Below are 115,343 nucleotides of genomic sequence, written 5' to 3'. Positions count from 1 at the left end.
GAAACACCCCCGGAAACGCCACCCGGAGCGGCACAGGACTTGTTCTTTCAACACTGCGGTCGTACATTTTCATGGAGACCCGTTCTCCCCAGAGGGGGGGATCCAGACAAACGGAGGTATATATGGATCTGCGGCACACGGTCATCACATCGGTCCTCACACTGGCAACCATGGTGGGAGTTTCCGCCTGCAAGGACACCGCGACGGATGCGGGCGGGCTCAGCACGCTTCCCCACGAAACGATCCTGGTCGACCATCAATCAACGCAACTGGCATCCATCCCCGACCTCTACATCCGCAAAGCAAAGCGCGAACTGCGGATCGCCTATGGCCACACGTCCCACGGAAGCCAGCTCATCGACGGCATGCAGGGGCTGGCGTACAGTCGCGGGGCGAAGTACGCCGTGGATCCGGCCGGAACGGACAGTGCGCTCATCCTGCATGATACGCCATTCGCCGGGGCTTCCGATCTCGGCAATCCTGACTTCACCGCCTGGGCAAGCGCAACCCGTTCCTATCTCGACGCGCATACGGACATCAATGTCATCCTCTGGTCGTGGTGCGGGCAGGTGAGCTCAGCATCGGCGGCGGACATCGACACCTACCTGTCGCTGATGAGCGGATTGGAGAAGGCGTACCCCAACGTTCACTTCATTTATATGACGGGGCATCTGGACGGGACCGGCTTGCGGGGGAACCTGCACATACGGAATGAGCAGATCCGTGCCTACTGCAGGGACAACAAGAAGGCTCTCTACGATTTCGAGGCGATCGAATCCTACGATCCGAGCGGTACGTACTTCGGCGACAAGTCGCCGAACGACAACTGCGATTACGACAGCGACGGGAACGGTTCGAGGGACAAGAATTGGGCGACAGCGTGGCAGGCCGCTCATCCGGGGGAGTGGTACAATTGCGGGGCCGCGCACACGCAGCCCCTCAACGCGAATCAGAAAGCCTATGCTGCCTGGTGGCTCTGGGCCCGCCTGGTCGGTTGGAACGGCCAGTAAGGCTCCCCGGGGGCGGTCATCTCATGAGAAGCATTCTGCGCACAGCGTTGTGCTCGCCTGTGCGCAGCCGATAGACGTACATCCCGCTCGGCATACCGGCGGCATCGAACCGCACCTGATATGTGCCTGCGTCACGCCATCCATCCTGCAGTACGGCAACCTCACGACCGAGGAGGTCGTACACCCGCAGTGAGACCCTCGCTGCCTTTTCCAGAACGAACGCTATCTCTGTGGACGGATTGAAGGGATTCGGGAAATTCTGAAGCAGCGCGAAGACCCCCGGCTCGCCAGACGCGACCGGCGCGGCATCCGTATACGTATCGCCCTTCCCTGTCAACGGGATGCGTAACACGCTCACATAGGAATCATTGTAGACGAGGAGCGTCTCTGCATAGGTCGCCAGCACCACCGGTGAGAATGCGATGACCACCTTGAGGCTGTCGGCGGGCTTGAGCAACGTCCGACCGGGAAAACCGCTGACTCCGAAGATCGAGCCGGCCACCCGCACAGAGTCCACCGCGATCGTGAAGTTGATATCGGCGCTCTGCACGCGCAGCACGCAGGGTTTCCAGGATGTGGCTCCTGTCATCGTGCTGCCAAAGTCCACCAGGGCAGATGTGCTGCGAAGGAACGACACCGGTGAGGAGCCGCTGACGACCAGTTCCGCGGAGTTGGCGTTCGTCACGATCGCAAGGGTGTCGCGAAGCTCACCTGCGGCCTTCGGCGCGAAGCGGATGCCCACCAGAGCACTGTCCTGTGCCTGGACGATCACGGGGAGTGCTGTGGCGGACGAGAAATGTTCCGTGTGTCCGGCGATCGAGGACACGGTGATCGGGCTGAGGCCCGCATTGCGCAGATACAGATAGCGAACAGCCGCTTCCGTTTGTCCGAGCATGGGAAAAGCGATCGATGCCCGTGAAAGCGACAACCCTGGTACCGGCACGCGCCCGCGCAGCGGGATCCGCAACGGGGAACCGGAGGCGTTGCTGATCACCTGCAGGGTATCCACTGCTGTCCCGAACCCTGACGGCGCGAACGTGACATGCACGACGACCGACCCGTGCGAACCGATCGTCGCACTCGCCGGGTCCACGAAGAACGCCCCATTGGAATTCGCCATGGCATCGATCACGAGATCATTGATCGTCGTGTTGCTCAAGGTGAGGTCCAGTGTCTTCGGCACCGCCAGGGAGATATCGCCAAAATCGAGAGATGCGGAGGATGGGCTCAGCACCGGGATGGGTGAACTGCCGGACACCGGCACTTTCACCACGCCGCCGGCGACCACGCCGAACAAGCGCAGCGTGTCGGACACCGGCCCGTACCCGGAGGGGCCGAATGTGACCATCAGGATGAGAGAATCCGCATTCGGGATGGTACCCGTCGCCGGCGACGCACTGAATTGTCCGGACAGGCTCGACACCGACGTGATCGATCCCGCATTCACGTCGTTGTTCCTGAGGGCAAGCCGGAGGGTGGATCCGGTGGCCTTGTTCACTTCACCGAATGCGAGCGACGACGGGAACGCCTGGACGGACGGTGCGGTGGCCGAACCGCTCAGGGGAACCTTGACCATCACGACCGAGGAATTGTTGTGCAGGTACAGCGTGTCGTAATATGATCCGATCGAAGGCGGCGTGAACGTCACCTGGATGGTGAAGGACCCCTGAGGGAGTACCGTGGCGCTGCTCCGGTTCGAGACGAAGGTACCGGTACCGGTGGAGATGTTGTCGAACGTCAGAGTGGACGACGAGGGATTATCGACCATTACGCTGAGCGTCGTTCCCACACCCGTGGTGCGGTTGCCGAACGCAAGCTGACCCGGAGAAGCGGTGAACGGCATCGGAAGCTGCACGGATTCCACAGTGCGCTGGAAAAGGACCACATGGCCGGCATTATTGAGATGCGTGCCACCGTCACCATCGTACTGAGCGTTGATCGTGCCATCGGCATTCGCGATCCCGGTCCAGAAATCCAGCGCCCTGCCGGCAAAGTGACTCACAACCTGATTCTTCAGGTCGATCAGAAGGTTCCGGACGAACTGGCTTTCATTCCGCGGCTGCGATGTGCTCACATAGATGGGCACGCCCGCATTGACGGCAGCATCCACGATCGCATCGAAGTTCGCCATCTGCTGGCTCACCGGAATGAACCGGTAGGAGTCATTCGTCGGCATGTTCACGAGAATGAGCGATGGGTTCAGCGAGAGGGCTTTGGTGATGTTGTTGTTCGGCGCCACGGCAAGCGCGGCGGACGTGTCATACGGGTAAGGACGGACATATCCGGTAGGCATGACGTTGAACGTCGTGTATCCCCCCACCGCGAGGTTGACGACCTCGTAATTCTGAAAGACCGTGCCAAGATAGAGCTTGTACTTGTTCACCCATGAACTGTCCAGCGGACGGGCAACCTCGCCTGCTGCCGTGGATGAACCGAGCACGACGAGACGGAATACCGTGCCGTCGGCTGCACGGGCGAACGATGACATGACGCAGATGGCGACGAACGCAAGAACGGACCGCCGGATCCTGCCCACACTACCCTTTCCACTCCTGAGTACCGATGCCATCGTATCCTTTCGTCGATCTGACAGATCGTATTACCGGCCCGAGGGGCCGTTCATGAACGTGCGCTTGATCTTTGAGAATGCTTTTCCGAAAAACCACCCGATGCGCCCCGTAGGATACCAGGGAAGCGCGGTCCAGAACATGGTGCGCGTCGTCTGGTTCACGCCCTCCGCATCGCCTCTTGCCGCGGCGGCCAGGAGGGGGGTCAGCATCGACCTCTCGGCAAAGAACCGGGCCACGTGATGACTGACGAACGGGTACTCAACCAGGCGGACGTTCGGGAACTCGCGGAGATACTTTGCGTGCCGTTTGTCGCGGCTCTCACCACGCGAGTAATGAATGTAGACCTTTGTTTCCGGCTTCAGATGTTTCCGGAAGACTTCGCGGATGTCAAGGTAGGGGATATCCTTCCCCTTCTCCGCCTCCAGAGCCTGCAGTTGCTCCGGGGCACTCGTATCATCCGGCCCCCGGAGCCGGGTCGGCGGATTGAACGCGTGGATCTCCTCCACCCCGACCAGAGCGCCGAACAACAACGCGGAGAACCCACCGCCCGAGTTGCCGATCATCACCACGCGCTTCACGCCTTCCTGCGCGATGATCTTCCTGATAAAATCTGCGACGGCGGGGACATCATCACCGATCCCCGGCGTGCCCTTCTGATACCACATCATGTTCGGATCGCGGAGGAACAACCGCTTCACGCCGAGCGGAGACGTCGCACGCCTGAAATCGAAAGCGGACTTACCTCCCTGGGCCGGGAACACGGCGAATGAGACCATCAGCGTGTCACTGGCCGCGGTACTGTCCAGGAGATAGGTCAGTTCACTCTGCGAGATCTCTTCCGGTTCGACCTTTACCTTCTTGTTCACGTCCGCTTGCACTCCTCTTCCGATGAACGACAGCGTCCTTGTTGGGTCATTTGATCAGCCGCAGGAAACGCTCATACGCGCCGTCCCAGGCAGCTCCCTCCTTCGGCTCGAACCGCGTGACGGGGAACGAAGCACGCACGATCTCCCGCATCTCCGTCAATCCCTGTGCCTCACCCAACGCATGCAGCTGGACGAGCAGGTTCCCGATCGCCGTAGCCTCGGACGGCCCTGCGGCCACGGGACGCTTCAGCGCGTTCGCCGTCAACTGGTTCAACAGCAGGTTACGCGCTCCGCCGCCGACGATCACCAATTCATCCACGCGGGAACCGGTGACAGCTTCAAGCTGCTCGACCGCCCAGCGATATTTCAGCGCGAGGCTCTCATAGATGCAGCGGACAATGGCGCCCTGCCCATCGGGGACCTGCTGTCCGGTGCTCCGGCAGAACTCCCGGATGCGCTGCTCCATCGGGCCGGGTGCATAGAAGACATGAGCATCAGGATCAACGAATGATCCAAGCCCGGCGCTCTGTTCCGCCTTCCGCACGAGTTCATCGTAACTCACAGTGTCGCCGGCGGCTTCCCACTCGCGTTTGCATTCCTGGACCATCCAGAGGCCCATCACGTTGCGGAGCAGCCGGATCTGGTTGCCGAATCCACCCTCGTTCGTGAGGTTGGCCTTCATGCTCGCCGCATCCACGCACGGGGTCGCCGTTTCGAGCCCGAGGAGCGACCATGTTCCACTGCTCAGATACGCCGATCGCGGACCGGAAAGCGGTACCGCAACGACGGCAGAGGCCGTATCATGTCCCGCGACGGCAATGACGGGCACCGGGCCCGCTCCGGAATCCGCCGCAATGGCTCCGCGCAATGTGCCACGAACCGTTCCGGGAGCGGAGATCGGGGTGAAGATCTCCCGGGGGAAACCCATGGCCGTCACAATGGTATCGCTCCACGTCCGGGCCGACGCATCCAGAAGTTGCGACGTGCTGGCGTCCGTGTACTCGGTCCCCCGCTCTCCTGTCAGCGCATACGCCAGGAGGTCAGGCATCATCAACAGCGTTCCCGCCTTGTCCAGCACCATGGGCTTCTGCAACTTCATCGCAAGCAGCTGGAAGAGCGTGTTGAAGGGCTGGAACGCGATACCGGTGGTCCGGAAGATCTCCTCCTTCGGAACCCTCGCACATGCTGCTTCGAACATCCCTTCTGTCCGGCGGTCCCGGTAGTGATAGGGATTGCCAAGCAGGTCGCCCTGATGGTCGAGCAGGCCGAAATCGACCCCCCAGGTATCAATACCAATAGAGGAGACCGGCCCCCCCCCGCTCCGGACCGCCCGGCGGATGCCCTCTTCTATCTCGACAAGGAACCTGAGGAAGTCCCAGTACAGATGCCCCTGGAACTCAACAGGCCCATTGGGAAACTGATGGACCGTTGTACAGGAAAGCCGCGAGCCATCGAATGTTCCACGGATGGCACGGCCGCTGCTTGCCCCGAAATCAAAAGCAAGAAGATCACGTCCGTTCATAGTTGTTCTGTGAAATAAGGTACGAAGGATAGGGTCACATATTTAGTGCGCTGCATCACGCAGCGGTTTGGGGAACGAAAACCCGAACAATTCCGGATTTTCGCCGATCACAGCAGCAGAAAAAATGAGGAACACGTAATCATACGTCTCTTTGGGGATCCGTTTGCGATGGGTCTCCAGGAATTTCCAGAAATTGCGCTCACGGGGGTTCTCGGGCATCGCCCTGATCAGCCCCCGCACCGCATTGTCACCCCAGTTATACGACGCCAGGACGAGCAATCCTGATGCCTGGGCTTCTCCCCTGTAGATCCGACGGAGATAGCGTGCGGCCGCGGCAGAGGCCAGGTCGACATTGTGGCGTTGATCCAACGGATCCATGCGGGAGAACGCGACCAGCGGGCCGGTCCGGAGGCCGAATTGCTTCGCCGTACTCGGGATGAACTGCCACATCCCCTTTGCGATCCCGTACCTTGTCGAAGGTCCCACCGCTGTGCTGTCGAATTCACTTTCCTGCAAAGCCAGGAAGAAGAACTGAGGAGGCATCTGCTGATCGTGCAATGCACCGGTGATCCGCTCGGGATACTTCGCCGTCGCCGCCCGCTCAAGGGCCTTCGGCAGACGGTTGGACGACTTCCAGATGCCGATGTACCGCCGCACTTCATCCGCGAAACCGGATGGCATGGACAGCTCACACTCACCGAATATGCGCGCGGTCTTGTAGATCAGCCGGTCGGTCTCATCCATGCCGTCATAGACACCAAGCTGGCCGATGAACTTGTCGTACTCATCACTCAATTGCTGCAACTCCGCCTTCTGTCCGACGATACGCCCGGATGCCGTGGTGTCGCGGAGATCCTCTTCCAACTGCGACAGCGTGAGCTCAAAGGTCTTCATCCTGTAGAAGACGGATTGGGCCAGGTCCCTCGTTTCATTCAACTCGGATTGCTTCTGGTACGCGATCCAGGCGGCGATGGCCCCGAAGACCACCAGCACACCAATGACCCGCACATACCGTTTCGAGTGCAGACGGAGCACCCGACGGAGAAGTCGGCGGAGGACAACGCGATACAACGCTATGGGGACGTACCCTGAGGAGCGGAACACCTCGCGGAGCTGGCGTGAAACCACCTGATGGGGGAGCTCGGCGACATCAAGCGTCAGTATCTGCCCGCCAAGGCCGAACAGCACCCGGCACTCCTCCTTGATCTCGGCCTCCTTGATCTGCTTCCCATCGACGTATGTGCCGGTCCGGCTGCCAAGGTCCTTGATATGCCAGATCCCTTTGGCATACCACACCTTTGCGTGCTGCGGGCTGACATCGGTATCCGGGAGGACGATATCGCAGGAGGGATCGTTACCGATGACGAACTCGTCCGTGAACTTCAGGCGGAGTTCCGGGACGCCGTCCCGCTCAAGTGTTACGTGGATCTTCGGGCGGACAACCGTCTTGATCGCATCGGCAGGGTTGATTTCCATGGCGCAATCTACTAAATGCGAGATCAATGCACAAGCAGAGATTCCTCGCGCAGGCTTGTGTTTGTAAGGTCGTGTTGCTATACTTTACATTCTGCGGACCTCAATTCTGCCTCAGGGATGCCCGTTCGGGCGGGACCGGGGCTTTTTGTCTTTTTTCACGGGGATCATCGAATGCAAGAGCGGATACTCGGGCGAACCGGCCTCAAGATCTCAGAGATCGGATTCGGTACGTGGGGGATGGGCGGAACAATGTGGCTCGGGGCCGAGGATCAGGAATCCCTCAGAGCCCTCCATCGCGCTGCGGATCTCGGCATGAATTTCCTGGATACCGCCCTGGTGTACGGTGAGGGGCATAGCGAGCAGCTGATCGGGAAGTTCCTCAAGGAACGACCGGGTCCGATGTACATAGCGACGAAGATCCCTCCGAAGAACATGGGCTGGCCCGCCCGTACCGGCACGCCGCTGGGGAAGGCCTTTCCGTACAGCCATATAATAGAGTCGACCGAGAAGAGCCTGAAGAACCTGGGGGTCGAGACGATCGACCTTCAGCAGCTGCATGTTTGGCTGGACGACTGGACGGACGTGGCGGAGTGGTATGAGGCGGTCAGCACCCTGAAATCCGAGGGAAAGATCAGAAGTATCGGCATCTCCATCAACGACCACCAACCCTCCAACGCGGTGAAAGCCGTCCGTTCCGGGAAGATCGATGCTGTCCAGGTCATCTATAATATCTTCGATCAAGAACCTGAGGATGATCTGTTCCCGGTATGCCATGCCAACAACGTTGGTGTTATCGTTCGGTGCCCCTTCGATGAGGGAGCCCTGACCGGCACTATCCGCCCGGATACAACATTTCCCCCCGGGGATTGGCGCAACAGATATTTCAAGGGCGACCGGAAGCAACAGGTGTTCAACCGGGTCGAGAGGCTCCGTACGGTGCTCGGGAAGGAAGCCACGACATTGCCGGAACTGGCACTTCGCTTCTGCCTTCATCACCCGGCTGTCGCCACGGTGATCCCGGGCATGCGCTCGGTACGCAACGTCGACAGCAACTGCGCCGTGTCCGATGGACGGCAACTCCCCGCGGCGATCATCGAGGAATTGCGCCATCACGCCTGGGATAAGAACTTCTACTCTGACCCGGACTGATCCCCTGCCCCATGTGCCCGCCTCCGGGGCGGGAACCGTTCTTCGCACTGATATGACTCACCCGGCCGGCATCGGGGATACAGCCGATGCTCCGGCCGGACCGCTCCATCCTTTGCACAGGGCACCCGTTATGACCATCAGACCTGTTCGTCCCTCTCTTGACCGATACATCATCGCGTGCACGTTCGCCGTTGTGCTGGCGGGGTGTGTGGCGACGGTACCGACGCACCAGGAGCGTGAACGCTCCTTCGGACTGGCCCTCTCCAGGGCAGAGCTCTCGTTCCCTGCCCCGCCCGGTTCGAAGCTGGATTCACTGCGGATCGATGATTCCACCCGGGTGGTGCACATCGCGCTGAGCAAGGAATTCGCAGGACAACCGGTGCGGCCGGATGTGGTCGACCGGGTGCTCGCGGGTGTGCGTGGATATTTCGGCGAAGAGTTCGCAACATACCAATTCGATGTGCGCTCGCTCGGCGTGCCACTCGCCGAACTTGTGCCCAATGTGTACCGGAGACCGGCTGCACCGATCGACACGACACGCATCCCGCGCTATCATCTCCCCCGCCCCGAGCCCGTCGTACTCAACACCAGTCAACCCGCCTACCCATCGCGCGGACTGCAGAACAGGAATATCCTCCTCTGGCACAGTCACGGTTGGTACTACAGCGCGGGTGAGAAGCGGTGGGAGTGGCAACGTCCACGCCTCTTCCAATCCGTCGAGGATCTCGGGCCATTATCGTTCACGCTCCCCTATCTCGTACCGATGATCGAGAACGCGGGAGCGCGCGTCTTCCTTCCGCGCGAACGGGACACGCAACCACACGAAGTGACCATCGACAACGATTCGGTCCCTGCGGGATCTTCAGAGAAGATCCTGCCGCGGCAGGATGCATGGCGCATCCTCCCCGCAGGGTTCCGTGCCGCGCGCTCGTACCCCGCGAACATCAATCCGTTCACGCTCGGCACCTCCCGATGGACCCGCACCGACCTTCAGGGCAACGGAAGCATCCGCTGGATACCGGACATCCCGGTGTATGGATCGTACGCCGTGTCCATCACGTGGCAGTCGTCGGATAGCAGTACGCACGATGCACGGTACACGGTCTATCATGCCGGAGGCAGCACGGAATTCAGGGTCGACCAGCACGTGGGCGGTGGCACCTGGCACTACCTCGGCACGTTCACATTCCGCAAGGGTGCGCAACCCGACAGCGGCAGCGTGCTCCTGACAACTGCGGGGTCGATACCCGGACTCCGGCTCAGTGCGGATGCCGTGCGTTTCGGCGGCGGTATGGGTGTTGTGGAGCGCGAGGGCAAGACCAGCGGGCGGCCCCGTTTCCTCGAGGGTGCCCGCTACTACCTGCAATTCTCCGGGATGCCGGACACCCTGGTCTACAACATGAACGGCAACACCAACGATTATAAGGACGACTATCAGAGCAGGGCAGAGTACGGCAACTTCCTGTACGGTGCTCCGTACGGCCCGAACCGCGACCGTTCCGTTCCCGGCCTGGGCATACCGATCGACCTGTCACTTGCCTTCCACACGGACGCAGGCATCACGAAGAACGATACAACGATCGGCACACTGCTGATCTACAGCGTGGAGGGCTATGATTCGGCACGGGTATTCCCTGACGGGGTGTCGCGCCTTGCGAACAGGGACCTTGCGGATATCATGCAGACCCAGATCGTGGACGACATCCGGCGGCTGCACGATCCGGCGTGGCGCCGGCGTGATCTGCGGAACGCGGACTACAGCGAGGCCGTGCGGCCCAATTTCCCCGGCGTGCTCCTCGAACTTCTGTCGCACCAGAATTTCCTGGACATGAAGTTCATGCTCGATCCGCAATTCAGGTTCGATGTGTCGCGGGCGATCTATAAGTCGATGCTGCGCTATCTCGCGGATCCTGCCGGGCCTGCCCCGACGGTGCAACCCCTCCCGGTGGACCACCTCGCCGCCGAGTTCACATCCACGGGCGGTGTGCTCCTGCGCTGGCAACCGGTCATCGACCCGCTTGAGCCGACCGCCGTCCCCGACCGGTATGTGGTCTATGTCCGCACGGGTGATGGTGGATTCGACAATGGCCGCCTGGTCGAATCGCCCGTATGGAGGATGCCGGACCCGCGTCCGGGGTGTTGTACGGATTCAAAGTGTGCGCGGTAAACGACGGCGGACAGAGCATGCCCTCGGAGATCGTGTCGGTCTGCCGTGTCCCCGGCGATGACAAACCCATCCTCATCGTGAATGGATTCGACCGCATCGCTGCCCCCGCAACGGTCACGACGCCGGAATTCGCCGGCTTCCTGAACATGGTCGATGCAGGAGTGCCGGACCGGACCGATTACAACTTCAGCGGCAGGCAACACGACTTCCGGCCCGCATCCTCCTTCCGGTCCAACGACGACCCGGGATTCGGGGCAAGCTATGCCGATGATGAGACGCGGATCGTGGCCGGCAACACCTTCGATTTTCCGGCGATCCATGGCGCAGCGATCCGTGCTGCAGGAAGATCCTTCGTATCATGCAGCGACGAAGCCGTGATGGATTCGATGGTCCTGCTCCCGCAGTTTGCCGTCGTGGACCTGATCCTCGGCAAAGAGTGTGCGACACCGCGGGTGCGTCCGCTCCTCGACTCCCTCCACGGTGTCCGGTTCGAGGCGTTTCCGGTTCCGCTGCGGAATGCGGTCACGAGGTACCTGGCCGGAGGCGGACGCCTCATGGTGTCCGGCAGCAAGTGGGCAGAAGATCTGTGGTCAGCGCCGAAGGGTGACAGCAGCGGGATCCGTTTCAGCCGTGAAACTCTGAAGACCGTTCTGGTCGCCGGCCATGCGTCCTGGAGCGGGATGGTTGCAAGCGTGGACACCCAATTCCTCCCGGCGGGGACGACCGTACAGTTCAACACGGCGCTCAGCGACTCGCTCTACCTGGTGGATGCACCGGAGGGGATCGGGCCTGTTCGGGGCGGACGCATCCTGATGCGCTATGCGGAGAACGGTATCAGTGCTGCGGTCGGGTACAAGGGAGACGCCTCACTTGTCCTTTTCGGGTTCCCGTTCGAAACCCTGATACAGCGGGCGGACCGTGAAGCCCTCATGAAGGCGGCGATCGGGTTCCTGATGCGCTGAACAGAAGGCTGTGGGAAGTCGTCGGGGTTTTCCCGCGACTCGTCTCAACCATCTGCATTCTGTCTCGTTCAGTTTGGGAACTGGTGCCAGGGATGGTATCATGGACTATCCATGGAACACACCACGCCCATCATTTCCCTCGGCAAGAGGGAGCGTCCGCACAGCGATTCCTGGGGTGCCGATGCACGTCACCGTATGCGCCCCTGGGGGATCACGATCACCGATGTTGCCATGCAACTTGGCGTTTCGCGGCAGTACGTCTGGCAGGTGTTGTACGAACGGATACCGGTCTCCGACGGGAAGCGTAGCGAGGTGGATGCGGTGATCGACCGTCTGATGAACGCGAAACGGTTCGGTGCAACATTCGGGCAGCGGCTCCGCGGAGCACGGATAGGTGCGGGCCTGACGCTGCGCGAAGCAGCCGGCAAGATCGGGTATTCCTGGGTCGCGGTGGAGCGATGGGAAAAGGACGTGTGTCTCCCGAAGCCCGGCGTGCTCTGGCATCTGCGGCACATCTATGGTGTCGGCGAGGACTGGCTCCCCGGCGGGCACCTTGCACATCAAGCGATCGGTTGAACGCCCGGGTCAGGCATCCGGGTCGGTCAGATCCATGAGGATCAGCCAATCCCCCTGCGGTGATAGTCTCCACACCCTGATGTAGTTCCCCCGCTCATTCCCGGCAACGTACGATCCGTACGAATAGGCAAGGTCGCCGGAGGAAGCGACCGCAGCTTTCGCCGGCCGCCATGCGAATGGGGACATCGTCTCTCCCACCAGCTTCTTGATCCGGCCGTGGTCGGTGATGGGTGGCTCGCCATTCCGGAAGAACACGGCATCCGGAGCGATGCGATCCAGGAAAGGCGTGCGCGTCCCTGCGCGGTCGATCGCGAGCAGGAGTTCCTCTTCCGCTTTCAATAACGCATCACTCGTACTGCTTCCCGCAGGCCCGGCCGGCACGTCGCCCCACAGGTGCTGGTCGAACCGGCCCATCATGGCGTCGGGAGCGGGCAGAGGATGTGCGATCCCGATATCCACGGCGACCTTCCACTCTCCGTTCCCTTGCCGCTCCCAGATGGAGAGAAAGTGTCCGTGCCAGGGTGACGCATCCGGCTTTGCCGTATCGGTGAGGCTCCATGGACCCGTCGTCACTCCGACGTCACCCGCAGCAGACACGGCACCGGCCCGCGGACCCCACACAAGACGTGTCGAACGTTTGCCGGGATGCTCGCGGATCCACTTCGGGCCATTCACCGGGCCCGGACGGAACAGCACGGCATCGGGGGCAAGTGCACCGAGGAAGGCGGAATCAACGCCATGCGTCAGTGCCCGCGCAGCAAACTCCCTTTCCGCCCGGAACAACGTCGTGGTGTCCGGCTGCCCGCCGAGAAGACCCAGAAGCATCAGAAGCATACCCATGACGCTGACTCCTTGCTGTGCTGAGGATCATGGTCACGCCTGATGAGAAGCGTGCAACGAGCCCGCATGCTGCTCGTTGCACGCATCTCTCATCAGATGGGCCGGAGGCAGACGGTCCGTGTCCTATGCGTACCGCCCGCCACACGACCTCTCCTTTGCTGCTCTTCCTCCGGCTTCCCTCTTCCCTGCCGCTGCTAGAATCCCAGCTTCACCGAGAAGACATGGTTGGCATCGAACACCTTCACCGAACGGTAGGCGTAGTCCACACTGATGTCCATGTTCCCGAGGGCATACTTCACGCCGGCGCCGAAGCTGGCACCGAACAGGAACTGCCGCTCATCGGTCTCCTTCTGAGCGAAGTTGTACCCGCCGCGCACGAAGAAGAGGTCCTGATAGGAGTACTCCATGCCGAGCTTGTACTCGTCGTCGGAGAAGTTGTTGCTCTGGAACGCGCCCGACATTTCGAGGGAGTTGGCGTCATCGATGCCCTGGCGATACCCGAGTCCGAACTCGATGGATGACGGGAGTTCGAACGCGGCGGTCTGGACCTGATAGATGCCGTCCGGCCGGTGCTGTGCATCCACGGTCGCCTGTGTCAGAAGTCCGGATCCGCCGAACTGCATGGACGGCCCGATATTCTTCACGGCGATGCCAAGGCTCAGCCCGTTGATCGCAGCCATGTTATCATACATCACGCCAATATCAAACGCAACTCCAGACGCACTCACATCGCCCATCCGCTCGGTGATGATCTTCGACGTCACACCAACACCGATGCGGTCATTCAGCATGCGGGAGAACGTGAGTCCGACGCTGAAGAACTGTGGCGCAAAGGTCTTGCCCGTGCCGTCAGGGTTGGTCGTGGTCGTGACCGGAATATCACCAACGTCCAATGCCTTCAGGTTCAGCGCCAGCACGCCGAAGCCCTCGAAATTCGCGGCGATGGCACCGTAGTTGATGCCGATATCCGCGATGTAGCTCATGTGCGAGACATAGACCGTGGCACTGTTCTTCATCTGGCCGAGTGCGGCCGGATTATAGTGCAATGCTTCGATGCCGCGTGTCGTTGCGATCGTGGCACCGCCAAGGGAGATGTCACGTGTGCCCACGGGGATGAGCAACTCGGTCGCACCGCTGGTACCCGCGCGGTTCCCGGCGCCGCCCATCGCCGCCGACGCCATGAAGGCCGCCAGGGCAAGGATGCTCACAGAACGATAGGTAGTTTTCATGGGATGATGTCCTTTAGAACCGATCGAGTATCTGTTGTTCCTGCACAACCGCCAGCTTCAGGATCTTCGTCGATCCGAGCGCGGGCATGTCGATGTGCACGATATAGAGTCCGCTCCCGACCGGGAGTCCGGACTCGTTCGCCAGATCCCACCGCTCGAACTGCGATGCGGAATTCTTCTGGATGTCGCGCACCTGCACGCCGGCGAGGTTATAAATGCGGATCCTCGCTTCCCGCGGAAGGTGGGAGAACGTCACGAACCGGTTGTATTTGTTGATCTCCTCGGTGTTCACGCCATAGTAGGGATTCGGGAACACATTGATCTGCCCGACATCAGCCTTGGCTGCCGCGGCATCAAAGGTCACCGCCGGCGCCGTGAAGGAGAATTCATCGCTCACGCCGTTGACATGGTTCGCCTGGATGGTGAAGACCGTGGAGGACCGGAAATTACCAGCGAGATTCGGGTCCACCGCCCGCCGGGTCACGATCCCCCACCACAACATCGGTGTGGTCTCGTTCAGGATGTCGACCTGCAGTGCTGCTTCCGGCGTCTCGGTGTACGGCGCATCGAAGATGAAGAACCATTCGCGCGTCCGCCCGCCGGCGGCGTTGTCAACATCCGCGTCGGTATGTGCCGGAGGCCAGTACCGGCCGTCCACCGTGCCGTTCGGCTGGTTGTTCTCCAGATGGCCAACCGCAAGGCGCCGCGGCGGATTCGACTCCATATCGTACGCTGCAAAAGGAACGCTGTAATTGTAGTCTTGATAGGCATACCCGGCGCCCGCATTGACGATCCACGGCGCGAACTCCGGTTTTGCTGCTGCATTCGCAGCGCTGCGCACATACCGGTACGCCTTCGAGAAATTCCCCGTCTGTGCCGCCTTCGGATCCCAGGTGCCGTCCGCGTCCGCGAACCGGATCTCCACGTTCTTGAGACGGTCGGGCGTCACTGTCGACCCGCTGAACCAGTGCCCGAACGCATTGCCGATCGCATGGCTGTACCCCTCGAGGTCGGCAAAGCTACCGTTCGGATCCGCACCCGCGAACGTGATATCGCGCTGCCCATTGGCTGCGGTCGCGTATCCCCTCATGCCTGCGGGTGGGCCAAGCACTTTCACCTGCAGGCCATCCACCACGAGATAATCGTCATCGCCGGACTGGTTCGTCTGTCCCCGCAGCACCGTATCGCCACGTGACACATTGACCAGTTTCCACGTGACCGTCCCGGCGTTGTCCTCGAACTTCACTTTGTAGTTCTGACCGCTGGTCCGTCCGGGATCGACAACGATCGGCACGACGCTCCCATCGCTGCTCCCGCATGGCTGACCGGCTGCACCGTATCACCCGCGGCGCCACTGTAGCGCACACCCGGATCATTTGCATGCGGGACGGCCGTGATGATCTGCAGCGGGTTCTCCAGGTTGTTCGGTACCGCGTTCGGATCGGCATTGTAGGCGTAGGACGTCACGGCGAAAAAGTACCGCAGCCCGTTCACCAACGGGGTCCCACCTTTCAAGGCGTCCGCATTCACGCTGACGAAGCGCTTGATCCCGCTGTCTGTTCCGAGCTGCACCACCTTGGATGTGACAACGCCGACGGCGGGGTCGAACACCTGGTCCGTGACGCGGGTGATGCCATCACCTGCCAGATCGTAGACAGCGATCCGCTTCCCTTCGGTGATCGTGGCACCGGCCGACGGGAGCTGGTAGACGTTGTAGCCCTGGAACTTGAATCCCCGGTTGTCCGTGCCCTCGGTCGCCGCAACAGCCGCCTGATCGGATCCCCAATTCAAGAGGATCTCTTCATCCAGTTCCGTGACGGTCACCTTTGGTGCTGACGGCGGCGCAGGCAAGCTGAAGAAGTTATCGTAGGCCAGCTGTGCCGACTTGTCATAGAACTTGAGCAGGTTGATGGCCGTCAGTCGATCGACACCGGGGATCGCCCCGGCACAGATCTCGGCGATCACCACTTCCTGCGTGTCGCCCGGGGCCATGCTGAAGGGACCGGATGCAAGGCCCATACGACGGTCACCGGCAGGATATTGCTGGCCGTCGAGCCAGCCGGTACCCGCAACGGGATCACCCGTCAACACGTAGGTCGTCGGATTTCCCTGAGGGTCCAGGAAGTACTGTCCGGTCAAGCCGACCTTGCCGCGCATGAAGTTGTACATCTGCGTTGCTCCGGCGGGGTCCGCCTGCACCGGATCCGCAAGCGTCTGATCTGCCCGGATGAAATAGAAGAACGAGGTCATCGGCAGGTTCTTGTACCCCTGGATGTACTTCCCGCGGAACGTGGCCGTGGCCCCGGCCTCTGCGACGATCGGCCCCTGGAAGAAGTCGAACCCCGCGGCCGGCGGCGGAAGCGAACCGTACGTCTGATCCACGTTCGACGCGTTGTAGATGAACCCCAGACTCAGCGAGGTATCACACCCAACGTAGTCATCTTCCGCAAACCCGAGGTCCGGATCCGACCACATGGCTACGACCATGCTATCGAGCCGCTGACTGCTCTTATTGATGAGCACAAAGCTCCTGAAGACCATGTTGCCGAGCGGCCCTTCCTGCGCATAGGCCCAGCTGGTCACCTGGCACTCGATCCCCAGCGGTTGCGTTCCGTAGAGATTCGAGGTGTTGGTGGAGTTCTGGTCATTCGCAACATACCAGATGGTCTGGTCTGCGCCCGGAAAACCGGGAACGTCAACACTTGGATCGAATGTCCCGTTGCTATCGACATCCTTGTAGGGAGCGCCATACTGTGCCGGCCACTCCTGCCAGTCCGTGGCGTACTGACCACGGATCTCCGCTGCGGTCCGTCTCTCGTCGGCGATCTCCGCGCTCAGGTCGGCGGTCCTGTAGTCCGGCCGTACGCGGTAGATCCGCACGTGCGCGAGGTTCGGATCCTCCGGTGAGCCGTTCGGCAGGATCCGGCCGGGCTGCAGGCCCGAGCGGTGTCCGGCTCCACCGACACGCACCTGCGGATCACCTGCGATGCGTGCGGCCCAGAGCAACCCGCTCGAATACATCGCGGTCTTCCTGCTTCCCTTCGGGAACACCAGTCCCGAGTTCTGCTGCGCAACATCGATGTCCGAGGTCCCGTCGTTCCTGTAGACCGTTGAGATGTTGTTGATGTTCATGTAGGTGTAGACGGGAGAACCGGTGGTCTTCGCGAGCCGCGATGGGTCCGCCGGACGGCGTCCGTCGTCACGGGCCGACGCAAGCGCACCGGTCAGGAGCAACATGAGGAGAATGATGACAAGTCGTTTCATGGATCGTATTCCTCCCGTTTAGTAGTCAAGCCGGATGCCAAACCGGACCTGGCGTGGCGGACCATAGAAATAGGGGACGGTCTGCAGACCGACGGCGTTCTGATAGCGTTCGTAGTAATCGACGTTGATGGCCCGATAGACATCGGCATAGCGGGAGCCGTAGGTGTTGACCAGCGCACCGCCGAGTGATGGCGTACTCAGCACACCATCGTCATCCGCGGACCCGGTCCGCAGGAAGACGTTCTGGACGTTCTGCGCGTCGAACAGGTTGATGACATAGATGAAGACGTTCGCATTCAGGGTATTGAACAGACGGAAGGTCTTGTCGATGCGCAGGTCCACCTGGAAGACCCAGGGGGTCGTGGAACCATTCAACGCTTCGATCGGTGACCGGCTGCGGGCATCGCCTTCGAGGTCGGCACCACCGATGCCCCGTGTGAAGGGGTGACCGCTGTTGAACGAGAGCAGGACGGACGCACCAAGCTGTTCGAGGATCGGGCCGCCTTCATTCTCGCTGAACCGGTAGTCCACGTTCATGTTGCCCCGGATGGCGTTGTTGTACTCCAACGGCGAGACATACAGCGGCTTGAATTGCGTCACGCCGTCAAGCGGCGCACCCACGATGCCACGGGCGGAGTTCGGGAAAGAACCCGTACCGCGGGCGTCCTGGAACGACAGCGATGCATTCGCCTGCAGGCGCTTCGTGCGGCGCATGTTGAACGTGACCTCGACACCCTTGGTGGTGGCAAAATCGCCGTTCGTCAGCACCGAGTAGGCGCCGATCGGGGAGCTGGGTGCCGTATCCCACTGTTCATAGACCACCTGGTCCTTGATATCCTTGTAGTACGCCGTGACATCGAAGGACGCGAAATCGCCCATCTGCTGTGTGAAGCCGATCTCATACTGCGTGGTACGGGTCGGACGCACATCATAGCCAACAGGGCTGTGGATGTAGAATCCGCCACGGACGTTGTTGCCGATGAAATACAATCCGTTGTACACGTCCGCCAGGCGCGACTGCTGCACGAACTGACCGAATTGGGTGTGGAACACCGTCCGGTCCGTGACCGGGAAGGACAGCCCGATACGGGGGCTGATGCCGTGGAACGCACCGGTCTTCACCAACCCGGCCTGATTGATGGCACCATTGTACGGATCGATGGCCAGTTCCGGCCGCGAAGCATCCGCATAGGCATAGTTGTCGATGTTGATGTAGTCGTAGCGTACCCCGATGTTCATCACGAGATCGTTGTACTCGATCTTGTCCTGGATGTACGCTGAAGCGAACACGGGATGCCGGGGGCCCATGAATCCGCTGCCGCTCGTCTCATTCCCCCAGACGTCATAGCCGTAGTTGTTGACCCCGGAATTGATGAGGATCTGCTCGCGCGAGACCTTGTTCGGATTCCCGTCCGCCAGCGCATCGTTGGCAGCCATCAAACCCGCCAGCGTGAAGACCGGCTCGTTCGCCCAGGAATAGTTGCGGATGGTATAGCGCTGGAATTCGCCGCCGATCTTGATCGAGTGTTCCTTGCCGATCTGCGTGACGTACGCACCACTCGCGCTCAGGTTCTCGCGACGGAATTTCGCGTAGGCAGCGAGGACATCGCCGGGCGCATTGAACGCGAAGTCATACAGGATCTTGCGGGTCGGACGGAGATACCGCCCCGTTTGTCCGGTGGCGATGTCCGTGGTAGAGCGGTTCCACGCCCAGCCGGCGTTCGCATTCGCGACACTGTCGCCATAGTGCAGGAAATCATCCTGCAGGTAGGGGTCCCACTGCTTCTGGGTCTGCAGGAAATACCCCAGCGTCACTTCATAGAATGATGTCGGACTCAACAGGTGGGTCATTTTCAGACTGGCTGAGCCGTTCCGCTGGTTGATCTCTTCGATGCGGCCTTCGTTGTAGATGTTCGCGATGGCACCCGCGTTGCGATGCGAATTGTACGCATTGTACTGCGTGGTGCCCGTGAACGTCCCCGCCAGACGGAGCGTCACGGGAGAAAGGTCCACCATGACCGTGGCCGTCCCTGTCAGGTCGAGACGGGGGTTCCGCCGCAACGCACCTGCCGGATACGTGAGGTTGATCGTATCGCCGGTCTGACCGACCACCTCCCCGATGTCGATGCCCGGGTACGGCAGCGGGTTCTGATCGCGCTGATACAGGTAATTGAAGAGCCCGAACACCTTGATCCGGTCCGAAAGCACGGGACCGCTCAGACTCGTGGTCAGTTCATTGTACCCGAACCAGTTCGCGCCCACGCGTTTCTTCCCGTCCAATGCGTTGGCCTTCTGCTTGAACGTCACATTGTCCGTGATGTACTGCATGCTGGCCTTCCACTGGGAGGTCCCGGTCCGGAGTTGCTGCTGAATGATACCGGCATTGGCCCCGCCGAATTCGGCGCTGTAGCCGCCGGCCTGCACCTGGATCTCCTCGATGGCATCCTGGACCAGCGTCACCGCCCGTGCGCCGGTGAGAGGATTGCGGATGTTCACGCCTTCGAGGTAGTACCCCGTCTCATCCTGACGCCCGCCGCGAATGAAGACCGCGCCATCCTGCAGGACCACACCCGGGGTCAGGGCAAGGATGTTATTGACACCGCGGACCGGCAGGGCGGCCATGTCCTCCGCGGTATTGATGCGCACCGCGTTGGTGGCGCTCCGATTCACCAGCGGGCGTTCGGCAACGATCTCGACGGCCTGCAGCGCAACGGCCTCGGTCGAGAGGGCGAAATCCATCGTGGTGGTGAGGTCGTTGTTCACGCGGACGTTCGACACCGTCGTTGCCGCGTACCCGACGAACGTTGCCCTCAGGGTGTAGACACCCGGGGGAACGTTGAGGATCATGTAGTCGCCGTTGACATCCGCTGCTGCGCCCAGCGCCGTCCCGATGACCGAGACATTGGCACCAACGAGCGCATCACGGCTGTCCTTATCGACGATCTTGCCACGGATCTTGCCGGAGGCCAGCACCAGCGCCGGCATCAACAGCAGGAGCGTCACAAGCAGTATCCGTTGTGACTTCATGGGATATCTCCCTTGGGGATAGTGAATGACTGTGTCCACGCCCGAGCGCGCGTACGTAGGGACACACGCGCTTGCGCCCGCACCCTCATGCGGCCGGGACGAAGACGGGTACTGGGGGAACCGCCGGTACTACGAAAGGAGTAGCAAATCGTGCACTGCATCACCTCCCTGTCCATGACCTGTACACTCACCTGCCGGAGCAACGCTCCGTCTCCACTCACCAGGACTGTTCATCCTCCGGAGGCCGTCCGGCAGGTGTCGTGTCTCTCAGGTTCACATGGTAGCTCATGGTACGACGGGAGTGCGGCCACGACAACGCGTTTGCGATGAGTTGCATGTTTTCAACGCCGGAATGGAGAAGCGGCACGAGCGCTTCTCCTGCGCCACACGGTCGGGAACGTACGCTCATCCTGTTCCATGACACATTCGTCTCAGGAATCGGCGGCTCCGTCCCAATTGCGCATCCATTCCGGGCGCGGGTCTGTATATTCAGGCAGAGACCAAGAGCAGTACATCATCACAGGAGGGCAACATGAGCACAACGTGGAAGCGTGGGGTCGTTGCGGCACTGCTTGTCGCGATAGCGGTACCGGCACTGGCGGAAGACAAGGTCATGGTCTATCCCAAGGTCACCCGCGATGTCATCGTCAGCAACCTGATGAACGGCCTCTCTGCCCAGAACAAGGGGCTGAAGGAGAGCGCCGCATTCATGCTCGGCGAGGAGAAGGCCACCCGGGCGGTGGTGCCGCTGATGCAGATGCTGCGGAGTGAGAAGGACGAATCATCCCGCATCGTGGCAGCGTTGTCGTTGTGCCGGATCGGCGAGCCCCGGGGGGTCTATGCGGTGAAACAAGCGGCAAAGTTCGATGAGAGTGAACGGGTCCGGACCCTCTGTGCCTGGTTCTACAACCAGTATGTCCAGCCCGGATCGTTCGAGTTCGTTGCTGTCAAGCCGGCTGCTCCGGTCGAATACGGAAGCCGTTGACGCGGGTCGGACCCTCAGCGCGGATGGCCCCACTCCTCCCGGGCGCCATCCGCGTCCGACCTGTTCACTGCGTCCCTGTCAACCGCTCGAACACCCTGTCCCGGAACGAACGGCTCATCGTGAGCCGCGTCCCGTCCTGCAGCACCACGGCATACTCGCCATGGAACATCGGCTGCATCTCGCGGATGCGGGTCACATTCACCATGGTTGACCGGTGGATCCGGAGGAAGTTCTCCGGCGACAGCTGGGTCTCCATGTCGCTGATCTTCTCGCGGATCAGGTGCTTCTTCCCCTGCGTATGCAGGCAAATGTAGTCCCCCTGCGCCTCGATCCAATCCACATCGTCCACCCGCACGAAGGTGATGCGCCCGCCGCTCCGCACCATGATGCGGCCAACGCGCGCACGTTCCGCACGCGTCGTATCCAGCATCTCCTGGACGCGCTTCATCGGGGATGAACCGTTCTTCTGACGCAATTGGCCCTTCGCACGGTCCACGGCCTCCAGCAGCCGCTCGTCCTCATAGGGCTTGAGCAGGTAGTCCAGGGCATGGACCTGGAAGGCGTTCAGTGCGTACTGGTCATAGGCGGTGACGAAGACCACCATAGGGATCTCATCCGCACCAAGGCTGTCCAGCACTTCAAACCCGTTCAACTCGGGCATCTGGATATCCAGGAAGACGAGGTCGGGCTTGATGCTCCTGATCTTTTCCAGAGCCTCGGGCCCGTCAGAGGCCTCATCCACGATCTCGATCTCCCGGTCCTTCTCCAGAGCGGCACGAAGCCCTCGCCGCGCCAGCGGTTCATCATCGACGATCAGTGTGCGAATGCGGTCCATGATCAGGTGCTCCCGCTGTGGAACGGAAACGTGAGAACAACATCGACCCCGCCTTCAGGCGGACTGTCGAGGATGAACGTGTACTCCTTGCCGTACAGGTGTTGCAGCCTCTGGCGTGTATTCCTGATCCCGATCCCCTCCCTGGACTCCCCCGCCTGTGCGCGTGGGAAGCCCCACCCCGTTGTCCCGCACGTGCAGGGTGACCGATCCATTGGATCGTTCCGCGGAGACCGCGATCATGGCCGGGCCGCGTTTCCTGGAGACGCCATGACGGATGGCGTTCTCGACGATGGGCTGCAGGATCAGATTCGGAACAAGGGCATCCAGCGCCCCGGGATCAACATGCTGCTCGATCTGCAGGCGGTCGCCGAACCGTATCCGTTCGATGTGCAGGTACTTCTCAAGGAACTCCAGCTCACGCCGCAACGTGACCTCCTGCATCCCCGCACTGTCCAGGGTAAGACGGAGGAATTCGCTGAGGCGAGCCACCATCCGGCTTGCCAGATCGGGCTCCTGACGGATAAGGACCATGATACTGTTCAGGGTGTTGAACAGGAAATGCGGCTGGAGTTGCATCTCCAGGATCTGCACCTGCGCCCGGGCGAGTTCGGATTCCAGTTGGGAGGCGATGACCTCCCGGTCCCGGTAGCGCTTGTACATGTACATCCCGAGCAGGACGATGCCGATGACCCCCGCAGCGACGAGCAGAACGAACCAGGAGGTCTGATAGAAATGCGGACGGAGCGTGAACGTCACGGCGGCACCCTCGAGATTCCACGCCCCGCTGCCGTTCACCGCCTGGACGCGGAAGCGGTATGTTCCGGGCGGGATATTCGTATAGAATGCATCGTGCCGGTCCCCGGCATCGATCCACTGCTTGTTGAACCCTTCCAGAAGATACCGGTAGCGCACCCGTTCGGGCGCACCGTAACTCATCCCCATGAAATGGAACTCGAGCTCGCCATTGCCCGGCGGATACTCGGCACCGGACCGGGTCACCCCTTCGACATTGTCCACCACCAATCGTTCGATCACCACCGCGGGAGGCACGGCGTTCACCGGCATGCGGCGGGTGTCCACCATCACCACCCCCGCCGTGGTCGGGAACCAGAGCCTGCCGTCCTGAGAACGCAGTGCGCTTGCCTGGTGCCCGCCGTTGCATTCATCGCTATACATGCCATCGCTGATACCGAACGATTCAAAGCCAACGTGACCCACCTTGTTGTCGAGCAATGCGTACAGCTCGGATGTCCGCACCCGGTGGACCCCGTTATTGGACGAGAACCACATCCATCCCGCATGGTCATCCAGCCCGGTGTACATCACTTCCTCCGGCACACCTTCGGCCGGGGTCAGGGTCCGGGTCGAATCGCCGCGGAACACTTTCAGGCCGCCCCCCATCGTCGTGATCCACATGGTGCCCATCGTGTCGATCGCGGCGGTGATGACCCAGGGAGCCATAGGCCCGTCGTCCAACATCGACCAGTGTATCGATGAAGAGTCGACGACCATCTTCCCGCCACCGTGCGGAGGGAGCGTGAACCAGGCAAGGCCGAAGGTCCTCGTAACGAGATAGACGCGGTCCCTGCGGTCGAACAAGATCTGACGGATGTCATACTGCGCTTTCATCGGGCCGAGCGCCACCGGAATGACCGTGTCGTTCTCGATGAGCCCGAGGCCTTTGCCCCCGGCAGTCCAGAGACGCCCGTGCCGGTCCTCGGCGATCGCAGTCACCGCATAGTGTCCGATGCGCCTGGCCCTTCCATCTCTGACACGGACGAGCCCATCGCTCCCTGCGAACCAGAAGTTCCCCTTCCGGTCCTGGTGGTAGGCGGCGACGATCCCATTGTGGACCGCACTCAATTCCGGCGCCGGTTCGAAGTGCGCCTTGCCAAGAACGAAGATGGCGCCCGACGCAGAACTCGCGTAGATCTTCCCTCCCGGGCCCTCTCCGACCGACCAGACCATGTTCTCAACCACCGACGAGCCCGCGCGGAATGTCGTGAAGGTGCTGTTGGTGAATCTGTTCACGCCCGCGGAAGAGACTCCAACCCACAGATTCCCTTCCCGGTCCTCAAACAGACTCATGACCTCATCCGCCGAGAGGCCATCCTCGGACGTGTAGGAGGAGAACTTCCCGGCCGCATACCGCCAGAGCCCGTGGCCCGCCGTGCCGATCCAGATCGTCCCACGCTGGTCTCTGAAGAGTCGCTGGATCGGCGCATCGTGCGGCCCTTCAACGCCGCGGAAGGAGGTAAGCGTCCCGCTGTGGAACCGGAAGAGGCCCATGGACCGGGTCGCGATCCAGAGCGAACCATCATGGTCGCACAGGAGATCGGTAGGGACCGATTCGAGGGACTCCTGCCTCAGGAACGAGTAGTCAAACGGCAGGGCCGCTTTTGATGTGAGGCCACGCATCCAGGGTTCAAAGCAGTCGCCATTGCTGACCCATATGCCGGCGACGGTCGCGACGAAGATCCTTCCATCCGCGGCTTCACAAACGGAGATCACCACGTTGAGCGGAAGGCCGTCGGCAACGGTGAACACGCGGACAACGGAATCCCCGCGTACGACGAAGAGCCCATTGGTTGTGGCAACCCAGAGATTCCCTTTGGCGTCTTCGACCATCCGCCGGACCATCATATGGTCCGCGCCTTTCAGGGGGACCACCCTGCGGAGGTATCCCTCGCGCATGCGGAGGATCGTTCCGGCGTAGGTGCCGACGTACAGACTGCTATCGCGGGTGACGCACAGAGCGGAGATGTAGTTCATCCCGATCTGAGGTGTGTTGCGCACATTGAAGACACGGAACGTGGCCCCGTCGAAACGGACAAGCCCTTCAACGGTCCCGAACCAGAGATAGCCATCGTGGGTCTGCGCGATGGCCTCAACAGTGTTCTGCGGAAGCCCATCCCTCTTGGTCCAGGCACGGTGGGCATAATGGGAGATATCCCGGACAGGATCGAGCCCGCCCACGGGGCGTTCGCCGGCGGTGCTCAACGCGGCCGCGGCGAGCAGACAGACTATCAGGAGGCGGATCGTCTGCATGATCTCACTCATCATGTGACTGAGGCCGATGGACCGTGGCCCATCGGCGGAGAACGCGCGTATGCATGATCGACACCATGTCGCATGCTGGATGTAACGTAGCCGATTTCCGGGAGGAAAGCCTGGCAGGCACGACGAAGCGCGTAAGGAAGCGATGAAACGGTGTTTCTGCGGGTCAGGCCGCGGTCATCATGTGCTCGAACACCCGCTCACGGAAAGAACGGCTCAACGTCAATCGCGTGCCATCATGCAGTATCACGGCATACTCGCCGTAGCTGAGCGGCTGCATCTCACGGATGCGGTCCACATTCACGATCGTGGAGCGGTGGATCCGGATGAACCGTTCACCTTGCAGCTGCCGCTCCATCCCCGAGATCGTCCCGCGGAGGAGATGCTTCTTCTGCCCATTGTACAGGCGAACATAGTCCCTGTCCGCTTCGATCCAATCGATCTCTTCCGCCTTGACAAAAGAGATCCGCCCTCCACTCTTGACCATCAGGCGCTTGGTCTTCGGTTCCACGTCCCTGGTGGCCGGCATACGTGCGGCTAACGCAAGGGCTCCGTACCGTGCTTCGAGCTGGCCCCGCACGCGTGACACTGCAGACAGCAGCCTCTCCCCGTCCACAGGTTGCATCAAAAAATCGACCGGGTGGAACTGAAATGCTGCAACCGCTTGATCCGTTGAGGACGATGTAAAAATGACCGCCCCGGGATATCCAGCGGTCAACGATCCAAGCAACTCTAATCCGCCACGATCCGGAAGGTCCGTATCGAGGATCAACAGGTCCACGGGAGAACTGGCGAGGACAGCCCGGACTTCTTCAGCTGACACGCAATCGGCAACGACATGAATATCGTCGAAAATCGCCAGAAGGGCTCGCATACCGGAACGAACCTCATGGTTCCCACCGGCGATGACCAACTGCAGATCTCTATTCGTTCGCATAGCGTTCTCCTGAAGCAAGAACAGGCATCACCATCGATAGTCCGGATCTGGACTACTGAATGATACGCCCGGTGCTGTCCAATGTTTCACATGTGGATCGTGGCAGGCACGGACCCCGTTGCCTCACGTAAGCTCCCATTCGAACGCGGACTTGCGGCATACACACCGGATGAGTACCTTGCAGGGAGACACCCCTGTTCATTGATGAAAGGTTCACGGGATGAAGAGTCCGTATGCCGACCTCCCCCGGTTGGACACCCCCTACACCCTGGCTCCCGCAGACAGGGAACGATTCCTCCAGGATGGGCATGTCGCCATCCGTGCCCTCGCCTCGCCTGCCGAGATCGCCGCGTATCGCCCGTTGATCCGCGACGTCGTGACAACCGTCAGTGGACAGCGGAGGACCGAGGGGAAGGTGAGCGGCTATGCTTCGTTCTTTACGCAGGTCACGAACGTGTGGCGGCTGCACGATGGCGCACTCCGCTTCGTGATCAGCCGGCGCTTCGCCCGCCTGGCAGCGGAGTTGCTCGGTGTGCCCGCCGTTCGCCTGTATCACGACCAGGCACTCTTCAAACCGCCCGCGGGCCCGGGCACCCCGTGGCATCAGGACCAGATCTACTGGCCGCTCGCGACACGACGTACCGTGACCATGTGGATGCCGCTGATGGACCTCACGCAGGCGATGGGTACCATGGTCTTCGCTTCCGGGTCGCACCACGAAGGGGCGCTGAGCGGCCTGGCAATATCGTCAGACTCCAATGCGTTCTTCTCGGGGCTCGTCCGGGAGCGGGGATTCGTGCTGACCAGCTACGATCTCGCGGCGGGAGATGCGACGTTCCACACAGGCTGGACCGCCCATGCGACACATCCGAATGCCGGCAGCGTCGAACGCGAGGTGATGACGATCATCTATTATGAGGATGGGGCAACCATCATGGAACCGGATTCGCCGATGCGCCAGGTGGACCTCGAAGCATTTCACCCGGGCCAACGTCCCGGCGAGCGCGCCGCCAGCGCACTCAACCCGATCCTCTTCTCAGCGCCGCAATGATATCCGGAAGAACAGGAGGGTCTTCATAGCACGGAGGTGAGACATGAACACACTTCGATCCATGATCTCATTGAACATCACCCTTGGATTCGTTTCCGCGATCGGTCTTGCACTCCAATACTTTGCGCTTGCCGATATCGCGCGGCAGGAAGCCGACCCAACGCTGGAGTGGCGCATCGTGGGGCTCAGCATGATCATGCTGGCGATCTTCGTCATCCTGACGATCGTTTCGCTCGTCCGCCTGTACCGGTTCACCGACGAGCATCAACACGTCCCCCGTGGACAGTAAGCCGGGTCTCTGTTCAACGGTTGTACATCATGCGGATCGCGGCACGATGGATCACCCCGTCCTGGGTCACGGCATGGAGTCGTGCGAAATAGACACCGGACGACGCCGAAGCGGGCGACCAGGTCGCCGCATGATGGCCCGCCGGGAGATCGCCACGCTGAAGGATGCTCACACGTTGACCGAGGAGGGAGAAGACCTCAAGAACGACATGCGCCGGCCGTGGTAGGGAGAACGTGAGCCGGGTCGACGGGTTAAAGGGATTGGGGTAATTCTGATCGAGGCGGAATGCCAGCGGGAGTTCCTGAGCTCCCACCACGTCGGTCGGTGCCACACGCACCCACCGCACGGCATCGAAGACGAGCTCCTGCCCTCCAACGGCCGACCGGTTGCCGAGCCGCACGGCACCCTCCGCCCCCGCGTTGAATGTCCATGTCCCGAGCGTGGCCCACGTCTTCGCATGCGCCTTCTGATCCACCGTAACGGTGTCGGTCCCGCCGGCATGGGACACCACATACCGGGCATCCGTGGCATTGCTGAGTTCGATGAAGGCCTCCACCTGATAGACCCCGGTTTCAGAGAGTGAAGGCCTCCATTCGGCAAAGAGCGTGTCAGCCGCCCCACCTGTCGTGAGCGTATACCAGAGATGGCCTTGATGGCCCCGTGTCATGTCTTTCCAGAGCGCCATGGACGCCGGCGGCGCCGTCGCCAGGGTGAAGCCATTCCCGAATTGCAGGTCATCAACCAGTGTATCGCCGGACACTGGCGGCGAGAAGCGCGTGCCGATGCACCAGGCCACTTCATTCAGATTCTGAAAACCGTTGTTGTACCCCGGCCAGTCGTACATCACATTCTTGCCGTTCCGGTTCATGTACCCCTGGTTCTTGTTCCCGTACGGGTCATTGAACACCAGCGTGTGCGGCTCGGCTCCGAACCCGTGAGCCACGACAAGATGACCGGCGGAGGTGAGCAGGACACACATGCTGAACGGGTACCCCGAAGCGATGTCCGAGGCCGCGGTACTGTACGGGGTCGCCTCCGTTTGCAGTGCCGTCATCCCATGCGCGCGATAGTAGTCCGCCATGCGAACGTGCGGACTCGCTCCTCCGGTCCACATGTATCCAAACCCTCCCATACCGGGGACGCCATTCGGGTCATTCGCGGTGTTGGCGAAGATGTACCCCCGGAAGCGGTAGGTGGAGGCAACATAGTTGCCCCAGGCGGTGAGATGAGGCGTAGGCCAGGAACAGGTGATCGGCCATGAGGGGAGGACATGGTAGTAGGCGAGGACCATGATCGCCTGCGTGGGCGCACAGGCAGAGTGCCCGTTGAACCAATCCGGGGTGTCGTAAACCTGATGGACATACGGAATATCCAGAGCAGAGACGAACTGCAGGCCCCCGGGAGATTGTGCATGCATCGCAAGAGACGGGAGATGGGCGACCCTGCGTGGTGCGCCCAGGGTCGACGGAGTATCGCCGGGCACAGGCAGAACATAGATCTCGTTCGCCAGGAACGTGTGATACACGATCGACCTGCCATCGTACGCAACAGCGGGATCCATCTCCATCCGGTCGTCTGTTCTCGTCAGGAGGACCTCTCCCGTACCGTCGAAACGAATGGCATGGATGTCTGCCCCCGCAAGCGTATCGTGATCGACAACCGTCCGCGAAAACACGAGCGTCGCGCCATCCGCGGTCCAGGCAGGCTGTCCCCCGCGGCCGAGGGGCCAGGTGCGTTTGCTGATCCGCTCATGCACCAGGATCTCGCCGTCGAGCGAGCGATACGCGATCCGCCCGCCGTCGGGAGACCAGACAGGGCACATATATCCCTGTGCGTCGGAGGTGATGCGCGTGCGCAGGCCGGATCGAAAGTCCATGAGCCAGAGCTGGTCATTCTCATCATTGAACACGGCGCAGTGCCCATCCGGCGAGAGCGGTGCCAGGTTGGCATACGTCCCGAGCTCGTAGGTCCGGGAGGTGGGGCCGTCCAGAACGGTCAGTCGGGTACCCCATGTGAACCCTATCGCGCCATCACGGGCAAAGCTCACCTGCCCTATCTGTCGGGAGGGCGGGGAAAGGTAGGTTGTGGAGCCTGTACGGACGTCGAGCAGGGCGGCGCGCTGCGACCCATCCGGGGCGACCTCCTTGAACCCGAGCAGGCCACCATCAGGCGAGACGGAGAAATATCGGCCGATACCCGGTCCGGAGGCAATTTCGACAGCTTCCATGCCCTGTACGCGATAGAGGGCGGATCCGAACGAATTGGTGCAGACGACTCCCGCGGCGGTCATGGCCGGCGTTGCGAGAGTTGCCTCATTCCCGCCCTGAGATGTCCACCCCTGCGAAGGCAGGAGGAGAAGGAGGAGGAGCAACATCACACGTATGCGCATTCAAGCCCTTTTCCTGGATCAAGGAAAGTACGACAAACCCACCATTGAGACAACCATACGCCGACGGTTCTCAGGTAAAACGGTGGTTCATTAGTTAAACGGTTGCTGAATTCGGTTGATTATCTCGTAATCATGGTGCATCTTATGGTATTATGACCCCCCGCGAACGCTGGACAGCCATTTTCGCCGGTGAGAAACCGGACCGCATCCCTACGGACTACTGGGCCACCGACGAGGTGACGAACCGTCTCTGCAAGGAGCTCGGTTGCGCCGACAAGGAAGCACTGTACACGAAACTCAACATCGACGGTGTCACCCACGTCAATCCCGAGCGCACGGTGAAGCACTTCCCGGGCGACCCGGAAGCCGACATCTGGGGGCTCCGCCGCACCGCGATCCAGTACGGCACAGGATCGTATGATGAGTTCGCGAATCATCCGCTCGCAGACCTGACCACGGTGGAGGAGTTGCATGCCTACCCCTGGCCGAGTCCGGACGACCTGAACTATGAGCGTTTCCGGAAGGAGATCGCGGCCGCACCGCGGCACCGCTGGATACGTTCCGGTGAATTCGAACCGTTCCTGATGTATTGTGCGCTCCGCGGCATGGAGAACGCGATGATGGACCTGCTCGTGGAGCAGGAGTTCGTGGACACCGCCCTTGAATACATCTTCAAGTACCACTACGCGGTGAACGAGCGCATCTACGAGATCGGCAAGGGCAGGGTCGATGTGACGTATGTCGCGGAGGACCTCGGTGGACAGACCGCCCTGCTGTTCGGCATCCCCGAGATCCGCAAGTTCATCCTCCCGCGGCAGAAGAAGATGGCGGACCTGGCGAGAAGCTATGGCATCCACATCTTCTATCACACCGACGGCGCGGCATTCGACATCCTTCCGGATCTGCTGGATGTGACCGGTATCGAGCTCCTCAACCCGATCCAGTGGCGTTGCCCCGGGATGGAGCGGGAACGGTTGGTCGAGGCGTTCGGCCGGCGCGTGATCTTCCACGGAGCCGTGGACAACCAGTTCACCCTCCCCTTCGGTTCGGTGGAAGAGGTGCGGCAGGAAGTGCTGGACAATATCCGGATCTTCAACGGTGCGCGCTGGATCTGCGCGCCGTGCCATAACCTCCAGCCGGTCACCCCGACGGCAAACATCATCACGATGTACGAAACCATACACGAATTCGGACGATTGTAACCCACCATTCTCAGGAGAACCTGCGTCATGGAAGATCTGCAGAAGCTGTACGATGCCATCCTCACCGGCAATGCCAAAGCGTCGAAGGAAATCACCCAGCAGGCCCTCGCAGCGGGCGCTGACCCGGGAGACCTGGTGCAGAAGTATATGATCCCTGCCATGGATGAGGTCGGCCGCCGCTACGAAGCGAACGAATACTTCGTTCCCGAGCTCCTGATCTCCGCACGCGCGATGAAGGCATCGCTCGAGTTCATCCGCCCGCTGCTCGCCGCACGGGGCTCGGAACCGGCCGGCCGCGTGGTGATCGGCACGGTGAAGGGCGACCTGCACGACATCGGCAAGAACCTGGTCGCCGCTATGCTGGAAGGCGCAGGATTCGAAGTGATCGACCTCGGCGTCGATGTGCCGCCCGAGAAGTTCATCGCGGCGCTGAATGAAAAGAAGGCGAACATCGTTGCCATGTCCGCCCTGTTGACCACGACCATGAACTCGATGAAGACCACCATCGAGGCATTCAAGACCGCCGGCATCCGCGGGAACATCAAGGTCATGATCGGCGGAGCGCCGGTGACCGAAAAGTACGCCGAGGAGATCGGTGCCGACGGTTACAGCACCAACGCCAACGGTGCGGTCGCACTGGCACGCAAGCTTACCGCGGCCTGATCCATCATCCTTCAACACAGGACCATCGTCATGCATCCGACCCTCGAACGGCTTCTGACCGCCACGCCCATCATCACCGACGGCGCATGGGGAACACAGCTCCAGGCCCTCGGCCTCACGCCGGGAGATTGCCCGGATCACTGGAACCTCACGCACCCCGATGAGGTCCGGAAGGTGGCACAGCGCTACGTCGACGCCGGGAGCCAGGTGATCCTGACGAACACCTTCGGTGCCAACCGGATCATGCTGGCCGGGCACCACCTGGCCGACAAGGTGAAAGAAATCAATGCCGCGGGCGTGCGGATCTCCAAAGAAGCCGCGGGGACACGTGCCATGGTCTTTGCTTCGATCGGGCCGACCGGCAAGATGCTCATGTCGGGCGATGTGACGGAAGAGGATCTGGCCACAGCGTTCACCGAACAGGCCGCAGCACTTGCTGCGGCCGGTGCGGATGCCCTTGTCGTGGAGACCATGTCGGACATCGAAGAGGCGCGGATCGCCGTGTCGGCAGCGCATGCCACCGGCCTCCCTGTCGTGGCGTCGATGGTGTTCGATTCCGGCAAGGACAAGGACCGGACGATGATGGGGACCACCCCCGAAACCGTGGCGACTGAACTTACTGCCGCAGGTGCTGACGTCATCGGTGCCAACTGCGGGCTCGGGATCGAAGGATACATTCCCATCGCCCGCCGCATGCGGGCAGCAACCTCACTGCCGATCTGGATCAAGGCCAACGCCGGCCTCCCCGAAATGAACGACGGCAAGATCACCTATCGCACAACACCGGAAGAGTTCGCCTCCCTGGCGAAGGAGCTCCGTGCGTCGGGGGTCGCATTCGTCGGCGGGTGCTGTGGCACGTCACCCGACTTCGTGGCCGCCCTCACCCGCACGCTCCGGTGATCCGACCACGGCATCACGGCGGTCCTTCATGAAACTGAACCTCGTCTCCTGCGAAGTCCTGTACCGGGAGTTGTGTCACCTCATCGCCCGTTCTCCCCACCAGATCGACTGCCGGTTCCTCGGCAAGGGACTGCACGACATCGGCTCCGCGGGCATGGTCGAGCGCTTGCAGGCGGCGGTGGATGCCGCCGACCTTCCCGGCTACGACGCGATCCTCATGGGGTATGCACTCTGCAACAACGGCGTTGCCGGCCTCCGGGCCCGCACACTCCCGCTGGTCATTCCGCGCGGCCACGACTGCATGACGATGTTCTTCGGGAGCCGCGACCGGTATATGCAGTATTTCAACGACAACCCCGGCACGTACTTCCTGACCTCGGGGTGGATCGAACGGGGCGAGGCGAGCGGCGACCTGAAGCAGCTCTCCATCCAGAACAAGAACGGCATGGATATGTCGCTCGAAGATCTGGTCGCCAAATACGGTGAAGAGAACGCACGGTTCCTCTATGACGAACTGTGTGACACGACCAAACACTACAAACAGATCACGTACATCACGATGGGCGTCGAGCCTCCGGGGCATTTTGAGACGATGGCGCGTGAACGCGCACAGGAACGCGGCTGGGTGTTCGACAAGGTGGAAGGCTCGATGTCCCTTCTTGAACGCCTGATCGCCGGGAACTGGAACAGCGAGGACTTCCTCGTCGTCCCCCCCGGACACCGTGTGATCAGCACCTACGACGAACGCATCATCACTTCAGAGCCTGAGAGCACGTGAGCGAACCCGTCCACATCCGACTCCGCCCGATGGGGGTGGACGTTGAAGCAGAAAAGGGCACGCCGCTGCAGGACCTGCTGTTCTCCTACGGCGTGGAATTCCCCTGCGGCGGACATGGCAAATGCAAAGGGTGCCGGGTCCGCGTCCTTGAAGGCTCACTCCCCCTCTCTCCCGCTCAGGAACGCATGCTGAGCCAGGCAGAGCGGGATGCCGGTTGGCGGCTGTCCTGCCAGTGCGCGGCGGATGACCTCACGCTCGAGCTGGCACAATGGGAAGCCCAGATCCTCGCAGATACTTCCCGGTTCTCCTTCATCCCGCGCGAGGGATACGGCATCGCGGTCGATGTTGGCACGACGACGATCGTTGCCCAATTGCTCGACATGTCGCGCGGTGAGGTCCTGGCGGTCCGGAGCGCACTCAATCCGCAGGCACGCTTCGGTGCCGATATCATGAGTCGGGTCTCCGCAGCCGTCGAACCCGGAGGCCGGGAAAGACTCGCCGGCGTCATCCGCGAACAGATCGCCGGCATGATCGACGAGCTGCTGCAGGCCGCCGGGGACCCCGCCCGTACGGTGATGGATGTCGTGCTCGTCGGCAACAGCGTGATGCACAACCTCTTCTGCGACATCGATGTGACCCCCCTGTCGTACTACCCCTTCGAGCCGGTCTCCCTTGCAACGATGGAGTTCACGGCATCAGGGCTCGGCTGGCAGGTCCCGGGAGACCCCCCCGTCCGCTTCCTCGCCGGCATCGGCGGATTCGTCGGGAGCGATGTTCTCGCCGGGGTGTTCGCCACCGGGATGCATGAAGGAGCTGAGACCCGTGTGCTCGTGGACCTCGGGACGAACGGCGAGATCGTGGTTGGCAACCGGGACCGTTTGATTTGTGCCTCGACGGCGGCGGGTCCCGCATTCGAGGGCGCAAGGATCTACATGGGCATGCGTGCCGCGACCGGCGCGGTCTCGGCCGTCCGGATCGAGAACAACACACTCGTCTGTCATGTACTTGGCAATGTCCCACCGCGCGGCATTTGCGGCAGCGGACTCGTGGATGCGGTTGCCGGCGCTCTCCGCCTCGGCCTCATCCGCACTGGCGGGCGCTTCGAGGACGGCGGTTCATCGCTCATGCTCGCTCCTCCCGTGAAGATCTCGCAGACCGACATCCGTGAACTGCAACTGGCGAAGGGAGCCATCGCCGCGGGCATCCGCCTCCTCACACGGGAATTCGGGGTCGAGCACCCCGCCGTGCATGAGGTCCTCCTTGCCGGCGCCTTCGGCAACTACGTGGACACCGGGAGCGCGCGCCGGATCGGACTCCTCCCCTTTGCCGCGGAGCAGATCCAGCCCTCGGGGAACACCGCACTGCTGGGCGCCAAGATGGCGCTCTTTGCACCCGCCGGCACCTTCGATGCGCTCGCGAAGCGGATCGCCCACGTCTCCCTCAGCGAACTCGAAGGGTTCCAGGATATCTATGTCGATGAAATGATCTTCCCCGGCGAAGAGCCGGAGACACTCTAACAGCATGCGGCACCCATCGAAACGAAAGCGAATCCCATGTCGATCGTAGCACAACGCATCCTCACATCCTCGCACCGGCTCGCTATGCCGGTGCTTACTTTTCCCGGGGCATCTCTCGTGGGGACCACGGTCCGCGGAATGGTAACGGACGCCGATGCCCAGGCCGCCGCCGAATTGGCCCTGCACTCAAAGTACGCGACGCCGTTCCTCATGTCTGCCATGGATCTCAGCGTCGAGGCTGAAGAGTTCGGCGCATCGATCCAGATGGATGATTGGGAGATTCCGACCGTTATCGGCCGGTACGTGACCGACATGCCGGGCATCGAGGAGCTCCGCATCCCCGCCATCGGTACGAAACGGACCGCGGTGTACCTGAAAACGATCGAGAAGCTGCGCGCAGCCGGCACCGACGCCGTCGTGCTCGGAGGGATGATCGGCCCGTTCTCCCTCGCAGGGCGCCTGTTCGGCGTGAGCGAGGCACTTGCGGAGACCGCGGGCGAGCCGGAGATGATGCATGCCCTCCTGAAGAAGACCACCTCCTACCTGTCCGCCTATGCCCGCGCCTTCAAGGCCGCCGGGGCACACGGGCTCATCATCGCCGAACCGACGGCGGGATTGATGTCGCCGTCGTCGACGGCCGAATTCTCCTCGCCCTATGTGAAGCAGATCCGCGAAGCGGTCGAAGATGAAACATTCACGATCATCCTCCACAACTGCGGCGCACGGATCGGCCATCTGCAGGCATCGCTGGACTCCGGGGCGAAGATCCTGCATTTCGGCAAGCCCATGGACCTCCCTGCTGCACTCGCGCAGGTGCCTTCGGACACCATCCTCTGCGGGAATCTGGATCCATCGGAGATCTTCGTGGGATTGACGGCGGGGGATGTTGCGGTGAGAACATCTGCACTGCTTGCGGCGACCGCATCGTACAAGAACTTCGTCATCTCTTCCGGATGCGACGTGCCGGCGGGCGTGCCACCCGCCAATCTCGAAGCTTTCTTCTCAACCGTCGCACGGTGAGCCGGTAACGACCGGCATTCCGCCGGAAGGGGTCGCCCCCTTCCGGCGGTGCTGTTTCCTACCAGAACTTCAGCGCGGGCTTCCCCTCCGCCATCCGTGCGATCAAGAGCGCAAGCTCCATCGCATGGTAATCCCCCCACATCGTGGCTTCGTTGCACGGCACCGATCGCCCGGCAGGGATGTTGTCCCACCCGTTCGGCCGGTGATACACCGAGTGCAGGATCAGGCCCTGGTGCTTTGGGTCGAGGGACAGATACGGCTCGGAGAATACGCTCTTCGCAACCGTCAGGCCAGCCTGCAGATAGACCGTCCCCTGGTCCTTCTTGCCGTGCTGCTGGAGATAGAGGCCGAGGCGGATGAGACCCTGTGCGGCGATCACAGCGGCAGAACTGTCCACCGGTTCATGCGCATTGAATGGATCAGCGGGGCGGCCCGGAATGTCGCCCATGGAAGCAAGCCCGGGAGCACCGGTATCCCAGTACGGAATACCATCAAGGGGGGTCTGCTCGATGTAGTGGTCGGCCACCGCTTCCGCGGTCGCAACGAAGTGGGAGAGGACCTCGGCCTTTTTCTTCCCTTTCGGCATCGCCCCTTCGTCCAACGCCGCGAGAAACTCCAACTCCTCGGCAAACCCGCAGAGGATCCACGCCTGCCCGCGGGTCCACGTCGAAAAGGGCGAATACCCCTGCTGTGAACTCGGGCACCGGTACGAACCGTCGTTCAGATTGAAGATCGACTCGTGGGCGACACGTCCGCGGACGTCATACAGATCACGCCCCTCGCCGAAGTAGACGTTGTACCGGGAGGTGGTGAAGGCGTGCGTGACCAGCCGTTCAAGCAGAGAGATCTTCCTGTCCTTCTCCCCCATGAGCACATGACCGAGCTGGTGTGCCAGGGCGAGAACGCGCAGCGACCGGATGGTATCGGCGAACAGGGAGTGTGGCCCGTTGAAGGAATAAATGTATCCTTCACCATTCCCGAGCTCCGTCCAGCGGGCCGCCTGCACTGCACCGCTCACTTTCAGCGCCAGTTCATAGAACGAGCGCTCCCACGCATCCTCCGGGATCCTCCCCTCGAGCATCAGGCGTCGCAGGTTGCCATACGTGCTGATATTATTGAAGCCATGATCGTGAACGCCGACATGACTGACATGTGTCGCCATGTGTTCCACGGTCGCACTCTTCCCGATCGCCAGCGCATCGGCATCACCGGTCGCATCGAACTGCAGGATCGCGGAACCGAACTGAAAGCCCTGCGTCCATTCGGTCCAACCGCGCGACGTATACACCCCGTTCACGGTGAACACAGGGGTACCGTGGTGAGGATTCCACGACCGATGGATGAGGTGAATCTTCTGTCCTGCCAATGCGAACAGCTGTGTCGTCTGTGCTGCCAGGTTTTTCGGTGTGATCTTCTTGTCGATCTTCATGCACCATCTGCTTTCATTCTTGTGTCGTGCCGGTCATGCGCTTCCTCCCTGTCCCCTCTTCCCTACTTCCTCTCCTGCTACAGTCTTCTCATATGCATCCCACCATCGAGGTAGATCACCTCGCCGGTGGAATACGGGAAGTCACCCTTGACGAGCGATCCCACCGCCTTGCCGACATCATCGGGCTGCCCCCAACGGAACTGCGGCACGAGCCCTTCTCCCATCAGTCGGTCGTACTTCTCCTTCACACCGGCGGTCATATCGGTTGCCATGATGCCCGGCCGGAGTTCGAACACATGCACGCGGGACTGCGCGAGGCGCGAGGCCCAGAGTTGCGTCACCATGGAGAGCCCTGCCTTGGAGACGCAATATTCCCCGCGGTTCAGTGAGGCCGTGTTGGCGGAGATGGACGACACATTGACCACAACGAATCCGTGCGGAAGGATGGGATCGGGGCGTTGCTCGAGCCAGTACTTCGCCACCGCTTGCGTCAGGAAGTACGGCCCCTCGAGGTTCACCTGCAACACGTGCTGGAACGATTCGAGCGTGGTCTCGGTGACGTCGGCGCGTACCCGCGGGCCAATGCCGGCGTTGTTCACAAGCACATCGATCCTACCCAGTGCCTCAAGCGTCTGATCCACCAGGCGTTGACGGTCTTCCTGGATCGCCATGTCGCCCTGGAACGTCACGAACCGTTGATCGAGTTCTGATTGACGCGCCTTGCACATTTCCACGGTCTCGGCCGCGGCCTGGGCATTCCCGGCATAATTGATGACGAGAGAAACGCCCTGTTCGGCCAGCCGGCGCGCTATCCCCCGCCCGAGGCCGCGGCTCCCTCCTGTGATGATCGCAACGGGTAACGATGCTGCCATCTTCTACTCCTTATCTTCGTTCGCTGGTCTTTCGTGGCACACGCCGGGATGCACGGGCGTCAGGATCGGTCATTATAGTATACAATTCAGGACGACGAGAGGCAATGATCGCTTCGGTCCGATCACGCGGTTCGGTGAAGTAAAATTGCGTCACCCGGCCCCGTGACAGGTCCAGGTCCACCGTCAGGACATCGATCCGCCTCCCCAGTTCCGCCATAATGAGCCCATCGCGACCGATCACGCCCGAGCGCCCCATCATTTTGCCCGGGAGCCATTCGCCCTCCGGATATCCATAACACGCGGAGACCAGAGGAAGGCCCGTATCGATCGCACGTGCCCGGTACCGGATCTCCCAGTCCACTTCTCCCCACGAGGCCTGCACATGAGGGAAGAGGAGGATCTCCGCACCCTTCAGCATCAGCACCTGCGCGACCTCGGGATACTCAATATCCATGCACGTCATGAATCCGATGCGCGCACAGTCCAGTTCGATCACCGGAATGTCGCGCCCCCGTCGGATGCCGATCTTCTGTTCATCCTCGGTAGGATGCGATTTCTGATAGCACGTCATGATGCGCCCATCGCGCCCGAAGACCACCACGTAGCTCGAGAGTTCACCCTTCCACGTCCCGAACATGGGCATGGCGATGTTCATCCGGTACCGTTTGGCGACGCGGCCGATGGCGCGGGTGAACGCGCCGGGGATCGGATCGGGAACATACTCCTTCCGGTTCGTCGACCAGGTGCGGTGATGGAGGTTCGCGTATTCGCCGCAGAGGACAAGGTCGGATCCACGTTGCCCGGCGGTGCGCAGATGTCCGAGGATGTCCTTCAGGTTCGCGCGCTGCTTCTCCGCGAACGTCCTGCCGGCTATCACGGTCGGCAGCTGGACGGTCGATACTCTCACCGTGTGCGGTCTGTGAGCCATGGTCATTCCCCCTTGTTCATGATCCTGGACTGGCGGCGGAAATACCATGTCATGAGCCACCCGAGGAAGGCGGTGGCAGCTCCCAGGCCAACGGTCAGGATATGGACCGGCATGGAGGCCGGGACGAGCCCCAGGAGGACGACCACGGTGCCGATGCTCGCCGTGAGAACGCCGACGATCTGATACGACGACACGGCGTTCCCTGACCAGCGGAGGCTTTCGTCCGTTGCGGGTGTCTCCAGATCTATGAAGAATCGTTTGACCCGCTCGAGGGCGGCTTCCGAACGCTCCGGCCAGAGAGCGGTCAACAGAAAGACGAGGGACGAGATCCCAACCCCCGCGATGATGTTCGCCTCATACTGATACCCGTCGAAGGGGATGAACACATTGACGACGAGCACAATGATCAGTCCGGCGGCCGAGGAAACGATCGCGGACCATGAAGGGGTCCGGCGGATCAGGAATCCGAGCATCACCGGTGTGAGCATGGATGGCCCGAACCATGAGTAATAGCTGAGTGCGACGTCGAAGACACTCTTCCAGCGCTGGAAGAAGAGTGCCGTGGCGGTGGCGAGCACACCGAGAACAATAGCCGTGATACGGCTGGCGGTGAGCTGTTCTTTCTGATCCGGCTCGACACCCGCCGGTGTCGTGCGGATCCGCACATACACATCGCGGATGAGGATGGAAGCGAGATAGTTCAACTGCGTATCGATCGACGTCATCGCAGCGGCAAGGATCGCCGAGAGGACAAGGCCGATCAGACCGTTGGGCAGCAGGGTGAGCGCCAGCGTGACGAAGGCGGATTCCTCCGGGTGCTGGTCGCCGGGCCACATGCTGGCGATATCCGGGAACAGAACTCTCGCGGCCATGGTCGGGGCGATCCACAGGAACGGCAGCACGAGGCTGAGCACCGCACACAACAGCGCCATCTTCCGGGAATCGTGTTCCGTGGGCACGCTGTAGTACCGCTGCCCGATATGCCACGCCGCATTGTAGCCGATGAACGTACTCAATAAGTACGCGATGTAGAACCATGGTTTTGTCCAAACATCCGCGAGGCTCAGGTATCCTGCCGGCGCCTCTGCGACGAGCCGCTGGAACCCAACGGTCAGGTCCCAACTATTACCCAATGCAACGAATGCGAGCGGACAGACAAGGAATGAGACGATGAGGATAATGAAGAACTGCAGCGAATCCGTGATCACGACAGCCCACAGCCCCCCCGCACTGGTATAAATAAGCATCACCAATCCGGTGACGATCATGGACATCTCCAGCCCGGTCAGGGTGACCGGGCCAAAGGTGACCGTGAAGGCCACGATCCCGAGTGCTGCGGCGGTGAACTTGCACAGCGTGTAGATCATCAATCCAAGCCCCATGATCGCGGGGATGATCGACAGGAACGTATAGTAGTAGGTCGTATTCTGTGAGAAGCGCCGCGTCAGGAATTCCATGGGTGAGGAGAGCCGCGCCCTGCGCCAGCGGACCGCATACACGATATAGCCGAGGGCATACCCCCAGGCCGCCGACGTGAACAGGACGATCGCCCCCGCTCCATGAAGATAGGTATATCCCGCGGCGCCGACGAACATGAATGCCGAGAAACCGGCAACGAACGTGGACAACCCGGAGATCCACCAGGGGATCTTCCCGCCGCCCTTGAAGAAGTCATCAACGGTCTTGTTGAACCGCGTAAGATAGATACCGACCCCGGTGAGCATCAGCAGATACATGACGACCACAAGGATGTCGAGAAAGTTGACTTGCTTGACGACAAGGTTCATATGCGCCCGCTGAGTGAATGATTAGAGAAGCACTGTTACTTCAAGTTCATGGATCCCGGGCTGTTCGATCCGGAGCCAGCCTCGCCCGGTGGACGGTTCAGCCATCGGATGCACCGGAACACCATCGATCCGGCATCGCGTGCCGCCGGGATCATCGACAACGATCTCCGTCATGCCCAGAGCGCGGATCCGCACCACAGAGACGGAGCCCTGCGTCCGCGACTCAAGCACTTCGGCGTTCAGCACCTCGCGCACCGGCCTGGGGACTGGCGTCGATCCATATCGTAACGACAACTCGTGATGGCCGCCGTCCTGGAACACGGCTGGGACCTTCAGGCATCCGTGGTGCAGCAGCCCGTCGATGCGCATCTCCTGGAGATGAGGCCCCCCCGCATCATCAACGACGATGTCCCACGTCGTGCCCCGCACATGGTATCCCCGCACCGCGATCGGCCCGATCCCCAGGGCCAGGGGGACGACCGAGATCCCGCCCGGATCCACTTCGATGCCGCAGAGCCCTTCGACGATCGCGCGGTGCCATCCGGTGACACAGTTCAGGTTGGATACTGCACCGTGCCTGAGCCACGCCGCCCCGGGTTCCTGCGACAACCCATCGAGCGCGATGAACTCGGGCACGTACCCGAGCCGCGCGAGCATGAGCTCCGCTGCACGGGCCCAACGGCGGATCGCTCCGGCATCCCCTGCGCGGCGGAGTATTTTCACCAGATAGAGATCCCAGTGGGGATACCACGAGCCGAGTGCATCCTCCGCCGATCCACGTTCGTCATTCGCGGGCAACATCCGCACACCCATGGCCGTCTGCAACTGCTCCGCCATGAACCTCCCCATCGCGGGCACCTTCCCCCGCAGGAGATGCAGAGCGGGTACATACTGGAGGAACAGGAGCGAGAACAGCGGGTACGTCAGATTCCGTTGACCTGTCACCCGATCGAAACTGTCCACGAGAAAGCCGCGGGATGCATCCCAGAACTTCGATGCGAACACGGTTTCGATCGCATGCGCATACCGCCGCGCATCCTGCCGGACCGTCTCGTCCCCGATCAGCACGGCCACATTCTCCATCAGCCGCGCGAAGGAGTACAGGCAACCGGCCTCCAGCGCAACGACACTTGCCTCGGACCTCCCGAAGGCCACGGGCCGGTCGGGATAGAAGCTCAGATTCGGTACAAGCCCATCAGGATCGGCAGCCATCGACTGCCGGAGGTGGGCTACGGCGTGGGGGTAGACGGACAACAGGTCCGTCATCGTGCCGGTCGCAAGCGCATGCTCATACGCAAGATGGAGGAGGAGAAGATCCAATGCCCCATGCGGCGGCGTATCCATCGGCTCATGGGCCCTCGTCCACCGTGCCGGGATCCTGCCATCCGTATCGCGGTGCGCATGAACGTACCGGATCATCGATCCTGCAAGGTCATACGCTCCCCACCTCAGACATTCCTGCCCGGTTACCAGATTGTCCCATGCCCACAGCCAGTAGTACGCGCCCGGTGTTGCCCGCGTCATACCCACATCGCCCACCGTGCACGAACGGACCAGCGCCGGGACGGTCCCGAAGAAGGCGCTGAGTTCCGGAAGCGATGCACACGACAGGACGGGGGCCGAACGGGCGGTGGCCGTTGACTCCTCACGCACTCGTTCCACTGCGCCATGGGCAGTGACTGTCGCCTCCCTTCCGCGTGGGTTGCTCTCACTCCCCGCGATCGAGAAAACAGGCTCCCGGGGATCGAGCGGATCAAGGGGAACGACAAAAGTGGCCACGGAGCCATCCCGTGACACTGCGGACCGCGCAGATCCAAGCACGATCCACGTCCGCGCATCGTAGATCGGGATGTTCGCCTCCCGGTACTCGGGGCGGAGATCATCGACGGTCGCAAGGCCGGACCGGATCGGACGGGCAAAGACCATTCTCCGCCAGTGCTCGGGAATGAGAAAGTCGCCTGCGTAAGGGCCCGTGTGCTTCATCCAGGACCCGAGTTCGATACGGTCGCGGCAGCAGAGCGTCAGCCATGGCCCTTGCACCGAAGGGTCCTCCCACGTCCGTTCACCGCGTACGTCGGTGAAGAATGCGTCAAGCGACAGGTGGACGATCAACTCGGTATCGGCAAGGTCGCCTGCCAGAAAGAAATGCACTCCACGGTCCGCAGCAACGATCTCGCACGTCCATCGGCGGTCATCCCGCGCACCCACCCGGCGCACACGGTGCGGCTCATGGTCAATGACCTCGAAGGTGACCGGCGTCTGATGGCCATCCGGGCCACGGAGCGACAGGGAGATGACACCTTCCGGTCTGACCAGCAGGCGGGAATTCCGGCTGACAGGTTGCAGGCCATGGAATCCGAACTCCATGATGCCCCTCGGGCCATCACCGATACACGCATTCACACGGTCTCCGGAGATCCAGCAACAGCGGTCGGCGCTCTGTGCAATGTCTCGCATCATAGGCCCACCTCTTGCACCTTTCGCGTGCCATCGAAGTAGACACGGACCCCATCCGAAAACTGAAGGTCAACGGCACCGTCATAGATGCGCACCGCGGGTGGAGCCGGTTCGTGGGCGAGTGACAGGCACCACACCAGACGCATGTGCGTTCCCGAATGACTCCACCGGAGGAAGTACCCGCGCGCCCCGTCGTTGGGATAGGCCGGCACGAATTCGCTGACGCCCGTCGTGGCCTCTCCCCCATCGGGATCGAGAAGGAATGCTGTCATCGTTCTCCGCCCCGTTGTTGCGCTCCACGAGGCCACGCCATGGATATCACGCAGCGAGAACCTTGCATGGCTGTGCAGATTCCATTCGATGTTCGCACGTGAGTGGCAGGTGACGACATCGATACCGACAATGCGCTCGTGCGCGGGATCGATCAGCAGAGAGCGAAGGCAGCGCCTGACGCCAAGGTGCGGCAGATACGCATGGGCAAGATCCACGGACAGCGATACGACATCACCGTGCTCTGTGACCTCCGGACGCGGGGAGAGACATTCCGGAGGGAAGAAATCAGGGACCCACACGGTGCTGTCGCCGATCTGCCCGCATCCATTGATGGTCACGATATTGTGCAGCGACGAATCCCGTCGATAGACCGGCCCGGGACCGGAGGCAAGGAATGCGCCATCGGCGTACCAGAGGAACGCGCCAGTGCTGGGATCGGCATGTCCGTACCCGCCACGTTCTCCCGCGCGATACCGCGATGCGCCGAGAGGAGGGCCGGCGCGGAATGTGAACAACCCGGACCGGTCTGTGCCGGTGCGCACGGCGACCTGCCCTCCGTCCTCGAAATGCTCGAGGAGGGGAGCCACCCCCTCTGCGATCACCGATGGCTCGTCAAAGAGGAACTCATAGGCGCGGCGGCGCGGGGGCACGCTGCGGAAGTCGATCCCTTCATGGGAACGGTTCACCAATGCATCACCGACGGCCTTCGCCCTGCCGGACCCGGTCCGCGCAGCGATCAGGTAGTGGCACCAGGCGTCGCCCCCGACGAGGTATTGCGGATCGCCAAAGGTCACACCACAACGGCCATCCGGCGACATCGTCGCGGCACGGAACGCCGACGCATTCTTCCAGTGCGGCAGTTGCCAGAGATCTTCTCCCGTGCAGAGCCGGATGATCTCCACCCAACGGAGCAGAAAACCATATTCATAGATCCACAGATTCGATCCATGCGGGTGGAACCCATCGTCAGGCAGCATCGCGAGGATGGTATCGAGAGATCCCCGACATTCGGCCAGCCATGCCTCACCCTTCGGGTGCTCATCATGGAAGAGGCAGGCGAACGCAAGCAACCCCAGTCCGCATCCGAGATAGTGTGCCTGGGCCAGATCGGTCCGACCCGGAGAAAGGTGTTCCCTGACCCGCTCCGCTGCTGTCCAGAGCCATGCGCGAAGTTCCAAACGCCCGGGCTCCGGGATCAGATCGTACATCCAGTCGTAGAGGAGACACAGCAAGAAGAGCATCTCGCCGGATTGCGTATCGATCCCCCACGGCTCGAAATCCGGACGCCGGGTCTCTGCGACGAATGCCCGCAGTGCGGCGAGCGCATCATCGGCCGAGGCCACCGAAGGTTCGACGAGTGCAACAAGCGCCGAGAGTACGGCCCTATCCTCCGGACGGACCCGTTCCGGGCCGGATGGTGCCTTGGATTCGGGCGTGACCTCTGCGGGCAACGCAGATGCTTCCAGCAGAGCACGGATACGCTGCATATGCAGGCTATGTGTGGAGCCCGCGCGGATCCTGAGTGACGCGAGTCCATCGCGTGTGATCAGGAGGCGCGGGTGGGCTTCACGTACCGATGGCAGGAGCCGGACGGCATGCGGCACCGAGCGTACAGGGGCATCCTCGATGACCCTGACTCCGAGCGGATGGAGCCGGGGATCTGCAACCGTGCAGCCGATCGCCCCACGGCACTCCGGAGGGAACCACACCATCGCACGCAGGACACCACAGTCGAACTCATCCCCCCACCACTGCACGGCCCCATCACGTGCCATGTCTCCCCAGGTCACTGTGGTCGTGGGGAACTCAGGGATCCCCCGCCATCCCGGCCATGGGCCAACCCGCATACCCGGAGGCGCGGGGGCGAACTCCAGGTTCGTGAATGTAGGAGGTCCGCCGGGATCGCGCAGGTGTGCATACCGGCAGAGATCGGACAAGGGATACTCCCGCGCATCGATGTCGACCACCAACCGCACGCTGTGAGGGAAGGGGCCCAATGGTGCACTCAGCACGTACCCGGGTTTTCCGGGAACTGGCTGGAAGTCACAGTGTGCGATATGGCGGGGACGCGTGATCACGAAAGCCGGTGTGGATCCGGTCTGATCTCGGGAGAACTGTCATCGTGAAAATGTACGCGAACGAGGCCTGCTGTGCGCGGCACCGAGATCTCGGATCCGCCGCAGGTGAGATTCCCTTCCACCACGCCGGTGTGGCGGGCAGGAACGACGGTCACCACGGACTCCTGTGCCGTACTCGTGACGCTTACCCAACTTCCCACAGGGCCCCGCGCCGGCCTCGGGATCCCGAGAAGCGCAAGGCGGGCGGGCAGCGCTGCTGCGGCGGCCCCTGCAGGATCGAACCGGATGACCCGTTCACCTCCATTGCGCATCGCCGCAGCCATATTCTTGTCCATGGCCCCCCCGTACGGGAGGACCACCGCGTCATACCGGTGCCGTCCCATGACGAACGAACCGTTGATCCACCGTCCCCGCATCGCGAGAAGAGGCGAGACAACATCGGGATGATAGTGCTCATCCAACAATGCAAGGACATTCGCGAACACATCCGCGGCAACCCTGTCCGCACGGGGATCTGCAAGGCCATGCAGGACATCCACGGGGAATACCATGAGGACGTTCGCAAGAGGGAGAATGCCTCCCGTGGCCTGGAAATGATCGCGGAGGCGTTTGGTCCAGACCGGGAATCCGGGCCAGGTACTGTGGTCGGGATATCCGGGCAACGGCGGCGAGCCGAGGAAGGAGCGTTCCTGTCCTATCGTGCCGACCGGCCCATACGCATGCGCGAGCCATCTGTTCCCGGCGAAGGCGAGCACATCCACGCAATGATCCATCACCGACATCTGCCACCCTTCACCGTTGTCGTCGCCGACGGTCCAGAGATTGTTGTAGGCGAACTTCCCTGTCGAATGCCGTCCCAACGACGATGCGATCACGCTGAGCCCGGCGAGGTTGGCGTAGTACGGCGATGCCGGAAGGCGCAGGTCGTTCACGCCGCCGACATCCACAAACCCACCGCTCTTGGCCTCGCCTCCCTTCCACAGGTCCATGCTGCCGTGGTTCATGTCGCACATGTCGCCCGACTCGAAGTGCCATGTATCATGGATCCCGGCGACACAGTGGGCGCCCCAGAGGCGGCGCATGACGCGGTTCGTGGCGCGCTGTGCATCGACGACGGTCTGTTGCACGATGCGGTAATAGGCCTGGCGGACATGCACATGCGATCCATCAGCAGCATCCAGCGCAAGTTTCCAGAGCACACGGTCCGGAGAGGTGCCGAGCGATTCCGTCCATGCCGTCCGGATCACCGGGGTGAACGGGAGACTGCCATACGTGCACGTGTACCCCGGCTCATCCCACATGATGCCGTGGGGATGGATCCCTGCTTTCTTTTGCGCAGCCAGACGGCGGGCATACTCACGCATCTGCGCCCGGCTCGAATAATCCACGTGTGACGAGCGCACACGGAAGAACGCCAGGACCTCCCATGCCCCTGTGTCCGGAGGAACAAAGGTCCCGAACGCCTCGACATACCGGTCGCGTGCATTGTAGAACATATGTGACGCCGCGGTGATGTCCCGGATGTCATCCGGCCCGACCGTCTGCACACCGGCCCGGACCGCGTAGACACGCGCCAGGCCGAGCGGCACATATTCGAGTGCGACCTCATGGAACATATGGGCGTGGCGGGGCGTCAGTTCGCAGCGGATCGAGAAACGGTCGCGCTCCACGGGCGCCCGGTGCGGGAAGACCGTGGCCCGGCTGGCGTTTCCGAACAGCAGGAGTTCCGCTCCTCCGTGTTCGCCGATCAGCGTCCGCGAGATGAACCGCGGGTCTGGTCCGGTCCACAGTTTCAGCCCGGACGCCTTACACATCCGGCTGATATGTGCAACGGCGGCACGGGCTTCAGGATCGTCCCACGTATACCGTGTACAGCGAACGAACACCGCCACGCCGTCGAACCCCGACGTGACGAGAGCCCGGAATTGCCGCTCGCGGAGAGCGGCATCTTCGATCACCGGATCGGGAATGGTCCACACCATGGGTGTTACAGGAAGCACACTTTTCTCTCGGTTCATCGATCAATCACACTCCTCACATAGGACATTGTCGAACCAACTCGCGCCTTCGCCGGTATGCGTCAGCCGGATATGGACCCTGTCGGGCGCGGGAACGATGGAAGGTGTCTCTACAACCAGCAACGCCCACCCTTCTGCGGCGGGCGGTGCCTCAGCCACATATTCTTCATACCCGGAGGGATCGAACAATCCCGGCGCGCCCGTCCGGTGGAGCGCTAGGGCGACACGTGCCGTACCTCCGGCGCAGCGGACACGTGTTGAAAGGCGCAATCGCTTCCCCGGGATGAACGGTGGTTCCCCGAACGCCGGGCCGATCGTGGTGAGCACCCACCGCCCCGTTCCCGGCCCGTTCGTCCGGATGACGAGCGAGGCGTCGTCGTCAAATCCCGTTGTGGTGTCGATCGCGCCTATGACCTCTCCGGAACCACGCTCGAGTACTTCGAAAGCCCACGGCCAGAGATCCGTCCTGCTGAGATCGGCATTCGCAAAGGTCTCCGTGAACTTCTGCACGCCGCGGACATGGACGGGCACCTCGTCCAGCCCCTTCGGACGGGCAGTCGTGGCCACCCGCATCCATAGTTCGGCGTCGGCCCGGGCTATCGACCGCAACGTATACTGTGCTTCAGCACGGAATCCGCGGGGCAGGATCACGGGCTCCATTCCCCGGCACACCTTGTAGGCGAAGTGCATATCCCACATGTAGGCACAGAGTCCGGCTGCGACCTCCGGAGACGAATCAATGCGTACCACCGGGTTCTCCTCCTCGAGAAGCCAGGCGGCTTCATCACCCTCGCGCATCAGAATATTGTGTTTGTCCTCCGACTCGAGATGATGGTGGCGGATCAACACCACACGGGCGTCGCGACGAATGGCACTCACCTGATATCGCTTCGTTTCGGGTGCCCCGGGCACGAACGTACCTTCGGGCCAGAGGTCACAGAACTCAAGCTCGCCATGATGCGGATTCGGCGTCACCAGCCAACCGGCCGCACCCACGATGTGGAGGTCCGCACCGGCATGCATTGCATATGCTCCGTGCTCCGTTGCCGCGAACCGGATGCGGAACGTACTCCGGGCAGCACCCGATGCTGTAGCACCGGTGCAGATGATCTCAGCGGTCAGGGCCGTGGCACTGCCGGCGACAACTCCCGCCGACGAAGACAGGTTGCGTTCCGGCTGCTCGTGGTCGGCATATTGCTGCCAGTACAACGGAAGTGGAACCGTGGAGCCTATGACCGCCGGTTCTCCCCTCTTCGTCCTGAAGAACGTCAGAGCAAGGGCCTGGACCTCCGCGACGAGTTCCCCATCGTCCCATATCCGGCAATCCGCCGGTCCTGTGAGCTCAACGCGCAGGGGCGGCCTCCATCCGATGCAGGTCATCTTCGATGTGTTTGCGGAACAACGGCCCATACGTTGACGAACGGAGCGTTGCCGCGATCTGTTTCCGCGCATCCCGATTGATCCCGTCCACGTGCTCCGCAAGTTCTTCCACCGCCATGTCCCGTGCCCAGACGCGGTCGAGCAATGGCTGAAGGCGCTCCATGATCGGGGCCGACGCCCAGCTTGAGAACCGGACGAAGAACCGTGGGTCGCCACCATTGTACTGGAGGCTCATCGCCCACACATCCCGGAAGCCACTTCCCTTCAGGGCGGGATACCTGTATTCCCACCCGCCTGCGAAGTCCACATCGCGCAGAACGGGGTTGGGTTGATACGTCGACGCACCGCCGATGATCCATTTCAGTGCCTTCCAGGTGGCACGTGGATCGGACGTACGTGATGAAACGGAGAGTCCGCCGCTTGCCGACCTGAAGTACGCCGGAGGCTTGCCGGGGAACCGTGGCAGTGGAGCAACACCCCAGGGGACGGTCAGGGCTTCGATGAGCGACTGATGTGGGACGGCTTCCACGAGCATTGCAACACGCCCGGTCTGGAGGAGTTGGGGTGCCTGCATGCCGAGCGCCTGGATCATGCGCAGATCGGGCATCACGCCTTCGTTCACCAGGCCGATATACCGCCGGTACACGTCGAGTGAGGTCACCGGCAGGTCCAGGGTGGTTCCGCCTCGGGGGAAGCGGCTACCATTCATGATCTCCAGTGCTTCCACAAAGTGGCTTCCGCAATAGATGCCATATCGTGTGGGTGGTGCTCCCGGGGCAGTCCGCACAGTCAACGCACGCGCAGCGGCGACCATATCATCCCAGGTCCAGGCCGTATCCGGATAGGGGATCCGTGCGGCATCGAACAGATCCTTCCGGAAGTACACGCCACACGTGAACTCCCAGTTGCCAACGCTGTACCACCCGCTGTCTGCTGCGATCCCGCCTTCCACGACATGGGGCCAGAGCCGCTCCACGAACGGATCGCCGGCCGCAACGGAACGGAGGTCGAGCAGCCGTCCGCTCGCCGCAAGTTCGTCGCGCATGATGTTGTTCGTATAGAAGATATCCGGGGCCTTGTCCGCGGCCATCATTGCATACAGCTTCTCCTGCCCCGAGAATGGATGCAGGACGATCCGCACGCCTGAGCTTTCCGCGAACGCGGGGAGCTCATGCTGGAGCACAGCGATCTCCACCGCATTTGCCGGACAGTTATACGTCACCACTCCCGCCCCCGGGGGTTGGTTCCTGCCACATCCCGCCCACACGGCAAGCGCAAGGACGATCACGATCACCGGCCTCATCCCCGGAGCCCTCCCATCTGCAACCCCTTCACGAAATGTTTCTGCGCCAGAGCAAAGACGATGACGTTCGGGATCATCACCACCAATGCCGCGGCCATAAGGATATGCCATTGCACGGAACCGGATCCCACGATCTGGTTCTTCAACATATGGAGTCCGAGGGTAAGCGTAGCGTTGTCCGGACTGTTGATGTAGATCAGCGGATTGAAGAAATCATTCCACGCACCGATGAAGCAGAACAGGGCGACCGTCGCCACCGCGGGCCGGGCCAGCGGGAGCAGGATGCTCCAGTAGATCCTGAAACGCCCGGCACCGTCGAGCAATGCCGCTTCATCATATTCCCGGGGGATGGTCATGAAGAACTGCCGGAACAGGAAGATGTAGAACGGCGACCCGAACACAGCCGGGACGATCAACGGGTACCACGTATCGATCCACCCGAGCCAGGCGTACGCTGCATAGAGCGGGATCATCGTCACCTGTCCGGGCAGCATCATCGTGGAGAGGCATACTGCGAAGAGCGCATCGCGCCCGCGGAAGCGAAGCCGGGAAAAGCCGTATGCCACCAGGGAAGAGGACAGGACGGTGAGGACGACGACGCTCACCGTGATCACCGACGTATTGAACAGATACCTGCCGAAGGGAAAGAGGGTCACCGCGTCGGCGTAATTCTCCCAGCGCGGCGCCGGCGGGATCCATTGAAATGGCTGGGCGAACACGCCGGCGGCATCCTGCAGCGAGACCGAGAGCATCCAGAGCAGGGGCAGCATGAACGCTGCACCCAGCAGGCTCAGGACAACATACAGGAACCCTGTCCGCACGGTGACCGCGAGGATCGTCTCCCACGATGGGCTGGCGGCCTTCACCGTTCGCCTCCTTCGTAGTGGACCCAGCGTTTCGCCATGCGCATTTGCACGATCGTGGCAGCAAGAATGAGGAAGAACAGGACCCAGGCGAGTGCCGACGCATAGCCCATACGGAACTCCTGGAATGCCTTCTTGAAGAGGTACAGCACCACGAACAACGTCGCATTGTTCGGGCCACCTTCCGTGCCGGGCTGGGCCGTTCCGGTCATCACGAACGCCTGCGTGAAGACCTGGAAGGTGCCGATGATGCCGACCACAAGATTGAACAGCATCGCCGGGGAGATCATGGGCAAGGTGATGTGGAGGAATTTCCGCAGCGGGCCTGCCCCGTCAAGTTCAGCGGCCTCATATAGCTCCCCGGGGATGCCCTGGAGGGCGGCGAGGAAGATCATCATCGTGCCGCCCACGCCCCAGAGCGACATCAGTACCAGCGATGGTTTTGCCCACGATTCGCTCTGCAACCAGAGCGGACCCGTGATACCGATCTGACGAAGGAGCGAGTTCAGCAGTCCATATTCGGGGTTGAAGACCCAGAGCCAGAGCATCGCCACTGCGACCATGTTCGTGATCGAAGGAAGGAAGAACGCTGTGCGAAAGAATGCCACCCCCTTCACCTTCTGATCGAGCAAGAGTGCAAGGCCGAGCGCAACCCCGAGGCCCAGCGGAACCGAAAGGACCACATAGAACAGGGTGTTCACGAGGCTCACCGTGAACAGCGGGTCATCCGTCAGAATGGACGCATAGTTCGCGAACCCCACCTGCACGGGCGGCGCAAGCATGGTCCACGAGGTCGTGCTCAGGTACAAAGAGACACACATCGGGCCCGCCGTCAACAGGAAGAACCCGATCAGCCATGGGCCGATGTACAGATATCCCATGAACCGCTCCCGGCCGTAGGTCATGGGGCACCCGCCTCGGAGCCATAGATGGTGAGCGGGTCCAGGAGTGCATCGCGCTGCTCTCCGGCCTCGATCACAAGATGTTCAAGTGTTTCTTCTGTGCCATTCCACGTCCGCGAGAGGAAGAGTTCCCTGCCGGGATCATACACGGCCCCGAGGGTTCCCTCCGGCGCCTCGTACCGGACCCGGCGAACACGATCGGCACCCATCGTGTCCGTCACGCGCGTCGATGCGGCTGCCGTACAGAAGGCCCGGAAGGACGGCCATGCCGCTGCCGTGGACAGATGGATGATGCATCCATTCCGCCAGCCGGTGAGTTCCTCTCTCGCCACATCGGTTTCCGGCCCGTCATAGTTGAACAGCGAGATCATCATGTGGCCGTTGGAGTGCCAGATCCTCAGGGGGGAAGCCGGAGACGGTTCAAGCGTCAACGGGATAACGGCCCCATACGTCTTCATGTCACGGAAGAACATCCTGCTCCCTGCGGGTGCTTCCACCGGCAACGATGTCACGGCCCGGCCATCCACAAAGAACTCATCGAACGGCGCCGCCCACCCCGCGATGAGGTCCAGGCGAAAGCTGGAGATCCCGTGATGTCCGGCCCGCTTGGGTGAAGCGAACACGATCGCGATACCATCGTGCTGATGGATCCCGTACCGCGCCTCTTCGTAGAGATAGCTGGCGTCGATCTCCCCGCCGGTGACATGGCAATGGTTCGGTTGTCCGACCACCGCCCCGTTGAAGGCCCCCCGCATGTAGACCGACCGGAACGACGCTGCGTCGGTCACCGGAGAGGATCGCCGGATGCGCAGCATGAACCCATCCGTGTGGCCGCCGTTCACATACGGGAGTGAGGCCGTGCCCAGCGCCCATTCCTCATTCATGAACGTGGTCAGGTCACGCCATCCTCCGGGATAGACCTCATGATCGAAGGGGAACGCCTGGCCGCTGGCGTTCTCGTGATACTGTTCGGAGTATGTCGTCATCCGCACGGAAAGAGGGAGCGGCTTGGCGGTGAAGAGGCGGAGGATCTCATCGTTCAGGTGAAACGGCGTGATCGCGGTCAGGGCGCACTGGAGGAGTGTCGACGGATGGTCGAAGCGTACACAGAGAGGGGTCGCGATAGATCGGCCATCCGGTGGCGGCATAGAGTACCGCATGAAGCGAAGAGAACCCGCCCGTGGAGTCCTCCTGGTAACACCGCGAGTGCGGGCCCGCGAACTGCTGACTCGGGGCATGATAGTGCAGGGCACAATCGATCCAGAGGCGTTGCTCAAGCCACAGGGCAAGTGCCCGCGCTTGAGGGTCCGCGGCATAGGCAGCGATCAGAGCAAGGAAGACCAGATCGAGGGCCGTATAGGTCGGGCTGTTGTACTCCGACATACCAGCCTGCCGTTTCCCTCTCCCGCGCCTGTCGCCCGTGACCCGCTGGAGCTCCCGCAGCCGGCTGAACCCGAGCTGAACCGCCCAGCCGGCACCGCACAGTTCGCCGCCCAGGATGAGTGTTGCGTATGCCCCCAGCGGATGATTCACGTTACCATCGCGCCATTGGACGCCTGCAGCGATGACGAGATCGGCTCCGATCGCCTTCCGCATGTGCTGCCGGACCTGTTCATCGAGATGTTCCCGTGCAGCGTGCAGGATCGCGAGCATGGTCGCAGGAGTGTGCGTCCCGTCGCCACCATGGATCGTCCCGAGCAGGCGCAGGGCAAGGTCACGTCGGACCGGAGGGGCTTCCAGGAGGAGTGCCGTCGCGTACCAGAGCGTGTCTCGGGGGATGAGGCACAATCCCGTGGATGCATTGAAGTGCCGTTCGCCGCACTCGCGCGCCAGATCGAGGAGCCAATGCCGGACGTGTGTCTCGGGAGCGGACATGGCGGTCACACCTGTTCCGTTCGGCCTGTGGAGGCGGAGCGTACCGCAGCGAGAAGCACCCGCATCGCACGGACGCCGTCATGAACGCCGGAACGGGGCTGCCGTCCGGTACGTACACAGGTCAGAAATTCGGCGGTCTCTTTCTCCATACCACACTCCTTCATCCCGTCCGTGATCCGGGTCTCCGCGCCGTCATCGAGCGTCAACTGCTGCATTCTCTCCGTCAGGTGGAGGCTGCGTGTTCCATCATACAGTTGCAGCGAGAACTTTGAAAGGACGGGATTCCGGCCGCAATCAGCGATCACGACCGTGCCCAGGGAACCATTCACGAACGAGATCGACACCGAGAGTGCATCCACGATCGGGATCCCGGGATGATGAAGGTTGCCCGCCATGGCCGAGACCTGCAACGGTTCACTTCCTTGCAGGTACATCAGCAGATCCACGATGTGGCATCCCTGCGACAGGACATTGCCACCACCCCGGACGGGATCGTTCCCCCAGAACCCGTCGGGCCAGCGGGCATCCGCAAGCTGGCCGATGCTCATCAACGGAGCCGCGATGAGTTCACGTGCCTGTTGGACCAGCGGCTCGTACCGGAGTTTGAAGCCGGTCAGAAACACCACGCCCGATCTCCGAACGGCCACGCTGACCTGCTCACATTCTTCGATGGTCAGGGCGAGGGGTTTCTCCATCACGATGTGTTTGCCGGCTTCCGCAGCCGCGATCCCCAGGGACGCATGCGCATCCGTCCGCGTGCAGATATACACCGCATCCACGGAGCGGTCGCGCAGCACCTCATGCGGGTCGGCGCTCGCATAGCCGGATCCATAGCGGGCGGCAAAGCTCCGTGCACGCACGGGGTCGGTATCGCAGAATGCCTGGAGTACGACATCCTCCCGGTCGGCCAGGATGTCCGCGTGGGCCTCACCAATGCTTCCGCACCCTATGAGGCCGATGCGTATCACGATCGGCACTCAGCGGAGTACAGGTCGCGCATGAGCTGAGCCGTACGCATCCGCACGAGCCGGGCCGCATCACGGATCGCGGCCTCCACGGTCATCGTGCCATCCACAAGTGCGCGGACATCGCGAAAGCCATCGGGACCTTTGAACCGGTCAGGTTCACCCTGCACCGACCCGACGATGGCGGCAACGGGGACACCGCGTCCGTGTGCCCTGGCCTTCACGCCTGCCATCGCTTTTCCGGAGCTGGTCTGATCATCAAGCCGGCCTTCCCCGGTGATCACCAGATCCGCATGGGACAGCCGTTCGTCGAACCCGATCGCATCCAACACCACCTCGATCCCGAGACGCATTTCGGCCCTGCAGAACACAGCGAGTGCCGCACCGGCGCCCCCTGCTGCACCACTCCCACGCACCTGCTGGACGTCGATCCCGGTCGCCTGGAGGATGATCTGCCGGTAAATTTCCAGGCAGTGGTCAAGTTCTGCCACCATCGCCGGCGATGCTCCTTTCTGCGGGCCATAGACGCATGAGGCACCGGAAGGACCCGTCAGCGGACTCGTCACATCCGACGCCACCACAACAGCCACCTTTTCAAGACGCGGATCCACTCTGGAAAGATCGATGGACGCGAGGCGGCCCAGCGCAACGCCGCCCCGTCCGACAGGCGAACCATCTTCCGTAAGCAGCCCCACGCCAAGCGCCTGTGCCATCCCTGCACCACCGTCATTGGTCGCGGTACCGCCGATCCCGACCAGAATGCGATGCGCGCCGGCATCCAGAGCAGAGCGGATGAGTTCGCCGAAACCGTAGCTGGTCGTGATCCGGGGGTCCCGCCGTTCAGAGGGCACAAGCAGGAGTCCGGCAGCGCGTGCCATTTCAATGATCGCCAGGCGCTCGCGGTCAACATAACCCCACGCCGCGTCAACGAACTGTCCGGGAAGCGGACCCGCGACCCTTGTCGAATGCAGAGATCCTCCAAGGACCGGGACCAGGACGTCGAGGAGTCCCTCCCCGCCGTCGGCCACAGGTACTGCGGCCACATCGGCATCAGGGAAGACCTCCAGAATACCTGCGCGCATCGCATCCCCGACCGCGCCGGCCTCGAGCGACCCCTTGAAGGAATCCGGAGCAACGACAATGCGCAACGGCCTCCCCATGCTTATGCCTTCGCATCCTGCGTGAATCCTGGTACGCGCCACTGGAATTCCGGATCCACATACGGATCATCATCTTCGTGGCCGGTCATGAGCGCGATCTTCTTTTTCAGAAGTTCCCCGAGATTCTTATAGTAGATGAACGTCGTCTCCGCGACGTCGGAGATGATCATCCAGTTCGTCGTGGCATTCTCCCAGAGATGAAGCAGGTCTTTGGTGTTCTGGATCTCACCGAGCACCATCGAGCGGAGCACATTCTTGCACCGTGCACGCTCCTTCTGGTCGGTGGTCCCGAGGTACGTGTGGACCGCCGCCACCCACGCCGTGACCGCATATTGCGTCCGGTACCAGCACAGCAATGCCCGCATACGGTCGTACTGATCCTGTGCACACGCCCGGGCCGCATCGGTCTTTGCCTTCGCGAGGATCGCGGCAGCATGCGCAACGGCCTTTTCCATGACCGGGAAGAGATCATCGACCATGTGCTGGACAGCCTTCCAGCCGCGTTCGGGCTCCATCAGGTCGAACCCGACATCCCAGCGGAAGTCCACACGCGTCTTGTTGTGCGTCGTGGCGAGGAGGAAATCCTCATAGTAGGTGCGGTCGGCTTCCGATATCGCCTCGATGTTCGGGACGATCGGACGGATCGCCAGGCGGTACCACACGCTCCAGCCGGAGTAGATCCACATGGGGATCGGGAAGGACGTGTAGGCATCCTCGGACATCTCCCAGAGCTTCACAAGGTCGTCGGCCAGTTCTTCTCCGATCCATGCAACGGCTTTCTCCCGCACGAATCCCTTGAGGTCCATGTTCCTGTCGAACTGGAAGGCGCGCATGACCTCCTGATTGATATTGTACGGGGCAAAGGATGGCTGGGTCACGCCGCCCTGGTAGGCGGCGGTCTCCACCTTGCGGTCCGCCATTTCATGGAGCTTCCTGTGGATGAGGCCGGGGAACGGGATGCCGATGAGCGGCTCGTGGTTCCCGAGGATACCGGGCACGAAGTAGATGTCCGCAGAGGAACCCTTCGATTCGAGATCGGTCATGATCTCGCGCTCTTTCTCGACGAAGGTGCTATAGAGTGCCGTACCATGGATCTGCGGCACTTCCTCGTATTTCGGATGCTTGTAGGCGAGGTCCCATCCCTTGGTGAGCAGGGACGACACTTCGACGTCGAGGCCATCCTCCAGAAGTTTCCAGATATGGTCATGCTCTTCCCAGAAGGGCTCGAGGCGGATGAGGGTACGGAACCCCGGATTCACCTTCCGGCCCGCATCGCGCAGGGTCTTCATGAAGCGCACCAGGTTGATCGCTGCTGCCGCCGCAATGTCCTTCGCGGCGAGCCATTCGCGCACAAGATACCCGCCGCCGTTCCGGCCGACGTAGAGCGAACTGGTGTACTCGAACCCGGCACCGCTGTCGTTCGACCAGATCGACATATAGCCGAGCTTCGGGACCTCGTTCATCAGGTTCCCCATCATCTCGGCATAGTGATCGAGCACCACCGGATGGGCGACGGAGAGATTGAAGCGGGGACGGAAGCTGCGCATGGGATGATCAACGCGCGCTCCACGGAGGACCGGATACCGCTGGAGCAGTTCATCGGGGACCGAACGCGGCTCGAAGCAGACGAGTCCGGGCGTGAGGCCATACTTCTCGGCATACTCTGCGTTGGTCTTGAGGTTGTTCAGGTTGGCCTGGAGATAATCCTGATCGTAGAATCCTTTGTTCAGTCGGCTCGTCACGAACTGATCCAAGGCGGGGCAGTACGTATAGAACCGATGCAGCAATTCGCCCTTCGGCCCGGTCTCGAACGGCACCGCGAACGCCAATCCGTTGACCTCGGCATAGGAAGAACCCATACGTGCGATCGTCCGGAAATGTTCGTCACGGTCGAAGAACCGGACCGTACGCGCGATCTGGGTCAGGAAGATATCGTACACCGGCCGCATCCCGGGAAATGTGGGGACCACGATCTTCCCCTGCCGGAACGCGGCGACATCCAGGTCTTTCCATTCGCCGGAGACGAGTGTCCAGAGTTGATAGAGCAGATGGGGATGGGACGCGAGCAACTCCGCCCCCTGCTCCCCGGCACATCGCGCCATCATCCAATGGGTCTTTCCATCGAGCGCGGGGTGGACCGCACGGGCGTCCGCTGCGTTGCCGACGACAGCGATGCGCAGCGTTCCTGCCGGGGCCAACGTTCCGGGCGTCGCATGCAGGCCGGCCCCCGGTGCCCAACCCGCAATGACCTCCCGCGCAACGGTCGCTTCGACGAGCGGGCCACCCGGGGTGCACTCAGCTTTCTTCAGCTGTGAGAGATACTGCTGCAGCGTTGCCATGACAATGCCTTTTCTGTTGATCGGGTCGTGCTGATTATGCGAGTTGTTGGGGCCGGATCCTGTCCAGCAATGCATCGATGGCCGTGCGGGAGGACGCGGAGACCTCGCGCACGGCAGCGTTCGCCGCACCGGCGGCGACACCGAAGGAGAGCCACGCCGGCATCTCCCACCCCTGCTCCATGCCGAACAACATCCCCGCGAGCATGCTGTCGCCAGAGCCGGTGGGATTGACACTTGTGATCGACGGGGGAACCACTTTCCAGACGGAGGCTCCGTCGGCGGCATACACCGCACGCTCACCGTCCGTCAGGACCACACAGCGGATCCCCGCACCGCGAAGTGCATCAAGTGCTGCAAGAACCTCAGGTTCCGTTCGGGCGTTCTTGCCGGACGTCTGTTCATACTCATGCCTGTTGATCTTCAAGAGATCGGGGACGGCATCGATCCCGGCGCGCAACGGCGCTCCATAGGAGTCCAGGGCCGTCCGTTTTCCCGCAGCGCGGACGTTCACGATGAGGTTCCGGTAGACCAGATCGGCCGCCGGGGAGGGTGAACTGCCGCAGCAGACGACCCATGTACTATCCCGGGCAAGCTCCGCACACATGGTTTCCAATTCCACGGCATCTTCCGCGGTCGCTGCATGCGGAGGTTCGAAGATACTGGTCATCACTCCGGCTTCATCCAGGTAGGTCACTCCCTCACGGGTCATCCCGGCCACCCGCACGAACCTGTGCCGGAGGCCCTCCTGATCCAGAAGGCGTTCCAGCAGATCCCCGATCTCACCGCCCAGGAACCCCGTTGCAACCGTCGGGATCCCGAGGCGGGACAGCTGCCGGGACACATTCACCCCTTTGCCGCCAACGACCATATCGATCCCTGTTGCGCGAACGATCGCGCCATGACGGATGCCCGTGACGAACACCGTCTTATCCAGCATCGGGTTCAGGGTGACGGTGGTGATCATCGGAGGAGTTTCCTGGCGCGTGCAACGGTCTCTTCCTCATGCACGATCGCGCAGAGCGCAGCAAGCATCTTCTCCATCCGCGGGTGCTGCCACACATTGCGGCCGAACACGATGCCATCCGCCCCGGCGCTCACGCAATCGGCGGCAAGTTCCAGGACCGCCTCATCGGACCCCGAGCTCAGCGGCCCGCCGGCCACGATCACGCGCGCATGCGCGGACTTCACCGCCCGGCGGAAGCTGTCGGCATCTCCGCTGTACCTTGTCTTGATGATGTCCGCTCCGGCTTCGGCACCGATACGCATCGTCTGCGCGATCTCATCATTCACATGCACGCCCTTCGCCGGTTTCGGGAAAAGCTGCATCCCGAAATGATTGTTCAGCAACGATGGAGGGATGATCTCCGCAGCGAGTGGCAGTCCGGCCTTCGTGGCATCACCGGCGTTCATCCCCAGGCGGTGGATCGAGGCGGACTCGACGGGTGTTCCAATGAGCGTGAAGACGATACCCGCATCGGCACCCATCGCAACGGCATCCTGTACCGACATCATCTGCTGGTAGTCCGTCACTCCCCGGGCGAACTTCGTGAAGCCTCCGTCCAGACGGGCCATGATGGCAAGTGTCCCCACCGCGGGAGCGATATGCGGGATCATCCCTCCGGAGACCAGTATGCCATCGGCATGTGTCCGGGCGACCCGTTCCGTGAGGCGCAGCAGGTCCTCGATCCCCGGTTGCGGACCGCTGAACCCGCCATGATCGAAGGGAACGATCACTGCGCGGCGATGCTTCCAGATCCTCTGCAGCCGGACTTCTTTGCCGGTCACCATACGGAATTATCCCTTTCCAATTATGAATTCAATTAAGAATCAAGAATTCTTAATTCTTCATTCTTAATTGGTCCCCTCCCACACCCTCCACTTCGAATACCCTACCCGCGGCTTGCTGCCGTCAAGCTGGAGCCCGTGGGTATTCGGCAGTGCGGACATCATCGTCGTGCCCGCGTATGCGAATTTCAGCACGTTCACCGCCGATACCCTTACATCGCCGTTCGCTTCGCGCAACGTGAAGAAGTGTGCATCGGTCTCCGCACCGCCGTAGGTGGTGCGGCCAAGATCGTACTGATACCGGGGCCGGATGTTCTCCCGTGCGATCTCCGACTCCAGGTCCAGCTTGATCCCCAATGTCAGCCGATCTTCGCCTGCATCGATACGGACCGCGACCGCCTGCATCGGACGCGATGTCGGAACGAGGCTCACACGCGGTATCCTCCCGCCACGCGCGACACGATCCACAGGGATCAGGGCGGTGACGAATACTTCCATGTCCCCGGCCTTGTAGTGCGACGAGATGGTCTGGTACAACGCCTGCTCTGTCCGTCGATGCCTGCTGATCGGCTCATATCCCTCGGTCTTCGCCGTGTTCTCCAGGAACAGTACCTTCAGTGCACGTTTGCCAGCCACCGGGGCCTCGCCGATGGAATCCACAGCGATCGTGAACGCATGCCTGTTCGAATCCAGCACCGTACCTGCATGCCAGAAATTCGTGAAGGTGAAATAGTCCGGCCTCGTCGCTTTCACTCCATCCACGACCACGAAGACCCCGGGTTCACGGGCATAGGCCACGATGCGGTCCCAGACATATCCGCGCGTCTCATCCGTGACCCGGGTGCGGCTCATGTCTGCATCCCGCAGGCTCACGAAGTCGATCTTCTGGGTGCGGACGGCATGATATGCACCGGAATTCTGCACGAATGCGAGGACCTTCTGCCGCTGGTCCCTCTTTTCGTTCCGTACCACGAGACGGTTGTGGAAGTAGTCCTGCCGCCACGCCCCGAAGGCGCCGCTGGGAAGATCGTTGCGGTAGCCCGCATCGTGCAGCAGGACCGAGGAACTGTCCATCAACAGGACGATGCTGTTCTCATCAGCATGTCCGTGGTGCATCTTCTCCTCCTCGACCGAGATGGTGTTGCGCAAATAGTGCCGTCCCAGCCAACCGCCATCACCCTCATCCCTGTAGTTCAGCAGCATATAGGTCGACGCGGGATCCCACCCGTTCCGGAAGACCACCTTCTTGCCGATGACGTCGTCGATCACTTCTTCGCTTCCCCCTTCGGGATGACGGGGCACGATCGTTTCATTTGCCCATCGATGTGCATCACACAGGTAGTAGGCGTCTCCGCTGCTGAGTGTATCGCTGAACCCTTTCGCCGTTTCCAGCAGCCGCAGCGCGGCCCATTTTGCTCCCTGATCTCCGAATGTCGCCGCCATGCGCTCAAAGATCGCGACCATGCGGAGCCCTTCGAGGGACGAAAGCCAATACGCGTCGCCGTAATCAGGGATCAACCCGGACGGTGCCATCAACCGGGAAAAGTACTCCATATAATAGTGCATCATGGGAGAACGGGCGACATCAGCCCGGCCGGCAATATCCCCGAAGGAGAGGACGGCGTGGAGCCACACGGGATGGTAGACCGTTGCGTCCTCGATCTCCCAGTGGCGCAGATTGTCGGCGCCGATCCCCATGGCCATCGCACGCCAGCGGGCGCTGCTCTTGTGGTCCGGCAACGCCTCGGCCGCACCGAGCAGCGCCTCCGCACGCAGAGCGGCACGGTTATGAGCTCCCCATTCCGGGAAACGGAATACGAAATCGATGCTCTCCGCTACATCCCGTTCGATCTTCTCCCGTGCGGGCCCCTGGAACGCCGCACTCCCTTTCACTTCCCGGACCGCGCGCACGTAGGGAGGAAGGTAGAAGAAATTGGAGATCGATGGCACCCCCTGCTCATATTCAGCACGCGTTGCTTCGAAACCGGCAGGCAATGTTTGACGGAGATCCCCATACGCCGCCAGGAGAGCTACGCTGCGCTCCGCATAGAGCTCCTGGCCCGTCACTTTGTAGAGGTAGGAATAGACACCGGCAAGATACAGGGGCTGTGGAGGCGAATTGTAGCCCCAGAGGACGCTGTGGTTCGGGTTCTCCCGCCACTTCTGCAGGCCCGCGGGGAGATCGCGCCATCCCTTCTCTGCCGCCGCGCGTATCTCGACGAGATAGCGGGCCTTCTGGGCGAATGCCTCGTGCAGAGTGCCGCTGATGGTGCAGCAGGCCACAAGGGCGATGAGAACGGAACGGATGGAACGGGAAACTCAGGAGTTCGGTGCATGTGCTTCGTCGATCATGGCTAGGTAGTTTTCTACGGGGACATAACTCGGGACGGAATTGCCGGACCCGATCGCATACCGGCCTTTCGGACCACAGGTACCGATCAATTCCCGTACGCGGGCGCGCACGTCCTCCGGGGTCTTGCCGGAGAGGATGTTGATGTCGAGGCCGCCCAGGACCGCGATACGGCTTCCATACTGCCGCTGAAACTCTTCCGCAGGCATGATGGCATCCTCATACGAGTGCTTGCCGTCGATACCCACATCATTGATCAGGTCGTCCATGATCGCCATGACCTTCCCGCAGGAGTGCAGAAAATACGGCCGCCCGTGGGCGTGGGCCATGGCCGCGAACTTCTTGTGCCAGGGCAGGATGTAGGTCCGCAGATCACGCGGCGACACCATCGTCGCGGACCGGTACCCCATATCATCTCCCGGGAACACCACCGCCAGATGATCAAGGTCCAGAAGATGCTTGTAGAACCCGGTCATGAGCGTGCCGAGTTTGTCGGTGATGGCTTGCACAAGGTCCGGCGTCTCATACAGCGCCGTGCACAGGCCCTCAAAGGACATGATCCAGGAGAGGTGCTCGAAGACGCCGCCGCCATGGCTGCTGATGAGCCCCATCCCTTCCGGCAGATGTCCGTTCAGATATTCGAGTTGCGAGAAGTCGAATGCTTCCACCGTCGGCCACGGATAGCGTTCAAAGTCGTCCCATGTCATGATCGCACCATGATGCTCATCGGGCCAGGCGCGGTCCTTCGGGGATCCGGGCGCCGCGTCCGGGATGAACATCTGATGCTCGGGGAACGGCAGACTCTGTTCGAAGCGGATGAAGTCATACCCCATCCCATGCCAGAACATGATGAAATTGTCGAGGAACTTCTCCAACTCGGGACGGCCGGGTCCGGGAAGCACCCACTCTCTTCCGAGCAGCTCCTTCAGGACAGGCCGCATCACCACATCATCGACGATGTATTCAACGAGCGGCGGACGCTGTCCTGTACGCCGGCCCATCAATGTGTCCACGAACCGGGTGATGTCCGGCCTCGCATTACCAAGAGGGATATGCGCGTAGCGCGATGTCATGTATGCTGTTCCTGGTGTGGTGCCTGGTCGATGGCGGCACACAGGGCCGCGAGATCACCGATGGATTCTCCGAGTTGGGCGGGGACGATCTGGCAGGCTTCCCACGCCCGTGGGAGTGACTCTTCTTTCGCAGTCCGCAGGGCCGGCTCGACGAAAACATCCTGCAGCCGCATCCCGAGCCCCCCCAGAACGATGCACTCCGGATTGAGCGTATCAATAAGCAATGCCAGTCCGCGGCCAAAGCGCTTCGCTGCCATGGTGAACACTGCCTTCGCCTCGGCCGAGCCGGCGCGGTGTTCATCGGCGAGTTCACGCACACTCAGCATCTGCGGCCAGTGGCCGGGGAACATCCTGTGCGCAAGCAGCGCGATGCCCGTGCCACTGGCATACCCTTCAAGCGATCCGGATTTCCCGTAACACGGTGGGCCATCATCTGCGATCCGCAGGTGTCCGACCTCTCCAGCCATGTCGGTCGTCCCTCGATACAACCGTCCATCCAGGATGAACCCGCCGCCAAACCCCGTTCCCATGGTCAGGAAGATCACATTCCGCTTTCCCTGCGCGGCCCCGAATTTCCATTCGGCAAGGGCGCCGGCGTTGCCATCGTGTTCGATATACACCGGGAGAAGGAAGCGTGTCGCGAGGAGCTCTTTGAGCGGGATCGCATCCCAGCCGGGGAGGTTCGGTGGCGACAGAATGATACCGCGGCCCACATCCAGCGGCCCGCCGACAGAGACACTCACCGCGTCCACACCATGCCCGTGTGTGATGCGCAGATCCTCTCCAAGACGGCACATCTCGTCGAACACGGCATGGAATCCACGCCCCGGTTCGGTACGCATCTCCCGGCGTTGGATGATCTTCCCTTCGCGCGTCCCGAGCACGACCGCCGTCTTCGTTCCGCCGATATCGAATCCCAGGATCATCAGTGTCCGACAAGGAGTGAGCGGATGATATCTGTTGCCTGACGCAGTTCGGCAAGCGGGATGTGTTCTGCGGCCGTATGCGCCAGCGCGATGTCGCCCGGACCAAACACCACGGTCGGTATCCCTCCGGCATTGAAGGCCCCGGCGTCCGTCGCATAGTACGCGCCCTCAACGGCCGCCCCGCCGGTCACACCCCTGATCGCCTGCGCAAGTTCCCGGACGACCGTTGCCCCTTCAGCGATATCCATGCCCCCCGCGACGAGATGCGGGGGTGCCATCTCCCACCCGTCGATCCCATGCAGGCATGACCCGGCAGCCTCGATCACTGCGGCCGCATCCTCATGGGGCAGCGTCCGCCGGTCGATCTCGATGCGGCATGCATCCGGGACGATGTTCACCGCCTGCCCTCCCTCGATCACGCCCACGCTCAGACTCGGCGTGCCGAGCAAGGGGTGGGGCGTGCCGGCGGCCAGGTCGCGGGCATAGGATTCAAGCCGCGTGAGCACATGCCCCATCCTGTAGATCGCATTCTCACCCCGTGCCGGATACGCCGCATGTGCAGCGGTTCCCCTGGTGCGCAGGTACCACCGCACCACACCCTTGTGCGCCCGGATGATGCGCAGCGACGTCGGCTCGCCGGCGATCCCCATGTCCGCCTTCAACCCCGAATACACTGCATGACGCGCCCCGGTGAATTGATACTCCTCGTCGGCCGTCGCGAGGATCACGATGTTGTACCGCAATTTCTCCGGATGCTGCACGGCTTCGACAACAGCCTGCAGAAATGCCGCGAGCGAACCCTTGGTATCGCAGGCCCCGCGGCCGTACAGGCTCCCATCCCTGATCTCTGCACCGAACGGTGCGATGCTCATCCCTTCCACATGCACCGTGTCGAGATGTGCCTGCAACAACAGCGTCCGTTCAGCTCCGGCGTCCACATAGCCGGTGACGTTCGGCCTGCCGGGTGCGACCTCCGTGACGTGGACATCGATGGCATGCCGGTGCAGGAACGCGGCAACGTGCTCGGCCAGGGCCGCTTCGCCGTACGCGCCCCCGCTCATGGCGCGGCCCATCGGATTCACGCTCGGGATCCGTACAAGTTCGGCGAGCAACCGGCATGCCGGGTCGTTCGTAGGTGCAACGCTGTTCATCAGTCCACCATGTTCCTGCTCACACATGCTCCCCATGCCGGGGCGCCCTGCAACTCCATCCTCATGCCGTCTCCCACAGGGCGGGATCAGCGATGGAGGACCGGGTTCTTCAGTTCTCCGATCCCTTCGATCCTGCAGGCCACAGTATCACCATGCTCGATCCGCCCGATCCCCTCCGGTGTTCCCGTAGAGATCACATCGCCCGGATCCAGCGTGATGTACCGGCTCACGTACTCTACGATCGCAGGGATGTCGAACAGCATGTGCCTGGTGTTCGACCGCTGGCGCACCTTGCCGTTGACGCGGCATTCGATATCCAGCCTGACCGGCTGGCGGATGGCGTCGGATGTGACGATCCATGGCCCCAGCGGAGTAAAGGTATCAAAACTTTTCGTGCGGAACCACGGGTAGCGGCGGTTGATATCCTCGGTTTGCAGGGTACGGGCCGTGACGTCATTGCAGATCGTATAGCCGGCCACATGCTCGAAGGCCTTCGTCCGCTTCACACCGCTCGCCTTCTTCCCGATCACCACCGCCAGCTCCACCTCATGATCCATCCGGCCAAGGCCCCGGGGTATCCGGATCGGTGCGCCGGGGTCGATGACGCTCGATCCCGCTTTCATGAACAGCACCGGCTCCGAGGGCTTCGCGAGAGAACCTTCCTTGACATGGAGGCCGTAATTCAGCCCGAGCGCTACGATCTTCCGCGGCCGCATCAGCGGTGCCTTCAGCACCACTTCTCCGGGCGGCATCATATACCGCTGCAGTGTGTTCTTCCGGATGAACGATGCTATGGCCCGGAACTCTTTCACGTCGAACTGGCCCTGCTCAAGCAACACCTCGATCGTTGGCCTGGGCGGAATCACCAGATCATGAAGCAGCGCGTAGTAGATCGCGCTCGCCTTGCTGTAGTTGATCCAGTGCCCATCCACCTCCAGGCCGACAAAGAGCCCATCCTCGCTTTCCCACTGAGCCACCTTCATGACCGGTTTCCTCCTCGGATCGGGAACTCGCGCATGAGCATTCGCTTATGCGCCAAAGGTGATACGCAGGGTGATGATACCTGACGGCGGTACGGTACACCGGACCGCCCCATCCGTCTCCACGGCAAGCGCCCGCACCGGCGTCTCATCAAGCCGCGCAAGGTCCACCTGGCGCACCGGCCGTGCAAAGCGCACGGTCTCGTCGCATGCCGTGGTGCCGGAATTGTAGAAACGCAGGATGCATGCCGTACCATCCTCACTCTGCTTGAACGCGCTCATCGTCAACCGACCGCTTTCCAACCGCAGAAGCGAACCTTCCATCGGCAGTGCCCCGTCATTCTTTCTCCGGAGAGGAAGGAGCGGTACGTTGAAGCTCTCAAGTTCTGCTTCCAGTTCCGACCTCCGGTCCAGAGCGCTGCGGGACATCGGCATCACGGCATAGCGGAACGTGTGCGTGCCATGGCACTGGGCGTCAGGGGTCTCATTGTGCCAACCGGCCTTTCCGCCAGGACGTGTGAGGAGGTCCTCGCCGGCGAGCAATCCGACGCACCGCAGAAGCGTCAGAGCGATGGTCCCTTTGCCGTCAAGCAGCAGCTCATATTCCGGAAGGCCGTCGGTGATCACGATCATCGCGCGCTCGTCATTCCTCACTGCGACGAAACGCTGCATCGGGGCGACCGCCGCAGGGTGTTCGATCGTGAACTTCTTCGTGTCGTAGGACTTCTGGGTCCTTTCAACAACGGCGAATTGGCCATCTGCATGGACCGTGTCGGTGGCGATCCCGGCAGGCAACAGGACACGGAAGCGGTGGTCGGAGGCTTCATTGACGACCGTGGTTTCGAAGGAGAGGCTCCGCGATGTCCGGGCCAGGGCGATGGTGGTCGAGATCTTCAGCGGGACGCGTCGTGTCATGCGGGCCGTGCGTGCGTCGGTCGCCGCCACGGGCACCTGCATGGTGATACTGACCCGCAGGGACGCACGGAGTGGTCCCCGTTCGACCCGCTCGATCCGTGCACGGGATGCCGTGGAGAGGATCCGCCGGTCCTTCTTTGGATACGAATAGTTGTATTCATCGCCGACGTCGCCCGTATCCTCGAACAGGTGCAGCCCCTTCAGCACGGCTCCCGTGGTCTTGTCCGTGAGCACGACCTGTCCATTCGGCGTGACGTCCGCCCGGAGAAATGCATTCTCGATGAAGCGTGGCCCGGCCTTGACGGATGAGGGGAAGCGGGTGAACGTGTTCTTTTTCCGGACGGTCAGCCCTTTGAATCCCATCGCGGGAACATCGGCCGCATCGACGAGCACGGAGAACCGTTCAGCGTAGGTCTGTTTCGGATAGTTGTAGCGTGTGTATGTGATATCGTACCCGTGAGCCCTGCCGAGGAGCTGGATCGGGACCTCTCGTCCGGATGCATCGAAGAGCCCGAATGCTTTGACGGGAGGGAGCTTCGGTGCCACCTGCACATCCGGGTTCAGGCCCACCACGATATCCTGGAGATAGAACCGGACCTCCGCGTTCGCCACTTCGGAGCGTGGCACGGGGCCGGGGTTCATGAAGAACAGTGCCCTGTCATCCCCCGCCGCGAGATCATCGTACGGAATGAGGGCATTCGCCCCTTCATCGACAATGCCATTGCCGATATCCGTGACCGCGGCGAAGCGCGTCATCATCTCGCGGTGGACGGGATCGATGCTGCAGCCGCAGATGCTGTCGTGAGGATGATTCTGCATCAGTGTGCGCCACGCCTGTCGCACGAGAGGCTGCTGTGAGCGCATGCCCGCGAGCACGCCCAGGGCATTCAACGGTTCGGCATACCGCTGGAGCAGCGTCTGTGCGCGCCAGTTCGCCTGCTTGATATACATACGGCTGGAGTACACGCCGCCCAGCACCGCAAACGCGTACCGGTATCCGAACCGGAGCTCGCCATGAAGATGCGGGAGGTCTCCCACTTCGCGCCGCACGGCATCCACATAGGCCGGCACGGTACTGTGCACGAAATGCCCGTCGAAATGGGAACGGAGGAGCTTCAGCGTCTGCGGCAGCCGCGGATCCGGCCAGTGATGGTCACCGCCGTTCATGATGAGCCGGTGCGACGTCGCCGCACGGGCATCGAGTTCCTCCTTGAGCCCCACAAACCTTCCGAGGATCTGTTCGTCGGTCTCCTGATGGAAGTATCCTGCACTGTACCCGTGGCGAAACAGATGCACCAACAGGCACTCGGTACCATCAGGCGCATGCCACCGGTACTCCGAGGAATTCTGTCCGGGTTCACCTCCGAACCCCCGGTAGACCAATGCCGTCGGGATGCCGAATCCTGCGAGGATCGCTGGCATCGTGGCAATATGCCCGAAACTGTCGGGGATGTAGCCAACGTCCATCGTGCCGCCGAACCGTCGCGCGGTGCTCGTCCCATGCATGAGGTTCCGCACGGTCGCTTCCCCGCTCACAAGGAACTCATCGGGGAGGACGTACCACGGGCCAATGACGAGACGGCCCTCCTCCACCAGCCGGCGGAGTGTCGCCTCCCGCTCCGGTCGGACGGCGAGATAATCGTCCACGACCACGGTTTGTCCATCAAGGGTGAAGCAGCGGTATTCCGGGTCCCGTTCGAGAAGGTCGATCAGGTCATCGACCATATTCACCAGCATCGAGCGGAACTGTTCGAAGCTCTTGTACCACTCACGGTCCCAGTGGGAATGCGAAACGATATGATAGGTCGGGGTCATCGGTACTCGTCAAATGGTTTGATCGCGGTGGAAGCGCCGACCGCCGTCACACAGGATGCGGCGATCGCGTTGGCTCTGCGCGCAGCGTCGAGGGGCGCGAACCCGCGCAGGGTCGCTGCAAGGAATCCGGCCACGAAGGCATCACCCGCGCCCGTCGCATCGACGACGCGGCGGACCTTCACCGCCGGCAACGTCGCTGCGCGGTCTCCATCGGTGATGTAGCATCCGTCGGAACCGAGTTTGATGCCCACCACCCCGCGTGCACCCCAGGCTCTGAATGTCTGCACCATGCCGGTCGGGGACGACGCACCCGTGAGGACGGCAGCCTCCTCCCGGCTTGGGATGAAGTAGTCCACATACGGCAGGATGCGCTTCAGGAGCCCGGGGTTCTTCCTGGGATTGCCACCCGTATCCAGAAGCGTCGCCGCTCCGGTGCGCAGCTTCACCGCGGCGAACAGGCGCGGGAGATGCGGCTCGCATTCCGGCAGGAGGCCCAGATAGCCGAGAGCAAAGATCTTCGTGCGGGCGATCAGGGGGAGGTGTTTCATGATATCGGCGACCCGGAAACTCCGCAGGCATCCACGCGTATGGAAGAAGGTCCGCTCGCCCCCCTTCTCCACTGCCACGAATGTCGCCGAGGTCTGCGCCTTGCGGTCGATGGTCACACCCGACGTTTGGACCCGGTACTTCGCCAGATGCCGGAGGACGAAATCCCCGAGCGGATCGTCTCCGATACGGGAGATGGCACCGACACGGAAGCCGAGCTTCGCGAGGTCGATACCGCAATTGGCGACGTTGCCGCCGGTGGTGAGCGTCATGGACTCCATGATCTGCAACCCTCCGCGGCGGGGCGGGTGATGGATATCCACCGGCCTGCCGATCACGTCAACGAGGGCAAGGCCGGCAAGAACGACATCGGTGCGTGCGGTCGAATTCTTCATTTCTCGCTTATCGTCACGTTCTTGAAATTCAGGGTGCGCGTCATGCCCCCCCAGGTCATGGTCAGGGTTTCGCTGCCGACATCGGCATGCAGGAAGGGACCGTCAAAGAGGCGATACGAGGTCAGGTCCACCTTCTTGCCGTTGAGCATGCGGCTCTCCGGAAAGCCGAACGTCATCCGGTCCTTGCCGATCGAGACGTACTCGACGGCGACCTTGCCGGGGACGAGGGTCGCACGGGGAATGTGCGTACGCAACTGCGCAACGAACGCATCAAAGCTCCCCACTTCCTTCTCGGAACGCACTTCGATCACGTAGCCGTTCTGCAACGTGTGGCTGCGCAGGCGCCAGTTGATGGGTCCCGACTGCTGGTCGCGCATGTTCTCGGGCCTCCCGATCACATTCTTCTGCTGTCCCGGGGGGTCGGTCTCCGCGATCCATTCCGTTGCCTGCAGCGGATACCAGCCGACATACGTTTTCCCCGCCTTACACACGATCCAGCCGGATGCATCCGTCGTTCGCACTTCCAACGATCCGGGGAAGAAACCATCGATATGCTCGGTCATCGTCCCCGCCGGGATGTCATACAAGACCATGAGCGTGTTCTTGTTCTGAAAGGTCCGTTCGTACGGGGACCCACCCGTCCACTTGTCGGGGTTGTTGTATGTCCCTTTGGAAGCCACCACATCGGCGATCAACGGCTTGATCTCCTCGGGGAAGAACATGCCGAGTTCCTGGCTGGACCAATACGGATGCAGGCCGAAGATCGTCGTATACGGCCGGCCTGTGCTGAACCGCACGCACCAGGTATGCTGCTGGATCGGCTGGAGGAGTCCGCCCTGCAGCGCCCCGATGCCATAGTCGGCGGTGACATAGGTTTGCTTGTAGACCGGTGGATTCTTTTCCGTACCGAACCGGATCACGTTGCGGACACGTTTCCGTTCCTTGTGCAGATACGGCTTGGAGCGGTCGGTGGCGATCCGGTAGATGATCTCGGGCAGCCGGTAGTCACTCAACGCCGGGAGCACCTGCCATCCGGAGTAGGGCGATTCTCCCGGGGGACGGGCCTTGGGTGTCGGCGGCAGATGGCCGGCGGAAGTATCCCGTGCCTCGCCCGTGCCGAAGTACAGCCATGCGAACCCGGATGCGCCGGAAAGGAGCGGCTTGTACACCGCCGGCTGATAGATCCGGCTGAAGCCGCCCAGGTACTGGCCGTCGAGATGCTCCGCGGCGAAATCGGCGAGGACATAGTCGTACATCATCTGCCCGCGTTTCTTCATCACGGGATCCTGCGCGTACTGCGAGAGCAGACACATCGAGATCGCATATTCCGGGAAGTAGTCGGGAGAATCGAATTCCCCCTGCCCGATCGTGGTGGTGATCCGTATCCAGTGGATGATGTACTCACGGGCCTCTTCAAGATTCTCCGTGGAGCTCTTGCCGTTGAACCATTCCGACCCCGGCAGGCCCGGCCACTGCTCGGCGGCAAGATACAGGGTCGAGTAGTACATCGCCCAGTGATTCTCCGTGTCGCCGCGGTACGGTGCATAGGTCTTCCAGGCGTTGCGCACGGCGGCCCTGGTTGCCGGCGACATGACATCCTTTCCGTGCAGGTAGGCACCGATCACCGGGAACATCCAGAACATATCGCCACGCGGTTCACGCAGAGCGACCTGAAACAGGCTATCGGCGACCGCGATACCGTTCCCGGAGGCATACCGTGCGGCGATGCCATAGTAGGAGACCGCGGCCGAAGTGTCGAAGGAATGGCGTATCTCGGTGGCACGCGCGGTGTAGGCCTTCAGATATTCCTCACGGGTCTGCGCAAGGGAGGAGCCGGCACCGGCGAAGATAAGAATGACAAGAAGGTACGATCGGACAGTCATGGCAGCTCTCACTCTTTACGGTTGAATGGAAATGGTCCACACCTGCGAATCCGGCGGCCCTATGGATCTCCAGTGACCACCCCTGTCTTCGGTCACGTAGACGCCGCCCCAATACGCTCCTGCGTACACGCGGCGGCTGTCACGCGGGTCCACAGCGAGGCACTTGAATGAGAGGACAGACAGGCCATCGTTCACGCGCTTCCACGACGTCCCTCCATCCACCGACCGGTAGACACCGGTCACGTACCCCGACGCGTACATCGTGTCCGGTGTCGTCGGATCGAAGGCGATCGCGTAGAACGTGAGATGATCGATCCCTGCCTCACGCCGCGTCCACACCGTGCCGCCGTCGGTCGACATGTACAACCCGTGGTCTTCCGTCCCTGCAGCAAACACCGCCGGGTTGCGCGGGTGCTGGACGAGCGTGCGCACCCCCCCGACACTGAGTCCCATCCGCTTCCACGTCATGGCGCCATCCGTACTGATGTACGCCCCGCTCTCGGTGGCGCAATACACCTGGCCCTTCACCAGGGGGCTCGCCGTCACCTGGGAGATGAACCGGGATCCCAGGCCTGCACTCGCCTCCTGCCATGTCCGGCATCCGTCGGCGCTCCGGAACACGCCGTAGGGTGTGCCGATATACACGCGATCGGGATCGAAGGGGTCCGGGCTCACACACTGCACCTCGGTGATGTTCCAGCCCGTCGTGATCTTCCACGTTGCACCGCCGTCGGTGGACCTGTGCACGCCATTGCCGGAAGCGATGTACAACACCTTCCGTTCCGTACCCGGCTGCACGGCCACGCCGAACGCGCGGATATTCACGGCGCCGGTGTGTTGCCACACCGTATCCGCTGAAGGGTGTTGGAAATGAATGCCCGTGCGGGGATTCGCGGCCCCGACGACGAAGAGCTTCGTCGCAACCACGGAGACATACACCGTGGATTCCGGATTCTGCGCGGCCACGTTCCCCGCCGGCACACCGGCGAGAACAGCCGCGATCAAAGGTAAGGACAAGACGCGCATGCGCATGTTCCGTTAAGGATAGAGAAAGAGATGTTTGATCTTCCCGCCCCGCAACCCGGCGAACGACCAGTGCACGCCTCCATCGCTGGATTCATACACGCCGTTCCCATCGGTACCCGCGTACACATGTTCCGGACGCTCCGGATCCACCAGAAAGCAGAAAAAGCTTTCCACAGCGTCATCACGCCACATCTGTTCCCAACGCATCCCGCCGTTGGTGCTCCGCCAGACACCGGACTTCCAGCCTCCTGCATACATCACGCGGCCATCGGCTGACGATGCGATCGCATAGATCGATGTCTGTGACGGTGTCTCCGTCCGCCGCCAGGTCTTCCCGCCATCTGTCGTCAAGCGTATCCCCTGGTCCTCGAACGCAGCCAGAAATCGCCCCGGAGACGGAGGGATCTGAAGGAACGCCGTCACCACACCCTTTCCCGCCCGCATCGGCCGCCAGCTCACACCCCGGTCCGATGTACTATAGATGTCGTCCTCGGTCTTCGCATAGATGGTCCCCGTCGAGTACAGGTCGTATGCGAGCGAGCGGACGTACCACGAGCGCATGCCTTTCATGCTCTCATGCCAGGTCGCACCGTCATCCGTGGTCCGGTACACTCCCCATGGGGATGAGACCAGGACCCGCTTCGCATCGTGAGCGTCCGGCAGGACCGACATGATCTCCATGGTCTTCCAACCGGTGATGATCTTCCATGTCGCGCCATCATCGGTTGAACGGTGCAGCCCGTTCCCCGCAGCCACATACAGACGGCGGTCGGCATCGCGGACGTGCGCTGCGAACCCAAACGTGATCAGGTTCGATCGGGATATCCTGCGCCAGGTCGTATCAGATTCCCGGACGTACGGCCCATAGGCGCCAACGTTCGACCCGACAACACTGCCGCGCACGAGATACACCGCGGCATGGACACGTGGCGGCGGAACTCCACCCGGCTCTCCGGCCAGCGTGCTGGCGGCAGCCCCGGCGAGAAGGAGTGTCACAAGGAGGTGACTGCGGCTCATCGTTCCCGCACCTCTCCCTTATTGAAATCGAGGACGCGTGTCTTGATGCCATCGGTCAGGGTGATCACCCCTTCACCGACCCGCGCGTGCATCCAGGGACCGTCGTACAGCGGATAGTCCTTGAAACTCACCGCGCGGCCATTCACCTTCCTTGACCCCTGCAGCCCGAATGCCATGCGGTCACCACCTGCCGTCGTGAATGCCACGGACCCGGTCCGTGCGAACCCTGCCGCATCCGGAACACGGGAACGGAGCGATCGCTGGAACGCATCAAAGCTTCCGGCCTCTTCGTACGAGCGCACCTCAACGACCCAGCCGGTCTTCCGCGAAGTGCTCCTCCACCGCCAGCAGATGCTGTCGGGGATCCACTCTGCCGCGCTGAGCGGGAACACCCCGACATAGACCGAATCCCACCGCGCGCATATCCATCCGGTCGGGTCAACGATACGCTCATCCAATGTCTTCGGGAAGAACCCATCCGCATGCGGGTGGCGGACGCTGTCGGCGATATCATACAGCACGATCAGATCGTTCCTGTGCTGGAAGGTCTGCTCGTATGGCGAACTGGAGTTCCACTTGCCGGGGTTCGTATAGACGAGATGGTACCGGTCCACTTCTCCCGCAAGGAACTTCTGCTCTTCAGGGAAGAACATCGCCAGCTCCTTGCCGGAAGCGAAGGGATGAAGCGAGAACAACGTATTGTGCGTGCGCGTCGACGAGAAGGTCACATCCCACGTGTGTTGCTGGATCGGCTGGAGAATGCCCCCCTGGATCGAACCGAGCACGTACCGGGGCGACATGTACGTATACTTGTACACGGGAGGGTTCTTCTCCGCGCTGAACCGGATGACATTCCGGACGCGTTTCTTTTCACGGTGGACGTAGGGCTTCGACCTGTCGGTGGCGATGTGCCTGATGATCTCCGGCAGCCGGTAAGAGCTTGCCGCGGCGAAGACCGTCTCCCATGAGCCGCGATGGCGGGGCCGGTACCGGGCCTCTTTCCACTGCTCCATCTCCGGCTGGCCAAAATAGAGCCACGCCCACATCGTACTCGGTGCGGACAGAGGATTCACGATATCGTCGGGGTAATCGCGGGCGTGTCCGCCGCCAAAATTCCCCTTCAGATGCTCCGCGGCAAAATCCGCGAGCAACAGGTCCACCATCATCCCGGCCTTCATCTTCATGGCCGGATCCGCGGCGAACTCCTGCAGGAGGAGCATCGGACAGAGGAACACGGTCATATACGTGGGGGAATCGAACTCTCCCTGCCCGATGGTGACCGTGGTGTGCATCCATTGCTGAAGCCACCCTGTCGCTTCCGAGAGGTTCTCATCGGAACTCTTTCCGTTGAACCACGCGGTGCCCGGTTCGCCCGGCCACGTCTGCGCCGCCAGATACATGCCGGTGTAGTACATCACCCAGTGGTTCTCGGTGTCGCCGCGATACATGGTGCGCACCCGGAACGCCTCACGGATCTTCGTCCGCAGAGAATCCGGAAGGACATCATGCGCGTGCAGATAGACGCCCATCATGCTGTAGGCAAAGAACATCCCACCCATCGCCCGGTCATGTGCCATGGAGTCGAGCATGACATAGGCCTGGTCGAGGTCGGTCCGCGTCGTCAGTTTGGCCAGGACCGTCATCAGGTTGTATTCCTGCTCCGCGGCAGCGACCTGCAGCAGCCGATCGCGGCGCTGGTCAAAACCATCGGCCCGCCCCACCAGCGGCGAGATCGCAAGAAGCAGAAGCACGTACCCCATCAAGCGCAACAGAAGTGTCATGGCATATTCCCGGGTGCAACAGGTGAACCGTGTGCGCCGAAGAGGCGGTGGCCGAGCCAGACGACAGAGGCTGTTGACCATCCATGCATGGGGACACACGGGGTCCGCTCTCGCGGCAGGCGGGAGCTACCCTCCACGCCATTGTACTTTTCCCAGAACTTTCCGGTCCTGTCGAATTCCTCCAACTGGCAACGGACGTACGCGCCGGCAACCTCCTCCGCCTCCGCATGGAGGCCATACCGGTCGAGTGCTTCGACGACGATCATCTGGCTGGGGGGCCAGGCCGATGGATACCCCCATTGCAGCCAGGTGAACTCGGGGTGCGGACTCGCATAGGCGCAATCGGTTTCGGTGAGGCCGAACGGAAATGCGAAGCGCCGGAGGTGGGGGGCCATCGCCAGAGCATCCTCACGCGTGGCAACACCAGCCCACATCGCCCAGAATCCGGCGAGCGACCAGAAGGGCAGCCGGCCCGCGCGCGTCATGCTGTATTCAAAGAAGAACCCCACGGCACGGTCCCAGCAATACTGACGGATGAGCCCCTTTCGTTTGTCGGCCCGCCCAAGCCACATCTGCTCTTCGTCGGGCCGGCCGATCTGCTGTGCGATCCACGCGAGGCTCTCCTCATACCGCACGAGGGCACAGTTCAATTGCAGCGGAACGCACTGCCGGATATCGCCATCATAGATCGGCGTGAAATCCAGGGACTCCGCCTCCGCGGCGAGCTCGGCACGCAGGCGTGTATCGCCCGCATCGACATTCGTGGAGAGTCCGGTCGCGGTCAGATGCGGGGGAGCGGTCCAGTAGCATTCGTACTCGTGCCGCAACGAGGGATACGACCGCAGAAGCATATCCCGGTCGCCGGTATGGCGCACATAGCGCACCACGGCATCTGCGAGCAAGGGTGTTTGCGACCGTGTCAGGTAGTATGTCCGGTTGCCCGTCAGGACAAAGCCATAGCGGTCGATAAGAAAGAGGTGATTCAGGAGGTGATGGCGCACGATCTCCGGGCGGCCGTGGAGGAGGAGTGCACGGTTGATGAACGGGATATCCCAGCAGTACATCTCCGGGAATGCCGCCTCGCTGCCACCGGCCGACACGTACGGGAACGGAAGATACAGGAGCGTGAAGGCATCAGCGGCGGCGCCCTTCTGCTCACGGGCCCGGTGCTCGTCATCCACGAACCAGACCTGATTGCAGCGCGGATCCCGGACCTCATCTTCTCCCGCCCGCCGCAGATCGGCATCCCACCAGGTGCGGATAAGCGCATCGGCCCGCTGCCACCGGTCCTTCAGTTGCCGCCAGTCATATGTCCGCTCACCAGCCATTCACTCCATCTCTCAATTACCAATTGCCAACTCTCAATTCAATTAAGAATTAAGAATTCTTAGTTCTTAGTTGCGTACGCACAAACCCCAGACCTGTGCGTCCGCCTGACCATTGAAGACCCAGGTCTCGCCCGCATCCGTGCTGATGAAGAGCCCGCCATTCAGCGTCCCGGCGAGAACGGTCGTCGGGCTCGATGGCAGCACCTGCACGGCATGGCAGTCCAGGATCGTCAGGCCCTTCGACTTCTGATGCCAGCTCTTCCCGCCGTCATCGGACCGATAGACCCCTCCGCCGAACGTTGCGGCATAGACCGCGCCGGAGACTCCCGGCGCTGTCGCAAGAGCATAGACCGTCTTGTGCGCAAGCCCGACGTTATGCGCTTTCCATGTCTGCCCGCCATCGTCCGAACGCCATACGCCATCCTCTTCCGTACCGGCATAGAAGATCCGCGGCTCGGTCGAGTGCTGGACGATCGTTCTGGTATCCTTCGTCATCGTAGTCGGGCGCCATCGTGTACCCGTCGCCGCCCGCTTGAAGATCCCCTTCTCCGTCGCCACCAGCAGCGCCCCCTGCGAACGGTCGATGATGATATCCCCGGTGAACCGCGTCGGCAATCCTTGATCGATGAACTGCCACCGGTCTCCTCCATCGACGCTCAGGATCGGCCCGTACGCGGTGGCCGCGGCGATGCGCCGGGCGTCACGTCGATCGACACTCAGACGGAGTACCTCGGTGACGTCGGAACCGGTGGTGACACGCCAGGTTGCGCCGTCATCCTTCGACCGCAGGACGCCGTTCCCGCACGCCGACCAGAGCACACCGTCGGGGCCGGCTTCCGTGTAGAACATCCGGATATACTCGCGCCATCCGCGGTGCACCCACGATCTCCCCGCGTCCGTGCTGACGAACAGGCCTATCACCGGAAAGTCATTCTTTCCCCAGGCATGTTTCCGGGAACTCAACACCGACATATAGATGGTCTCACCTGCCAGCGCGCTCCCTGCTACTGTCACCGCGAGGAGGAGGAGAAGACCGTGTTTCCGCAGTATCATCGGCCACCGTTCAGATATCAACGTCGATCCCTTTCTTCAAAGCCGCGGCATCGAACCTTCCCAGCTCTTTGCCATTCACCGTCACGCGATACCCCGACGATCCCGTGCCGCCGACCACCAGGCGCAGTGTGCGGTGCAAGGAGACATCATCCGTGACGGTACACTGCACCCGATCACCGCGGACCGTCACGTTGGAGACCCTGCACCCATCGATCCCTGCTCCCCACCTGCCAGCGGCATCAATGTAGGCATCGCCATACGCAGCGGTGATCAGATGCGCCGAAACGACCGAACTCCCGGTCCCCCAGTGCAATCCCGTCACCCCGGCAAGCGCATCGCGCCCGCCATGTGCATAGTTCTCTGCCGTGCGCGGCGACGTCGCGGATTCAAACAGGGAGAACATGGCCCGCAAAGCAGCAACGCCGCGTTCAAAGTACTCACGCTTTCCCGTTGCATCGTAGAAACGCATATACGTCTCGGCAAAATACCCTTGCCGCGAATCGCTCCACTCACCGTCCGTGTTCTGGACACCGAACCCCCCGAACAGGTCGCACGACAACCACCGCGGGCTCCAGACCTGCTGGTACAGGCCGAGATAGTCCAGTATCGCTTGGCCGCGGTCCAGATACTCCTTCTTCCCGGTCAGGCCGTACAGCGACAGGCAGGCCTCAGCAGCCTGATGCATCGAGAGGGTGTTCTGCGGATGCTGGGCTGTATACCTGTCGAAGTACCCGAGCGGTTTGCGTGAACAGGAAAAGAACGTCTCAAAATCGAACCACTTGCGGTCCGGCACGATCTCCCGGAGCACATAGCCCATGGCCTTCTCGGCTGCCACGCGTGCCGCCTCGTCACCGGTCTTCCGTGCGAACTCGGAGAGAAACAGCGCCGCGCCGGCGGTCTCGGCGTTCTCATCGCGAAACGCTTCCGCCGGCTGCAACGTCGACGGATCGTACCACGACGGGATGACCCCGCTTGCCCGCTGATTCCTCACAAGGAACGTTGCCAGCCTGCCTGTGTACGCAAGGATCTCCGGCCACCGGTCGGGCCGCAACCCCGCCCACCGGAGAAGCCACACACCTGTCCATGCATTGTGGAACATCGGGAGATACTCTCCCTTCCCGATCCCACCCCACGCATGATCGCCGACCCAATGGCCGGTTCCGGTACTATCAACATAGAAGATACTCGGCGCAATGCCGCCCTGTTGGGGCGCACTGAGCGCGAGGTTCAGCACTCCTTCGGCCTGACGGGCAAGTTCCGGCCGGTGGGACCGTTCACTGTAGAACGCCATGCCGTACGCGGTCCGGAGGGCATTGAACCAGACATTGAACCAGCTATCGTTGTCCGCCTCACGCGGGAGGCGGTTGCTCCAGGCCAGCCGCCCCTGCCGCAGAAGTGTTACGGGCCGCCCTCCGTACGTCGCGTCCATCGTGACTGTGGGAAGATATTCATCCCATGCCTTGTGGATGTACGCGGCGAACGGTTCGTGCTGCGGTCCACCCGGCGCGGCGAACGCGGCGTGGCCGAACCGTTCCCACAGGAAATGCACCACGGAACGGTATCCTTCCCGGTCGGGAGCCGAAGCGGAGCAGAACACGTAATAGCCAAACGCCAGAGAGGTGTCTGTGACGGACACACTCATCGAATCCGTATGCCGGTACAGGACGTGACCGCGCACTGCCCATGGCATGAACCCATAGGCGATCAACGGAGAAGCGCCATCACCCATCTGCACATCCGCCGCGGTGCGCACCCGCGCCCCGGGAGTGTTCATCAGATCGGGGTCGGGCACGACCGCGATGAAACGCTGACCACGCTGCATCATCAGGGCCGGAGACCGGAACACATGGTCCCCGATGACATCCTGTTCCTCCGGACGCAACACGGGTGTGAACACGAACTCCGGAGGGACACCCTTGAACGAACCGGTATCCCGCGGGAACGCTGTGTACGAAGCCAGCAGCCGGCTCAGGCCGGCACTGCCGTTGACACGGACACGGAGCGTTACATGGGCGAATTCCTCGTCCGGACCGAGGGAGAGGCGCTTCCTGATGACGAGGCCACCCGTCCGGCCGGAGAGTTCCACTTCCTGTATGCCGTTGACGGTGGGCGCTTTCTTCAGGACCGTATATCCCGCGTCCACTTCTCCGCCGTCCGCGTGGATCGATGGATCCGTCCGGAGACGGTGGCCGGCCGTCAGAACGGGGACCCAGCCCCGGCCGGATCTCACCTCGAAGGCCTCGCTCCATCGCCCGCCGGCTTGCGTGAGCACGATCCTCAGATGTCTGTTCGTCATCTCCACACGCTGTGCACTCCCGGCGCCCCCCTGCACGGGCAGGACGGCGAGTGCTCCGAGAACGGCGATCGTGCGGAGAGACACCATCACCACCTCACACGCTGGAGGATCTTCTTCATATTGAGGCCGAACATCTTCCGCTTCTCCTCAAGCGTGCAGTGCGCATACGCCATCCACCCGAACTGCGGGATCGGATCGCGCATCGGCTGGTCCGTACCGAACAAGACGCGGTCCGCCCCGGCATGCTCCGCCATGAACTCGATGACCTTATAGGTCGCAGCCGTCAGCGTGATCTCCAGGGCCACATTCTTGTACTTCTGTGCGTACTCGATGCCACGCCGCGCTTCCTTGAACGACCCCCCCTGGTGCGCCAGGATGAACGTCATATCCGGGTACTTCGGAAGGATCACATCGAGCTCCGGCCCGAAGTTCGCTGACGGGTGCAGCAGCGTGTACAGGCGGTGCCGGTTGCCGTAGTCGAACCAGGTCGACCATGCCGGGTCGCTGTAGCCGAGATCCGTGCGCGGGTGATAGGGCTTGAGCCCCGTCATGCGGTGCTTGCCGTGCACGCGCGCGATCTCTTTCTTCCAATCCTTCACGTAGGCCGGATGGAGCGCGGCGTAACCGTAGTAGAACTTCGGGAACCGTTTCATGGCGTCGGCCGTGACCCGATTGCCATCGTCATGGCCCGACCACACCGACAGCCACGCGCTCATATGGATCTGCTTGATGCCCATCAACTTTGCCCGTTCCCACATCGACTGCGCATCGGAGAACGGCTGATGGATGAACCCGACGCCCACCGCGCCGTCGTGGGCGATGTGCGCATGGGCATCGATGACCAGCGCGTCGCGGATCGGTCTTCCTTCGCGGGCGGCCGCAAGGATCGTGTCCTTCGTACGCTTCGCCCGGTACATCGGGGGGCCCTGCTTCAACTTGAGGAGGCGTGCGATGTTCCCGCCGGCGATCAGCATCTTCTGCTCTTCCGGCAGCGTGCAATAGTCCACGAACGCCTTGGCAGCACCGGGCGACTTGTCGAGTGCGCCCGACCCGAAGAGCACACGCTCCACACCGAACCACCCGGCGAATTCCTCCAGGGCGTGGTTGCCCTGGTGGCTCGAGAACTCCATATGAAGGCGGGGATGCTTGGTCATCAGGGTATGGAGATACCGCGTCGCATCCCACCGTGAATTCTGCAAAAGGACCGGCAGGCGTGGATGCAGTGTCAGCATCGCGTCGAGTTCGCTGAGCAGCACCTGATTCGCCGGGTCCATGATATCGGGGCCGTACGTCCCACCCCCCTCAAGGATGAGAAGGATCTCTTCCTCCTCAAGAGCCGAGAGCAGTGCACCACAACTGTCTTCGTTGAAGAAATAATGATGCGTGCGGGGATACATCTTGGCAGCACGGATGTTGTTGTCGCGCATCTGCTGGATGACCTCACGGGGCGGGGCCATCTCGCCGGTGTGGTGCGGCATCACGCTCCAGACGCCATAGAGGCGCGGACTCTTCTTCAGCTCGTGCAGCAACGCACGGTTGCCCCAGTCGGGGGTATATTCTTTCCCCAGCGCATGCGCGATCAGCGCACCCTGGATCCCACACCACTCCATCTCCTCCAGCAGGGTCTCGGTCTCGAAGGGTGTCTCGATATCCTTAAGCCCGCGCCGTCCGACCCACGCATTTGCATCTATGAAGATACGCTGCTCCATGGTCACCACCAGAATGGTTTCACATCACGTTCTCGTACCTCTGCCTCCACGGCCCGGCGCAATGCGCGCCCGGCCTTGTCCAACGCCTCATCGATGTCCGTTGCTTTGTGCGAATACGAGATGAACCACCGCGGGCTGATGAAGATCCCCTCGCGGTACAGCTCTCGGTGCCACAGGTACTCCAACCGCCCGTGGAACGTGGGATCGGTGGAGAGGAACTTCAGGAAAGGCGCCACCGGCATACCTGCCGCGCGCCCTTCGACACCGGCTTCGCGGGCGATCCGGTCGAATCCCGCCATCAGTCGTTCGCCCATCGCACGGATGTGGCCGTGCACATCCTCACGCAGCATGATCTTCATCGTCGCGATGCCCGCGGCCATGGACAGCGTCTCTCCGGCATACGTTGTGGTCATCTTGAACCGGTACAGCGACTCCATGTACTCTTTCTTCCCCACGTAGGCCGAGAGCGGGAAGCCGTTCGCGATCGCCTTCGCATAGCTGGCGAGGTCGGGTTCCACGCCGAAGTACTCCTGTGCCCCACCCCTGGCAAGGCGGAAGCCGGTGAGGACCTCGTCCATCACGAGCAGGATCCCGTACGCACGGGTCTTTGTCCGGAGAAAGCGGATATAGTCCCCGCTTGTGTCTTCATTGAAATCGTACGGGGTGGCAATGACGCATGCCAGACGCTCGCCGTACGCATCGATCAGCCTCTCCGCCTCTTCGCAGTTCCCCCACGGGATGATCTTCACATACTCCTTCATGAACTCCGGCACGCCGTTGTTCGGGCTATCCTCCGTGGCGAACCAGTCCGGATACCCGTGGTACCCGCTCATCAGGATGACATCGCGTTTGGTGTAGGCCCGTGCGATGCGAATATTGGAGAGGTTCGCATCCTCCCCGGTCTTCATGAAGCGGACCATCTCCGCGTTGGGCACCATCTGGTGCACCAGCTGCGCGCATTCCAGTTCGATGGGGCTTGCCATGCTGAAGAGCACACCCTTTGCCAGCTGGGCACGCACGGCATAGTCCACTTCGTCATAGCAGTAGCCGAGTGTCACCGGACCCAGGGCAAGGCGAAAGTCGATGTACTCCTTCCCCTCCATGTCCCAGAGCCGGCATCCCTTCCCCCGTTCGATGAACTTGGGCATGATCCCCTCGAACGCGGGATACGGGCGTTTGGCGTTGGTCTGCGTCGCCCAGGGGATGAGCTTCAGTGCTTCTTCAAAATGCTTGTCCGAAGGCCTCATAGGGTCACCACCGGAAGGTCGTGGGAGACATCGATCCGTACGCGCAGCGTACGCGCATTGTGTTTGCCGGTGACCTCGAACACGTTGGCATGGTGGGTCACCGTGAGGACCCCGTGGGTCCCGCCTTGTGCCGCGGCAGTACAGACGGTAAGAAGCAGGTGTTCCGTGGCGGCGGTCGACACGACCTCCACGAACGGATGGATGCCATGGTCTTCCGGCACGGGAAGCACGCCTGTCTTGTATGACGGCGCGGTGGAGCCATACGTTGCAGCCTCGAGCGTCGCAGAGGGGCGGACGATCCGGAAGCCCGCCGGGAGAAGCGCAACGGACCCTTTGCCGTCGAAGTTGTCTGCCTGGAAGCGCAGCTGCACCGGCACGGCATCACCGTCGCACCGGATCCTGTCGAGGAGAAGGAGGATGTCCGGCTTCAGGAACATGACGGACCGCCGGACCAGCGCCACCCGGGGAAGCACCAGAGCGTAGGCTGCCGTCGCATCGCTCGTGGCAAGCAGGTCACCCTTGCGGTCTTCATAAGCAACGACCTGCGCCTCGGCCCATGAGGCATTGGTGCCTTCATGGCCGTCGTGATACTGATGCCCTTTGCCGTCGATGAGCACCGCGGTGTGCGACTGTGTAAGACGAAGATTCCAGTGCGGATCGGTGAAGGAGTATGCAGCATGATAGGGGTCGTGCAGCAAACGGTCGCCATGCGCCGAGAAGATGACACTGTTCCGGTCGGCGTGTTCATGGTTCGCGGGCCATCCGCTGCGGAGCGCCACCACGCTCTCCTTCACGCCCCAGCCGGTGCGCCCGATCACGAGGTCGTTCGACAGGCGCACGTTCTTCAGGGATGCGGGGGGAGCTTCGGGTTTGACGCGCGGGTCGTACCAGAGGATCGAGAACGTGCTGCCCACTTCCCCGACGGAGTGCGTCACGTACTGTGCAACACGGTCGCGATGGGTCCGTGCCACCCACGCAGCGATCGCCACATCGCCGATCGAGAAGGCGTCCCCGAAATTCACGCAGCCCCGGGTGTTCTCGACGGTCGGCATCGCCATGGCCAGGGCATAGCGGATCGTGCCCGGGAAATTGATCAGGTCCCGGTGGTCACGGCCGAGGCGCCGGTACAGCACGTCGAGAGCGAGCGCAAGGTGCTGACTGGTATAGGCCCAGTATCCGACGCCTTCGTCGTACGCGCCATCCGGCCCATACATCGTTGCGAAGGCCTGCGCGCTCTGCAGCGCCATGGTGATCCAGGTCTCCGCCTGCGGATGGCGTCCATACAGCCAGCACCCGGCCATCATGAGTCCGGCAACCGGAATGATCTTCAGGTTCGTGGAGTTCAGGATGAGCGGCCAGCGGCGCAGGTCGAACCGATAGGGGTACACATCGGTGGGATCGAATCCCCACCCGCGGACACGCTCGGGATATTTCATTCCGTACAGGGTACGGTAGCAGGCCGGGGCGCCCTTGTCAGCGACCCCCGCTTCGATCGCGGACCGGACCGCCGCTGGCATGCCATCGCCAAGAAATTCGATCGCCGAGAGCAGCGCGATGGTCGCTTCGGGAGCGCGCTGCAGCCCGATCGTGTGCTCGCCCGCTTCCATGAAGTAATCCCACCGCTCATACGCCAGCATCCGCTCGATCGCGTGGAGTGCCAGATCGAGCTGCTTCTGTTCGCGGGTCAGGGCATACACGAAGGAGGACCGGTCGAGGATCAGCCGCGCACGGAGCATGTGGTGCGCATGGTTGTTCAGCCGGAGTTCATCCCGGAGGAACGCATGATCGGGAGCGGGATCCGCATCGGTGAGCGACCGCCAGTACGCGGCGAATCGCGGGAGCGTGACCGTCTTCCGCATCCGCGCGATGTCCGCCCCATCACAGAGCAGAGGCCCGGTCCCCGGTGTGCCCGGGGTGCCGGATGCGGCCATGGCATGGAGTGCGTGCGGTGCGAGCGCCAGGCCGGCTGCGGCACTGGCGCTGTTCCTGAGGAAATCTCTGCGTGAAGGTGACATGGCCCGTGGGTTCTCCGGAGACGTCCCCCCGATGCGGGTGTTCCGTGTTCCTCTAGTGTGCGGCTGCCATCATACGCCGGAGGATATCGACGTTGTGCCGTGAGTTCTCAATGAGGGGGTGACAGTGAGTCTCGATCGTGATATGCTCGACCAGGCGGTCCTTGAGCAACGCGGTGACCTGTCCCTGCCAGTCCAACGCGCCTTCACCGATCGGCACGCACTTGATGAGCGAACCGACGGCAGTATCTTTCGCGTGGACGTTGATGATCCGCGGCTTCAGCGCTTCATAGCCCTGGGGATACGGCACCTCGTCCGTGCCATAGGCGTTACACGGATCCCAGTTGGCACCAAGGGCGGTTGCGCCCGTCGCGTTGATGATCTGCAGGGTATTGACCCCGGTATCACACCAGAAGCCGGGTTCATTCTCGATGGCGATCCGGACGCCCGCGGCCGCGGCCAGTTCGGCGGCACGGCGCATGTACTCCACCGCCAGTTTCTGATTGTCGGCAGGTTCGCCGGCTTCACGCTGGAAGCCGAAGACGATGATCATGGGGCAGGACAACTCCCGTGCGAGGTCCAGCGTCGCCGGCAGCACGGAGCGGATCTCTTCTTCGATCTCCCCGGTGCGCGCAAGGTGCGCCTTGAACATGCCGGGGGACAGCGCGGTGATCCGGACGCCATGGTCGCGGACCAGCCCTGCCACCGTTGCGATCTCCTGCTTCTCGACCCGGGGCACCCGCCCCGTGGTGAGACAGCGGATCTCATAGCGGTCGATCCCCCACGAGGTCCCATGACGGAGCGCCTCGCTGAAATCATTCGTGATCTCGTCACTGACGATGCCGAGTGCCAGCGGAGTGTTCATGCCTGGGGCTCCTGATAGCCGATCTCGCGCGAGATGACGGACCCTTCCCGCTTGAGGATCTCGATGATGTCGTTGGACAGGCCCCGTGTCCGGCGGATACGCTCCGACGGGAGGGCGGTCATCAGAGCAGCGACGATCTTGCCGTGGTGGTCGCGGATGGGAACGGAGATCACGCAGAGATCGGGTTTGTACTCGGCGTCGGCGATGACACATCCGGCCTTCCGGACCTCTTTCAGTCGCTCCTTGAACTTCGCCATGGACGTGATCGTGCGCTGGGTGTACCGTTTCAATCCGGTACGCGCCACGATCGCACTTACAACATCTTCATTCGCCTCGGAGACGAGGATCTGTCCGGACGCCGTGGCATGGACCGGCGACCGCTGGCCGAGACGTGCCACCATCCGCCAGATCTCGGGTGTATCCGCGCGATCGATGATGATGACCTCATGCTCATCCATGATCGCAACGTAGTAGCTCTCCCGGGTCTCGTGCGCCATGCGCACGAGGTGCGGATGGGTGACCGACTTCAGGTCGATCTTGTCCAGCGCACGGTTGCCCCAATCGATCAGCTTCATGCCGAGGTTGTACACGTTCCGTGTACGGTCGAGCTGAACGATGTAGGATTTTTCGAGCGTCAGGAGGATGCGAAAGAGTGAGCTCTTCGGGATGCCGGTCTGGCGGGAGAGGTCGGCGAGAGAGAAGCCCGTATGAGACCCTGCGAGGATCTCCAGCACCTGAACCGCCCGGTGGACAGCGGGAACGGTGTATTCGTGTGCCATGACCAAAGCTGTTTAGTCAATTAAACAACGTTTTATTAGTAAAGGTACGACCTTCTCGCGGGAATCGCAAGAACATTCTCGCCGGCTCAGGTGCCCGCGACCCCGACAAGTGTGTACGGCCCACGCGGGATCACGGCAACACGCGCACCGGCACCATGCCGGTGCAGCCCATCCTGCAACGCTGCGCCCAGGTCCGGCATGCTCCGCACGAACAACTTCTGCAACACCTCCGGTGCGATCCCTCCCGACACGAGCACCACATCGTGCACCGCGGCGACCTTCGCACATTCTTCCAGCTGCCACTGATCGATCACGACCGGACGATTCTGGAGCCCGTCGAGAAATGCGCGCGCAGAGTTCTCGGTGGTGGCCATGTGCGTGAACTCCGGACTGCCCAACCCCTCGCTGCATTCCGCGGCGATGATCAGGGTCCCACCCGGCTTCAGCACGGGTGCGGCCGCGGTCATCCCCTTCACCGTCTGATAGAACGTGAGGTCGAGTGGATATCCTGCGGCCGAGGTGACCACGATATCGACCGGCGCGTTCACCTGCGCCGTCACCGCACCGCGGACGTGTGCCACGCCCGCAGCATGGGCTTCGAGGGGATCTCCCGCAAAGATGCCGGTGATATGCCGATCCGCGTCCAGGGCCACATTCACGATGAGATCGTGCCCGGCCAACCGTGCGATCTGCAACAGTTCCGCATGGAGCGGATTCCGCTCGATGCTCCCCTCGCGGCATTCCGGATGCTCGATGAAGCGGGGGCTGTGCAGCGCCTTGATGGTCTCCTCTCCCGCACACCCCGGGGCGATGAGTTTCCGTCCACCCGAGAACCCGGCCATCAGATGCGGTTCGATGAAACCGGTGGTGATCTTCACATCGGCAGAGCAGTAGATCTCATCAACATACACCGGCGTCCCCTGCGGCGTCGTGCCCAGGAAGCGTTGCTCCTCAATGGCGCGCGCATGGTGGCTCACCACCCGCACGGTCGACGCGATCTCATCGCCCAGCATCGTCACCAGTTCTTCCGGCGTGCTCGGCCGGTGAAGTCCGGTGGCAACGAGGATCGTGACGCGGTCGCGCGGGATCCCGGCCCGTTCGAGTTCGCTGAACACCGGCGGGAGGATCACCCGGTTCGGCACAGGGCGCGTGATGTCGCACACGACGATGCACGCCGTCCGCTTGCCACGCGCGATCTCGCCCAGCGGTTTCCCGCCGATCGGCGCACGCAGCAGCTGCGTGACCATGCTGGCCGGGTCTTCCACGGGGGCGGATTCGCGCATGCTCAGCAGTGCCGCGAGGTTCGCCTCCGGGACCTCCACCTCCATCCCGGTTGTGCCGTATGCCATCTGGATCTTCATTCCGCCTTCCCTCCGGTCTCGTTCGAATACTGTGCCGCACTCCGGATCTCCGACTTCTTGCCGAAGTACCACATCAAGACACCGAAGAGGACCATGATCGCGACCATCGTGCCGAGGATGTACCTCTCCGCCGCGGAGATGTCGGTGAACAGGATGAGCCCCATCAACAACCCCATGATGATCGTCGTTCCTCCGACGAGCGGGAATGTCGAGATCTGTTTCCGCCCGGCTCCGAACACCTCACGGGCCACATCCACCGGTGTATCCAGCTTCTTGAAGAATTCACGGACGACGGCACGCTGTTCTTCCGTCTCGCCCGCAAAGAGCGCAGCGAACCCGAACAGGCTCCCACCCAACGTCAACGCCCCGGCCCAGGCCACCCACCCCTGCCACTCGCTGTATCCAGGAGCCAGCGAAAGGACGAAGATCGAGGCATAGACACCGGCGATGATGAGCGAGAGGATGCCCAGGACCACTTTGTGGCGCTTGAAGAGTTCGCCGGTCCACACCGATGTCGCGAAGATCGCGAATGTGCTCACAAAGGCCAGGTACACCTGCGGGCCGATGTCCCACCCGAGGCCGTACCGCACCGTCACGCCAACGATGAGGCCCCAGGTGATCGCACCCACCGCGGCCCACTTCGGCACGCGGCGGAAGATCAGCCCGAAGGTGACCGGGACCACGACGGGGATGTTGAGCAACGTGAAGAATGCCTGCATAAGATTGAAGATACCGAACTGACTGGTCACGAACAGGACCGCAAGGCCGACCACGATCAGGCCGATCACGACCGAGAAGATGCGTCCGACGTTCAGAAGTTTTTCATCGGTCACATCGGGTTGGATCCATCCCTGATAGATGTCCCGCGACAGGATCGAGGACACCAGATTGTACACGGAGCTCAACGTGCTCATCGTGGCGGCCAGCATCGCGGCGAGGAAAACCCCGATCAGCCCGTTCGGGAGCAGCTTGAGGCAGAGCGCGACAAACACCAGGTCCTGCGGATTCGAGTCGAGGTACGGCTTGAAGAAATCGACCACCGACAGGTCCGGCCAGATGACCCGGGCCACCAGCGGTGGCACGCCGAACACGAACGGGACGGTGAGGAAGAGGCCACCGGCAAGCAAGCCCACCTTCCGGGCATCTTTCTCATCCTTGACGCTGTAGAAGCGTTGTGCGGCGCCTGCCGCCGTTCCGAACGTCATGATGATGAAGATCGAGACGAGCCAGTGCTCGGTGTAGTGCACGCCGTTGTAGACGTGGTCGAACGTCAGGGGCGGGATCGAGCGGAGGAGAACGCCCGGTCCACCCACCAATCCCAGGGCCAGCGGCATGACGATGAAGGTGATGCTGAGCAGGATCACGCCCTGCACAACGTCCGTGATGGACACTGCCCACAACCCGCCCATGAACGTATAGACCAGGATCACCACACCGGTCACCAGCGTCACGAGCACGATGTCGAGGCCCATGACCGGGGCGAGGAGTTTGCATGTTGCTGCGAGCTGCACGCCGGCGGAGAGCGTGAAGTTGAGGGAGATGACGAGGCTCAGGAACTGCTGTGTGGTGAAATTGAACCGCGTATACGTGTACTCGACGGGCGAGATGGAACGCGTCCGGCGCCAGCGCGATGCCGTGAGTTGCGAGCCGACGAAGTACGAGAGCGACCAGGTCCCGAAGTACAGGATGGCGAACCACCCGGTCGAGTAGGCGAATCCGGCCGCCCCGGTGAATGTCCAGGCGCTGAAATTCGCCATGTACAGCGTCATGCCCGATACCCACCATGGGATCATGCTCCCGCCGGCGAAGTACTCCTTTGCGCCCTTGTTCACCTTCATGAAGTACAGCCCGATCCCGAGCATGAAGAGGAAATAGGCTGCGATGACGATGTAATCGTACCCATTGACTGCTTTGATCATGATTGCATCCGTTCTTCGTTGTCCGCGCTTCCGCGGGAATGACTAGAATTTCGCGGCGCGGACGCCGTCCAGGACCCGCTCCACTTCCTCGAACGTGTTATAGATGTGTGTGGAGATGCGCAATGCCGCCATCCCGCCTTCATTCACCGCACGCGTGCGCAGGTTCCGTTCCGTGAGCTGTTTCTGGATCTCCAGATACGGCAGACGGTCGTGTTCGAAGGTCGTCATCGCACTGCACAGTGCAGGATCCTCCGGCGAATGCACGCGTACATGCGGGATGGCCCGGAGCCCGGCGGCAAGCCGCGATGACAATGCGCGGTCGCGCTCCCAGACGGTCGCAATGCCGATCCGCTGGATGAACTGGAACGCCGCCCCCAGGCCGAAGCGCAGGGGCATGCTGACGGTCCCGTATTCGTATCGCTGCGCGGTCGGATGGAACGCCATCGTTCCCTTCAGGAAATCATACCCTCCATCCGAGTACGCGCCAACGAAACGCGGCGTGAACGTGTCCAGCATCTCCTTCCGCACATACAGCATCCCGGTCTCTTTCGGGCCCATCAGCCACTTGTGCCCGCTCGTCGCATACGCGTCGCACCCGATGTCATGCAGGCTGAACGGGAACATCCCTGCCGTCTGCGCCCCATCCACCAGGTTCAGGATCCCCCGGGAGCGGGCAAAAGCACAGATCTCCTTCACCGGCATCCGTAACCCGGTGGTCGTCACCACGTGCGGGATGCTGATCATCCGCGTCCGCCGGTTGGTGAGCTTCGTGATACGTTCGAGGTTCTCGGCCGCCGACACCGTGGATGGCTCGAACAGCCGGATCACGATCCCCTGGCTCCGCACGAGCGCCATCCATGTCATCGAATTGCCCACATGCTCGTGGGTCGAAAGGATCACTTCGTCGCCTTTCTTCCACGTCACGCCCTGGGCGATGATGTTGATCCCTTCGGTGGTGTTCCTGATGAACGCGAGTTCCTGCGCATCGCACCCCAGCAGCGCCGATGCACTGACCTTGATCTCGTGGAGAGCCTCTTCCGCGTGACCCGTCTCGCACATGTACTCGAGTTCGTCCATCTTCCCTTTGACGGTCCCGAGCACCACATACGGCGACGCACCGAGCCCCCCGGTGTTCAGATATGCACGTTCGCGCGTCAGCGGGAACTGATCACGCAAGAGGGTCCAGAACCGTTCCTCGGAGGGATCGACGGACGGCCACGCCGGTACGGGCGGAGTGCCCGGTTCCGCATGCGCGAGGTGAGGGATCAGGGCTGCGCCGGCGACGCCGGTACAACATGTTCGGAGAAAATCTGAGCGTTTCATGCGCACTTCGGTTCTTCCTTTGGATTGATCGCCGCCCGCTCCCCCGCGGCCGTTACACAACAATGACAGAGACTCTGGTGACCGCTTTCGTCCGGGGGTACGGGAGCCGCACTGCGCCATCCACGAGCTCCGCTTTCTTCCCATTGACCGTCGCTCCGGGAAGTGCCCCGCGACGGACCTCGACTTCCACCCCGGCACCGCGGATCGTGAAACGTGTCGCAAGGGCATCCACGCCGGACAGCAGTTTCGGCCGGATCTCGATCCCTTGCAGGTCGGGACGGAAGCCGAACATATGGTGGACAAGGAAGAGTTCGATCTCCGCCCATGCCCACCCCACGATACACACGGGTGGCGCAGGCGGGGTGATGCTCGGGCCATACCGCTCGAACCAGGCACCCGAAAGCCCACCGTGCACACCTTCGATCCATTTCAACGAACGCCACACGCGTTCATGGTCGCCCGCTTCCAGCGCCGCACGTGCCACGAGCATGGAAGCGATAGGCCACGGGCCCGGCGGATCGGGTTCGCTGTCCGTGTTGTACCGCGCATATCCGCCAAAATCCCATCGCTGGTTCCAGAGTACATCCATATGCTCGATCGTCTTCTTCCCCACGGTCCCGTGCGGATCGACCATCTCGTAGATGATCGGATAGAGCGAACCGGTATCGGGATCCCCTTCAGGTTTCTCGATCGTTGCGAGCGGTGAGCCAGGCGGCGGCACATTCCTGTTCGGTGGAATGAAGTACTTCTGCCAGCTGCCATCCCGCTTGCGCCGTTTGATCAGGTGGCCTTCTTCGACGAACCGGTAGGAAGGATCGTTGAGCATGGCCTCCCGGAGGCGCGCCGATTCCTTTTCCCAGCGGGCCGCGACAGCCGTATCGCCCAGGAGGCGTGCCACGGCAGCGCCTTTCTCGAGTCCATAGGCCACCCAGAACTGGTACACGAGTTCGAATCCATCCTCCACACCAAGCCGGTCATCCCTCTCCCAGAACTCACGCTTGTTCCGGAGCAATCCGCTCTTCGCATCGCGGAACACCTCCAGCAAGGGGAAGTCCCCGGCAAGGACGATCTGCTTCCAGTATCCTTTGATGAGCGCCGTATCGCCCGTCCAGCACAGATAGAGCCACGCTGCGTACAGGATCTGTCCATTCTGATCGAGTTCCGTGTAGTCGTACCCCGACCACCTGCTCGACTCGATCGCGCATCCATCAGGCCCGATGGCCTTCGACAGGATCTTTTCGAGGATGGAGCGCGCTTCGTCATGCAGCCCCGCCATGGACATGGCCTGCATCATCATCACATCATCGCGCACCCATTCCATATTGTACATCCAGTACCCGCTGTCCCGCTTCCCGCTGTATGCAAGCTGCGACTTGAGGCCGGAGCGTGCGACCGCATGGAGATGGTCGAGCGTGGCATTGCCCGAATGGAGCACGGGTTTGGGCGCCCAGTACGCCACCGTCTTCTTCCACATCGCCGGGAGCCGTCGCGATGTCATTGCCGCGGTCCCGGGCCGGATGGAATAGACGAACCTCGCCGTTGCCTCCGTCCCCGGCGCGATCGGCGGAACGGTCACGCGGAGATCGTACCGGCCCGCGGTCTCGACCTTCCCATCGAGGCACCGGAGAGTCACTTCCGTGTAGCCGCGCCCATGGACGCTGTTGTCGCTCCGGTCCGGGCCGATATCGTCGAAGATCGCGAAGTTCGGGGTCAGGGCGAGTCCAAGCGTACACTCTGCCGCCGCGGCGCCGGTGTTCTGCAAGCACACCTGCCGGATGAGATAGCCTCCCTCCGAGGGAACGAAGAACTCTTCCGTCACCGCCAGATCAGCCGCCTTCCAGTTCAGCGCGACCACCGGCACCCCTTCCTTCTGCGTCCATGCGATCTTCTGAACGGACGCCGGTGTTGCCCCATGCCCCTTGCCGCCGGTGGTCACCGTGAGCATCGTGCGCTCCATGCCGCGCTCGGGGAGAAAGAGGTACGTGGACCACTTGCGCGAGAACCGCTCGGCATCCATCAGCGTGAGGCCAAGGAATGTCATCGGCAGAGTATCCGAACGATCGGGTTGATACTGGAGGATCGCATGGATGTCACCATTCCCCAGAAAGAAATACTCCACGCCGGGCCGGTACGTGATGAAATCCTGATGCAGGCGCTGCGGGAAGGAATCAAGGTTCGCCGGCCGCTGGGATCCTTCAAGGACTTCCGCCGCAGACGCGATCGAACCCAATGCGCCCGCTGCGGGCAACAACAATGTGACCGCCGGCGCGGTGAGGAACTCACGTCGTTTCATACGTACTCCCTTGTCATGCGTAGTGGATCCGGACCTCTGCGTGGCCACGGACCGTACACGTCGTATTCACATAGCTGCTCTCGCGGATCATCCCGGCATTCGCGGCGATGGTCCGTCCGTTGCAGGTGACCTTTCGCCCCTCCGTCCCGGCTGGCAGCATCATGTGCAGATCCACGGTAGCATCACCGGTGATCTCGAGCGTGATGACATGCGCTGCAGCGTCATGATGATAGTCGTACCCCACGGATGCGCCCGAAGCGCCATACACGCAACGGACCTGCGCGTCGACCTGTCCGGTGGCGATCCAGCGCTCGGGGCTCGTGCTTGTCTCTTTGGTCGCATGGCGCCCATCGGGGAAGTACCAGAGATACGTCTCGTTCCCGGCGGTGAGTTCTTCATACCGGAGGAGTTGTTCCACGCCGTACGCCTCGAAGCCATGCTCGAATGCCGCGCGGGCGAGTTCGCCGCCGACCAGCGGCATGATGCCGCCGTTGCAATAGGCACCACCGACGAGTTTCTCATCGCCATAGATCCCATCAGGGAACGGCGGGTCGATGCTGTACCAGGGGGCGAACGTCCCGGGGCGTTGACCACGCAACCGGTATTCTTCGATGATCGCAGCAGCCATCGGGTGGGTCGCGAGCCCCCGGTTGATATTCATCGGGTTGCTCAGGCTCAACTGTGCGGCGGTGTCGACGCCATCGATCTGCACGGGGACGAGCGGAACCTGATGGGTATAGAAGCGCCCGTTGAAGCTCACCGCGTTCGCGCGCTTCCGGAATGCCGCGGCAAGTGTCGCCCAGTAGGACGCACGCGGTTTCTGGCGTAGTGCCGTATACATCACTGCCATCTGCTGGAACGCCTGGTAGTATCCGGAATTGTCGCCATGCATGATCCCCCAGAACGTGTCATCGGTGATCTGGAAGTTCAACCAGTCGTGTTTCCCGGCGGTGTAATCGAAGTCCCATGTATCAATGGTGTACGCACGCTTCACCAACCCGTGCTTCCGGTCCCAACGCCAGGGATCCGAGAGAATGTACGCAAGCGCGCGTTCGCAATGGAGCACCATCCGCTTCATCCACGCGGTATCGCCCGTGGCCTGCCACGCCAGATAGACGCCGTTGACGAAGCGGTACTCGACATCCGCCTCCACGGGGACACGCACATGCTTTGCCCAGTTTTCGCGCTCGCAGGGGAGTTTGTCCGGCGTCATGGTGACATAGTCGAAGAGCCAGCCGGCACGCGTCTGCGTGTCGGCGAAGTACTCGACCATGCTCGTCATGTCCTTTTCCCAGTACTTCACCCCGCGCAGCATGTCGGTATGGTCGCGGAGCCAGAGGCTGGGGCCATCGGGAGAATGGTAGCCCCGGATGTGCGTGCCCATGACGTTGACCTCGGAGACATCCTGATCGAGGAAGGCCTTGATGCGCGGGAGGAGGGCATCCAGCCGGCTGTTGCCGGTCAGGACCGAGGTCACCGCATGTGATCGTTTGGAGGTGCGTACCATGGGAGCCTTCACCGAATGATGGGAAAGAGCGGGCCGTGGAATTCCTCGCCTTCGATGAGGTTGCCACGGTCCCCGATGAGATGTTCCTGCTGTTTGTAGTGGGTACCGGCAGGCATAAAGATCGTCACCATCGCCCGGCGCGGACCGTCCGTCACGTTCGGGCCGGCATAGTGGAAGGTGAGGCCGTTGTGAAAGGTGCAACTGCCGGCCTTCATCTCCGCGATGAATGGCCGCACACTCTCCCGGCCGCCCATGGGCAGCAAGGCGAGCAGGTCATCATCGCCGGCCTTGCCGAGATCCACGGGGTTGAGCGGGCCGAGCCTATGGGACCCGGGGATGAACCACATGCATCCCTTATCGACCGTCACATCGTCGAGTGCCATCCAGCACGACAGCGCGGCACTCTCCTGCATCGGCCAGTACACCTTGTCCTGATGCCACGCCGTGGCCTTGCTGTCCTTCGGATATTTGATCAATGCATGATCGTGCCAGAGCCGCACGATCGGGGAACGCGTGAGCTGCCGGGCGATGCTGCCGATGCGGCCGCTCAGGACATACTCCTCGATCGCCGCATAGCGCTCCCACACATTCACCATCTGCAGGAACACCTTGGTGTATCCTTCATCTGCGCGCGGACCCCAGTTCTCTTTCAGGCGGTCGCGGTCGGCGATCGCCACATCGAGCGCCGCACGCAGGGTCTGCACTTCCTCCTCTGTGAGCACGTTGTGGAGCTGCACAAAGCCGTTCTCTTCATAGAACTTCACCTGCTCCTCTGTGACGCGATACTCTCCGCCGTACATGCGCCCTCCTCAGATAAATGACGATCCTCGATCTTCCATCCTGCTCGTGCGATCAGCGTTTCCCGGTCAGTTCGGCGCGGACCATCTCGGTCCCTTCGACCATTGCTTTGAGTTTCCCGAACGCCCGGTCGCGGGGCATGAACTTCATGCCGCAGTCCGGACTGATGTACATCTTTTCCGCCGGGATGAATTCCAGTGCCTTGCGGATGCGGTGGGCCACGGTGGCCGGTGTTTCCACGGCCTCATCTTTCACATCGATCACGCCGACCACGACCTCTTTGGTGGTCGGGTACTGCTTGAACAGCTCGAGTCCGACACCGTCGGACACCGCGAATTCCAGGCTGATCTGATCGGCATGGGTGTCGAGGATCGCGGGGAACAGTTCTGCGTACTGTCCGGTGAACAGCTTCTTCAGCTGATAATTGCCGTAGCAGACATGCAGAGCGGTCTTTGCCTGCACGCCCTTGATGAGCCGGTTGAACGATTCCACGAGCCAGGGCATATCCTGCGGATATCCCACCCAGATCGGCTCATCGATCTGGATGAAGGTACAGCCGGCAGCGACGAGGCCCCGGAGCTCTTCGTTCAGGATGTCCGTCAGATCGAAGATCAGCTCCTTGTCCGACGGATAGAATTCATTGGTGGCACGCTTGGCGAGCATCTGCGGGCCGGTGACGCACACTTTGGTACCGTGGGTGGCGTTGGTCTTGAGGAAGCGGAAGTGGTCATCCATGCCCAGCCCCTGCTTGCGGCGCACCTTCTCGCGCACAACGGGGTCCATCATCTGAATGGATGGGTCGAGATTGCCGATGGCCTTCAGCTTCCCGCTCATGTCGAATCCGTGGATACGCATGGAGAAGAAATTCACCATGGTCTCGCGGCGGATCTCGCCATCGGTGATGATATCCACACCTGCGAGCTCCTGATCATGGATGACGGCGCGGACTGCGGCGTCATGTGCCTCGGCGACCTGCTGGGGGGTCAGCGTGCCGGCGGTGCCGAGTTCCCTGACCTTGCCGAGCCAGGACGGGAAGGAGTAACTGCCGATGACGGTCGTAGGAAGGAGCGGGAGCATACGCAGGAATTCCTGAGCTGTGTGGTTGATGATGTTGGTAAAGAACAGGGACCGAAGGAGAAAAAGAAATAGTCAGGGTGTGTGACCACCCTGACTATTTCGTGAGCACGACAGTTGCCGCTTACTTCATGGAGAACTGGACAGTGAAGCGATGGACCGCATCCAGGCCGGTGAAGACGGTGTACGCGTAGTCGAAGCCGAGGGAATAATCCTCGAACGGCACGCGAACGCCGGCACCGATGCTGCCCTTCTCCAGGCTGGTCTGGATCGGTGCACGGAGGGAGCTCCCGCCGTCGATACCATCGCCGATCAAGCCATAGTAGCTGTAGTTGAACTTCCAGCCAAGACGCAGGAAGAGGGTCTTGTCGTAGTTGAACTCAGCACCGGAGTAATAGTACTGCTGTCCGTCCTGGGGCTTCACCACGTCCACGGCCAGCGTCACCGAGCTCTTCCCGACCTCGATCGGAACGAGGGACGTCCCGATGCTGAAGGTGAGGGGGATCGGCGATGCATAGTCGTAGAACTTGATGTCGCTGCCCAGGTTGTTGATCCGCGCGCCGATGTTCCATCCGAGCACGCCGAGGTTGTACACCGAGCCAAAATCGAACGCGATGGCGCTTGCGTTCTGATCATCGATCTTCTCGTGGATGTACTTCGCCGTCAGACCCAGACTGAGGTTGTCGGTGATGTACCGGGAGATCGTGGCCTGGAGGAGGAGGTCCTGGTAGTCGTAGGTGGACGTCCCGACCATGTCGATCTCCTGCGCATGCAGCTGCGGGTCGGTATACCCGTAGTCGCGGTCCGCCGGAATGCCCGACACGCCGAACATCATCACGCCGACACCAATGGTCCCGATGTCTTCCATATTGTAGCTGACTGCAGCGACTTCCTGTTCCAGTCCTGCGATCCAGTTGTTATGCGTGAACGAAGCCTGGAGGCTCTGATCGCGCAGGGCAACGCCCGCGGGGTTCCAGAACATGTTGTTGACATCGCCGTTCAGCGAGGTCACCGCGGAGCCCAGGGCAATTTGCCGGGCTCCAACGCCGACTTTGAGAAAGGCAGCGCTATTGATGCCTGCTTTGCGCGTCTGGGCATCGGCCGTTTGCACAGCCATCCCGAGGACCAGCAAAGCGACAAGAACTATAAGGCACTTCGATTTCATAGGTTTTATCCTCGTGGTAGCTGATGGTTATCGTAGAATCGAGAAATACCCGACTTTGCTGTTGCTCGGGGATTCGACGACGTACACATACACACCGCTCGCAACCTCGATACCGTCCTTGGAGAACATATCCCAGAAGACGCTTCCCTTGCTCGCATCAGCTGACGCGAACTGGATCACATCGATCACCTGGCCGGCCACATCCAGGATCGTGATCTTGCACTGCGGGGGGAGGTTGTAGAACAGCAGTTTGTGGTCATACACCAGCGTCCGGTTGTCATGCAACGCTGCGCGCTTGTACGGATTCGGCCGCACGCCCACCGTGCTCACATCACCCTTCGGCGCCAACGCCGAATACACGATCTGCTGGGCACCAAGATCCTTCAGCCCCGCTGCGGTCTTCGGATAGTTGACGTTGTTGAATGCGAAGGGCCACGTTCCCGGCCACAGACCGGTTGCACCGTTGCGATTCGTCGAATGGGTTTCAATGCGCGTGGTGGTCTCACCGCCCGGACCGGTATAGCTGCCTTCTTTGTAGGCTGCCACATAGTACCAGTAGGTGAAGCCGAGGATAACATCTTTGTCTTCATACTTGTAGGTATAGCCGGCCGTGACCGCAGGACGGTACGTCGCCAGATCCGCCTTCGGAATGACCTTCACCAGGTCCCACGTGCCCCACGTGTCGGGCTGATACGAACCCTTCAGTGTGGTGCTCTGGGTCTTTGCGAATGCATCGAAGCGCGGGTTGACCGGCTTGTAGACACTCGGCGGACGGGTACCGACCGTCATCTGTTCCTGATAACGATCGACCACCCGCATACCTTCGTCAAGCCAGTTGAGCTTCTTGTACTGCGCCGAACGGTAGATCTTGTAGCCTGCAAATTCGGTATCCGCTTCCGCCCTGGCATCCCACTCGACATTCGTGGACTTGTTCAGGGTGTTGGAGACCTTCATCTCGGGCAGCGGAGGAAGGACCGGAAGAACGAAGTTCTGCTCATAGGCCCAACGCGCCGCACGGACGGCCTTCTGGATACCTTCCAGACGATAGCCGGCCACCGTTGCGAACACCACCGTCATCACCGAGTCCTTCTTCAGGCTGAACGGACCGATACCGCTGTACGCATCGCCGTCAAAGTTCTCGGTGTGGCTTGCACCAGCCGTCCACCTGCCGTATCCGGTCGGGTAGTTGGTCGTTGCACTTTCGCGGCCATCTTCCGTCGACACCTGGTCGAACAGGCCGGAAGCCTGCATCGAGCCGTTCGGACGGGTGATCGACGGCTTCGTCACGAACGTCAACGGGTTGCCCGACGTACCGGCCGAGAACATGTTGGCATTCGGAGCGAGGTTGTACAGATCGAAGCTGGTCGTGGAGTGTGCCTTGCCGCCATCAACATAGTACGCAGCGGTTGTGGCATAGAACATCGCCCGCGGGTTGCCGGTCGTGTGGCCGAAGCGGGTGCTCTGGCCGGAAACGAACCAGCCGCGCTGCGTCCCGGTCCCGACCGGATGGTTTCCGAAGATGGTGTTCTTGGTCGGCAGTGTGGACGTCGACCTCGATGCATCCGCCGGCAGCCCGCCGATCTTCGCATCGATCAGCACCCAACCGGTGTAGATGTCGGTGTAGTTCTTCGTGCCGCCGCCATTGAAACCGAAATCCCAGTTGCCGGCCGTCGGATTCGCGGTCGTCGGGGCAGTGCGGTAGTATGCAAATGCCCAGGGATTGCCGTTCTCGTCCGGGTCGTCGATCCAGCACGACTGACGGGCGATGACGGTGGGAACGATGTCGTTGACGTTACGGCCGCCGCCAGCGTAGCTGGAGACGGACATGTAGGCTTCACCGCTGAACTGGAACGCAAGGGCCTGGATGTCGTGGGCGAGCTGTTCCGGTGTGCCGTTCAGGTCCATATCGACGACGCCGGTGTTCTTCAGTTCGATCTCGACGATCACATAGTCATTGAGGTTATTCCAGTTCGGGCCCGTGAACCCGTGCGCCCGCAACTTCACATCGATACCGAGGTTGGTCGGCCACGCCGCTTCATAGACAGCATGCTGGCGACGGGTACCGTCCACCCAGTACGGCTCCTTGGAGTAGTTGCGCGCGCCGGTCTTGATGGAGGAACCGGACTGTGCCACTGCACCCTGGAGCTTCTCCGAATAGGTCAGCTGGGCGAAGTTGGACCAGAGGTCGCTGCTGCCGGTGGGGCGGGCGGCAGCGATGTAGCTCGGGTTGGCAACGCCACCGATCTTTTCGGGGTTGAGCGTGCTCGATGTATCATACACGAACACCATGGCATTCTTGAACCAGTACGGCGTCATCGGATATGCCGCCGGCCAGTGCGTGCCCGGTGTGGTCCAACCGCGGTCGAAGTTACCCATCCGCAGGAAGGTCCGCCACCCCTGTGTCGTGTAGATGCCCGCGTCACTGTAGGACGGAACGAATCCCTGCGGGAGGAACGACTCCCACACGTCGCCGGCCTGGATGACACCGCCACCGGCATAGTTGACCGTTGACTGGCCCGCGGCTATGAGCGGCAGCAGCACGAGGACGCAGACGGCGATCATCGTCAGTAGAGCTCTTTGAAATTTGATACTCATGATTCTCTCCTAGTGTATGGAGTTGGTCCAGTCGTGCTTAGAACTCAACGCGAACGCCAAAGTAGTATTCGCGCGGGAAGTCATAGAACAAGCTGTTGTCCAGACTGATCGGGCGCTGATACGTACCCGTCGGATCCGGCCCGACCTCGGCACCGCTGGCATCCACCACCTTGCCGGCAACGGTGGTTTCCCAACGCTGCGCACCGGACACGGTGTTGTCATACCCGAGGATGTTGACCCAGTTGAAGGCATTCTTCACATCGGCATAGATCGCCAAACGCATGCCCTCAACCCGGAAGGCCTTCTCGAGCCGGAAGTCAACCTGCTTCGTCCAGGGTGACTGGCCGAGCTGACGGCTGGCGACGCGGGGATCGACCGTGTACTGGAGCGGATAGTAGAAGCCGCTCTGGAACGTACCGATGGACGACAACTGGATCTCGTACGGGAAGCCCAGCACGAGGGTATAGCTCAGACGATGCTCGCGATCGTAACCACCGGTCAGGATGCTCTGGCCGCCGACCACGTTGTTCTGGACCTTGTTGTAATAGATGAAGTCGTTGTACGGCAGCTTGTTCCCGTAGTTCAGGGAGTCCACGCCGGTGAACGTCGTACGCTGTCCACCGTCGTTACCGGTCCAACCGGACGCCTTCACATACGTGTACGCATAGCTCGCACGGCCGGACAGCCACACGAGGTCGGCATACTGCTGGCGGAGCGCGGTCAACGTGACCTCGATACCGCGGGCATCAGCATACTGTCCGTTCATATTGAGATAGACGACGTTCGAACCATTCGCCAGCTGCAGGGTGAATGCCGGGGTCGAATAGTTCTCGACGTCGCGCATATATGCCGTGAAGTTCAAGCCGAACTGCTGCGGCAAGAATTCCCACTGCACACCGATCTCATAATTCGACGACTTGATCAGGTCCTGATGGGCGGTGTTGTAATTCGGGAAGCTTCCCGGCGCACCGAACAGCAGGTTGTACGCATTGTACATGCGCGAGAACGGCGGCGCGATGCCCTGACGCGAATACGAGAAGAAGAGTGCCGCCTGGTCGCCGACCGGGTGCGACACGCCAACGCGCGGCGAGAAGAACCAGATCGCAGGCTCTTTGCTCGTCGAACGGATCGGCACGTTCACACGGCGCGCCACGCCATCCACATCGATGGTATCGGCACGGAAGTAATTGTAGTAGTTCGCAATGTCCGCAACGTTGAAGTCGAACCGGTCGAAACGGAAGCCGAGGTTCAACACGAGGCCGCCGAATTCCATGCGGTCTGATGCGTACACGCCCATTTCGCTCGGATAGAACTGCCACTTCTCAACGAACAGACGGGACCGCGAATCGGCCACATCGGCGCCGAGGGTCGAGTTACGTTCGGTACGGGACAGATCATGCAGCTTCAACTGCACACCGGCCTTGAACTGATGATTGAAGTTCAGCTGGCTGGTGATGTCCGCACGGACGGTGTTCGTGATGGTCCGGATATTGTCATAGATGAACTGCGGGCGCGTGAAGAGCACCTGCACGTTGCCGATGGCGCCTGGAGGCCCGAGGGAGGAGGGGGCCGCTTCGTCGCCGATGCGGAAGAACTTGCCGAGATCCGTGCTGGCCTGCGAGATATACTTGCTGATCGATGCCGTGTCGGCCATCTCGAGGAAGTCGCCGCCCTCGTTCAGCTCGGGGATACCGTCGCCGTTCGCATCCGTGTAGCCGTAGGTCTGCTCTTTGTAGGTCTGGCTCAACTGGACCTCATAGAACGTGCTCGGTGAGAGCACATGGGTCAGCTTGAGGCTTCCAACAAAATTCAGACCGTTGTTCTTCGGCACGCCTTCGAGGAAGTACCGGATACGATCGTTGTAATCGGTATTCTTCCAGCCGAACAACTGCCCCTTGTCGTTCAGGATACCGAACGCATCCAACTTGATGTCGTTCGTGATGTTGTAGGCGGTCTTCAGGGTGATGTCCGCCGTCCGGGAGCGCTGGTTCGGCAGACGCCCGTGCGTATCGAAGTACCGGCCGGATGCGTAGAAGCGCCAGTCTTCCGTGATGTTCCCACCCAGGAAGGCTTCGAAGTCCATCGTCGGCTTGTTCTGATTGTCATACTTGCCGCGGAAGTACTTCAGCTTGCTCAACCGCGTGCTGTCGCCCGTGATCGACGTCTGCACGCTCTGCGTCCAGGTCAGCGTCCGCAGCGAATCCAGTCTCCGCTTCGTGGAGTACTGATCGCCGAAGAACTGATAGTCGTCCCAGTACACGTTCGGACCGTTGTAGGTCAGGCCGTTGAACTGGCTGACGCGGGCATTGATACCACCGCTCAATTTTCCGCGGCCTTCTTTCAAGGCGTAGGTGATCGTACCAGCCGTCGCACTCGGATTCTCTGCGCCGAGCGCACCGGTGTTCAATGCCATCTGCTCGACCGCTGCGAAGTTCACGGTCGCTGCGGTGCTCAGCTGGCTCTCACTGTTACGAGTCAGACCGGTGGCGACCAGGATGCCCTGGTTCGTCTGTTCGACCGCAATCGCATAGTACTGGTCCGACACATCAACGCCGTCAATGACGGTCTTCGTTTCGTTGATCTTACCGCCGCGCACGAACCCTTTGAATGCACCGGGGGTCGTGTTCAGGACTTCGATCGCGCTGACCATCGGGAGATTCGAGATCTCTTCACTGGTCACCGTGCTCTTGGTCGAGGTACGGTTCTTATCGACGACACGCCGTTCGGCAGAGATGAGCACTTCGCCCACTTCGACCGCTTCGGAGGGAAGATTGAAATTTTGTTCCAGGGTCTGATCGAGGGAGATGCGAATATTCTCGACCACCACACGGCGGTAACCGACGGCAGAGGCCTGCACGCGGTACACGCCCGGAGGGACGTTCAGGATCGTGAAATTACCGCCGGCGTCTGCCATCGCGCCCAACGTCGTCCCCACCACCATCACATTCGCTCCTGGCAAAGCCTGTTTCGTTGCATCATCCCGTACCGTGCCCCGGATCTTTCCATTCGCACCGAGAGCCAATGCGACCGGAAGGACCAGGAGGCATCCGAGAAAGAGAACTCGAAACCAAGCATATCTCATGGTGTTGCTCCTTGAGTAATTACAGAATGGTTACTGGTAGGCAGGTTGTACTGTCCGTGAAGAGGTCCTCCTTTCGGGGCACGCATCACCCGTTTGAAGTGTATTGAGGAAGGAATTGAGAACTATGGGAAATCACGTCTTCGGGAAACGACAACAGATGAACCGCGGGTGCTCAAGACACATCGGTCGTGTGAGGGAGTGCCGCTACCGTAGAGTGGTTCATCTGTGAAACAGCGTTTTATCAGGGGTATATTACGAAGGTCACGCTGTATTGTCAAGTGCCATGAGAAAAAACTTCTGCGTGATTTTGCAAAAACTCCGGGCTCCTCCTTGACATTGTCATCCCTTTCTGGCATACTCAACAACTTGGGGAATTGGAATCCCGCGATGACCACACGACGACGCTTTCTGACACAGGCCGCCGGAGGCAGTACCCTCCTCGGCCTGCTCCCTGTACCATTCGCCCATGCTCACGGCCGTCAACCCCCGGAACCCATGCCACAGTTCTCAGCCCTGACCCTCCCGGATGCATCGCGCCGGCTGGACCTTTCTCCGGCCCGGTGGATCTGGTATCCATCGGAACGCACGCTCCCCAATACCGTCGTGCTGTTCCGCCATACCATCAACATCCCGGCCCCCCTCCGCTCCGCGATCGGGTGGATCGCAGCCGATAGCCGGTATCTCCTTACTATAGACGGTGTCCGCGTTCAGTGGGGACCGGCACCCGCCGACCCCCGCCGGATGGAAGTGGACCCGCTGGAACTCCAGCGCCTCCTCACCCCGGGCAACCATACCATCGGCGTCACGGTCCTCTATTATGGAGGGGGCGACGGGACCCACCCCGTCGGCAAGCCCGGGTTCATCTTCACCCTGACCACGACCTCTGCTGATGGGACCACGGCCACCCTCGTCTCTGACGACTCATGGCAATCCCACCTGAGCACCGCATGGCCGGCCGGCAACTATAAACGATGGTATGTCCGCGCGTTCCAGGAGATGTTCGATGCGCGGAAACACCCCTACGGCTGGGATACGAATGGCTTCCCCACGGATGGCCGGTGGCTGCACGCCATGGTCGTGGACTGCCCCCCTTCCCTCCCACCGTCCTGCTCTTCGTACCCTGACCATCTGCTCGACGCCCGGGCAACACGGAACGGATCCTGCCTCGTCCCCCGCAGCATCCCGATGCTCCGCGAACACCCCGTGCCCGTCGATGCACTGGTCGAAGCCTATACGATAACCTGGCACCGGCCGGCAGAGGAATACTTCGACGTCCTCCCGCCCAACGCGTTCACGGCGGCACCCCTGACAGTGACGAGCGCAGGGGCCGGTTCATGGAGCGTCGACCTCGACGGTGCGACAGCAAAGGCATTGACCTTCGCCCTGCGCGACCAGCATGTCGGGTTCCCCTACTTCACCATCGATGCCCCCGCCGGTACCATCGTAGAACTGATGGTGCAGGAAGGGCACACGCCCGGTGGTCCCCCGCTGCTGAATACGCATTTCCACGCGTGGGCCCGGTTCATCTGCGCGGGAGGCGTGCAGACATTTCAGACGCTCGACTACGAAGCGGCACGCTGGATCCAATTGCACATACGAGGGACAGCCGCGAAAGTTACCATCAGCAATGTCGGCATGCTCCGTCGCGTCTTCCCCTGGCCCGTGGAACCACGCGCATCGGTGAATGAACCCGCGTTGCAGCGGCTCATGGATTCCTGCGTGAACACGCTGTACAACAGCGCGCAGGAGACCGCGGTGGATGGGATGGGCCGCGAGCGCCAGCAGTACAGCGGCGACGGCGCGCACCAGCTTCACGCCGCCTACATGACCTTCGGCGAAGCCCGCATCGGCGCACGCTTCCTCGCGACGTTCAGTCAGGGGCTGATGATCGACGGTTACTTCTTCGACTGCTGGCCGGCATACGACCGTCTCGCCCGCGTGATGGAACGGCAGCTCGACATGACCCCCTGGGGCCCGCTCCTGGACCACAGCGTGGGGTTCGGATTCGATATCTTCCATCATCATCTGTACACCGCGGACACGGCTGCTGTCCGCGAACCGTTCATCCGCTATCAACGCTTCGTGCACTATCTGCACTCGATCCGACAGGAGGACGGCCTCCTGCCGGTGACGGACCTCGGCATTCCCGCCGTATGGATCGATCACGTTGCGTACCAATACGGAAAGCCACTGCACAAACAGTGCGCATTCAATCTGTACGCTGCCGCCATGCTCCGCTCTGCGTTCGCGCCTGTGGCGCGCGCACTCGGGCACGCGGACTGGGCGGACTTCGCCGATGGCCTCGGCGCATCGATCGTTGATGCCGCTGTGCGTGCATTCTGGAGTGAACGCGACCGGCTCTTCATCGTCAACCGCCCCTGGCTTGCCTCCGGTGAAGAACCCCGTCTCTGCGACCGGTCACTCGCAACAGCCGTGATCTTCGACCAATGCCCCGGTGGCGATATCCGCGCGGCGGTCGATGCCCTCGCATCGCCTCCACCACACATGGGGATCTCGTATCCGGCGAACGCCTGCTGGCGCTATTGGGCACTCGCCCGTGGCGGACGCACCGATGTTGTCCTCCGCGACTTCCGCGAGCGCTGGGCAACGATGCCGTCGGTCCTTCAGAACAACACGATCTTCGAGAACTGGACGGCGGCACCCGACAGCGGCGACCTCTGGAGCCACTGCGCGGTGGTCCCCCTCTATCTCCTGACCCAGGGGATCGCCGGGATCCGGCCGACAGCGCCGGGGTTCACACAGTGCACGGTTCGCCCACAGCCCGCGGACCTTGGACACATCGCGCTGACGGTTCCCACGCCACACGGGCCCATCGAGTTCGAGTGCACGGGCACACGCGGGGACCGGACGCTGCGGCTCAATGTTCCCCGGGGTGCACCGCGGATCTCATCCTGGACGAACGGGAAGCGGTGTCCCTGTCCGCCGCTCCGGGCATCGCGGACAGCGGAGTGCGCCGGCACAGGTTCCCATCAGGCAGCGCACAGACACTTCATCTCAGGTACACGTAAGCATGCAGGGACAGAGCCACATCTTGAGCGAACGACGGGAGGATGCACGATGCGCCTGATCATCACGCGGTCCAAATGGGACCTCGATGCACTGCCCTTCGAGGACTTTCTCGTGTATGCCCGCGGCGCGGGCTTCGACGGCACCGAGATCCATCTCCCCTCGCTCCACGCATCGCCGGAGGAGTGCATTGCGCTCCACGAGAAGCACGGACTCGCGTTCGTTGCCATGATCACAAGCGAGGGAAAGACCGCCGAGGAGCACTGCCGATCGCTCGAAGAGCGGTACCGTGCGGCGGTCCGCTGCCGCCCGCTCCACGTGAACTGTCACACCGGGCGCGACATCTTCACACTCGAGGAGAATCTCCGGATCTTCCGCACCGCACGCGCCCTGGAACAGGAAGCAGGCATCACGATCTGTCATGAGACGCACCGCGGCCGCGCAACCTACAGTGCGATCGCGACGCGGGCGCTTCTCACAGCGATGCCGGAACTCCGGATCAACGCCGACTTCTCGCATTGGTGCTGCGTGCATGAGTCGCTCCTCCACGATCAGGAGGAGACCATGACGCTGGCGATCATGCAGTCCTCGTATATCCACGCCCGCGTCGGACACATGGAGGGACCACAGGTGAGCGATCCCCGCGCACCGGAATGGAGCGCCGAAGTGGAACGGCATATGCAGTGGTGGGAGTTGATCGCTGCGGAACACGCCCGGCGTGGCGCCTCGTACCTTGCCGTCTGTCCGGAATTCGGCCCCGCACCGTACATGCCCGCACTGCCGTTCACGCGCCAGCCCGTCACGGATATCCGTGAGATCGTGATCCACATGATGCACCAGCTCCGCAGGCGGCTCCAGCCGTTCTGTGTGCCCGTTTCATAGTCCACGTTTCGCGTATTGGAGAGTACTACAATGATCATTGCAGACCTGGGTGTCGTCGAAGGACGCCGGTACCCGGCACGACGCCGGACCCAGAATCTTGTCGGAGGCGCCTCACCCATTCAGGCCATGAATTTCGCCATGGGGCACGTGACCCTGGATCCGAAAGGCGGACAGGTGCCGTGGCATAATCAGGACCAAGAAGAAGTGTATTATATAATAGAAGGGACCGCCGAAATGTGCCTCGGCGAAGAGCGGCAGGTCCTGAAAACCGGCCAGGCAGCATACATCCCGCCCGGGGTCTACCACCAGATCACCAACATCGGTGACACCCCCATGCGGATGCTCTATTGCTACGCGCCCGGCGGCGATGTCGCGCACTGGCGGCAGGAGCTCAGCGGTACCCTTCCCCGTGCCGGACACGAAGCACCGCCGCTCCCTGCCGGAGCGCAGGCCCAGTGTACGGAACCACCAACGCAGTGAACGAGATTTTGTTTTGGAGAATGGACACATGTCAACTACAACGCATCACGTCGGCATCATCATGAACGGGGTCACGGGCCGCATGGGGTCGAATCAACACCTCATGCGCTCCATCGTGGCCATCATGCGCCAGGGAGGCGTCCGGCTGAATGACCGCGAAGTGGTCATGCCCGACCCGATCCTTGTCGGCCGCAATGCCCAACGCCTTGAACAACTCGCCGCGAGTTCCGGCATCGTCCGGTGGACCACCGACCTTGGCAAGGCGCTTGCCGACACACACAACACCATCTATTTCGATGCCCAGGTCACGAACCTGCGCGTCCCGGCGATCCGCGCCGCTATCAAGGCGGGCAAACATATCTATTGCGAGAAGCCCACGGCACTCACCACCGATGAAGCCTACGATCTCTATCTTCTTGCGGAAGAAAAGGGCGTGAAGCACGGCGTGGTGCAGGACAAACTGTGGCTTCCCGGACTCATCAAGCTGCGGTTGCTGAGAGACAGCGGATTCTTCGGCCGTATCCTTTCCGTGAAAGGCGACTTCGGGTACTGGGTCTTCGAGGGAGAACATATCCCCGCGCAACGGCCGTCGTGGAACTACCGCGTCGAAGACGGCGGCGGGATCATCTTCGATATGCTCTGCCACTGGCGCTACGTTCTCGACAATGTGATCGCACCGGTCCGCAGCGTCTCCTGCCTCGGCGCCACACATGTCCCCACACGCTGGGATGAATCGGGCAAGCCGTATGCATGCACCGCGGATGATGCCGCATACGCGACCTTCGAACTGAACGACGGCATCGTTGCCCAGTTCAACTCGTCGTGGACCACCCGTGTCCGCCGTGACGATCTCCTCACCATCCAGGTCGATGGGACCCTGGGTTCTGCCGTTGCGGGACTGCGGGACTGCGTCATCCAGCCGGCACATGCAACACCGCGTCCGACATGGAATCCGGACGTCGAGAACCCGTTCACGTTCCTGGATCAGTGGATGACCGTCCCCTCGCAGCAGGCATTCGACAACGCCTTCAAGATCCAATGGGAATTGTACCTGCGCCACATCGCGGCGAACGAACCGTTCCCCTGGGACCTGCTCGAGGGCGCCAAGGGTGTGCAACTCGCGGAGAAGGGCATCGAGTCGTGGAAGGACAGGAAGTGGATCCCCCTTCCCGATCTCAAGATCGTACAGAAAGGCTGAACTATGCTCCCCGGGAACCAGCAACTCTTTCAGCAGTACCGCGCCACGTTGCTTGACGATGTCCTGCCGTTCTGGGACAAACATTCGCGCGACCCGCAGGGCGGGTTCTTCACGTGCCTCGACCGCACAGGCGAGGTCTATGACACGGACAAGTTCGTCTGGCTGCAGGGCAGACAGACGTGGACGTATGCCATGCTCTACAACCGGATGGAGAAACGTCCGGAGTGGCTCGCCATGGCGAAACACGGGGCGGATTTTCTCCGGGCGCACGGCAGGGATGCCAGCGGCGACTGGTACTTCTCGCTGAACCGCGAAGGGGCACCGCTGGTCCAACCCTACAACATCTTCAGCGACTGCTTCGCGGCCGTCGGTCTCAGCCAGTATGCGCTGGCATCGGGTGATGAAGAAGCAAAGGACATCGCGCTCAACGCGTTCCGGAATATGCTGCGCCGGGAACACTTCCCGAAAGGGAAGTACACCAAGGCCTATCCCGGAACCCGGAGCCTCCGCTCCTTTGCGTTCCCGATGATGTTCCTCCACGTCGCGCATGAACTTGAGTGGCTCCTCCCGAAGGACCTGTTCGAGGAGAACACACGCCGGTGGATGAACGACATCGATACCTTGTTCATCGACAAAGCGAGCGGCCTCGTCTACGAGAACGTGGCTCCGGACGGGAGCCATCCGGACACGTTCGAGGGGCGCCTGCTGAATCCTGGCCACGGCCTCGAAGGCATGTGGTTCCTCATGGACGCCGCGCTCAAACGAGGCGATACAGCTCTTGCTCACCGCGCGGCGGATTCCCTGCTGCGTATCCTCGAGTTCTCGTGGGACAAGGAATACGGCGGGATCTTCGGGTTCCTGGATGCCCGGGGCAGGCCCTGCGAAAAGCTCGAGTGGGACCAGAAGTTCTGGTGGGCCCACATTGAGACGCTCGTCGCGCTGCTCATGGCAGAGACGCGGCTTGGCCGGACGGACTGCCGGCCGTGGTTCGAGAAGGTGCATGAGTACACCTGGTCGCACTACCCCGACCCCGCCTATGGTGAGTGGTTCGGATATCTCAACCGACGGGGAGAGGTCGCGCTCCCGCTGAAGGGCGGCAAGTGGAAGGGTTGCTATCACCTCCCCCGCTGCCTGTTCATGTGCGCACAGATGCTCGACCCTGCGGCCCCCCGGCCGCGCTGATCGCACACCCCCGGTGCAACGGCGTTTCTCATCTGAAACGCCGTTGCATTCGAGGAAGATTTCCCGTATCTCCCCTGTAGGAAGCCCACCGCGCTGTCCCCGCAAGCACATTCATTGGAGATCCGCGATGCAGAAGGACCTGAAAGAGATCTACGATCGGGAAGGCTATGTTGTCGTCCGCGAAGCCATCGACAGTGCGCTCGTCGAAGAGGCACAGCGGCATGTCCACTGGCTCCTGGAAAAGAACCCCGGCGTCCGGCCGGAGCAACTCCATGCTCATCTCGCCTGGAACGACCCGTTCTGGGTGCGGCTCATCAGCGATAACCGCCTTCTGGATATCGCGCAGCAATTCGTCGGGCCCGACATCGCCCTCTTTGCGACACACTACATCTGCAAGCCGCCGCGCACGGGGCAGGCGGTGCTCTGGCATCAGGACGGCAGCTACTGGCCCATCGAACCGATGAACGTGATCACCATGTGGCTGGCCGTCTCCGACTCCATGCCTGCGAATGGATGCATGCGTGTCATCCCGCGCACCCACCATCTGGTCCTCGAACAGCATGAGGAGCGAAAGGATGTGGACAACGTCCTCGGTTCGGCGATGAAGGAGCAGTACGTGGATGAGTCAAAGGCCATCGACGTGATCCTCAAGGCCGGTGACCTGTCGATCCATCACCCCAACACCATTCATGGATCGGAAGCGAACACCTCCGACCTGTGGCGCATGGGATTGACCATCCGCTACATCCCCACCACCACACGCCTCCTGAAGCCGGAGATGGCGGCGCCGTTCCTCCTCCGTGGCAACGCCGTGCCGGGCATCAATGACTACCGCCCGCGGCCACGCTATCAGGACGGCGTCCACATGGCATTTGCCGGATGCGACCGGTGGAAATGAGTGAAGCCCATGCAACCGACGAAGTACGCCACCCTTCTCAGCACCGTCGCCGCACTTGGCGGGCTCCTCTTCGGCTACGATACGGCGGTGGTCGCGGGTGCGATCGGGTTTCTCCGTGACCACTTCTCGCTGGATGCCGCTGAGACAGGGTTTGCGGCATCCAGTGCCCTCCTCGGCTGCATCCTCGGAGCCGCCGGGGCGGGCTCGCTGAGCGACCGGTTCGGCAGGAGGAGGGCGCTTCTCCTTTCCGCCCTCTTCTTCACCGTCTCCGCGATCTGGTCGGCGATCCCCAACTCCCTCACCGAATTCAACATCGCCCGCGTCATCGGCGGCGTCGGCGTCGGCATGGCCTCGATGCTCTCGCCGCTGTATATCGCCGAGATAGCGCCTGCCGGGATCCGCGGCCGGCTCATCTCCTTCAATCAATTCGCGATCGTCAGCGGTATCCTGCTCGTCTACTTCGTCAATTACTGGATCGCAGGACTCGGCGACCAGGCATGGAACACCTCGACAGGCTGGCGATGGATGTTCGGCTCGGAAACGATCCCCGCGCTCCTGTTCATGCTCTCCCTTGCCGCGATCCCCGAAAGCCCCCGCTGGCTCATCAAGCAGGGGCGGGTTGACGAAGCCACCGCGACCCTCACCCGGCTCTCCGGCGCCGCACATGCACACCAGGAGGTACGGGAGATCACGGAAGCGATCGCCCTGGAAGGATCCTCACTGCGCGACCTGCTCCGGCCCGGGATCCGCCGGACATTCGTGATCGGCCTCTCACTGGCGGTCCTCCAGCAGATCACCGGCATCAATGTCTTCCTCTACTATGCACCCGAGATCTTCAAGTCGCTTGGCTCGGGAACCGATGCGGCGTTGCTCCAGACCGTGGTCATCGGCGCGTGCAACGTGCTGTTCACGGTCGTGGCGATACGCACCGTGGACCACCTCGGGCGCAGGCCTCTGCTGATGATCGGTGCAGCAGGGATGGGGGCCGCGCTGGCCGGGTTGGGGTGGAGTGCCTACACCTCGACCACCGCAGCGTGGACACTCATCTTCATCCTCGGCTATATCGCCTGCTTCGCGCTGTCGATGGGCCCGGTGGTCTGGGTCGTGCTCGCCGAGATCTTCCCCACACGCCTCCGCGGCCGCGCAATGGCGGCCGCCACGTTCCTGCTCTGGATGTCGAACTTCATCATTTCACAAACGTTCCCGATGTTGGATGCGAATGCGTGGCTGGTCGAACACTTCCACCACGCATTCCCCTTCTGGCTGTATGCGTTCTTCTGCGTCGCCACCGTCGTTCTGGTCTGGCGATTCCTTCCTGAAACGAAAGGGAAGACCCTCGAAGAGATCGAACGATCCTGGATCCACTGAGGCCGACGATGCCAACGACGATAACGATCCACGCCCATGATGCCATCGGTGTGATCCGGCCGGAACTACACGGACACTTTCTCGAACACCTGGGTACGGCCACCTACGGCGGGATCTGGGTCGGACGCGACAGTACGATACCCAACATCGATGGCCTCCGCGCTCGTGCGGTGGAGTATCTTCGCACCCTTGCCGTTCCCGTACTCCGCTGGCCCGGCGGGTGTTTCGCCGATGCCTATCACTGGCGCGACGGGATCGGTCCGGCAGAGCGGCGGCCGCGCACCGTGAATCACACCTGGGGCGGATCGATCGAGGACAATGGCTTCGGGACGCACGAGTTCATGCACCTGTGTTCCCTCATCGGCGCACAGCCCTACCTGGCAGCGAACATGGGAAGCGGCTCTCCGTCCGAACTTCGCGATTGGGTGGAATACTGCAACTACCCGTCGGGCAGCACGCTCGCAGACATGCGGATCGGCAACGGCGCGCGCGATCCATTCGCCGTGCGCTACTGGGGCATCGGGAACGAGAGCTGGGCGTGCGGCGGGAACATGACCGCGGAAGAGTATGCCGCCCTCTATGCCCGCTTCGGTACGTTCGTCCCCACGTGCGGCGGCACAACACCGTACCTCATCGCCGTCGGACCGAACAACAACGACACCGCGTGGACACGGCGTTTCTTCACCGCGCTCAGCGCGGGACGCATGTTCACCCCGCGGATCCACGGATTCGCGATGCACTACTACAGCTGGGGGACCTGCGCCCCGACCCGGTACACGCCCGATGCTCTCCGCACCCAGTTCTCAAGTTTTGAGGGGATGGAGCACGCGATCGTCGAGCAGCGCGCATACCTGGACATGTTCGCTGAACGGGCAGGCATCCCCCGCATCGACCTGCTCGTGGACGAATGGGGCACGTGGGACGTGAGCGAGAAAGAGGTCGAAGACCAGTACGGGCTGTTCTGGCAGCAGAATACCATTCGCGACGCTGCCGCCGCGGCACTCGGCCTCAATGTCTTCCACCGGCACGCAGACAAGCTGGGAATGTGCAACATCGCTCAGGTCGCCAATGTCCTGCAGGCCTCGCTGCTCACCTCCGGGCCTGCGTGTGTCCGAACACCAACGTATCATGCCCTCGTCCTGATGAAGGATCACAGGAACCGGACGGCGCTCCGTGTGGAGTCCCCGCTGTCCCCGTCACGCGAGCTGTCGGTGTCCGCTTCGCGTGATGACCGGACGATCGTCGTGACGTGTGTGAACCCCGACCCTGGAGCACCCCGGGCGATCCGGCTGGATATCGGCGACGCATCCATTTCCGCGGTCGAAGGCGAAGAGATCGCGGACAATGAT

81 protein-coding genes (1 of these 81 running past the window's edge) are annotated in these 115,343 nt (G+C 61.8%); 21 read left to right on the top strand and 60 right to left on the bottom strand.

What is annotated here, in order from left to right:
- The first annotated feature begins 122 nt into the window (after window positions 1-122).
- A complete protein-coding gene (locus IPI01_05690; GenBank protein MBK7257291.1) occupies window positions 123-1,010 on the top strand; it encodes a hypothetical protein in 888 nt (295 codons plus the stop codon).
- Between the two features lie 16 nt (window positions 1,011-1,026).
- On the opposite strand, the gene IPI01_05685 is transcribed toward IPI01_05690, so the two are convergent.
- Genes IPI01_05685 through IPI01_05670 form a run of 4 tightly spaced genes read right to left on the bottom strand, consistent with a single transcriptional unit; the run spans window position 1,027 to window position 7,444 of the window.
- Window positions 1,027-3,579, bottom strand: coding sequence for a choice-of-anchor D domain-containing protein (locus tag IPI01_05685; GenBank protein ID MBK7257290.1), 2,553 nt, complete (start codon window positions 3,577-3,579; stop codon window positions 1,027-1,029).
- Between the two features lie 30 nt (window positions 3,580-3,609).
- Window positions 3,610-4,446, bottom strand: coding sequence for a hypothetical protein (locus IPI01_05680; protein ID MBK7257289.1), 837 nt, complete (start codon window positions 4,444-4,446; stop codon window positions 3,610-3,612).
- Between the two features lie 46 nt (window positions 4,447-4,492).
- The gene (locus tag IPI01_05675) at window positions 4,493-5,968 is read right to left on the bottom strand and encodes a rhamnulokinase (protein MBK7257288.1); all 1,476 of its coding nucleotides are present in this window, start codon (window positions 5,966-5,968) and stop codon (window positions 4,493-4,495) included.
- 42 nt (window positions 5,969-6,010) lie between these two features.
- Complete coding sequence (locus tag IPI01_05670; protein ID MBK7257287.1) at window positions 6,011-7,444, bottom strand: FHA domain-containing protein; 1,434 nt, start codon at window positions 7,442-7,444, stop codon at window positions 6,011-6,013.
- Window positions 7,445-7,615: 171 nt separating this feature from the next.
- Between IPI01_05670 and IPI01_05665 the strand changes: the two genes are divergently transcribed.
- From IPI01_05665 to IPI01_05650, 4 genes are all read left to right on the top strand, one after another.
- Window positions 7,616-8,593, top strand: a complete 978-nt coding sequence (locus IPI01_05665) for an aldo/keto reductase (protein MBK7257286.1) — start codon at window positions 7,616-7,618, stop codon at window positions 8,591-8,593.
- Between the two features lie 130 nt (window positions 8,594-8,723).
- Window positions 8,724-10,760, top strand: a complete 2,037-nt coding sequence (locus IPI01_05660) for a hypothetical protein (protein ID MBK7257285.1) — start codon at window positions 8,724-8,726, stop codon at window positions 10,758-10,760.
- A 17-nt stretch (window positions 10,761-10,777) separates the two neighbouring features.
- Window positions 10,778-11,722: a hypothetical protein gene (locus IPI01_05655; protein MBK7257284.1), complete on the top strand. Its 945-nt coding sequence runs from the start codon at window positions 10,778-10,780 to the stop codon at window positions 11,720-11,722.
- 111 nt (window positions 11,723-11,833) lie between these two features.
- Window positions 11,834-12,298 (top strand): helix-turn-helix transcriptional regulator, encoded by a 465-nt coding sequence (locus IPI01_05650; GenBank protein ID MBK7257283.1) that lies wholly within the window; start codon window positions 11,834-11,836, stop codon window positions 12,296-12,298.
- Between the two features lie 9 nt (window positions 12,299-12,307).
- Here IPI01_05650 and IPI01_05645 read toward each other — a convergent pair whose 3' ends face one another.
- The 5 genes from IPI01_05645 to IPI01_05625 form a co-directional block, all read right to left on the bottom strand.
- Window positions 12,308-13,138 carry a nuclear transport factor 2 family protein gene (locus tag IPI01_05645; GenBank protein MBK7257282.1) on the bottom strand — a complete coding sequence of 277 codons (831 nt, stop codon included), beginning with the start codon at window positions 13,136-13,138 and terminating at the stop codon, window positions 12,308-12,310.
- A gap of 194 nt (window positions 13,139-13,332) precedes the next feature.
- Window positions 13,333-14,367: a PorV/PorQ family protein gene (locus tag IPI01_05640; GenBank protein MBK7257281.1), complete on the bottom strand. Its 1,035-nt coding sequence runs from the start codon at window positions 14,365-14,367 to the stop codon at window positions 13,333-13,335.
- Window positions 14,368-14,380: 13 nt separating this feature from the next.
- Complete coding sequence (locus IPI01_05635) at window positions 14,381-15,661, bottom strand: T9SS type A sorting domain-containing protein (GenBank protein ID MBK7257280.1); 1,281 nt, start codon at window positions 15,659-15,661, stop codon at window positions 14,381-14,383.
- On the bottom strand, window positions 15,610-17,631 hold the full coding sequence (locus tag IPI01_05630; GenBank protein ID MBK7257279.1) for a hypothetical protein: 2,022 nt from the start codon (window positions 17,629-17,631) through the stop codon (window positions 15,610-15,612). Before IPI01_05630 ends, IPI01_05635 begins: the two co-directional genes overlap by 52 nt.
- An 18-nt stretch (window positions 17,632-17,649) precedes the next feature.
- A complete protein-coding gene (locus IPI01_05625) occupies window positions 17,650-20,658 on the bottom strand; it encodes a TonB-dependent receptor (protein MBK7257278.1) in 3,009 nt (1,002 codons plus the stop codon).
- 532 nt (window positions 20,659-21,190) lie between these two features.
- On the opposite strand from IPI01_05625, the gene IPI01_05620 reads away from it, so the two are divergent.
- The gene (locus tag IPI01_05620) at window positions 21,191-21,643 is read left to right on the top strand and encodes a HEAT repeat domain-containing protein (protein MBK7257277.1); all 453 of its coding nucleotides are present in this window, start codon (window positions 21,191-21,193) and stop codon (window positions 21,641-21,643) included.
- A 64-nt stretch (window positions 21,644-21,707) separates the two neighbouring features.
- Here IPI01_05620 and IPI01_05615 read toward each other — a convergent pair whose 3' ends face one another.
- The 3 genes from IPI01_05615 to IPI01_05605 all read right to left on the bottom strand — a co-directional run bounded on the left by IPI01_05615 (window position 21,708) and on the right by IPI01_05605 (window position 26,472).
- Window positions 21,708-22,478, bottom strand: coding sequence for a response regulator transcription factor (locus IPI01_05615; protein MBK7257276.1), 771 nt, complete (start codon window positions 22,476-22,478; stop codon window positions 21,708-21,710).
- 54 nt (window positions 22,479-22,532) lie between these two features.
- A complete protein-coding gene (locus IPI01_05610) occupies window positions 22,533-25,526 on the bottom strand; it encodes a histidine kinase (protein MBK7257275.1) in 2,994 nt (997 codons plus the stop codon).
- A gap of 175 nt (window positions 25,527-25,701) precedes the next feature.
- A complete protein-coding gene (locus IPI01_05605) occupies window positions 25,702-26,472 on the bottom strand; it encodes a response regulator transcription factor (GenBank protein MBK7257274.1) in 771 nt (256 codons plus the stop codon).
- Between the two features lie 220 nt (window positions 26,473-26,692).
- On the opposite strand from IPI01_05605, the gene IPI01_05600 reads away from it, so the two are divergent.
- Both IPI01_05600 and IPI01_05595 read left to right on the top strand, forming a co-directional pair.
- The gene (locus tag IPI01_05600) at window positions 26,693-27,523 is read left to right on the top strand and encodes a phytanoyl-CoA dioxygenase family protein (GenBank protein MBK7257273.1); all 831 of its coding nucleotides are present in this window, start codon (window positions 26,693-26,695) and stop codon (window positions 27,521-27,523) included.
- Window positions 27,524-27,566: 43 nt separating this feature from the next.
- Entirely contained in the window at window positions 27,567-27,812 is a 246-nt protein-coding gene (locus IPI01_05595; protein MBK7257272.1) for a hypothetical protein, read from the top strand.
- Window positions 27,813-27,825: 13 nt separating this feature from the next.
- Here IPI01_05595 and IPI01_05590 read toward each other — a convergent pair whose 3' ends face one another.
- Window positions 27,826-30,201: a PD40 domain-containing protein gene (locus IPI01_05590; GenBank protein MBK7257271.1), complete on the bottom strand. Its 2,376-nt coding sequence runs from the start codon at window positions 30,199-30,201 to the stop codon at window positions 27,826-27,828.
- 152 nt (window positions 30,202-30,353) lie between these two features.
- Between IPI01_05590 and IPI01_05585 the strand changes: the two genes are divergently transcribed.
- The 6 genes from IPI01_05585 to IPI01_05560 are packed head-to-tail and all read left to right on the top strand — an operon-like array spanning window position 30,354 to window position 36,281.
- The gene (locus IPI01_05585; GenBank protein ID MBK7257270.1) at window positions 30,354-31,403 is read left to right on the top strand and encodes a uroporphyrinogen-III decarboxylase-like protein; all 1,050 of its coding nucleotides are present in this window, start codon (window positions 30,354-30,356) and stop codon (window positions 31,401-31,403) included.
- Window positions 31,404-31,430: 27 nt separating this feature from the next.
- Window positions 31,431-32,066 (top strand): corrinoid protein, encoded by a 636-nt coding sequence (locus tag IPI01_05580; GenBank protein MBK7257269.1) that lies wholly within the window; start codon window positions 31,431-31,433, stop codon window positions 32,064-32,066.
- Window positions 32,067-32,096: 30 nt separating this feature from the next.
- The gene (locus tag IPI01_05575; protein MBK7257268.1) at window positions 32,097-32,966 is read left to right on the top strand and encodes a homocysteine S-methyltransferase family protein; all 870 of its coding nucleotides are present in this window, start codon (window positions 32,097-32,099) and stop codon (window positions 32,964-32,966) included.
- Between the two features lie 28 nt (window positions 32,967-32,994).
- Window positions 32,995-33,744, top strand: coding sequence for a DUF1638 domain-containing protein (locus IPI01_05570; GenBank protein ID MBK7257267.1), 750 nt, complete (start codon window positions 32,995-32,997; stop codon window positions 33,742-33,744).
- On the top strand, window positions 33,741-35,261 hold the full coding sequence (locus tag IPI01_05565; protein MBK7257266.1) for a DUF4445 domain-containing protein: 1,521 nt from the start codon (window positions 33,741-33,743) through the stop codon (window positions 35,259-35,261). The genes IPI01_05570 and IPI01_05565 overlap by 4 nt, the downstream gene beginning before the upstream one ends.
- Before the next feature lie 36 nt (window positions 35,262-35,297).
- Entirely contained in the window at window positions 35,298-36,281 is a 984-nt protein-coding gene (locus IPI01_05560; protein MBK7257265.1) for a uroporphyrinogen decarboxylase family protein, read from the top strand.
- A gap of 58 nt (window positions 36,282-36,339) precedes the next feature.
- On the opposite strand, the gene IPI01_05555 is transcribed toward IPI01_05560, so the two are convergent.
- The 47 genes from IPI01_05555 to IPI01_05325 all read right to left on the bottom strand — a co-directional run bounded on the left by IPI01_05555 (window position 36,340) and on the right by IPI01_05325 (window position 104,959).
- Window positions 36,340-37,710, bottom strand: a complete 1,371-nt coding sequence (locus tag IPI01_05555; protein ID MBK7257264.1) for a glycosyl hydrolase — start codon at window positions 37,708-37,710, stop codon at window positions 36,340-36,342.
- Between the two features lie 77 nt (window positions 37,711-37,787).
- On the bottom strand, window positions 37,788-38,582 hold the full coding sequence (locus IPI01_05550) for a 3-ketoacyl-ACP reductase (GenBank protein ID MBK7257263.1): 795 nt from the start codon (window positions 38,580-38,582) through the stop codon (window positions 37,788-37,790).
- A 10-nt stretch (window positions 38,583-38,592) separates the two neighbouring features.
- Complete coding sequence (locus IPI01_05545; GenBank protein ID MBK7257262.1) at window positions 38,593-39,510, bottom strand: carbon-nitrogen hydrolase family protein; 918 nt, start codon at window positions 39,508-39,510, stop codon at window positions 38,593-38,595.
- 2 nt (window positions 39,511-39,512) lie between these two features.
- Entirely contained in the window at window positions 39,513-41,297 is a 1,785-nt protein-coding gene (locus IPI01_05540) for a hypothetical protein (protein ID MBK7257261.1), read from the bottom strand.
- Window positions 41,298-41,318: 21 nt separating this feature from the next.
- Window positions 41,319-43,757, bottom strand: coding sequence for a hypothetical protein (locus IPI01_05535; protein ID MBK7257260.1), 2,439 nt, complete (start codon window positions 43,755-43,757; stop codon window positions 41,319-41,321).
- Window positions 43,754-46,039 (bottom strand): heparinase II/III family protein, encoded by a 2,286-nt coding sequence (locus IPI01_05530; GenBank protein MBK7257259.1) that lies wholly within the window; start codon window positions 46,037-46,039, stop codon window positions 43,754-43,756. The genes IPI01_05535 and IPI01_05530 overlap by 4 nt, the downstream gene beginning before the upstream one ends.
- 62 nt (window positions 46,040-46,101) lie before the next feature.
- Complete coding sequence (locus tag IPI01_05525) at window positions 46,102-48,123, bottom strand: hypothetical protein (protein ID MBK7257258.1); 2,022 nt, start codon at window positions 48,121-48,123, stop codon at window positions 46,102-46,104.
- A 3-nt stretch (window positions 48,124-48,126) separates the two neighbouring features.
- Entirely contained in the window at window positions 48,127-49,503 is a 1,377-nt protein-coding gene (locus IPI01_05520; protein ID MBK7257257.1) for a hypothetical protein, read from the bottom strand.
- Complete coding sequence (locus IPI01_05515; protein ID MBK7257256.1) at window positions 49,466-50,806, bottom strand: extracellular solute-binding protein; 1,341 nt, start codon at window positions 50,804-50,806, stop codon at window positions 49,466-49,468. The genes IPI01_05520 and IPI01_05515 overlap by 38 nt, the downstream gene beginning before the upstream one ends.
- The gene (locus IPI01_05510; protein ID MBK7257255.1) at window positions 50,803-51,576 is read right to left on the bottom strand and encodes a carbohydrate ABC transporter permease; all 774 of its coding nucleotides are present in this window, start codon (window positions 51,574-51,576) and stop codon (window positions 50,803-50,805) included. Before IPI01_05510 ends, IPI01_05515 begins: the two co-directional genes overlap by 4 nt.
- 92 nt (window positions 51,577-51,668) lie before the next feature.
- Entirely contained in the window at window positions 51,669-52,574 is a 906-nt protein-coding gene (locus IPI01_05505) for a sugar ABC transporter permease (protein MBK7257254.1), read from the bottom strand.
- Entirely contained in the window at window positions 52,571-53,719 is a 1,149-nt protein-coding gene (locus tag IPI01_05500; protein ID MBK7257253.1) for a hypothetical protein, read from the bottom strand. The genes IPI01_05505 and IPI01_05500 overlap by 4 nt, the downstream gene beginning before the upstream one ends.
- Window positions 53,604-54,455 carry a hypothetical protein gene (locus tag IPI01_05495; protein ID MBK7257252.1) on the bottom strand — a complete coding sequence of 284 codons (852 nt, stop codon included), beginning with the start codon at window positions 54,453-54,455 and terminating at the stop codon, window positions 53,604-53,606. Before IPI01_05495 ends, IPI01_05500 begins: the two co-directional genes overlap by 116 nt.
- Window positions 54,452-55,414, bottom strand: coding sequence for a Gfo/Idh/MocA family oxidoreductase (locus IPI01_05490; GenBank protein ID MBK7257251.1), 963 nt, complete (start codon window positions 55,412-55,414; stop codon window positions 54,452-54,454). Before IPI01_05490 ends, IPI01_05495 begins: the two co-directional genes overlap by 4 nt.
- Window positions 55,411-56,559, bottom strand: coding sequence for a glycerate kinase (locus IPI01_05485; GenBank protein ID MBK7257250.1), 1,149 nt, complete (start codon window positions 56,557-56,559; stop codon window positions 55,411-55,413). Before IPI01_05485 ends, IPI01_05490 begins: the two co-directional genes overlap by 4 nt.
- Before the next feature lie 14 nt (window positions 56,560-56,573).
- Window positions 56,574-58,910 carry a hypothetical protein gene (locus IPI01_05480; GenBank protein ID MBK7257249.1) on the bottom strand — a complete coding sequence of 779 codons (2,337 nt, stop codon included), beginning with the start codon at window positions 58,908-58,910 and terminating at the stop codon, window positions 56,574-56,576.
- Between the two features lie 34 nt (window positions 58,911-58,944).
- Window positions 58,945-59,874: a 1-phosphofructokinase family hexose kinase gene (locus IPI01_05475; GenBank protein ID MBK7257248.1), complete on the bottom strand. Its 930-nt coding sequence runs from the start codon at window positions 59,872-59,874 to the stop codon at window positions 58,945-58,947.
- Window positions 59,871-60,698, bottom strand: coding sequence for a hypothetical protein (locus IPI01_05470; protein ID MBK7257247.1), 828 nt, complete (start codon window positions 60,696-60,698; stop codon window positions 59,871-59,873). The genes IPI01_05475 and IPI01_05470 overlap by 4 nt, the downstream gene beginning before the upstream one ends.
- Window positions 60,699-60,761: 63 nt before the next feature.
- Complete coding sequence (locus IPI01_05465; protein MBK7257246.1) at window positions 60,762-62,978, bottom strand: hypothetical protein; 2,217 nt, start codon at window positions 62,976-62,978, stop codon at window positions 60,762-60,764.
- A 36-nt stretch (window positions 62,979-63,014) separates the two neighbouring features.
- On the bottom strand, window positions 63,015-64,118 hold the full coding sequence (locus IPI01_05460; protein ID MBK7257245.1) for a hypothetical protein: 1,104 nt from the start codon (window positions 64,116-64,118) through the stop codon (window positions 63,015-63,017).
- Window positions 64,115-65,044, bottom strand: a complete 930-nt coding sequence (locus IPI01_05455; GenBank protein ID MBK7257244.1) for an ROK family protein — start codon at window positions 65,042-65,044, stop codon at window positions 64,115-64,117. The genes IPI01_05460 and IPI01_05455 overlap by 4 nt, the downstream gene beginning before the upstream one ends.
- Window positions 65,044-66,195, bottom strand: a complete 1,152-nt coding sequence (locus tag IPI01_05450; protein MBK7257243.1) for a M20 family metallopeptidase — start codon at window positions 66,193-66,195, stop codon at window positions 65,044-65,046. The genes IPI01_05455 and IPI01_05450 overlap by 1 nt, the downstream gene beginning before the upstream one ends.
- Window positions 66,196-66,281: 86 nt before the next feature.
- Entirely contained in the window at window positions 66,282-66,947 is a 666-nt protein-coding gene (locus tag IPI01_05445) for a fumarylacetoacetate hydrolase family protein (GenBank protein ID MBK7257242.1), read from the bottom strand.
- A gap of 276 nt (window positions 66,948-67,223) precedes the next feature.
- Window positions 67,224-69,905 carry a hypothetical protein gene (locus IPI01_05440; GenBank protein MBK7257241.1) on the bottom strand — a complete coding sequence of 894 codons (2,682 nt, stop codon included), beginning with the start codon at window positions 69,903-69,905 and terminating at the stop codon, window positions 67,224-67,226.
- Window positions 69,902-70,846 carry a sugar kinase gene (locus IPI01_05435; GenBank protein MBK7257240.1) on the bottom strand — a complete coding sequence of 315 codons (945 nt, stop codon included), beginning with the start codon at window positions 70,844-70,846 and terminating at the stop codon, window positions 69,902-69,904. The genes IPI01_05440 and IPI01_05435 overlap by 4 nt, the downstream gene beginning before the upstream one ends.
- The gene (locus IPI01_05430) at window positions 70,843-72,729 is read right to left on the bottom strand and encodes a hypothetical protein (GenBank protein ID MBK7257239.1); all 1,887 of its coding nucleotides are present in this window, start codon (window positions 72,727-72,729) and stop codon (window positions 70,843-70,845) included. Before IPI01_05430 ends, IPI01_05435 begins: the two co-directional genes overlap by 4 nt.
- 15 nt (window positions 72,730-72,744) lie before the next feature.
- Window positions 72,745-73,755 carry a hypothetical protein gene (locus IPI01_05425; protein ID MBK7257238.1) on the bottom strand — a complete coding sequence of 337 codons (1,011 nt, stop codon included), beginning with the start codon at window positions 73,753-73,755 and terminating at the stop codon, window positions 72,745-72,747.
- Between the two features lie 12 nt (window positions 73,756-73,767).
- Window positions 73,768-74,772 (bottom strand): hypothetical protein, encoded by a 1,005-nt coding sequence (locus tag IPI01_05420; GenBank protein MBK7257237.1) that lies wholly within the window; start codon window positions 74,770-74,772, stop codon window positions 73,768-73,770.
- Entirely contained in the window at window positions 74,769-76,553 is a 1,785-nt protein-coding gene (locus tag IPI01_05415) for a hypothetical protein (protein ID MBK7257236.1), read from the bottom strand. The genes IPI01_05420 and IPI01_05415 overlap by 4 nt, the downstream gene beginning before the upstream one ends.
- Window positions 76,550-77,881, bottom strand: coding sequence for a hypothetical protein (locus IPI01_05410; GenBank protein ID MBK7257235.1), 1,332 nt, complete (start codon window positions 77,879-77,881; stop codon window positions 76,550-76,552). Before IPI01_05410 ends, IPI01_05415 begins: the two co-directional genes overlap by 4 nt.
- A 66-nt stretch (window positions 77,882-77,947) precedes the next feature.
- On the bottom strand, window positions 77,948-78,934 hold the full coding sequence (locus IPI01_05405) for a hypothetical protein (GenBank protein ID MBK7257234.1): 987 nt from the start codon (window positions 78,932-78,934) through the stop codon (window positions 77,948-77,950).
- A 10-nt stretch (window positions 78,935-78,944) separates the two neighbouring features.
- Window positions 78,945-81,317, bottom strand: coding sequence for a hypothetical protein (locus tag IPI01_05400; protein MBK7257233.1), 2,373 nt, complete (start codon window positions 81,315-81,317; stop codon window positions 78,945-78,947).
- Complete coding sequence (locus IPI01_05395) at window positions 81,317-82,939, bottom strand: amidohydrolase family protein (GenBank protein ID MBK7257232.1); 1,623 nt, start codon at window positions 82,937-82,939, stop codon at window positions 81,317-81,319. Before IPI01_05395 ends, IPI01_05400 begins: the two co-directional genes overlap by 1 nt.
- A 2-nt stretch (window positions 82,940-82,941) precedes the next feature.
- The gene (locus tag IPI01_05390; GenBank protein MBK7257231.1) at window positions 82,942-84,186 is read right to left on the bottom strand and encodes an aminotransferase class III-fold pyridoxal phosphate-dependent enzyme; all 1,245 of its coding nucleotides are present in this window, start codon (window positions 84,184-84,186) and stop codon (window positions 82,942-82,944) included.
- On the bottom strand, window positions 84,183-86,201 hold the full coding sequence (locus IPI01_05385) for a heparinase II/III family protein (GenBank protein MBK7257230.1): 2,019 nt from the start codon (window positions 86,199-86,201) through the stop codon (window positions 84,183-84,185). Before IPI01_05385 ends, IPI01_05390 begins: the two co-directional genes overlap by 4 nt.
- 52 nt (window positions 86,202-86,253) lie before the next feature.
- Window positions 86,254-87,063: a sugar phosphate isomerase/epimerase gene (locus IPI01_05380; protein MBK7257229.1), complete on the bottom strand. Its 810-nt coding sequence runs from the start codon at window positions 87,061-87,063 to the stop codon at window positions 86,254-86,256.
- Window positions 87,060-87,842 (bottom strand): IclR family transcriptional regulator, encoded by a 783-nt coding sequence (locus tag IPI01_05375; GenBank protein MBK7257228.1) that lies wholly within the window; start codon window positions 87,840-87,842, stop codon window positions 87,060-87,062. The genes IPI01_05380 and IPI01_05375 overlap by 4 nt, the downstream gene beginning before the upstream one ends.
- Window positions 87,843-87,928: 86 nt before the next feature.
- Entirely contained in the window at window positions 87,929-89,203 is a 1,275-nt protein-coding gene (larA, locus tag IPI01_05370; GenBank protein ID MBK7257227.1) for a nickel-dependent lactate racemase, read from the bottom strand.
- Window positions 89,200-91,122, bottom strand: coding sequence for a sodium/solute symporter (locus IPI01_05365; protein ID MBK7257226.1), 1,923 nt, complete (start codon window positions 91,120-91,122; stop codon window positions 89,200-89,202). The genes larA and IPI01_05365 overlap by 4 nt, the downstream gene beginning before the upstream one ends.
- A 42-nt stretch (window positions 91,123-91,164) precedes the next feature.
- Entirely contained in the window at window positions 91,165-92,445 is a 1,281-nt protein-coding gene (locus IPI01_05360; GenBank protein ID MBK7257225.1) for an aminotransferase class V-fold PLP-dependent enzyme, read from the bottom strand.
- 52 nt (window positions 92,446-92,497) lie between these two features.
- A complete protein-coding gene (locus IPI01_05355; GenBank protein MBK7257224.1) occupies window positions 92,498-94,738 on the bottom strand; it encodes a hypothetical protein in 2,241 nt (746 codons plus the stop codon).
- Window positions 94,739-94,751: 13 nt separating this feature from the next.
- Window positions 94,752-96,245, bottom strand: a complete 1,494-nt coding sequence (locus IPI01_05350; protein ID MBK7257223.1) for a hypothetical protein — start codon at window positions 96,243-96,245, stop codon at window positions 94,752-94,754.
- Between the two features lie 8 nt (window positions 96,246-96,253).
- A complete protein-coding gene (locus tag IPI01_05345; GenBank protein ID MBK7257222.1) occupies window positions 96,254-97,045 on the bottom strand; it encodes a phytanoyl-CoA dioxygenase family protein in 792 nt (263 codons plus the stop codon).
- Between the two features lie 52 nt (window positions 97,046-97,097).
- Window positions 97,098-98,120 carry a methionine synthase gene (locus IPI01_05340; protein ID MBK7257221.1) on the bottom strand — a complete coding sequence of 341 codons (1,023 nt, stop codon included), beginning with the start codon at window positions 98,118-98,120 and terminating at the stop codon, window positions 97,098-97,100.
- 121 nt (window positions 98,121-98,241) lie between these two features.
- On the bottom strand, window positions 98,242-99,282 hold the full coding sequence (locus tag IPI01_05335) for a PorV/PorQ family protein (protein ID MBK7257220.1): 1,041 nt from the start codon (window positions 99,280-99,282) through the stop codon (window positions 98,242-98,244).
- 27 nt (window positions 99,283-99,309) lie between these two features.
- Window positions 99,310-101,877: a hypothetical protein gene (locus IPI01_05330; GenBank protein ID MBK7257219.1), complete on the bottom strand. Its 2,568-nt coding sequence runs from the start codon at window positions 101,875-101,877 to the stop codon at window positions 99,310-99,312.
- 37 nt (window positions 101,878-101,914) lie between these two features.
- Window positions 101,915-104,959, bottom strand: a complete 3,045-nt coding sequence (locus IPI01_05325) for a TonB-dependent receptor (GenBank protein ID MBK7257218.1) — start codon at window positions 104,957-104,959, stop codon at window positions 101,915-101,917.
- 495 nt (window positions 104,960-105,454) lie between these two features.
- Here IPI01_05325 and IPI01_05320 point away from each other — a divergent pair, with 495 nt between their 5' ends.
- The 7 genes from IPI01_05320 to IPI01_05290 form a co-directional block, all read left to right on the top strand.
- Window positions 105,455-108,868 (top strand): alpha-L-rhamnosidase N-terminal domain-containing protein, encoded by a 3,414-nt coding sequence (locus IPI01_05320; GenBank protein MBK7257217.1) that lies wholly within the window; start codon window positions 105,455-105,457, stop codon window positions 108,866-108,868.
- A gap of 30 nt (window positions 108,869-108,898) precedes the next feature.
- Window positions 108,899-109,348 (top strand): cupin domain-containing protein, encoded by a 450-nt coding sequence (locus IPI01_05315; GenBank protein ID MBK7257216.1) that lies wholly within the window; start codon window positions 108,899-108,901, stop codon window positions 109,346-109,348.
- A 61-nt stretch (window positions 109,349-109,409) separates the two neighbouring features.
- Window positions 109,410-110,546, top strand: a complete 1,137-nt coding sequence (locus IPI01_05310; protein ID MBK7257215.1) for a Gfo/Idh/MocA family oxidoreductase — start codon at window positions 109,410-109,412, stop codon at window positions 110,544-110,546.
- A 3-nt stretch (window positions 110,547-110,549) separates the two neighbouring features.
- Window positions 110,550-111,728: an AGE family epimerase/isomerase gene (locus tag IPI01_05305; protein MBK7257214.1), complete on the top strand. Its 1,179-nt coding sequence runs from the start codon at window positions 110,550-110,552 to the stop codon at window positions 111,726-111,728.
- Between the two features lie 127 nt (window positions 111,729-111,855).
- On the top strand, window positions 111,856-112,626 hold the full coding sequence (locus tag IPI01_05300) for a phytanoyl-CoA dioxygenase family protein (GenBank protein MBK7257213.1): 771 nt from the start codon (window positions 111,856-111,858) through the stop codon (window positions 112,624-112,626).
- Between the two features lie 9 nt (window positions 112,627-112,635).
- Window positions 112,636-113,994: a sugar porter family MFS transporter gene (locus IPI01_05295; protein ID MBK7257212.1), complete on the top strand. Its 1,359-nt coding sequence runs from the start codon at window positions 112,636-112,638 to the stop codon at window positions 113,992-113,994.
- Window positions 113,995-114,002: 8 nt separating this feature from the next.
- Window positions 114,003-115,343 carry the 5' portion of an alpha-N-arabinofuranosidase gene (locus IPI01_05290; protein ID MBK7257211.1) on the top strand. It continues 135 nt past the right edge of the window, so only the first 1,341 of its 1,476 coding nucleotides appear in the window; it begins with the start codon at window positions 114,003-114,005; the stop codon falls past the right edge of the window.

This window comes from Ignavibacteriota bacterium, from assembly GCA_016707525.1.
Classification (GTDB): domain Bacteria; phylum Bacteroidota; class Ignavibacteria; order UBA10030; family UBA6906; genus JAGDMK01.
This window is presented reverse-complemented; position numbering and strand designations above follow the sequence as displayed.

Excerpts from the sequence above, each read along its gene's own strand:
- IPI01_05690 (MBK7257291.1), top strand. The coding sequence starts at position 123 with ATGGATCTGCGGCACACGGTCATCACATCGGTCCTCACACTGGCAACC.
- IPI01_05685 (MBK7257290.1), bottom strand. The coding sequence starts at position 3,579 with ATGGCATCGGTACTCAGGAGTGGAAAGGGTAGTGTGGGCAGGATCCGG.
- IPI01_05675 (MBK7257288.1), bottom strand. The coding sequence starts at position 5,968 with ATGAACGGACGTGATCTTCTTGCTTTTGATTTCGGGGCAAGCAGCGGC.
- IPI01_05670 (MBK7257287.1), bottom strand. The coding sequence starts at position 7,444 with ATGGAAATCAACCCTGCCGATGCGATCAAGACGGTTGTCCGCCCGAAG.
- IPI01_05665 (MBK7257286.1), top strand. The coding sequence starts at position 7,616 with ATGCAAGAGCGGATACTCGGGCGAACCGGCCTCAAGATCTCAGAGATC.
- IPI01_05660 (MBK7257285.1), top strand. The coding sequence starts at position 8,724 with ATGACCATCAGACCTGTTCGTCCCTCTCTTGACCGATACATCATCGCG.
- IPI01_05655 (MBK7257284.1), top strand. The coding sequence starts at position 10,778 with ATGCCCTCGGAGATCGTGTCGGTCTGCCGTGTCCCCGGCGATGACAAA.
- IPI01_05650 (MBK7257283.1), top strand. The coding sequence starts at position 11,834 with ATGGAACACACCACGCCCATCATTTCCCTCGGCAAGAGGGAGCGTCCG.
- IPI01_05645 (MBK7257282.1), bottom strand. The coding sequence starts at position 13,138 with ATGGGTATGCTTCTGATGCTTCTGGGTCTTCTCGGCGGGCAGCCGGAC.
- IPI01_05640 (MBK7257281.1), bottom strand. The coding sequence starts at position 14,367 with ATGAAAACTACCTATCGTTCTGTGAGCATCCTTGCCCTGGCGGCCTTC.
- IPI01_05630 (MBK7257279.1), bottom strand. The coding sequence starts at position 17,631 with ATGAAACGACTTGTCATCATTCTCCTCATGTTGCTCCTGACCGGTGCG.
- IPI01_05625 (MBK7257278.1), bottom strand. The coding sequence starts at position 20,658 with ATGAAGTCACAACGGATACTGCTTGTGACGCTCCTGCTGTTGATGCCG.
- IPI01_05620 (MBK7257277.1), top strand. The coding sequence starts at position 21,191 with ATGAGCACAACGTGGAAGCGTGGGGTCGTTGCGGCACTGCTTGTCGCG.
- IPI01_05615 (MBK7257276.1), bottom strand. The coding sequence starts at position 22,478 with ATGGACCGCATTCGCACACTGATCGTCGATGATGAACCGCTGGCGCGG.
- IPI01_05610 (MBK7257275.1), bottom strand. The coding sequence starts at position 25,526 with ATGCAGACGATCCGCCTCCTGATAGTCTGTCTGCTCGCCGCGGCCGCG.
- IPI01_05605 (MBK7257274.1), bottom strand. The coding sequence starts at position 26,472 with ATGCGAACGAATAGAGATCTGCAGTTGGTCATCGCCGGTGGGAACCAT.
- IPI01_05600 (MBK7257273.1), top strand. The coding sequence starts at position 26,693 with ATGAAGAGTCCGTATGCCGACCTCCCCCGGTTGGACACCCCCTACACC.
- IPI01_05595 (MBK7257272.1), top strand. The coding sequence starts at position 27,567 with ATGAACACACTTCGATCCATGATCTCATTGAACATCACCCTTGGATTC.
- IPI01_05590 (MBK7257271.1), bottom strand. The coding sequence starts at position 30,201 with ATGCGCATACGTGTGATGTTGCTCCTCCTCCTTCTCCTCCTGCCTTCG.
- IPI01_05585 (MBK7257270.1), top strand. The coding sequence starts at position 30,354 with ATGACCCCCCGCGAACGCTGGACAGCCATTTTCGCCGGTGAGAAACCG.
- IPI01_05580 (MBK7257269.1), top strand. The coding sequence starts at position 31,431 with ATGGAAGATCTGCAGAAGCTGTACGATGCCATCCTCACCGGCAATGCC.
- IPI01_05575 (MBK7257268.1), top strand. The coding sequence starts at position 32,097 with ATGCATCCGACCCTCGAACGGCTTCTGACCGCCACGCCCATCATCACC.
- IPI01_05570 (MBK7257267.1), top strand. The coding sequence starts at position 32,995 with ATGAAACTGAACCTCGTCTCCTGCGAAGTCCTGTACCGGGAGTTGTGT.
- IPI01_05560 (MBK7257265.1), top strand. The coding sequence starts at position 35,298 with ATGTCGATCGTAGCACAACGCATCCTCACATCCTCGCACCGGCTCGCT.
- IPI01_05555 (MBK7257264.1), bottom strand. The coding sequence starts at position 37,710 with ATGAAGATCGACAAGAAGATCACACCGAAAAACCTGGCAGCACAGACG.
- IPI01_05550 (MBK7257263.1), bottom strand. The coding sequence starts at position 38,582 with ATGGCAGCATCGTTACCCGTTGCGATCATCACAGGAGGGAGCCGCGGC.
- IPI01_05545 (MBK7257262.1), bottom strand. The coding sequence starts at position 39,510 with ATGGCTCACAGACCGCACACGGTGAGAGTATCGACCGTCCAGCTGCCG.
- IPI01_05540 (MBK7257261.1), bottom strand. The coding sequence starts at position 41,297 with ATGAACCTTGTCGTCAAGCAAGTCAACTTTCTCGACATCCTTGTGGTC.
- IPI01_05535 (MBK7257260.1), bottom strand. The coding sequence starts at position 43,757 with ATGATGCGAGACATTGCACAGAGCGCCGACCGCTGTTGCTGGATCTCC.
- IPI01_05525 (MBK7257258.1), bottom strand. The coding sequence starts at position 48,123 with ATGAACCGAGAGAAAAGTGTGCTTCCTGTAACACCCATGGTGTGGACC.
- IPI01_05520 (MBK7257257.1), bottom strand. The coding sequence starts at position 49,503 with ATGACCTGCATCGGATGGAGGCCGCCCCTGCGCGTTGAGCTCACAGGA.
- IPI01_05515 (MBK7257256.1), bottom strand. The coding sequence starts at position 50,806 with ATGAGGCCGGTGATCGTGATCGTCCTTGCGCTTGCCGTGTGGGCGGGA.
- IPI01_05510 (MBK7257255.1), bottom strand. The coding sequence starts at position 51,576 with ATGCTGCCCCTGCTCTGGATGCTCTCGGTCTCGCTGCAGGATGCCGCC.
- IPI01_05505 (MBK7257254.1), bottom strand. The coding sequence starts at position 52,574 with ATGACCTACGGCCGGGAGCGGTTCATGGGATATCTGTACATCGGCCCA.
- IPI01_05500 (MBK7257253.1), bottom strand. The coding sequence starts at position 53,719 with ATGCCGCCACCGGATGGCCGATCTATCGCGACCCCTCTCTGTGTACGC.
- IPI01_05480 (MBK7257249.1), bottom strand. The coding sequence starts at position 58,910 with ATGGCAACGCTGCAGCAGTATCTCTCACAGCTGAAGAAAGCTGAGTGC.
- IPI01_05475 (MBK7257248.1), bottom strand. The coding sequence starts at position 59,874 with ATGATCACCACCGTCACCCTGAACCCGATGCTGGATAAGACGGTGTTC.
- IPI01_05470 (MBK7257247.1), bottom strand. The coding sequence starts at position 60,698 with ATGGTGACCGGCAAAGAAGTCCGGCTGCAGAGGATCTGGAAGCATCGC.
- IPI01_05460 (MBK7257245.1), bottom strand. The coding sequence starts at position 64,118 with ATGACATCGCGCTACGCGCATATCCCTCTTGGTAATGCGAGGCCGGAC.
- IPI01_05455 (MBK7257244.1), bottom strand. The coding sequence starts at position 65,044 with ATGATCCTGGGATTCGATATCGGCGGAACGAAGACGGCGGTCGTGCTC.
- IPI01_05450 (MBK7257243.1), bottom strand. The coding sequence starts at position 66,195 with ATGAACAGCGTTGCACCTACGAACGACCCGGCATGCCGGTTGCTCGCC.
- IPI01_05445 (MBK7257242.1), bottom strand. The coding sequence starts at position 66,947 with ATGCCGCCCGGAGAAGTGGTGCTGAAGGCACCGCTGATGCGGCCGCGG.
- IPI01_05440 (MBK7257241.1), bottom strand. The coding sequence starts at position 69,905 with ATGACCCCGACCTATCATATCGTTTCGCATTCCCACTGGGACCGTGAG.
- IPI01_05435 (MBK7257240.1), bottom strand. The coding sequence starts at position 70,846 with ATGAAGAATTCGACCGCACGCACCGATGTCGTTCTTGCCGGCCTTGCC.
- IPI01_05430 (MBK7257239.1), bottom strand. The coding sequence starts at position 72,729 with ATGACTGTCCGATCGTACCTTCTTGTCATTCTTATCTTCGCCGGTGCC.
- IPI01_05425 (MBK7257238.1), bottom strand. The coding sequence starts at position 73,755 with ATGCGCGTCTTGTCCTTACCTTTGATCGCGGCTGTTCTCGCCGGTGTG.
- IPI01_05420 (MBK7257237.1), bottom strand. The coding sequence starts at position 74,772 with ATGAGCCGCAGTCACCTCCTTGTGACACTCCTTCTCGCCGGGGCTGCC.
- IPI01_05415 (MBK7257236.1), bottom strand. The coding sequence starts at position 76,553 with ATGACACTTCTGTTGCGCTTGATGGGGTACGTGCTTCTGCTTCTTGCG.
- IPI01_05410 (MBK7257235.1), bottom strand. The coding sequence starts at position 77,881 with ATGGCTGGTGAGCGGACATATGACTGGCGGCAACTGAAGGACCGGTGG.
- IPI01_05405 (MBK7257234.1), bottom strand. The coding sequence starts at position 78,934 with ATGATACTGCGGAAACACGGTCTTCTCCTCCTCCTCGCGGTGACAGTA.
- IPI01_05400 (MBK7257233.1), bottom strand. The coding sequence starts at position 81,317 with ATGGTGTCTCTCCGCACGATCGCCGTTCTCGGAGCACTCGCCGTCCTG.
- IPI01_05395 (MBK7257232.1), bottom strand. The coding sequence starts at position 82,939 with ATGGAGCAGCGTATCTTCATAGATGCAAATGCGTGGGTCGGACGGCGC.
- IPI01_05390 (MBK7257231.1), bottom strand. The coding sequence starts at position 84,186 with ATGAGGCCTTCGGACAAGCATTTTGAAGAAGCACTGAAGCTCATCCCC.
- IPI01_05385 (MBK7257230.1), bottom strand. The coding sequence starts at position 86,201 with ATGTCACCTTCACGCAGAGATTTCCTCAGGAACAGCGCCAGTGCCGCA.
- IPI01_05380 (MBK7257229.1), bottom strand. The coding sequence starts at position 87,063 with ATGAACACTCCGCTGGCACTCGGCATCGTCAGTGACGAGATCACGAAT.
- IPI01_05375 (MBK7257228.1), bottom strand. The coding sequence starts at position 87,842 with ATGGCACACGAATACACCGTTCCCGCTGTCCACCGGGCGGTTCAGGTG.
- larA (MBK7257227.1), bottom strand. The coding sequence starts at position 89,203 with ATGAAGATCCAGATGGCATACGGCACAACCGGGATGGAGGTGGAGGTC.
- IPI01_05365 (MBK7257226.1), bottom strand. The coding sequence starts at position 91,122 with ATGATCAAAGCAGTCAATGGGTACGATTACATCGTCATCGCAGCCTAT.
- IPI01_05360 (MBK7257225.1), bottom strand. The coding sequence starts at position 92,445 with ATGAAACGCTCAGATTTTCTCCGAACATGTTGTACCGGCGTCGCCGGC.
- IPI01_05355 (MBK7257224.1), bottom strand. The coding sequence starts at position 94,738 with ATGAAACGACGTGAGTTCCTCACCGCGCCGGCGGTCACATTGTTGTTG.
- IPI01_05350 (MBK7257223.1), bottom strand. The coding sequence starts at position 96,245 with ATGGTACGCACCTCCAAACGATCACATGCGGTGACCTCGGTCCTGACC.
- IPI01_05345 (MBK7257222.1), bottom strand. The coding sequence starts at position 97,045 with ATGTACGGCGGAGAGTATCGCGTCACAGAGGAGCAGGTGAAGTTCTAT.
- IPI01_05340 (MBK7257221.1), bottom strand. The coding sequence starts at position 98,120 with ATGCTCCCGCTCCTTCCTACGACCGTCATCGGCAGTTACTCCTTCCCG.
- IPI01_05335 (MBK7257220.1), bottom strand. The coding sequence starts at position 99,282 with ATGAAATCGAAGTGCCTTATAGTTCTTGTCGCTTTGCTGGTCCTCGGG.
- IPI01_05330 (MBK7257219.1), bottom strand. The coding sequence starts at position 101,877 with ATGAGTATCAAATTTCAAAGAGCTCTACTGACGATGATCGCCGTCTGC.
- IPI01_05325 (MBK7257218.1), bottom strand. The coding sequence starts at position 104,959 with ATGAGATATGCTTGGTTTCGAGTTCTCTTTCTCGGATGCCTCCTGGTC.
- IPI01_05320 (MBK7257217.1), top strand. The coding sequence starts at position 105,455 with ATGCCACAGTTCTCAGCCCTGACCCTCCCGGATGCATCGCGCCGGCTG.
- IPI01_05315 (MBK7257216.1), top strand. The coding sequence starts at position 108,899 with ATGATCATTGCAGACCTGGGTGTCGTCGAAGGACGCCGGTACCCGGCA.
- IPI01_05310 (MBK7257215.1), top strand. The coding sequence starts at position 109,410 with ATGAACGGGGTCACGGGCCGCATGGGGTCGAATCAACACCTCATGCGC.
- IPI01_05305 (MBK7257214.1), top strand. The coding sequence starts at position 110,550 with ATGCTCCCCGGGAACCAGCAACTCTTTCAGCAGTACCGCGCCACGTTG.
- IPI01_05300 (MBK7257213.1), top strand. The coding sequence starts at position 111,856 with ATGCAGAAGGACCTGAAAGAGATCTACGATCGGGAAGGCTATGTTGTC.
- IPI01_05295 (MBK7257212.1), top strand. The coding sequence starts at position 112,636 with ATGCAACCGACGAAGTACGCCACCCTTCTCAGCACCGTCGCCGCACTT.